This is a genomic window from Streptomyces sp. NPDC101191 (assembly GCF_044767915.1).
Taxonomy (GTDB): Bacteria; Actinomycetota; Actinomycetes; order Streptomycetales; family Streptomycetaceae; genus Streptomyces.
In genome coordinates this window covers 258156-368598 of record NZ_JBIWOU010000009.1, presented here as the reverse complement: position 1 = coordinate 368598, position 110443 = coordinate 258156, and the positions used below count along the sequence as shown (strand labels likewise).

Here is a 110443-nt window from a genome sequence, read left to right as displayed (position 1 = left end):
TTTGTCGGCCAGCAGGTCATGCTGGTCCAGCAGGGTCTGGGCGCCGCCGACGCCGGAGCCGACCGCGACCGCGACCCGCTCGGGCGGCACACTCCCGGAGCCGAGCCCGGCGTCCGCCCAGGCCTCGCGCGCGGCCAGCACCGCCAGTTGCTGGGAGCGGTCGAGCCTGCGCGCGGGGACGCGGCCGACGGCCTCTTCGACATCGTGCTGGACCACTCCGGCGATCTGGACGGCGGCCTTGGGCGCCCACGGCGTATCGAGCTTGGTGATCCCTGACTCCCCGTCCAGCAGGGCGTTCCAGGTGGAGGTCATGTCGGCCCCGAGCGGTGTCACCGCCCCCAGGCCTGTGACCACGATCCGCGACGGTTTCACAGCGCCCTCCCCGGCAGCGGTGCGGTGGCGCTCGCGACGCTCATGGTGTGCCTCCTGCAGTGCGGTGTGGATGTCGGGTCGGACAGGGATGGCTCGGGCGGGGGAACGTCGAGAAGGCCGAGGAAGTGGTCTTCGGCCGCGCCGTGGGGGGCGTGCCTGCCGTCGCCCGTCCTAGGCCCTGCCGACGCCATGGGGACCCTGCTGCTGGTGTACGGCGGTCTGTTCTTGGGAGTGCGGGTGCGGGGCATGGCGCTGGTGGTCGGGTGCCGGTTGGTCCTCGGTCCGTTGCCGCTGCTGGTCTCGCACCTGCTCGATGCGCCGTTCCAGTTCCTCGGGGTCGATGTCCTGCAGCAGCGCGGCGAACTCCTCGCCGTCCTGTCGCGGTGCAGTCGCCTCGGGCTTGAACTGGTCCATGAACCGCTGCTTGTGCTCCAGCGATTCCGTCCAGTGGGCGGCGAACCGATCGCGGAGGTCCACCGGGAGGACGTCGAGGCGTGGCCCGGGGTTGGGGCGGGGCGCGGGCGGTGGCATCAGGTCGCGGATTCTGAGCGCGTGCACAGGGCCGGCGAGGTCGTCGAGCGTGGCGTCGCTGTAGTCGTGGCGGGCCACGACGAGGTGGTCGGCGCTGCGCGCCATTGCCAGCAGCGGCTGGCGCACCCCAGGGTCGCGCAGGACGTCGGCGTGCACGGCCAGGACTCCGTTGACGCTTCCGGCCGGCTGCAGTGCCGCCTCGTCGGCGGACAGCACCGCGCTGCGGACCTCCGTGTGCAACTCGCTGACCATGGCGCGGATTTGGGAGTGCAGGACGCGGGATTCCACGATCGTCAGCTGGGAGTTGGTGGCGGCTGCCAGTTGCGCGCTCGCGGCGATGAGGACCTCCCGGCCGCCGCCGCCGATGTCGTACTCGACGCAGCCGCCGCCCTCGGCCACGATCGCCGCGACGGTCTGCGCGATCAGGGGGTGTTTCAGCAGGTTGGTTTCCACGTGTGCCTCCCGGCCGTCCGCGCCCTGATCAGTGGCCGTCGCAGAAGGTGTGGGAGGCGGTCTGTGCGTCCACCAGGGCGCGGTAGCCGCCGGTGCCGGACGCCGTCGGGGCCCCCGGTGCGGCGGCGGGTACGGCGCCGCGGGCCAGGCGCATGCTCGTCGGCTTCATCCGGTCCTCCTGCGGTTGGCGGGCGGCCCGGGTCGTGGGGTCGGGTGCCGGGCCGGTTTCGAGGCAATCAGGTGGCCTCGGCGCCTGGCGTCTGGTGCCGGTCGTCTTCCCTTCGGCTGGGTCGGCGTCCTGCCCGGCGCTCCCGCACGGTGGGATTTGCCCCCGGTCGCCGCGTGCCGGTATCCCGGCGCGGGCCTGTTCGGCGCGGCGGCCCCGCTGGTCGCCGGGCGTCGGGCGGTCTACCGGATGCGTGGTGTCTGCTGCTGGGACTGCTGCTGGTGCACCTGGTGATCGGCGGGCGCCGGCTGCCCGGAAGCAGGGTCCGGCCGGTCGGTGGCCCGCTGGGCGATGCCCTGGCGAAGTCTGTCCGCCCAGGCCCGGATCTCCGCCTCGCGCCCCACGTACGGCGAGGCGTTCTCGGCGCGGCGCGGCATCTGTCCGGGGAGCAGGTCGCCGATCTCGCTGTACCGGGCCCGGTACTGGGGGCTGGCGTCTGCCGGGTACTCGGGGGCGATGGCGGCGTCCAGGGGCGGGTCGAAGACGGCGGTGTGCGTGAGCCACGGCCGTTGTGGGGACCGCCAGGACATCCCGGCCAGCTCCACCTCGATTCCTGGCGAGTCGATGAAGCGCACCCACGTCGCCTTCACCTCGTGCGGCGGCATCTGCTGGTCTGTCAGCGGCAGGACGCGGAAGGTCAGGTGCGTGACCGGCTGCTGGCTCACGGTGTCGAAGACCTCCTCATGGGCGAGGTCCTCGAACGCGCCGCGCTCGGTGGCGTTCCAGGCGGAGTAGTGCGGCAGACTGCCGTGCCCGAGGTGGTCGAGCACGATCTCGGCCCGCTCGGCGGCGTCGCGGCTGCTGTCGTGCACGACGCGGTGCAGCCTGGGCGGCAGGAACAGCCGTATCCCGCCGTACAGCTCATCGGTTTGCGGGTTTGGCCCCTGGGGCTCGGGCGCGTGGAAGAGGTGGGCGTGCTGGCGGGCTTCCGCCTCCATCGGTTCGCCGTACCGGTACACCGCTTCACGGCGTCCGTCCACGCCCTGATAGCGGTTGCGGTAGGCGTTGTGGGCCTTCTGGGCTGCCACCACGCCCGCTTCGAAGTAGTAGGCCCACTCCGCCGGCGGGCGGTTGTGGACGTTGCGTTCCGGTGCGGGCTCGCTGTAGCGGTCCCACCACTGTGTCCCCTCAGGGTCCCGTCGGCCGTGGTTGATCCACGCGGTGGGGTAGGCCGCGTACAGCGCGTCCATCATCACCGAGGCCAAATTGCGCAGTTGATGGTCGGGCGAGACTTCCAGTTCCGCGACCTCGACGGCCTGGCCGCTGGGGTGGACGTAGACGTCGAGGTGTCCGGCGTAGGCGCCGCCCACCTGGGCCATGATGCGACGGCCCGACCATGCCTCTCTCCCGTCGGTCTTCCAGTCCGTCAGCCACAGAGACACGCCTGCCTCGTCCAGCCGTGCCTCTGCCCCCGCCATGGCCGGTTACTGCCTCGGTGCGGGCAGGCCCCACGCCGAGACCACGCGGCTGCTGGCCTCCGTCACGTGCGGAAGAGCGTGCAGCGCCTGCGTCACGGTGCGTTCCACTTCCTGGGCCGCCGCCTCGTCGGGCAGGCCGTTGAAGGCTCCGCCGTCGGCTGCGAGCGTGCTCTGCACGGTGACCGATACGCCTCCCTCGGCGGGGACGGGCCTGGGGGCGGGGTGGGTGACCAGTTCCACCACGCGCTCGATATTGCCGTTGGTACCGGGAGTTGACGGGGAGTCGGAGATGATCTCGGCGCTGCCGCTGAGGACCGTCATCAGCCGGTCGACGGCCGCGGGCGGTCCGGTCAGCCGTACCTGGGTGAAGGCCGGACCCGACGGCGTTTCTGCGCTCACCACTTGCTCCTTGAGAAGACGGGCGGCCCGTGCCGCTGGGGCGGGAGCCCCCGGTGGGCCGCCTGGGACGAAGGCGCCGCAGTCGGCGCGCATTGGCCAGTGTTGCAGGGGCGGCCCGGCCGAGATCCACAAGCATGCCCGCCGCAGTCGGCGCGCGTGGTGGGGCGGGGCTGTGGTGGTCAGGGGACGGGACGCAACCGCCGCCTGCGTTCCGGGGCGCGGAACGCGGGCGGTCCGGCGCGGCCCGCGCAGGGTACGTGCACCAGATCAACCCATTTCATACGGTTTGTTTGCCCGGCTCTGACAGGACAGCGGGGCTCGGCGGTCCCGTGCCCCATTCGCACGTCGCACGGGACCGCCTCCCGGGCTCTGCCGCCGCGCGGCGCCCGGCCGGGGCCGGTTCCCCACCGGGCTGGGGGGCCGTCTCCCGTACGAGGGGACGCCGGTCCCGACAGGTGCGTCGTGGGGCGGGAGGTAGCGGCCGCGCCGGTCCGGCGACGCGGTGGCGGTTGCTTGTCTCGCCTCATGAACCCGACCCGGGCAGGCGCAGGACGTCTGCCGGCCGGCGCGGCCCTGGCGGGTCGTGCCCCGCGTACCGCCACCGCCTGTACGTCCCGGCACGGCACCGCGCTCTGCCCTCCCGCACGGGATGGGCAGTGACCACCGGCCAGGCCGTGCGCGCGGCGCCCTTCCCCGCCGCTTTCCCGGCCCGCTACCGCGATGTGCTGCGTGTTCCGTGCGCCGCGCGGCTGCTGGCCGGGACGCTCATCGGGCGGATGCCCACTGCGATGGCGCCCCTGGCGATCGTGCTGGCCGCCGCGCAGGACGGCTACCTGCTGGCCGGGAGCCTCACGGCGCTGTACCTGCTGGCCAACGCGGCGGGCGGGCCGCTCACCGGTCGGCTGGCCGACCGGCGCGGGCAGACCCGAACGCTGTCGGGGTGCGCCCTCGTGGCCGGTGCGGGCTTCGTCGTCCTGGCCGCGGTCGGGACGTCCCACCACGGCGTCGCCGTGTTCTGCGTGCTGGTTGCGGGAGCGGCCCGCCCGCCGCTGGACGCCGCCTTGCGGGCGCTGTGGCCGGATCTGATGCCCAGCCGCGACCACGAACGGGTGGCGTTGGCTCTGGACGCCGCCACCCAGGAGACGATCTACATCGGCGGCCCGCTCCTCGTCGTCGCCCTCGCCGAGGCGGCCTCGGCGCGCTGGGCCCTGCTCGCGACGGCCGCCGTGGGCCTTGCCGGAACGCTGATCGTGGTCAGCGCCCCGCCCTCGCGGTCCTGGAGTCCCGTGCCGGGGCGCGTGGACTGGCTGGGCCCTGTGCGTTCGCCTGCGCTGCGCGTGCTGTACCTGGCCATGGTGGGCGCGGGGCTGCCCATGGGGGCGCTCACGCCGTTCGCGGTGCAGGCGGCCGACCGCCTGAACGACGCCAATCTGTCCGGCACGCTCCCCGCGGCCGTCTCGGCGGGGGCGCTGCTGGGCGGACTCGCTTACGGCGCCCGGTCCTGGCCCGGGACGGCGGCGCAGCATCTGCTCGTGCTGTGCGGCGCCTTCGCGGCCGGCTGGCTGCCCTTGCTCACCGCCCGCACACCGGCCACGGCCCTGGCGGCATGCGTCCTGCCCGGCCTGCTCATGGCCCCCCTGCTCAGCGCGGCCTACCGGTACGCCTCCGCCCTCGCCCCAGCCCATTCCGCCACGGAGGCCGCCGCCCTGCTGGTCGCGGCCCTCGACATCGGCTGCGCCGCTGGCACCGCGGCCGCCGGGTTCGCGCTGCTGCCCGTCCTGCTGCCCGCCGGGGCGGCCGCCGCCTGCCTGGTCCTCCTGGCCGCCCGCACCAACCGGCGCCCGGGGACACCTCGCCGAGGCGGCCCCGCGGTCCCACCGATGTCCGCTCACCACCACCACGCCGAAAGGTGACACCCGTGACCACACCCGCCGACACCGCCCTGCTGCCCGCCCACTTCCGCACCGAGCTGCGCACCGACGTCACGCGTGGCCTGACCGCGTCTCCGAAGCGGCTGCCGCCGCGGTGGCTGTACGACCCCCTGGGCAGCGAACTGTTCGAGCAGATCACGCAGTTGCCGGAGTACCCCTACACGCGCGCCGAGCGGTCGATCCTGGCCCAGTGCAGCCCAGCCGTCGCCGCCCTCACCGGCGCCCGCACCGTCATCGAGCTCGGGTCCGGCTCCTCGGAGAAGACGCGGATCCTGCTCGACGCGCTGGGCGAGCACCACACCCAGCTCACCTACGCGCCCGTCGACGTCAGCGCCAGCGCGCTGGCGCAGGCCGTCGCGGCACTCCGCGCCGACTACCCGCACCTGACCACGGTGCCGCTCGTCGCGGACTTCACCACCGGCCTGGCACTGCCGCCCCTTCCCGGCCCCCGGCTGCTGGCCTTCCTCGGCGGCACGTTCGGCAACCTCCTGCCCGGTGAACGCGCCGTCTTCTTGCGCTCGCTGCGCTCCCGCCTCGATCCGGGCGACCGGCTGCTGATCGGGGTCGGCCTGGTGAAGGACCCCGACCGCATCCGCGCCGCGTATGACGACGCGGCCGGGGTCACCGCCGCGTTCAACCTGAACGTCCTCACGATGCTCAACCGGGAGCTCCAGGCCGAATTCGACCTCAGCGCCTTCGAGCATGTGGCGCTGTGGGACGCGGCCAACGACTGGATCGAGATGCGGCTGAGATCCCGCCGGGAACAGACCGTCGTCCTGCACGGCCTCGGTCTGCACGTTTTCTTCGCTCCCGGCGAAGACCTGCGCACCGAGATATCGGCGAAGTTCCGGCCGCGTCGGCTCGCCGAAGAAATGTCGCAGGCCGGCCTCCAGGTGAGCCACTGGTTCACCGACCCCGACCAGCTCTACGGCCTGGCCCTGGTGGCCCGCGACGACGAGCCGGCACCGCCGGCCCGGTGACACCGGCGCTGCCCGGGCACGCGCCGATCGACGGGGCCAGGCTGCCCGGCGGCAAACGCCGGGCAGCGGACAGCCCTTTCGCCTCACGGTCACGGAGCTCCCTGGCCGGGTAGGCCCCGCCAGCAGCGGCGGCCGGGCTCCGCTGCACCGTGTCTCGTGGTCCGGAGGATCTTCACGCCGCCGCGGGCGGGGAACTGCGCAGCGGGCAAGGGCAGGGACCGCTTTTGCAGGATGCCGCCCTCGCCAGACACCGTGCGCAGTCGCAGAGTTCGGGCGCGCCCGGGCTCCGCCGGTAGTCCGCGCCCAGCGGCGTGGCGGACGGCCAGGCACCGGGCCTGTGACCTGCGGGCCCCGGGAACCTCTGCCACAGCGCCACGACCGCGGCGGGAGATCTCACGGGGCGGATCCTCAGACGCAGGAACGCCGGCAGGTCGCCCTGCTCACGCATGGCCGCGATGTCGTCGGTCCCGAAGTCATCCACCGCGGCCCCCTCGCGCGCTCGCGTGGTCTTCACCGTCCGGGGCGCCGGCCTGCCGGGGCGCGATGCGCCGGGTGACGACGTTGAGGCCTCCGGCCACGACCGCCGTCTCAATGCGCCGCACAGGGCGCACGATCGCCTGGGTCATGCTCCGGGCATCGACCCCGAAGCTCCCGCCGGGCAGGTGGTCCTCGATGATCCGCTCGACGTCCGCCAGGAGGCGGTCCGGCCCCCGCTGCGCTCGCTCCGCCATGCCGCGCCCCGTCCAGCTCGTTCTCGTTGGGGCGGTCGGGGTGGCGGCATTCCCGTGCGTGGATACACCGCCACCCCGGCTTTCCCCGATCCGTCCCAGAACAGGAGGTCCCCTCACCCTGCCCTTGCTGTGAAGGGGCTGGTGCCGCCGCAGGCTCTCGCTCCCAACCCCTGGCACGAGCACGTGCGAACACATCCCGCCAAACGGGCCAGGCCGACGGTTCACGGACCGGCGGCGCCCGTCGCAGGCGCGAAGGCGGGCGAGCCTGTGAGTGAGCTCTCGCGCTTCGCTCTGGCGGTCTGGGGTAGAACGGGCATGGCGGAGAGGGGGAGTTGCGGTGTCGCGGCAGGACGCGGACAGCGATGGCGCGCTGACCGAGGACGAGCAGGAGAACCTCGGCGGCAAGCCGGACGACGTCGCGCAGTACGGCCCTCGCCGGAGCCGGGACGGGGTGTGCGCGGCCTGGAATTGGTGGAGCGGCCGTGGGCGGCCGGTCCGGACCGGTTCGGCGTGAGTGCCGACCGCAGCGGTGCCTGCCGTCTCTGGCTCGACCCCGGCCACTCCCCTGCCCGAGGGGGCCACTGCCGATCCGGTCGTCGCGGGGTGACGCACTCGGTGACGGAGGTGACGGGCAGGTGACGCACTCGGTGACGCACTCTCTAGCCGCCACACGCCATCTGACCTGGCGCTTTTCCCCGCACCGGGAATCGGGTGACGCGGGTGACGCACTTTGCGGGTATCTCTCTACAGCCTATTTCTCCCCTTTTTTCTCCCACAGAGAGATAGGGGGAAAGTGCGTCACCCGCGTCACCTCTCACGGATGAACTAGGAAAGCCGCAGGTCAAGGCCACTTTCCGAGGGAGGGAGTGCGTCACCGAGTGCGTCACCGAGTGCGTCACCGAGTGCGTCACCGCTCCCGGAGTGCGTCACCACCCCCCACCGCCGTCCTCTGCCGAAGATCGTGGTGCCTCACCAAGCGATCTTGGCGGCCGCGAGGTTTCTGCCACTTGAATCCTGACCGCCAAGAGGGCGTGGCAAGGGGGAATGACGCCTGGTCGCCGCCTTGGCGTACGGCAACTGCGACACCTCCCGCTCTGGGAGGATGCCGGCATGGACGACAGCGCCGGGACGTCATCGGGCGTCCAGTACCGGGCGGACTACAGGGATACGCGGGCCTTCACGCCCATGGAGCCGCTCTACGACGATCTCCACCGTGCGCAGCAGCGTTGCGAGGAGGACCTGCGCGCCGTGCGCGAGGACGGGCAGCAGCTGGAGTTCCGCTGGGTGCCGGGGCTGGACAACCCTCCGACGAGCTGGCGGATGACGGTACGCACGCCGAAACTGCAGCAGTTCGTCGGCATGGGCTACAGGGTCGTCGTGGTCGGGTCGGAGCTGGACATCGTCGATGGCAGCCCGGACTGGCGGTGACCTGCCGGAGGACAGACCGGACGGACGCCCTGCCTCCGGGGGCCCGCACCGTGGCGCGGGCCCCCGGCAACGCAGTCAGCCGTTCGACGTGCTCGGCTGGGTGGTGATCTGCAGAGGCCGGCCGTTCTTGGTGCGCGGCAGCTTGCGGACGTCGACCCCGCGGCGGCGCAGCGCGGGGGCGGCGCGCTGCAGGCGGGCGGACAGGACGGCCGGGGTCCGGGGCCAGTCCTTCTCCTTGTCGGTGTTGGGCGGCACCTCGAGCTCGTTGAGGAGCTGGGCCGCCTGGCCTTCCCAGGTCCAGGGGGTGAGGCGGCTGGTGGCCCAGCGCAGGACGGCGGTGGCCACCGGGTCGCCCTCGATGACGTCGTCGACGAGGTCTTCCTGCGCACCGGTGTAGGTGTCCAGGGTGCGCCAGCCGGTGACCTCGTCCAGCGCCCAGAGCATCTCGGCCCAGTCGGCCATGCGCGGGCGTTCGGCGAGTTTGTCGGACGCCTCCGGGAGCTTGGCCCACACCAGGGCGGCCAGATCGAGCAGCCCTCCGAGGATCTCGGGGTGGGAGTTGTGGAACGCCTCCCACAGGCGGCGCTCGGTGCGGCGGTTCTTGCCGGTGATGGGTTCGAGCTGGATGGGCAGCATCCGCTCGGCCAAGTCCCCTTGCAGGACGCCGATTTCAATGCTGGTCAGCAGGACCGGACGCTGGTAGATGAGGATCACCACGTCATCGTCGGAGTACAGCTCCCGCTTGGTCAGGGCGTCTCCAGTGACCGCGCGGGAGAGGAAGTCGCTGAGCCAGCCGGGCATGCCTGAGAGGTTGTCCAGCGCCAGGCACCATCCGGCCGCCGTGGTCACCGCGAGGTCGTCCTCGCTCTTGGGCACGGACCGCAGGTGGGCCTTGCTGCCGTCGACCAGGCGCACCATCATCCGGCACAGGGTCGACTTGCCGGTGCCCTGTTCACCGAGGATCCCGGCGAGCGGCCGCGGCATGTCCGGGCGCAGCGCGGCCAGGCACCAGGCGACGACCATCGGGTAGGACTCGGCGCTCACCGGCAGGATCCGGCGCAGGAGTTCGACCCCGTGCTGCCAGCCGGCGGAGGACCGCTCGGGGACGGGCAGCTCGTGCACCAGACGGCTGCGCCGCCACAGCGGGCCCTCGCCGTGCTGGGGAATGAGCACCGCCCAGCTGCCGCGTTCGATGCACACCGAGAGCCCGTCGCTGCGCCCCAGGTCGAGCCAGGTCGTCCACCGGTCGACCTGGTCGGCGGCAACCCGCAGGTGCACGTCCTGGCTCTCGCTGTCCATGGCCATCGCTTCCAGCGCGGCGATCGCGTCGGCAAGTGCCGCCTGGGACGGGGTACGTCCGGTGCTCAGGACGTACTCGCGGATCAGGCACTGGCGCAGGGACCCGGTGCCCCCTCCACCGCCCTTGGAGCGGATGGGGCGGGCGATGGGACCGCCGTCGATCTGCACGGCGTAGATGGTCTGCTCGCCGCGTACGAAGCGGTAGCCGGTCTCGCCGATCGTCCGCAGGATGTCGGCCTGTCGCGGGCGGCCGCTGTCGGATTCGTGTTCCTCTCTCTGCGGAAGGTGCGCGGTCATCGCGGCCGCGGCCTCGGCGGCGGGGTAAGCGGCGGCCTCGGAACGGTCGTCGTGCTCGGCGCTGGGGCCGGGCACGGTGCGCTGGGTGGTCGTCTCGGTCATGTCCGGGCCCCGTTCCGCCGGGGTACCCGGGAGCCGGCCTCGATGGCGCGGCGGATGGTGGACTGGGCCTTGGGCTCGTGTGGGTCGATTCCGGCGGCCTGGGCCGCCTCGGTCAGGGCCCGGTGCACGTCCTCGCGGTCCAGCAGTCCGGCTCCGACCAGCTGCCCGAGGCTGAACGCGCTCTTGTTCAACTGGTCGTTGCGGCCGCTGTGGCATGCCGCGACGGCGTTGAGTTCTTCGCGTACGGCGGTGGCGACGTAGCCCCGTCCGGCCGCGAAATCCGGCAGATTCAGGCGGGAGAGCGGGCGCCGCAGTGGGGTGCGGCGCTTGAGCCCGGCCCGCGCCAGGTCATTGGCGAGCCAGCGCGGCAGCGGCGCGGGCGTACGGCAGGTCCCCTCGGGCACGTAGCGGCCCTCACGGGTGCAGGTGCCGGGAGCGACCGCGTAGGAACGGTCGGCGCGGATGTCGATCTGCCAGCCCAGGCGCCCGCGGCCGTCCATGCACCACTGGCTGCCGTCCGCCACGGCGTACCACAGGTGCAGGCCTCCCGAGGGGGTGCGGACGCTGAACGTCTCGGGCGAGTCGGTGAGCAGCGGCGCACGGCGCAGTGAGCACAGCAGTGCGAGCGCGTCGAGTCCGGAACGGATCGCGTGGCGGTCGAGGTCTTCGGGCAGTTCGAGGCCGGGCAGGATCTTCTCCGGGTCCGGCGGCGTCGACTGGTGCAGGTCGAGGTCGACGATCAGCAGGTTGGATGGTCCGGCGGCGACGCCGATCCCGTACTCCGGATTGTCGCTCCACCACTTGTCGATCAGGGCCAGGTCCGTGGTGGCGGCCCGCACCCCATGGCAGTGGCGTCCGGCTGCGATGCACCGGCACTCCTCGACCTTGTGAGGAATGAAGTCCGGGTTGGGCTGCCCGCCGATCGTCTCGCGGCAGCGCGCGCAGTTCGCTGGCGGGATCTTCAAGCCCGGGGCGAGCGGGTGGACGAACCAGCCCTGCTCGGCGCACCAGCGGGCGATGTGACGAGGGGAGGCGCGGTCCGGGCTCCCGGGGTGAGGGGAATCGGTTCTGGCCAGCACAGAGTCCTTTTTCCGCCGTGTTGCGTGTGGCTCCACCCTCTCGCCCCGTACGCCGACATCCCATCGGCGGCGCCTCCCCAGTACAGTGGAGGACGCGCCCGGGGTGACCCGGGCCGGGGTGATGCGGGCCAAGCGCGGCATCACGGCTTGTTCGGGAAGGATTCGCGGCACCTTTAGCGAGGGAGAGCGCGAGGCCTTCTTGTGGCCCGGGACTACGGTCCCGGGCCGCTTCCATGTCACGCCGCGACCGGAGTCTTGGACCTGGTGGTCGCGGGCAGGCCCTTGGCGGAGCGCAGCTGCACGATCCGTGTGGGGGGCAGGGCGGCGAGGACGTCGGCGGTCCTTCGGGAGAACAGCAGGGATGCCTCAAGGTGCCAGTGCCTGGCCAGCCGTCCAAGCTCGGCGACGGACCACGGAGTGACCCCGCGCTGGCGCCGGCCGACCACGGCGACCGAGAGGTCGAGGACCGCGCCGATGTCGGTGAAGGTCTCATCCGTCACGGCAAGAACCGACTTGATGTTGTCGCGGACCCAGTCCTCGAGTTCCTCGACTGTGGGTGGCTCGTGGAGCGCGTCCTCGACCGGATGCGTGTCCTCGGGCATGACCCCTCCCGGCTGTAGGCCTCAAAACGTTCTGTCGCTATACCTCTCGTATAGCGTGGCTGACCATACATCACGGAAAGCTACTTTTTACGCACCGGGCCTTTGTGCGTGTGACCTGGGAATTCACCCCGGCCGCCGCCCGGTTGGGGGACGCCGGCCGCCGCACATCAGCAGTATGGGGATCAGCCATCCGCACCACCGCACAACCGATTCAGCTGGCGCGCGGCTGTTCGTGCTCGTCGCGGACGCTCTCCAAGACCTGGCGCCAGGAGGTGACGTTGGGCCTGCGGCGCAGCAGCGCCCGGCGCTCGCGCTCGGTCATGCCGCCCCACACACCCCACTCGATGCGGTTGTCGAGAGCGTCGGCCAGGCACTCGGTCCGCACCAGGCAACCCGTGCAGACCGCCTTGGCCCGGTTCTGGCCGGTACTGTCCGCGAACAACTCGTCCGGGTCGGCGCTGCGGCAGGCCGCATCCTCGCTCCAGTGGTCCCTCGAACTCGTCATGCCTTCCCTCCCCCATCGCAACTCGGCAACAGCACCGAGCCTATTGCCCAGGTCACGACTACTGCGGTGCGGGTCTCGGCGGCCGACCGGTCTCCTCAACCGCCCTGTCAAACGTCGGCCTGCCGCATCGCTGGCCCGTTGGGTGGAGGCTGCCAGGCACCCGATCTCCCGCCGCTGATCTGGAGAACCGGGCGGTGAATACGGTCTCGACCGCGCCCGCAAGGGTGGCGATCGTGCGGGAGAGCAACTGCCGCCCTCTCGCGGTGAGTAGCATCCGGCAGCAACAACCAGGTACAAGGAGCGTGCTTCCGTGGTCGACGAGCTCGAGAAGACCCCCATCCAAGATCGTGTACGCCAGCGATTCGCCGACGACCTCGCGGCCAACCGCAGGGAACAGGAGGAGGTCACCGGACAGATCGCCGACCTCCAGGAGCGTCTGGAGCAACTCCGGAAGGACGAGGCGTGGTTGACCCAGGCGCAGGGCAGTTTGCCCGGGGCACCCGCTACGAGCGAACCGGCCGCCGAACTCGACGGCGCCTCGGCCGAGCCCGCCACCGATGCGCCCCACGTTCCACAGCCGCGGCAGGACCAGTCGGAGAAGGCGGCACAGGCCGAGCAGCCCGCCAAGAAGACCACCGCCAAGAAGGCGCCGGCGGCGAAGAAGACGACCGCCAAGAAGGCGGCAGCGAAGAAGGCGGCAGCTGACCCGGCTCCGGCACCGGAGGACACCACCACGGAGGCGCCGGCGGCGAAGAAGACCACCGCCAAGAAGGCTCCGGCGAAGAAGACAACGGCCAAGAAGGCGGCAGCGAAGAAGACCGCCGCGAAGAAGGCGGCAGCTGACCCGGCTCCGGCACCGGAGGACACCACCACGGAGGCGCCGGCGGCGAAGAAGACCACGGCTGAGGAGAAGTCGGGGCCGCCGCTGTGGGAGCTCATCCTGGGCATCCTCCTCAAGACCCCTGGACAGCCGTGTGTGGCCCGTGAGGTCACCGACCAGCTCTCGCAGGACCATCCCACTCGGGCGACGTCGATCCAGACGGTGCGCAACAACCTGGAGACCCTCGTCAAGAAGAAGCTCGCCGAGAAGTCACACCAGCAGGGCAACGCGATGTACACCGCGTACGCCGATGCGGGTGCGCCGTCCGCGCCCGCTGCGGACGAGCCCGCGAGCGGCGAAGGCGAGCAGGCTCCCCAGGCCGAGGCCGAGAAGGTTCCGGCTGAGGTCTAGCGTCCGCTGCGGCCCGCCCGGCGGGCCGAGGGTCGCAGGTGCCGCTGCGGGCCCGGATACGGCAGCGCCCGCCCGGGTTGGATGGACAGAGGGGGCCCGGGCGGGCGCTTGGGGCGGCAGTCGCCGTGCCGCTACGGGCGCGCCGCGAGCGCGGTGAACGGACGCGCGGCGAGGTCCTCGCCCGGCCGGCCGGAGGTGAACGGGCGGGTGGCGAGCGAAGCGGGACGCGGGCGGGACTTGAACGGGCGCTGGTTCATCGAAGGCTCCTCGCAGAAGACGGTGAAGCGTCGGTTAGACAGAGGTGATCTCAACAGGAGCGGCCCGCCACCGCCAGAGACAAAAGCGGGCGAACTCCGCTAATTCCTGAGGGTGGGAAACGAGTTGGCGCGGCGGTCTGGGTTGCGGGACAAATCCGGGTCTGCGGCGCCGGCCCGGTCCGCCCAGCGGGCCGCCGCGAGAACGGCGGAGCCGGCCTGCGTTCAGTGACCGGCCCCGGTGGAAGTCCTCCACCGGGAAGCAGGCCCCGCCCCGGTACTACAGCCCTTCCAGGCCGCTCAGGGCCCCTTGTCAGTGGCTCCGTGCAGAATCCCCGCGGGGTCGGAGGGAGGTTCTGGGTGCCGCGCTACATCGATCCGGTTGAGGCCGAAGAAGTGATGCTGACAGCCGGCCTGCTCGTACTGGAGCCGTATCCGGGCAACAACAAGCCATGGCGCTGCGTCTGTCTGACATGCGGTCGGGAAGTCGCACCGAGACGCTCGAACGTCTACACCCGAGGACGCGGCTGCAAGCACTGCGCGCCCAACGCTCCTGTGGACCCCGAACTGGCCCGTGCGGCCATGCGCACGGCTCTCCTGGAGCCGCTGGAGCCGTTCGAGACGGCACACACCCCCTGGACGTGCCGGTGCATGCAGTGCGGAGCGGTCACTTCGCCGAGACTGTCGAACATCCGGAGCGGTTTCGGCGGCTGCGCCCCCTGCGCGAACAAGCGCAACGCCCTGGCCCAGCGCGGAGATCCAGAGCAGGCCGAGGCCGCCATGCTGGCGGCACAGCTGCGCCCTCTGGTGCCGTATCCCGGAGTCAATGACCCATGGCGGTCCGAGTGCCTGCGCTGCGGCGACGAGGTCAGCCCCCGGCTCGGTCACGTCCGGCAGGGACACGGCGGATGCTTCCGGTGCGGCCGGGCCAGAACCGCGGCGGCGCAGCTGGGTGACGCTGTGCATGCCGCAGCCGAGATGGAGGCTGCCGGACTCCAGCCCCTGGAAACCTACCCCGGTTACAACCATCCTTGGCGTTGCATCCACCGGGCCTGCGGCCATGAGGTCCGTGCCCGGCTCGCCAGTATTCGTGCCGGGCAAGGAGGCTGCACCCACTGCGCGACGCACGGCTTCAACCTCAGCGCTCCGGCTGTCGTGTACGTCCTTCACCATGCCGGCTTCGGCGTGGCGAAGGTGGGGATCACGGCCGCGATCTCAGACCGCGTCGCACGGTTCGAGAAGAGAGGCTTCGCCGTGGTCGGCCTGCTGCCCGTGCCCACCGGACAGCAGGCGTGGGACGTCGAGCGGGCGGTCCTGCGGCACGTGCGGGTGGACCTGGGGCTGACGCACTCGCTGTCGCAGGCGGACCTGCACGGTGTCGGCGGTTGGACGGAGACGTTCAGCGCGAAGGAGCTGCCGCCGGGGAACCTGTGGTCCCTCGTTCAGAAGTTCCACAAGGAAACCGTACGAGTGCCGGGCAACGGGGCAGCTGGCCATGGACAAGCTGGGGCGCTGTTCCAGCACGTGAACTCCTGATTCGCGGGGCCGAGTCCGTCACTGACCCGACGGCCGCGGAAGTGGCGGCACGCGCCCGTGGGCCCCCGGACGGCCGGGAGCCCCACGGGATGGGTTGCGGGCGGAAGTTGGTCAGTCGAGCTGCATCGGGACGCAGTCGGACAGGTACTTCTTGGCGACCCAGCCGGTCGAGTTCTTGGGCAGGCCGCTGCGCGACTTCGTGCCGAGCTGCAGCTTGATCCAGCCGCTCTTCGAAGCGACCTTCTTGCCCCAGTCGTTCTTGTACAGCAGGCCCTTGGACGCGTAGTTGGTCGACGGCCCCGTGCGGAAGTTCACGCCGTTCGCCTTGTAGACGAAGTAGTAGACGCCCGGCTTGCACGGCATCGCCGCGCGCGTGGCCGTCTGGGTCTGGGTCTGGGCGAACGCGGACGGGGCCGCACCCACGGTGAGCGCGGCGGTCGCGGCGAGCACGGCGGCCGGAACGGTGCGACGAAGTACGGACGGAAACGGCACAGGAATCTCTCCTTGTTCGGCGGTTGTGCCAGGAGCCTGCAAGCGGGCAGAGGCCCGCAACCGGTGTGCCGCATCGGTGTGCCAGGGTCCGGCACAGCAATCGCAACTGCTGTTCCGGCAGGTGGGAGCGGTGGTGTCCGCGGCGCGTGGACGGCCGGCTCACACCGGCGCAACTGCGGAAACGGGGGCGGGGCGGGCGGCGAGCAGGAGCGCGCACACCACGGCGGCCAGCAGCGGGACGGCGAAGTGTCCGCCGAGCGGGCCCGCGAGGGAGGTTCCGCCGGCCACGCCCAGGCGCATGGCGCTGGACATCCAGCCGACCGCCTCGGTCGATGTCCCCGGCGGCGTGAGCGCGGTGAGGGTCAGGCTGGCCACGGTCAGCAGGGGGACGAACAAGGCGCCGGGCAGCATCGCCAGGGCGAGGAGCGCCGGGGCCGGGAGCGGAACGAGCAAGGGAAGCCAGCAGGTTGCGAACACGGCACCCAGCAGCAGGAGGTGACGCGGGCCCGGACCGGCTGCGGGCTGGAGACGGGCGAACACGGCGCCGCCGAGCAGGCCCGCGGCGGAGAACGTCGCCGGCAGCGCGCCCGCCAGCCAGGAGGCGTCCTGGCGGCCCGCCGCGGCGATGGCGGCGACGTCGAGGGCGCCGACCGCGGCCCCCAGGAAGACCAGCGCGATCAGCAGGGGCCGCAGCGCGGGCGCGTGCAGCACGCCGAGCCGGTCGCGGTGTCGGGGCACGGCCCGCCAGGTGCGGGCGGGGCGGGCGGTGGCGAAGGCGAGGGAACCGGCCAGGGTGACGGCGGCTGCCAGGATGAGCGCGGTGGCCGGGGACAGCCAGTTGGCGACGGCGACGGCCAGGGCGGGCCCGGCGACGTAGACGATCTCCTGGGTGGAGGAGTCCAGGGTGTAGGCGGTGCGGACGTGTGCGGCGTCGGGGAGCACGGTGGGCCACAGTGATCTCAGGCCGCCCTCCAGCGGGGGGCATCCGGCTCCGGCCAGGGCGACGCACACGGCGGTGAGGGCGAGGTGCGAGGTGCCCGTGAGCGCCAGGGTGCCCAGGGCCGCCGCGACCAGCGCGGCGCCCAGGTGGCAGGGCAGCGGCAGACCGCGCAGGTCGGCGAGCCGTCCCAGCAGGGGCAGTCCGAGTGCCGGGGCGATGCCGTAGAGCGCGGCCAGCCAGCTGGCGGTCGCCAGGGAGTGGCCGCCTGCCTGCGCCGCCAGGATCAGGGCGATGGGCACCATGCCCAGCGACAGGCGTCCGGCCACCGAGGCGATCAGCAGGCGGCGGCAGTATCGGTGCCGCAGTACGGCTCGGAAGGTCGGCGCAGTGCGCGGTGTCGAGGCGGGGGCTGCCGGGATGCGGGGTGCGGGCGGCTGTGGTGCGCGGGTCGGCGCCGTGGTGGTGCGGGGGACGTCACGGACCTGCGCGTGGGCCATCGCCTGCCTGCCTCTGCAAGGGAAGTCGGTTGTCTCGCGGGGCCGCCCGCACGGCGGGCTCGTCAGGGGTGCGCGCCGTGCGGGCGGTGGCAGCGGTACGGGGAACCGCTGGTGGCACAGCCCAACAGGGCACGGAGGCTGCTTCAACGCCGCTTCCCCGGCAGCGGTCGGCGCCGGGCATCACGTCGCAGCGTCTGGTGCGGCATTTCCTCTCGCCGGTCCGCCTCGCGGGGTCCGCATGCGGGTGGATCAGCGTGGGCCCACCGCCTGAAGGTCCGCGGCTTCGGCGAGCTGCTGCGCGAGGGGGCGGCCGCTCAGGGGGGTTGTGTAGGTGTGGGTGGTGGTCCACACCGCGCCGTAGGCCGCCTTGTAGGAGCGCTGACCGTCCTCACCTGTCGTGCGGCCGAGGTCGAGCGTGGTGTATCCCTCACCCGTCACGTCCTGGCACAGCCTGAGCAGCAGGGCGTGGCCCGGCGCCAGGTCGCGCTGTGTGGGATCCATCGCGGTGATCACCGAGTAGACGCGGTCCTTGTGCCGCAGGCACAGCTGGGCGGCCACCGGACGGGCGTCCAGGGTCAGGGTCGCGATGAACGCGAGGGGAGCACAGTGCTCGAGGACCTGTCTCCAGGGCAGTGCGAGGTCGGCCGTCCCGGCAGCTGGGGCCCGCGGTGCGTTACGGCGGCGGAACAGCATCTCCAGCACCTCGTAGGCGGCGATGAGTTCCGGCGCCGTACGCGTGCGGTGATATCCGACGCGGTCGCCCAGTGCTTCGACGGCCCTCCGGCGACGCGTGTGGTCCCGCCGCGTCGACCGGGACAGGCCGGCCAGGTCCACCGGAAGCGGCACCGTGGCGTAGTGGGTCTGCGTGTGCGGGTGGCCCCACCGGCTGTACGCCTGCTGGGCCAGGAGGCAGTCCGCCGCCAGATCGGCAACCAGCACGTCGTCGGCGAGAGAAGGCAGGCGCTGGGCGAGAAGGCTCACCGCTTCCTCGTTCTCGCCGACGGGCCGGACCTGTTCGCACGCGGGCCAGGACAGCGGTGTGATGCGCGTGCGGCCGGTGCTGTCGGTCTCGCGAACCAGGGCGAGAGCCGCAACAGGCTGCTGGTCGGCCATGGCCGCCACAATCAGCGGGTCGCAGGAGGCCGGCAGGTGCCGGGCCCATCCCAGCAGCCAGCCCGGATCCTGGTAGACGGTGGCTGCGGCATCCCGCTCGGCCAGGCCGGGCCACACCCGCGCAAGGAAGTCCAGTGCTGCATTCCCGGAGTACTCGCGGCATCGAAGACGCCCGGCCGCCCGGCCGGCGCAGTGCTGTGTCCTCATGCACGACAGGACACCTGGTACTCGCGGCGCCGGGCCGGGCTTCCCATCTTCGTTCCCTCGGGCGGGAGGGGGAGGCGCACTGCCCGGGGCGGGGTTCCGCCAGGCGATCCAGACGTCAGCACCGCCTCGCGGGTATGCGGGCCACCGACGAATTCCCTTCATCGCACCGACGAAAATCGCTGGCAGATCCTGGGTGAGCAATTCGCGGGCGCCGCTCCGCAGCCTGACAGGAAGCGTGACCTGCGTCACAAATTCAAGATTTATTGTCGGTTTGGGTCCCTGCCGAGCCTGAAGAGTGAAGGTGTCGCTCAACTTGGTGCTGGAGGACTTGATGATCCCGTCGAAGACGCTTCTGCCGACGATTACACCGGAAGGAACGTACGGGCAGCTCGTGGAGCTGATCACGGCCGTTTCGGAGCTCGGCGATCAGGCGGCAGAAGGGCTTGCGGACAGCTTGCTGTTCCGGTTGGGGCTCTACGGCCCAACCCCTGAACGGGTGGACGACCTGTGTGCGGCGATGTTCTTCGACGCCGAACCGGAGGACGGCGGCTGGGTGCAGTGCGGCAAGACGCCGGGGCACATCCGGCGTGGCGACCCACTGCACAAGGGCCTGTGGAGCGGCCGGTGCTGGAGCGACGACCACCGGCAGGCCGTAGCCGCTGACGACGAGGAGGGCTGACGTGGCGGCGGCCAGAGCAGCCGACTCTGGCCGCCGCACCAGCCTTCGGCTCCTCAGCCACGATCGATTGGGACTCATTCCGCCCGATCGAGGGACGTGATCTCCACGAACGGTGCGTTGCCGCAGGTAACCGGGTTTCGTCGGTGCCCCTATGCCCGTGCGGCCCGGCACGGCACGTGGCGGCACCCCGGGTGGGGATGCCGCCGCAGTGATGGTTGCGCGGTTGTCGCGGGCTTCCGCCGTCGGCAGCTGCCCGTGCGCTGGAGGGTGGCCGGCGGGCGTGTCTGGTCGTTAGCGGGACACGGCGAACCCGTCGCGGATCCAGCCCCAGGTCCCGGCGGGGAGACCGCTCTTGGAGCGGTGGAGGAGCTTGGAGTACATCCAGGCCTGGCGGTGTTCGACGGGGCCCTTGAGTACGCCGCAGGTGGCGACGAACGTGTCGCCCTTATAGAGCAGGCCCTTTGAGGCGTAGCCGGTGCCTGGGCCGGTGCGGATGTTGACGCCGTTGGTGGTGATCGTCGAGGTTTCCCGGGTGATGTGGTAGCGGCAGGCCGACGAACCGACGGCTGAGGCGTTCGGCGCGGCCATCGCCGCGGCGCCGACGAGCAGGGTGACGGCGGTGGTCAGGGTGGCAAGGCGCTGTCTGGCGGTCGATGGCACAAAAGACTCCTCTTCGTGTGGACTGCGTGCTCGCATGGCTGTGAAGCCAGCGGTTTTCGTCGGCGGCCCGGTCGCGGCCCGGGGCTTGGCCGTTGTGGGCGGTTGCCTCGGGGTTGGCTTCGCGGGCGCCCGGTCAGCTCTTGACGGGCCATTCCAGGGGGTCTTGGTAGTAGCCCTGGAAGAGCTGTACGGCGGTGGCCTTCTGTCCTGCGGGGATGAGGAAGGCGCTGCAGATCTGCTCCGACTGCCCCGCGGCGAGTTTCTTGTCGGAGTCGAAGGGCGGGCAGTTGGGCCACTTCGCCTGTCCCAGAAGGACGATGAGGGCACGGGTGCGCTGGCCGCCGCTGGTCTTGACGATCAGGTCGTCGTCCATGTCGCCGAGCCGCATCGCCTTGCCGCTCTTGTGGGTGAGTGTGGACCAGACGTACACCGGGACCTGCGGCCCGTCCGTGGCGTCCTTCTCCAGCCCGGAGTTGTTCATGTCGGCCGCGGTGCCGGTCACCACCTTGGTGGGCGTGACCGTGTAGGTGGCGCCGGCCGAGTCCTGCATGGTGCTCTCCTGCACCGGACTGGACTGGCCGAGGCGGTAGGAGGTCTGCTTGTGCGCCGTGCTTGCGGCGGAGCTGGGGTGTCCCTTTGCTGCGTCCGTCCCGTTGCAGCCGGTCACCACCACGGCCAGGGCCAGGGCGCCCATCGCCGCCGAAACGGCACGAGTGCGCCTACGCATGTCGTTCTCGCTTCCTCTGTGCGGGTGGGGCGGCGTTTCGCCGGCACGCGCCCCGGCCTTGTCTTCTCGGTCCGCGCCATCGCGCAGGTCAGCAGCCCTGGGTGCCCTTGGGGACGTCCTTGTGCACGAAGGCCCAGTTGACCCACCCGGTGGTGCCCTTGGGGAGGCCGTTGCGCGACGTGGCCCTCAGCGTGGCCTTGTACCAGGTGCAGTTCCCGAACCCGCCGGGGTTCGTGGCGGTCACCCTGATCTTGTCGCCGGTGGCGAGCAGGCCCTTGGTGGTCGTCTTGTAGCCCGGGGCGGTGTGGAAGCGGATTCCGGTGCCGCCTTCGATGGTGGTGTTGTAGTCGCGGACGTTGTGCACGCTGTACGCCGAGGCGGGGCTCGCCGCCAGGGTGCCGACGGCAAGGGCGGCGGTGATCAGAGTGGTGGCGGCGCGGGTGCGCGTCTTCATGGGGCCTCCGGTGCAGGTGTTCACGAGCCGGGCAGTGCGTGCTCGCGGCAGTGACGGGCTGGTGGGCAGAGGCGGGTCAGCCCGCGAGGCTCACCAGGCCGTCGTCGCGCACCCAGCCCCGGGTGCCCTTGGGGATGCCGGACCTGGAGCGCTGGCTGAGCTGGCTGTAGTCCCAGTTGCCGCGGCTGCACAGCACCGTCAGCTTGTCGCCGCGGTACAGGTAGCCGCGGCTGGCGTAGCCGGTGGAGGGTCCGGTGCGCAGGTTCCAGCCGTTCTTGCCCACCGTGGCGCCGAAGTTCGCCCAGTTCACGGAGCACTTGGAGTTCTCGCCGACGGCGTGCGCGGCCGGGGCGGTGGTGAGGGTCAGCGCGGCGGCGGCAGCCACCGCCATGACGGCGGGGACGGCGGCGGCGCGGGTTGCGATACGGCGGATCATCGAGGAGCCCTTTCGGGGAGCGTGCTGTCGGAAGTCGCCTGGAGGCTCGATGCTGCGCACCCCGGTGCGGCCGTGACCGGTTCGGCGGCCTGGCTCCCACCGTCTGCAACGGTGACCTGGGGCGCCGTTCCGCAGGGCGGGAGCGGGCGGCCGGCTGCCCGTGCGCAGCCGGCCGCCCGGTATCCCTCGTTCGGCAACTGCCGGAGCCGGTGGGCTACTTCGGGATCGGCGGGGTGGGTGCGGGCCAGGTGTTGTAGGGGTTGGCGCACTGGTAGACGACGTAGCCGCGGATCTTCGCGTGGTCCGACTTGCGGGTGACCGTGCCGTGCACCCACCACGTCTTCGCCGACCGCTGGTACACCCACTGGCTGTAGGTGATCTTGTCGCCCTTGTAGGCGATGCCGACCGTGGTCGAGGCCTTGGAGTAGGACTTGTGGACCTTGACGGCCTTGCAGGAGATCTTGTCGGTCGCGGTGTCGGCGGCCTGCGCTGTCGAGGCGGTGGCGATGCCTCCGGCGGCAACGGCCAGACCCAGGGTGCCGGCCACGACGGCGCGTTTGACGCGCTGGCGAACTATCACGCGGGACTCCTTGATGTGGATGTGGGAGGACGGTGGGCCGGGCTGCCCTGGCTGCCTGCGGGCGCCTGGCCCGGGCAGCGGGTGCACCCCTGGTGTCCGGACGCCACCGATCCTTCGTGGCCCCAAGCGGTGCCGGCGCCTGGCGGCGGCCGCGCTCCCGCCTGCGGGGTCCGCGACTTGCCCTGCTCTCCCCGCAGGCGGGATCCGCCGGACTTCGGCCCGGCTCGGCGCTGCCGGGGCCTGCCGGACCGTGCGCTCCCGTGCGGCGGGAGGCGCGCAGCAGTTGTGCGCCGCTGTCTCCCGCCCGGCGGCGCCTTCAGCGGCCGGGCGGCCCAAGAGGGCTGCGGGCGCGCGTAGATGGGAGGGCACCTGCCGCCGACGTGACCCGTATGGAGCCGATGACGTGAGCCTGCGCCCCGCCCCGCATACGCCCGATGAGGGTCTGGCCATCGCGGACCAGCCCTCCGAGCCCGTGGCCGACACCGCTCACCTGCACGAGCTGATCGGCTCCGTGTGCCGGGACGAACGGCGGTTTCTGGGCTTCCCCGACCATCTGGGCCGGGTGGTCGGCGAACTCGCGCCGCTGCTGGCGATGTTCGCCGACCAGCGGCCTGGCCCGTACTCCCCCGATGGCGTCGCCGTCGCCACCCGGCCGTACGAGGAGGCGGTCCTGGAGTACTTCGCCGCCCTGGCCGGGGTTTCGGCCGCCGACGCCCACGGCTATGTGGCGTCCTCGCCCAACGAGGCGCTCCTGCACGGGCTGGCCACGGCCCGCCGCAGGCTGCCCGACGCGTCCGTGTACGTCGGCGACCAGGCCCACCACGGCGTGACACGGGCGTGCGAGCTGCTGGGGATGAACCGGGTGAGCGTGCAGTCGCTGCCCGACGGCACGATGGATCCCGAGGACCTGCACTTGCAGACCCGGATGCGGCGCGGGGCGGGGGCCGTGGTGGTGGCCACCTGCGGCACTCCCCTGCGCGGCGCCGTCGACGACGTGGCCGCGCTGCGCGCCGCCGCGGCCGAGTCCGGCCGGGTGCACGTCCATGTCGATGCCACCACGGGCGGGATGGCGGCCGCGCACAGCGACGAGATGCCGCCCTGGTCGCTCGCGCACGGCGCCCACTCCATCACCCTGTCCGCACACGGCCTGTTGGGCCTGCCGGTGCCCGCGGGCATCTCGCTGATGCGGCGCATGCAGATCCCCGCCACCACGGCGGGGATCACGGTGCCCGACCGTACGGTGGTCGGCGCGCGCGCCGGACTGCCCGCCCTGTTGCTGTGGACACGGCTGCGGTCCCTGGGGCGGGCCGGGGTGGCCGCCCTGGTCAGCCGCTGCCAGGACGTCGCCGCCTACGCCGAAGACCGCTTCGAGTGCGCCGGAGCCCGCCCGGAGCGCTTTCCCGGCTCGCTGACCGTCACCTTCGAACGGCCGCCCGCCTGGGTCGTCGACAAATGGCACCTGACCCACGCCGGGAACCTGGCGCAGATCGTCACCACCGGCCCCCTCACCCACACCGCCGTCCACGAACTCGCCATCGATCTGTCCGTCGCCGGGCTGGAGGCCATCGCGTGACACCCGCCGTCCCCGTGCCCCGCTCCCTGCTCGCCCTGCCCGCCGAAGTCGGTGACCTGATGGACCACACCCCGGAATCCGCCTACGCGCACCTGCGCGACACCCATCCCGCCTGGTTCGTCACACCGCCCGGTGACGGGACGATCAGCATCATGCGCTGGCCGATGACCGAAGGCCAGGTCATCTACCGCGACCAGTGGTGGATGCTGCTGCAGGACCCGGTCGTCTTCCCCGACGGCCGGCACGGCCGCTACCTGCGCATGCTCGCCCCGCAGCCGGAACCGGGAGTGGCCGTGCTGCCCCTGCTGGGCAACGACGTGGTCCTCATCGAACACTTCCGGCACGCCACGCGCGCCTGGCACTGGGAGATCCCGCGCGGAGGCGGCACGACCGGGCTGGCCGACAAGGACAACGTGGCCAAGGAACTGAAGGAGGAACTCGGCGCCGAACCCCGCGAACTCATCGAGCTCGGCGCCGTTCACCCCGACACCGGCATCCTGGCCCAGGCGGCCAGCCTGTACGCGGCGCGCATCGACGAGGTCGGCACGGCCGACCGCGCCGAAGGCATCCGCCGGACCCGCGCGTTCACCTTCACCGAAGCCGAACGCATGGCCGGCAACGGTCTGATCACCGACGCCTTCACCATCGCCGCCCTCTTCCGGGCCCGCCAGGCCGGCCTCGCCACCTGACGGGCCCCCCGGCCGCAGGCTCGCCGGCCCAGGGCGCTGAACCCGACGCGGCGCGCCCGGGATTTGGCCGAAGGGGTGCCCTCGCGCCAGGCGGTGCCACCCCGGCCCCGTGCGGCCTGCACTTGCAGGACAGCGCCTCCCCGCTTCCGGCCGTTGACCAGAGGCGATGCCTGGAAGCGTCAGACCGACCCCTCCAAGGACGCCACGCTGTCTACGGTGAGGCGCACGGCGCACGCCAACGAGGGGAAACGACCTGTGAGCGAGCAGTCCGATCTTGCGCTGGAGTTCGGTGCCGAGTCGGAATTAGGGCAGGACAGGGCGCACAGTGCCCGGATGTACGACTACTACCTCGGCGGGAAGAGCAACTACATCGTGGACCGTCAGGCAGCCGCCGACGTCGCCGCGGCCTTCCCCGCCATCGAGGTGGCCGTCCGGGCCAACCGGGCCTACACCCGACGTGCCGGGGAGTATCTGGCGCGGCAGGGGGTGCGGCAGTTCATCGACGTGGGCATGGGAATCCCGGCCTCGCCCCATCTCCACGAAGTGGTCCAGGCCGTCACGCCCGGGGCGGCGGTCGTCTACGCCGACAACGACCCGATCGTGCTCGTCTACGCCGACGAGCTCGAGGACAGCACCCCAGAGGGAACCACCCGCTGTGTCGAGGCGGACCTGCGGCAGCCGAACGAGCTGCTGGCGGTCGTGGAGCGGACAGGATGCATCGACTTCGGCCGGCCGGTGGCATTGATCCTGCACGCCCTGCTGGACTTCGTCCCCGATGGCATGAACCCGTACGAGATGGTGGGCCAACTGGTGGAGCGGCTGTCACCGGGGTCGTATCTGAGCCTGTCGCACACCACCGGCGACTTCGCCCCGGAACGCTGGAAGGCCGTCGTCGGCGCATACCGGCAGCACGGCATTGCCACCCAGCCGCGCACCAAGGCCGAGGTGCTGCGGTTCTTCCATGGGCTCGAACTCACCGCCCCGGGACTCGCTGTGGCACACCGGTGGCGCCCCGATCGTGCAAGTGGCCCGAGCCTGGCCACGGACAGGCAGGTCTCCGTGTATGCCGGGGTGGCGCGAAAACCTGCATGAGCTGCACCGTCCTGCTGCGCGTCCGCGTTCCCACAGTGCCGTAGCGGCGTTCCAGAGTCGATGGCGCCACTGGCTCTGGAACTGGCGGAATTGACCTTCCGTGCAAGGCGCCGCGCGCCCCTTCTACCGCGTGCGGTCTTCGCCTCCCGGCAGGCCCATGACGCTCAGGGCTTCTTCCCATGCCCCTCCCCCCGCCGGAAGGGGAGAAGAGGGAGGGCAGTCGATGATGACCGGGGTGTAGTCCTGCCGGACGGCCGGGGGCGGAGCGGAGAAGGCCGAGTCGACGTCGATGATCCGGACCCGGTTGCCATACAGGGCGGCGGCGTGGCGGCCCATGTCGAACGACGCGTGGGTCTTGCCGGGCAGCGTCCTGTCGCCCGCATCCGACATCGCTCGGAGCCGGGCCATCAACTCCCCCAGCTCCTGGGTCGCTTCAGTGGTGGGCCCCGGGGCGGCTGGCTGCGCGGTGGCGGCGGTGGAGGTTTGTTGTGCGACGGCGCGGCGGGCCACGTTGTAGCGCATGCCGGGGTGCTCGGCCATGTACTGGCGCACGAGGCGGTCCTGGTCGCGGTCTTCGGCGTGAGTCATGATGCGGTCCCTTCCAGGCCGGGCCTGCGACCCCACGCGTCGCGGGCCGACGAAGGAGTGGTCGGTCCACGTCATGCCAAAGCACTGCGCGAGTCTGCGACTCTTGGCCTCAACGGCCCCGACGGCGTGGGCGGGGGCCTGGACACGGGCGTGGCGCGGATCTGCCCGCTGTCACTGTAGCGCCTCGGACCGAGGCCGGGTGGCGCACCATGTCATCCACGTGACGCCGAGCAGAGGTCAATCGCCCTGCCTGGCAGGGCGGTTGGGATCGCCACGAGGGTGCGCATCCGGCCCCGGGGCGGCGGGTGCGCACGGGCAGGGGCACGTCTTTGGCGAGCGGAGCGTGGCTGTCGGCTGGGTTCCTTGGGTCCCCCGGTGTGCCGGTGTCCGGCGCGTTGCGGGTATCACGTCCGAGGGTGGCGACCGGCTCGCCGGCGGTGTTCGCCCTCGGATGCGGTCGGGGCGGGAGCAAGGCAGTCGGCCGCGACAACGAGCGGGACTAGCACCGCCACCGAGGCGAGTGCCACAAGTCCGGCCAGCCGGATCGCGGCACCCAGTAGTGCGACGACGGTCGCCGCCACCCACCCCGTCGGCGGCAGCCACAGCGCCACGAGGATCAGCCCGTGACCGGCGGCGACGGCTGCCAGGGCGACGACAGTCGCCATCGCCGCCATCGCGAGGTGCCGCAGGCCGCGCCGGATGAGCGGGGCGACCATCCGCAGCAGCAGGGAGATGACGGTGCTCAGCGCCCGGGTCACCGATGCACTCCGGGCGTGGTGGGAGCGGCGGCCAGGGCCTGGGTGTGGGCCTCGTCGTGGGCGGTGGGCGCCGCCGGGCCGGGGCCGGCCGGGGCGGCTGGGCGGGCCATGGCCTCCTGCAGGCGGGCGCGGATGTCCTCCTCGTCGAGGGGCAGCGCGGAGGCGGCGGTGTGCTCCAGTGCGTCGCGGGCCTGGGTCAGCAGGTCGGCCTCGGTGCTGGTGATGGCGCGCCGGCGGGCGGGCACCGGCTGCTGGAGCTGGTAGTGGATCTGGCCCTCCAGCACCTGAGCCGCGCGATCGAGGGTGCCGAAGGCCTCGATGACGCGGCGCTGGGTCTGCGCGGCCGCGACCGGGGCGAGCTCCTCGGGCAGGTCACGGGGGGCCGTGGCGGGGTGGACCAGGCGGCCGAGCGCGTCGTGCACCAGGTGCAGTTGGCCCTCGCGCGCGGCCAGGTAGGCGGTGGCGGCGTGCAGCAGTTCCGGGTCGGCGAAGTAGTCGGCGCCGTCCTCGGTCATGGTCGCGGCGCGCTGTGCGACCAGGTCCTCCACGGCGTCCTGAGCGGTGGCCGAGTCACGGCGCCAGGCGGCGGCCGGGCCGCTGATGGCCAGGGCGCGGGCCGGGATCGGGAAGGCGTCCAGGAGCTGCTGTGCCTCCTGCTCGCGTCCCGAGTGTGCGGCGGCGGTGTAGGCGCGGACGGTCTCGCGGGCCTGGGCCAGGTGCGCGGCGCGCGGCGCGTCGAGGGCGGGGACGGTGACGTTCAGCAGCAGGCCGTCGGCCTGCCGGTCGCGCAGGTAGTCGGTGATGTCCGGCTCGAGGACGGCCCGCAACTGCTGGGCGTGCGCGTCGCGCAGGGCGATCTGGTCAAGCAGCCAGTCGGCCATCTCCCGGAGCGCCGGGACGTCGGCGGCCAGGGACTCCACGGCGTGCCAGTCCTCGATCAGCTCGGCGCGCGGGCGGTAGTCGCGCTCCAGCCGGTCGAGGAGGTCGGCCATCCTGCGGCCGGTGCTGACCACCAACTCCTCGGTGGCCTCGTCCTGTTCACCGGCGCTCGCCAGGCTCTGGCCGAGCACGGAGGGCGGAGGGTAACCGGCCAGGTCGCGCATGTGGCAGCTCCAGGCGGCGGCCGCGGCAACCCACCCGAGCTCGAGGCCCTGCGGCGCCTCGGCGCATCGCCGGTAGAGCCAGCTGGCCAGCATTGCGGTGAGCCGGGCTTCGTCGTTGCCCGGATCGTGCATCAGCTCGGCGGCGAGCTCGCCGGGGGTATGCTCGCGCAGGTTGCCGGGCTCGGCGGTGAGGATGGCCAGCTGCCGTACCCCGTCGTCCAGTTGGAGCCAGCGGCGCAGGGTCTCCAGCCGGCCGTGGGTGACCTCCTCCACCGCGATGCGCGTGAGGTCGGCACCCCGGCGGGCGATACCGCTCTCCCCCACCCGGGGAGCCTCAGCCCCGGCCCATCCGGCCGGCTCGCTTGGCTCCGCCACCCACACCAAGGCGTACGCGTCCTCTCCCCGCTCGGCAAGCCAGGCGAGGAACTCGTCGGGGAGAGGGGCGTGCTGTTCGCTCATCGAGGGACCTTCGGCTCGGCGGTGGGACGCCGCGCGGCCCGTGGACGGCGGCTGACGGCAGCTTGCCCGCGCCCGTGCGGGTCACCGGTTGGATCACCGGAGCAGTTCCGTCACACGGGAGCCGAGAGTCCACGGTCCGCAGGGACGTCCCGTGGGGCGGGACAGACACGGCACAAGGGCCTCGCGCAAGGCGCACGACAGCGGGTGGGAAGGGGGGACATCGTGCAAGTCCTCACGGCATGTCAGTGCGCATTGGCAGACTGCCCTTGCCCGATCTCCCACAGGATGGACGACTTCGACTATGCGCAGCGAGTACGTGAACCCCGACACCCAGGCAGCCATGGCGAGGGCCGGGTATCGCGGGGTGCCCGGCCGCACCTATCACTCGCCGCTCCCCGACGCGTTGTCCCCTTGGTACCTCTACGAGCCGTCCTCGGGGCACTCCCTCGCCGTGGTGATCGAGTCGCTGTGGGAGCCGGACGCAGATCCGAACCGGGAGTTGACGCTCGCGCCGGTGAAACTCGTTCTGCGCTGCCCTTGGAGGATCGAGGGGGGCTGGATCGTCGCGGACATCCCATACGACGAACGGCTGGGCGTTATCTCGCAGGACGAGGACGACGAGTACTCCGACGGCGTCACCGAAGGCATTGGGGGCGGCTCAGAGCAGGCCAGGACGGCGATGGTCGTGGGCGAGCCCTACCCGGGCGCCTTGAATTTCCCCATGCCGGACGCCTCGCAGATGCTCCTGACGCCGACCGCGGGCACCTTGCTGGTGTTCCTGGGCGGGCTGCAGCGGACGGAGATCGACGCGTTTCGGGACGGGAAGGCGCACTTCGCGCTCGTCCACTCCGACCATGCCTTGCTCCTCTTGTACCGCTTCGACTACGCCGACGGCCGCCCCGCGGGCTGGTCGGACACGGAGTGGGTGGCCGGTTCTCAGGAGAGGGCGGGCTACTCGGTCGGGGTACCGGGGGCGCCGGGGGGCACCTTCGCGCTGGCGGTACATCTGATCGACGCGCAGAGCGGCATCGTTCGGGTGAACCGGCTGATCACAGTTCCGGCCAGGTTTGCGGACCAGTTGCGCAGCGCGGTGGCCGCCCAGTTGAAGGCGGGCCCCAACCCGACTGCGGCGCTGAACGACGTCGAGAGCTGGTATCGGTTCACACAGCGCGATCTGCTCAAGCGGGCGGTGGCGGACTTCCGGTCCACGAAGTCGCGCTGATCCTGGGCAGGCGCGTGGGAGCGCGGTGAAGCGGCTAGCCGTGCCGAACACGTCTCCACTGGTGCCGGCCGCGGCCTCGCCGCCATCAAGCCGCGCGCCGCGGGCGCGGGCGTACCCTCGAGGGCTCCGGCCATCTGCTCCATTACGTGCGCGCCGAACCGTGCGGCGGCTGTCGGCGTGCCGGCGCTATGTGTAGACGAAGCCCAGGCAGTTGTCCGTGAGGTCCGGGCGGGGCGGTTTCTGGTTCACGAGGTGCGTTTTCTGCACTTTCAGCGTCCTTGCCCGGAGCGCTGACGGCGGGGCCGCTGTGGGGTGCGGCGCGGGCGCCGTACGGGGGCAGGGTCGCCTTCGGCGGGGGCTGAGGAGAAGCCGCCCGCGATGCCCGGCCGGGCGGGGGCCTGCACCTGCGGGTCGGGCGAAGCGGGCCGCTTGGTGGTGCGGTCCGGCCGGGCGGCGCGGGCCACGACGGTGGCGTTCGGGATGTGCGGGGCGCAGGTTTCGCAGACCTCTTCGAGGCTCCACACGCGGCGCACGATCGGGTCGTGCCGCAGGATCATCACCACTCCGCCTGCGCAGGACGTCTTGGTGTCGGGGTGGGAGCCGCATCGCTGGGAGCCGCAGTGGCAGTAGGCGTTGGGGTTGACCCTGGCGGCCTTCGCGTGCGCGGCGGCATGCGCCGCGGCGAAGACACGCAGCCCGTTGAGGTCCTCGGAACGGGCCGGCATCCGGCACGCCGTATTGCTGCAGGCGACCTGGGCGGCGCGGGCGCCGTGGCCGGTGATGCGGACCGTCCAGGCCCGTCCGGGGATGCGCTCGGTGGAGGATTCGCTGTAGGCGGTCGTCACGGCCGTCCGTTTCTGGTTGCTCGGTTACTCGGTGATGTTGCTCCACTATGTGTTACCCACTGGGGCGTTGGGCAGCGGGTTTCGGCTCCGGGCGGCACGCGTTCCAGGTGGTGAGGCGGCCACCCGCAGCGGTGTCCCATCAGACGGCCGGCTCCGTCGGAACGTGCAGATGCGGCCTCGCGGGCGTCTGGTGGCCGGCGTCAGGTACTCGAGCCGCGCTGGCGCGGCGCACGAGCTCGGGCAGCGGTTGGGTGACATCCCACTCGATGAGCTGGCCGGGGTGACGCTGGTAGAACTCCCGCTTCTCGGCCTTGCGCCGGTCGTAGGTCTCCCGGCCGTGGATGCCGTAGACCTCGACGTAGGCCGCGGGCACCACGTCGGTGAGAACGAAGTCGGGCAGGACGGCCTCGGCCGAGTCGTAGCGCAGGGGCTTGATGAAGGCGCGGCGACAGGCGGCGAGGGCGTCGGCCATGACCACCTCGTAGGAGGAGTCGGCGGGGATGTAGGTAGCGGTGGTGAGCATCGCGGCCAGGTCGACGGCGATGAGGTGGCCCTTGGGGCTGCGCTCGACGACGAACAGGGCGATCCGGGTGGCCCTGTGCTCGGTGGCCGTCTTGCCGAAGGCGTGCCGGTAGGAGCGGGCGGCCCGCTCGTGCAGGGCCGCGCGGGCGTAGAGCGGGGTGCGCTGGTGGGCGAGGCGGTAGGCGACGCCGTACGGGGTGGGTGCGACCTCTTTGATCTGTCCGAGGATCAGGGCGCGTCGTTCGGTCGTGCCGTGGCGTCCCAGCGTTGCGCGGAAGGCGTCCAGAGCGGCGGTGTTGGCGTCGGCCGCGGCGGGGGTGAAGGACGGTACGACGTAGAGCACCTCGTCCACGGCCCGGCCGTTGATGGTGGTCTCGCGCAGTTGGTGGCGCAGCCGGGCGTGGCAGGTGCGCCAGGTGGGGCGTCCTGTCTGCGGGTGCCAGACGTTGAGTTGGGCCGCTTCCCAGAGCCAGTGCAGCAGTCCGAGCAGACCGACCAGGCGCCGCGATCCTGCGTCGTCGCTGGTCTCCTCCGGCGCGCTCTCGTGTGTTTCGGGCTTCGCCAGCTGGTGGGTGAGGGGGGCGGCCAGGCGGATGGACACGCCGTCGTCGGTCTCTCGGATGGCCTGCGTGCTGTAGTGGTCGCGGCCGGACAGGCCGGGTGCGAGTTTGTGGAAGGGGCAGGTGGGGTCGTGTTGTTCGCCCTCGCCGGGCCAGCCGGCGACGTGGTAGCGGCCCGTGCGGGTGCAGCGGATCACCAGGCGCAGGGCGGGGCGGCGGCACAGGCACCAGGCGTGGCCGACCTCGGCCCGGGCCCGGGCGAAGAGCGGGGCGGCCTGGGTGGAGTGCTCGCGCAGCCAGGCCAGTTGTACGGTGCGGCCTGCCAGTTGGATGCGTCCGGGGCCGGGGGTGGGTGTCATGTCCGTCTTCCTTCAGCCGGATACCGGCCCGTTCCGTGGGGCTGATCCTTCGGGTGCGGGGGTGTCGGTGCCGTGCGTGTCCGGGCGTTTGAGGGCCGCGCGGTGAGGGTGTTCAGCGGGTCGGGGGCCGGTGGCCGGGGCGGTGGGTGCCGGGTGGGGGTTGCTGGCGCAGCGGCGAGGTCGGCGGCAGGAGGGCCGCGCGTTCGGCGGCGGTGCGCTCCCGCATCTGTTCCAGACGGCGCTCGACGCGGGCGTGGGTGTACAGGTCGATCGCGTCGGTGAGGTGGTCCCATTCCTCGCCGTCGAGGCCCACCGGGCGCGGGCCGAGGACGTCGGGGCCGGCGCGGTGGTGGCGGCGGCGGTAGTCGCCGATGGCGGTCAGGAGCTTGGTGTAGGTGCGCTGCTCGTCCTCGTCGTCCTCGCCGGGCGCGGTGATCTCCTCCATCCAGGCTTCGGGCAGGGGTTCGCCGGCGAGCACGGCGGCCAGGGCGCGCCGCGCTAGGCGCGCGTCGAGTGCTGCGTAGGTAAGGGGGGCGACGCCCATCGGGTCGCGCAGGGCCGGATGGTCGGGCAGAGGTCCGGCGGGCGGCGGAGCGTCGAGGTGGCTGAGGGCCGCCTCGATCACGACGGAGGAGGGGGCCTCGGGCGGCGGGAGCTGCACCGGGCGGCGGCGTCCGGTCAGGGCACGCACCCGGGCATCCAGGTCGTCCCAGGCCGCCGCGTCGCCCGGATCGGCCGGGCGCGGGCCCAGTCCGGGGACTCCTGTGATGGCGTGGCGGGTGCGCCACAGTTCCACCAGAGCGGCTGTGGTGGCCCATGCGTGGCGGCGCCGGGGGGCGCTGGCGGGCGGCGGCGGGCCGAGCGGGCGGGCCCATGCGGGCGGGGCGGCGGCAAGGGTGTGACCGCGGTCGGCGAGCGAGCGGGCCAGGATGCGGTGGCGTTCGGCGAGGTGCGTGACCCAGTGCTCGGGGGTGTCGGGATGGACCAGGGCATGCCGGTCGGCGACCCAGTCGGGTATCTCACCGCGGTAGTTGGGCCGGTGCGGAGCATGGTCGGGCAGGCGTTCACGCCAGCGCAGCTCGGCGTAGATCTTGTCGGAGACGGCGTCGGCGCGGGCCAGCGCGGCGCGCGCGCCGTGCCGGCGCTCGGCCGTGGCGGTGCGCCGGGTCGTGAGGTTGCGGCGGATCGCGGACAGTGCCGTGGTGCTGGTGGCGGCCCGTTCACGCTGGTAGTCCTCGCGGGCGGCGTCGCGCCAGTTCAGGGCGCGGCGCAGCTGGGATTCGCGGGTGAGGTCGGCGATCACGTGCCGGGCCGTGTCGGAGAGCGGGGTCCGGCTGGTCTGGGCGCGGCGGATCTGGGTGCGCACCATGGCCAGTTGGGCGGCGAGTTCGCGGCGGGTCAGCTCGCCCATGGGGCGCTGGTCCCAGGCGGGATGGGTGTGGCCGGCGCGGGTGGTGACGGGCGCGGGCAGGTGGGTGAAGGCGGCGTCGGCGGCCTTGAGGGCCTCGCGGGCGGCGGCCCGGTGGGAGGCGGCGAGCCTGGTGAGGGTGTGCAGTTGGGCCAGCGTGAGCGCGGCCAGCGGACGAGGCCGGTCGTCCTGTTGGGCTTCGGCGGCGTCCTTGAGGCGTTCGCGCAGCCGCCAGGTCAGCACGGCCGAGGGGTCGTCCGCGTCGGCGAAGCCGCGCCTGGGAACGGTGTGGGACAGCAGGCGGGGCAGTTCGAATCCGGCCCGCTCGGCGTCGTGCAGGGCGCGGATCAGGGCCGGGTAGGCGTCGGCGGCCATGAACATCGCGGCCCGGTCGGGGCCGAGGGCACGCTCGAGCAGGCCGGTCAGCCGGGCGGTGGTGGCGCGCTCGGCGACGTCGGCGAACTCGGCGGACAGTTGCCCGGGCGCGCTGATTTCCTGCTGCAGCGCGGCGATCGACTCGGTCGCCGACAGCTGGGCGCGCCGCCGCGCGGCGATCTGGGCGAGGACGTCGTCCAGGCGGTCGCCGTCCTCGAGGGAGACGTAGAGGCGGTTGGTGCGCGCCCCGCGGGTCAGCTGGACGTAGACGCCTTCGCGGTTGGAGCGCGCGGAGGCCAGCGCGTGCGAGGTGTCGACCGTCATGCCCTGGGCGCGGTGGATGGTGGAGGCGTAGCCGAGCTCGCACTGGGCGGCCAGGTAGTCGGCGGGCAGGCGGATGCGGCCGCGGTGCTGGGTGTGGCGGACCACCACGTCCCCGTTGGTGAGGATCTTGGTGACGGTCCAGGTGTCGCCGTTCTTCACGAAGTCGCGTCCGCCGCGCACGGTCATGCGGCGGCGGTTGAGGCGGGTGACGATGATGTCGCCGACGTGTGCGCGTTGCCCGGCGCGCAAGGCGGCGGCCTGGCTGGTGTCGACGGTGCCGGCCTCGATGTGCCAGGCCTGGGCGCGCCGGTTGAGGGCGGTCACGGTCGCGGTGTCGGCGGCCGTCATCAGCGAGGTGAGTCCCTTGCCCAGGTCCTTGGCCCAGGCGGTGAACACCGCGTCGCACATCGCCTCGTAGTTTCCGCCGACGACCCGGCCCTTGTTGCGGTACCAGGTGAACGCGGCCCGGTTGTCGTCGCTGTCGCGCAGGACGAGGGAGGCGTCGGCTTCCCCGGGCACACGGAAGCGGTGCAGCTGGTCGAGTTCGATCGCGCCGCCTGCCCGGGCGATGAGCCGGAGGGCTCCCCCGGCCTCGACGGCGGCGAGCTGGTGCGGGTCGCCGAGCAGGCGCACCACCGCACCGGCGGCTGATGCGTCGGCGAGGATCTCATCGAGGAGGAGGGTGCCGGCCATGCCCGCTTCGTCGATGAGGACGACGTCGCCGGGGCGCAGCTGGAAGTCCTTGCCGACCGTCTTTCCGTCGGCGGCCCGGCCGCGCTGGTGCAGCCAGGAGTGCAGGGTGTGGGCGCGGCGCTGGAGGTCGCCGCCGAGGACTTTCGCCGCGCGGGAGGACGGTGCGAGCGGGATGAGCCGGCCGCCGGCGGCGTCCACGGCGCGGGCCACCAGCCGCATCGCCGTGGTCTTTCCGGCGCCTGCTGGGCCCAGGCCGGCCAGCAGCAGCTTCTCCGACAGTACGAAGGAGGAGGCCAGCGCGCGCTGTCCGGCATCCATCGGGCCGCGGTTCAGGGCGGCGACGCGGGTGAACGTGCCCCGGCCGACGGGCGGGATGACGCTTGTCCGGGCGGCGGCCAGGAGCCGGTTCTCGGCGGCCAGCAGGGAGTGCGTGGTGTAGGTCTGCGAGCCGATGGGCCGGTAGACGGATGTGCCGTCCGCGCGCTGCAGGTCGGGGTGCGTGGGGTTGATCTCGGGCGGGGTGATGTCCAGGCAGTCGCCGTGGGCGAGGACCCGGTCGGTGATCTCCTCGGCCGCCTGGTCCTCGGCGGTGGCTCCGGCCAGGGTCCGCATCAGGTAGCGGCGCGCCTCGGCCAGCACGTGGCGGCGGCGGAAGGTGGTGCGCCGTTCGGCGACCGCCGCCAGGACCTGCTCGGCCGCGTCGGCGAGGTCGAATGCGGCCGGGGCGGGCCGCCCTTGGGCGGCGGCCTGCGCGGTGGCGAGCAGGTTGTCGACGGTGTCGCGGTCGGTGACCGCGATGGCCCGGCGCCGCCACGTGGCCAGAAGCTCGTCCAGCGAGCGCGCCGTGCGTTTGGCGGGACGGGTCTGGCTGCGGGCCCGATCGAGCAGGGCGTAGCGGGCCCGTCCGTGCGGCTGGCGTCCATGGTGTCTTCGGTAGTCGTCGAAGAGAGCATCCGCCGTGGTGCGTACGGCGTCGCCCCGCTGCGCGAACGCGGCGCGGATCCGCTGGTCGATTCCGACGATTCTCATCACCGGCCGCTGGCCGGGGGTGACCTCAACCTCCTCGGTGGCCAGGCCCAATCTGCCGCAGATCAGCTCGAGGGAACGCTGGTTGAACAGTTCGCTGGCCACGACCACTTCACGCATCAACAGGCGGGTGTCGAGGTTGCGCCAGCGGCCGTCCGGTCCTCTCACCCGCGGGGATATGACCGCGTGTTCATGCACCATCGGGTCGCCGGCACGGGATTCGTAGTGGAGATAGACGGTGGCCAGCAGTCCCGGCTCGGCCTTTTCCTGGGCCACACCGCCCGGGCCTGTGCGCACAGCGAGGGCGTGCTCCTCCAGCCACGCCACGGCTTCCGCGCGGGCCTGCGCCAGGACATCGAGGACGATCCGCCGCACCTCGGGGCCGCCCAGCGCGAACAGCAGCGACAACTCCTCGGAGGAGAAGGTGAGGTCGTAGCCCGTGCGGGCCTGGCGCTGCGGGCCGGTCCGCGCCGTCAGGAACCGGCCGAGCTCGGCGCCGTCGGCCGGTGCCCGGTGGTACTCGGCCTCGAAGGCGAGCGCCGCGGTACGCATCCGCAGCTCCTTCGTCTCCGCCTTCGTCAGGGGGCGGCACACCTGCTCACTCGCCTGCTGCAGGACCTGCTCGATCTCCTTATCCAGCGGGGAGAGCTCGGCCAACTGCGGCACGGCCGGCCCCAGCTTGGCCGCCTTCATGGCCTTCTTGAGCGAGGCGCCCCGGGCAAGCTCCCGGGCAGCGATCGCTTCGGCGTCGGGGTGCATGCCAAGCCCGAACAGGGCCCGCATCTGCGCCTCGCTCACGACGCCGGACAGCCCCAAAGACCGGGCGGCCCGCCCGTGCCACAGCCCCGGCGGCACCCCCGGCACGCTGGAGGACACCGTCGGCTCACTGCCCCGCGCACCGTCACCGAGGGCGATGTCGCGCCGGTAGTAGCGCTCATTCTTTGCCGTAATCCCCTTCGCCGTCATCCCCACGACGCCAGCAGAACACCACGCAGCAGAGTCATGCGGGCCGTACCAGCAGCAGAGCCCCGAACCTCCCAGGGCCTTGGAAACGATCTTCGAACCCGTCCCGTCGGGAGGGAAATCGGCTCCTGCGGCCGGTGGAGCGTCAAAAGTGCTAGAGGTGCGCCGCAACCGACCCGCTATCGGCCGGCGCCCGCACAGCCGCAACACCACCGACCCTCACCACCAACCGAACACCCCTGACGTCCACCCGCCATCGACACCCACTCACACCAGACCCGGCGCAACCGCCATCACCAGGACCCGCCCCTGCCCGGGGCCCCTCCCCCTCCGGTACAGCCCGCTGTCCCGTGAGCGGGACCGGGCGCGGCGACGGGCGTGCTACGGCCTGGGACGCGGGCGGCTCGTGCCGGTCGGCGGGTGTGCGGGCGGCTGAGACTGGCCGGGCGCGGCCCGCGACGGGTGGGCCCGGACGGCCAGGAGGTGGCTGTAGTGGCGACGAACCGGACCAGGAGCAAGGGGAAGTCCAGCGGGGTGCTGGCGCGGCGGAAGGCGGCGCTGGAGCGTGCTGCGTTGCGGATGGCCGAGCAGCGGCGGGCGGCGGAGGAGGCGGAAGCGGAGCGGCAGCGCAAGGAGGCCGCGTTCGACGAGCTGGTGGCCGACTTCGAGCTGGCGGTGGAGGACGAGAAGGCGGTCGCCGCGGAGGTGGAGGAGGAAGTGCGCCGGGTGCGTGAGCGCGGCCAGGTGCGGATCGACGAGGCGCGGGTGGCGGCGGCGCGGGTGGTGCTGGCGATGGGCGATGACGGGGAGACGGTGGCCGGGTGCGCGCGCCGGTTGGGCGTGGGGCAGGACCGGGTCAAGGAGCTGCGGCGGCTGGGGCGTGAGGCCCTGGACGGGCAGGGCCCGGACGTGGTGACGGCGGGGAAGGCGAAGGCGAGCACCTCTCAGAAGACGCCGGTCACGGAGAAGGGGACGGTGTCGGAGAAGACGGCGGCGGCGGGCGGGCCGGGTGGGGAGCAGCGGGAGGGGGTGCGCGCGCCCGGGTCGGCGGGTACGGCGCCGGTCGCTGCTCCCCCGGTGACGGCTCCGGCTGCTGCTCCGGCGTCTGCGGCCGCTCCGGTTTCTTCTGCCCGGGCGGTTCCTCCGGTGCCTGGGTCGGGCGGGCCTTCTGCGGCCTCGGGTCCGGTGAGCGGGGCGCGGCCGGGGTGGCCGGAGTCGTCACGGTGAGGCGTGGGGGCATGGGGCGGCCCCGGCTGCCGCGGGGGCGGTGGCCGGGGCCGCAGTCCGGGTGGGGGGTTCAGTTTTGCTGGTTGGACCAGGGGGCGGCGGGCCGCTGGGGCGTGGCCGGCTGCGCGGCGGGGGCCTGCTGCTGGGCGGGGTAGGCCGCGGGCTGCTGTTGCCAGGTGGCGGGCGCGGCGGACTGCTGTGGGGGGACGTGGCCGGTGAACCGTCCGGGGTCGACGTCCTTGAGGTAGACGGTGACGGGGGCCTGGTCGGCGACGATGATGCGTTCGTGGACGCCGGGCGGGGTGAGGATCCACCAGGTGGTGTCGTCGCGGCGCAGGGTGCGGCGGATGAGCGGCGGGGGGAGGGTGACCTCCTCGGTGATGTCGGTGTCCGGGTTGGTCTCGGGGACCGTGATGTGGTCGACGACGCTGAAGAGTCCTGGGTACTGGGCGAGTTCGTTGATGGTGGTCTCGTGCTTCACGGCGCTCCCCCCTTTCTGGCGGTGGCCTGGGCTGCTGGTTCGGTTGGACGGTAGGCGGCCTCGGGGGTGTGCGGGGCGGGGTGGGTGCGCGGGTGCCGGGGGGCGGGATACGGGTTGGGATGGCGGGAGCGCGGGGCGGGAAACACGGGAGCGGCCCCGTGCCGGGACGGGGTGTCCGGACACGGGGCCGCGAGGGTGGGTGTGGGGTGTGTCAGTAGAGGCCGCCGACGGCGTCGGCGATGGCCTGGGCGACGGTGTCGATGGGGTCGGTGGCGGTGACGTCGAGGGTGGTGGCGTCGCCGAGTTGGTCGTTGCGGAGGAAGAGGTCGCCAGTTGCGGTGACGCCGACGGTGAAGGGGGTGCGGTCCCAGGCTCGGAGGTGGCCGGTGACGCCCCAGGGGCCGGGGCTGGCGCCCCACTGGTCGTTGAGGTAGTCCAGGGACTTCTCGGTGGCCTGCCAGATCGAGTAGGCGGGTACGGGCTGGTCGTGGTAGCTGAGAGGCACAGGGGTCTCTTTCGTGGGCGGGTGAGTGCTGGGCGCTGGGCCTCCGGTGGCGCTTAGGCGGGGGCGGGCGCGGCGGGTCCGACCGTGGGGCGGTGGGGAGTTAGCACGACAAGGCCGCCCGGCCCCCGGTCCCTTCGTGCGGGGGGTCAGGGGCCGGGCGGGGTGGGGTCAGCCGTCTTGGGGTTCGGGGGTTTCGGCGCGGGCGGTGCGGTCGGCGCAGCTGCCGCACTCTCCGTCGTAGCCTTCGCCGTCGGAGGTGGACTCGCCGCAGTCCTGGTTGCGGCACAGGTTGTCCAGGAGTGCGTCCGCGACGGCTTGGCCGAGCGTGGGCAGGTCGTTTCCGTCGAACTCGGCGCACGGATCGGCCGACCGCTCGTGCTGGAGCTGGAGGGTGCCCTCGACGACGGAGAGGGTGTAGATGCCGGTGTCGCGGGTCTTGTTCTCCAGGTAGCCGACGACCGCGTAGGTTCCGGCGGACGCGGTCCAGTTGTCGCCGAGGATGCGGGCGGCCACGCGGGTGATGTCGGAGATGTGGAAGTCGGCGTCGGGGAGTGAGTCGTCGATGAGGGTGTCGTCGATCTTGTCGAGCTTCGCGGCGGCCGGGACCAGGTCGAGGGCGGTGATGGTCAGGCGGCCGACCGTCGGGTGCGGGTCGTGGAGGTCGATGGTGTCGGCGCCCTCCAGCGCCAGTTCGTTGCGGGCCGCGGCTTCCGTGGGGGCGTTGACGTAGACGGTGATCAGGCCGGGGACGAGGAGCGCGTACGCCGTGTCGGGGGCTTGGTCGGTCGGGGTGGGCTGAGCGTGGGTGGTCATGGGGCCCCTCCTGGTGTGGTGCTGGGTGGGTGTGCCGGCGCGGGGCGCGGCGGGCCACACGGTCGGGGGCTGGGGGGTTAGGCCGACAAGGACGGTGGACGCGGGCGGGGGTCTGCTGCCCGGCCGTAAGGGCGTGGGGCGGTGGGGTACGCGGGCGGCCCCGTGCCTGGACGGGTGTCCGGGCACGGGGCGTGAGGGTGGGGTGGTTCGGTTACTCAGTGATGTAGGTCAGGTCCATGTAGTGGTCGTCGAAGGCGGCCTTCAGCAGGAAGCGGGTGCCGCCGATGGCGGCGGCTTCGCGGAGCATGCCGAGCAGTGTGGTGCCGTCCTCGAAGACGGGGGTGGTCAGGTCGATGGATTCGCGGAAGTCGTCACCGCCGAGGACGGAGCGGGCGTCGGTGCCCGGCCCCCAGCCTTCGGCGTGGACGACGTGGGGCAGGCGGCCGTCCTCGTCGCGGGTGTCGGTGGGGTCCTGGCCGTTGCTCATGAGGTAGGTGCCGTCGTCCTTGACCCACCACAGGCGGGGCGCGGCCTCGGTCTCGCCGTAGCCGAGCTTGTGTTTGGGCGCGGCGGCTGCGTGCTCGGCGGTGGCGAGGACCTTGGCGAGGGGGAAGACAAGCGTGGCGTTCTTCTGTCCGTAGGCGGTGTTGGCGGTGACGACGTCCAGGAGGGGGTTGGTGCTGGTGTCGGGGATCGGCGGGAGGCTCATGCCGTGGAGGAGGTTGTTCAGCCAGTCGGGGCGCTGGTCGGCGGGCAGGGCGAGCAGCCGCCGCATCTCGGCCGGGTCGTCCATGGCGGCGGGTGCGTCGCCGGACAGGTCGTCGGTCAGGTCGCGGAACCACTGGGGGCGGTCGTCGGGGTTGAGGGCGAGGAGCGCCTCGACGTCCTTGAGGTGGCTGGAGGGGAAGTGAGGGTCGGTCGTCATGAGTTGGTCCCCGGGGTGTCGGTGGTGGGTTCTGCCGGGCGCGCGGGCCGGTGTGGCCGGGGCGGGCGGCGGCGACACGGTCGGGATGGCGGGGGTTAGAGGGGCAAGCCCGGCGGGGTACGCGGGCGGCCCCGTGCCGGGACGGGTGTCCGGGCACGGGGCCGTGAGCGGGGCGGGCTGGTCAGTCGCGGTGGGTGACGCGCGGGTCGGTGAGGGCGACCAGGGTGGTGGGCTCGGGGACGGGTGAGAAGCCGTAGGAGTCGACGCTGAGGTGGACGGTGCGGGCGTCGGGGCCGGTGATCTTGATGACGTCGCCGACGGAGACGGAGCGGATGTTGTCGGGCCAGGTCTGCCCGTTGTCGTCAGGGCCCTGGTGGTTGCCGACCTCGAAGGCGGCGTCGGCGGCGTCCTCGTGGCTGCGGATGCGGTCGCTGGCGCGGAAGAGCAGGCGCAGGGGGCTGTCGTCGCGGCGGATGGCGGCGGCGAGCGGGTGGTGCGGCTCGTAGCCGTCGAAGTTGTCGTCGTGGGTGTTCATGTAGACGGTGGCGGTGTACACGTCCGGGGCCGGGGCGCTGTCGACGGCATCGGTGGCGTCGATGCGGGCGGTGACGGTGTAGGGGCGGGTCACGGCGGTCGTCACGGCGGGTACTCCCATCGGGGCGCGGCTGGTTGACGGGAGTGACGGTGGGGTGGCGGCCAGTTAGAGGGGCAAGGCGCGGCCGGCCCCGTGCCCGGGGACATGAGGTCCAGGGGCGCGGGGCCGGTGGGGTTCAGTGGCTGGTGAGCGGGGCGGGGGTGGCGGTGTCCTCGTAGCGGGCGTTCAGTTCGGCGGGCAGGAACGCCCAGTCGGTCGCCGGGGTGGTGTAGCGGACGACGGCGACGCGGCCCGGCCGGGGCGTCGCGTCTCCCTCGCGGGTGTGGACGGTCGGGCCGAGGTAGGTGATGTGGCCGTGGCCGTAGGGCTCGGGGATCGTCTGGCCGGGCGTGATCTCCTCGCCGGTGGTGGCGTCGACCAGGCGGAGGCCGGAGTCGTGTTCGGGGAAGGCGGGGATGGTTCGGGCGGTGAAGTCGTTCATGCTGCGCTGCTCCCTGGGGCGGGGGTTCAACGGGGCGCGCGGTCGGTGCGCCGGGCTGGATGTGTGGAGGGCGTCACTGGTCTTCTTGGGCGCGGGGAGCGGTGTCGGTGCGGGGGCCGAGCCAGTAGAGCAGGGAGTTTTCGCGCTCCCCGGTCTCCTCGGGGGTCAGCTCGGGCTCCGTCTGCGTCGCGTCGGCCAAGTCCTCCTGCCAGCAGTCGAGGAGGGTGTTCAGGGAGTGGATGATCCCGCCACGTTCTCCGAGGCACTGGTCGAGGGCGCTTGCCGGGGGTGCCCAGACGGGGTTGATGCTCAGGTGCCCCGCGTCGAGAGACTGGCGGCGTACCGCGATGCTCCGGGCCGTCTTGTCGCTGATTTCCCTCAGGTTCCGCTCGACGACCACCAGTTGCATGCGGATCAGGCGCAGCGGCCGGGCCAGAGGATGTGTGCTGTCCAGGAGCGCGGGCAGGTCGAGGCCCGTCTGTCTGCGGATGAGTTCGTCCGCGCTGCTGGGGAGCAGGCGGTCCGGGTCGTGCTGAACGGCGGTCATGAGCGGTGCCTTCCGGGTCAAGGCGCGCAACAGGCGCGGACCGTGGCCGTCCCGGTGTGCGCGGGCGAGGGTGAGGCGTGGGGTCAGCGGCGCTTGCGCAGCGCGATCGGGGTCCTTGTCTGGGGCGGCCGGGGGGGCGGGGTGATGGTCGCCGCCCCCCGGCCGGTGTAAGGGACCGTGGCCGGGTGGGCGCCAACGGACGCAAGCCGGCCGGGGGGGGTGAGGTCAGGCGTAGGAGGGGGGTCTGCCGTGGTGGGGCGGGGTATGGGTGCGGCCCCGCACCCCGGGCACGGGGGTGCCTGGGGCGCGGGGCCGCGATCGGGTGCGGGTCAGGGGGTGGGGTCGGCGGGGAGCGTGGTGCCGTGGTGGATGTGGCGGCACTCGGCCGCAGGAGGCGGCGCGGCGTCCGGCCTGGGGATCGGGTCCTTACAAGGCCTCCAGGCTGTGGTTTTCGCGGCACGCGCACGTCTGTTCACTCCACTTGGTCCGGTCGCACAGGTGGAGCCAGCGGCTCATGTACCGGCAGGTCGGGCAGATCGTCTCCGTGGTGTGCCTGGGGGCCCATCCGCGCACGGGGTAGTAGCCGGTGCAGTCCGGGCGGCACGGCTCCTCTTCGTGGCCGAGGAAGTTGCCGCCGCACGCGCAGGACTCGGACCACTCGGTGACGATGAATCGGCCGGTGTGGGGGTTTGCCGGTGCCAGGTCGCGGCGGGGGCGGGGGATGTCGGCTGCTATGTGAGCGGGGAAGGGGTGCACGGGGGGTCGCCTTCTGGAGGGTTCGCGGGTCGTTGAGGTGACGGTGGCGCTGGAGGGGTCTAGGGCGACAAGGCGCGGCGGAGCGACAGCGGGGCGGGGCGACGGCGGGGGCGGGCGGGGGCGGGAACGCGAGGCGGCCCCGGGCCGGGACAGGTGTCCGGGCGCGGGGCTGTGGGCGATGCGTGAGTGGTGGGCTGCTGGCGCGGTGACAGCCTGGCCCGGGGGTTTAGTCGATCATGCAGCGGGCGGCGCGCTGCCAGTTGGCGGGCAGCCCTTCGAGCGCCCGTTCCCGGGCCTCCTCGGGGCTCGGCTCCGGTTCCGGTTGCTCGTCGCCGTCGTCTTCTTCGTCGTCGGGGTTGTGGCTTTTGAAGGGATAGGGGCTGTCTGGGTTGTCGAGGAAGGCGAGGAAGGCTCCGGTGACGAAGCGGCGGTCGTTGTCGTGGTCGAGCTTGATGTACCGGCGGAGGCATTCGAAGGCGGCGTGGGCGGCCTGCTCGGCTTCGGTGCGGGTGTAGAGGGGCTCCGGTGCGGTGCCGGGGGCGATGCCGGTGGCCTGCTCGAAGCGGTGGAGCGCGTCGGCGGCGGCGCCAGCTGCTTGGGTGGGCTGGTCGGCGGCTGGCTTGAGCAGCTGGAGGGCGTCGAAGAGTTGCTGGCTGAGCTGGGTCCACGGCGAGGTGGAGGTGTCGTCGTTGTGGAGGGCGAAGTAGCCGTACTGCCACATGTCGTGGAGAGAGGCTGCGAGCTGGTGGGTGGCCTCGCGGCCCGGGACCGCGCGGTAGGCGGCCAGGGTCATGCGTGCGCGGGCGGCGATGACCGCGGCGGAGCGGGGGTAGGTGAGTGGGCTCATGAGTCTGTCTCTCTTGGGGGTCCAGGGCGCCGGGGATGCCAGGTGTAGGAGAGGCTTGCGCCGTGCTGGCCGCGGCGGCGGCGGCCCCGGGACGGTGTCCGGGCACGGGCCGGTCGGCGCGGCAGGCTGGTGGGGGCGGTGCCGCGTGAAGGGGGTTACAGGACGGGGATGTTGTAGCGGTCGGCGGCTTCGCCGGGGGTGAGTTCTTCGCCGTCGGGCATGCGGACAACCATGCGGCCCTCGGCGGGGCTGTAGGTGTAGTCGCCGGGGCATCCGGCGTCCTTGAGGCGCTCGGGCAGGGCCTTGCGTACGAGGATGAGGTGCACGGGTTGGCTCTCCTTCGTCAGTAGCTGCGGCCGGTCAGTTCCTTGTCGGCTTCGTCGGAGCAGATGGGGCAGAGCCCGGGCCAGTCCGGCTCGGCTTTCTCGATGAAGGTCCGGGGGCAGTCGCGGCATCGGACGGGCGCCTGGCGGGGGCGCGGGGCCTCGCGGGCGGGGATGTACGGGTCGCGGTTCGCCATGTGTATGGCCTTCCTTGATCGCGGTGAGGCGTCTTTGCCGGGGCGGGGTGGCTGGTCCGGCCCGAGGGGGCGGGGTGGTGGTCACCGCTCCCCCGGGGCCGGTGTGGCGACCATGGCCGGGCCGGCGCCAACGCCCGCAACCCCGCCAGCCTGGGCGGCCACGTTGGGGCGGGGGGGCGTTCAGCCTGCTTGGGGGGTGAAGGTGTGCGGGGCGAGATGGGCGAGGGCGGCCGCGATGGGCTCGATCAGGGTCCGAGGGCAGGACCAGACCTTCATGTACATCTCGCCGTTCGTCGTGCGGCCAGCGCCCGGGCAAGGACGGGGTCAATCGTGGTCGCAGGGGGCAACACGGATGCCGTCGCGGCGTACCGTCACGGCGGTCGGGTCGCCGAAGGCCTGCCGCAGCACGTCGTTGAAACCGCCTTCCTCCAGGGCGCGATGGAGCGCCATGACGCGCTCGAAGCGGTCGCGGTCCGGGCCCCGGTAGTGCTCACGGTTCGGGCCGTAGGTGTCGCCCAGACTCGGGCAGCCGTCCATCAGCCACAGATCCCGCGCCGTCGCGGCGGGTGGCTCCTCGGCGGTGCGCACCCAGATGTAGCGGACGCCGAAGGAGCCCGGGTCGTACGGCGTGTACTGCTGCCACCCGAACTCGATGATGGTCGGATCGTGCAGCACTGCCTCGAACAGTGGGCGCAGCTCCTCGACGGGCCGCTGCCGGGTGCCGTACTCGGCGGCGCCCTCGACCGGAAGCCCGAGGAAGGGCGTGTACGGGGCACGTGCGTCAGGGAAGTGCATGATTCCTCACGGGGTGGGTGTGCAGTCGGGGCAGTCCTGGTATCAGGTGCTCTCGTCGCGCGGGCCGTGGACAGGTGAGTTCGGTGGCGGAGGTCGCCTACGGCCCCGTGGCTCGGCGTGGCATGAGTGGTGGGAGTGGCACCGCCTCTCCGGCCCCCGCTACGGGTAGCGGGGGCCGGAGAGGCGGTGCGGGGGTCAGGCCCGGGACTTGGGCTTGGTGGTCGTGGACGGGGCGGACTTGCGGCGGACACTCTCGCGGCGCAGTGCCGACAGGAGGAGGCTCGTCAGGGCGCCGTAGATGGCGACGACGTACCAGGCCTCGGTCTGCCAGATGGCGGAGACGTTGATCGCGCCGACCACGCATGTCAGGAACACCAGACGGCTCTTGTGGGTCCCCAGGTCGAGCGCCCACCACAGCGCGCCCAGGGCGAGAGCCGCGAACAGCAGGACATCAACCACGTTGTTCACCGACATGACGAGTAACTCCCTTGCTGGGTGGGGTGTTCGGCGGGTGGAGCCGGTGTGGCTCGTGCCGGTGGGCGCACTGTGCGGTGGCGGCCGGCAAGCCGGGCAAGGGAGCGGGCAACCCGACCGACCACGACCGCGGCCACGGCGGGGCCAGTGCCGGTGCCGGTGGCAGTGGCGGGCACTGGGCCGGGGGCAGCCAGGCCGGGAACCCCGGTACTGCGGGGGGCGGTGGGGTGGCGGGCATACGGGCGGGGGTGTGGCGGTGGTGGGGACCACAAACACGAAGGACCCACCCCAGGGGGCGGGTCTCGTCGCATGCTGTAGACGGCCCCGAAATCCCAACGGGCTGCCGGGGGTTCAGGGCCGGGATAGGGCGGGGCCCTACTGGGAGGTCTTGCCGTGCCGGTCAGCGAGGTCCACGACCCAGGCGACGAACGCTCTCACGTCCTTGTCCACGTCACCACTGCCGAAGGCGCGGGTCTCTTCCCGGTCGGCCTCACAGTGACCGGAGATCACGCCGTGCTCGCTGACGGAGTGCAGAGAGTTTTCCATGCCCGTGTTGCTGATGGTTGCCCACGTCAGATCGGCCCCGTCGGCGAAGGTGTAGCAGGCGTAGGTGCCCTGCACCTTCCCGTCATCATCCGGCAGGCAGGCGATACCCGCCTCTGCGAGGCGGTCCATCACGATGTCGAAGACCGTGACATCAGGCTGAGACGACATAGGAGTGTGCTCCTTGAAGGAGAGAGGGGGATGGCCAGCCGCGGTCGGTGGTGCGGCGGCCGGTGGCGGCACGATCCAGGCACGGCCGGCAAGAGCCGCAACCCGGACGGGACGACACAGCAGCGGCGGGAGTCAGGCGAGGCGCGGGCGGGCGCAGCAGGGCGGAGAGTGCGGGCATGCGTCCAGGCGTGCGGACGGCCCCGCCTGCGGGCGCAGAACGAGGCCGGTACGCGGATGCGGGGGTGGTGCGCGGTGCCGGTGGCCAGCGGCGACGGGCGGCGGGTGGTCAGCGCTCGCAAATCGTCGCGGTCTCGGCGGCGGCGTCGCCGGTGGGGTCCGGCTCGGCGGGATCGCCCTCCGGGTCCTCGTCCTCGTCCTCGACGGGCCACTCCTCCCATGGCCACAGGCCACCGATCCGGTACCGGCCGTCCGCGTCCGGCTGGATGATCCGCCCGGGGCGGCCGGGCTCGGTACGGAAGTGGGGGTCGGAGGCGATGAGCAGTGCGTTGCCCAGCCAGCAGCAGGTGAGGTAGCGGCCGGCATGGGTCAGGGGCAGGTCGGCAGTGATCTGCTCAGCCGTGGCGCGGGAGACGCTGATCGCGTCGTACGGGCCCCAGGCGCGGGAGACGGGCAGGGCTTCGTAGGGGCCGTGCTCGGCGTCGAGGGCGAACAGGTCGGGCAGCGGCGGAACGGAGTCCAGGGACGGGAAGCGGGCGGCGGTGTCGGCTGGGATGACCGCGACGGGGGTGTTGCGGAAGCCGATGACGCAGTCCGCATAGTCGTCGGCGGGGTCCAAACACACGTACCGGTCCGCGGAGGCGCCATTGGCGTGGGCGTCCTCGCACTCTGCGCACTCCTCGTACCGCGCCGGGCAAGTACCGAACGCGGTCGGGTGCGCGGTGAAGGGTTCCGGGACGTGCTGGGCGTGGCGGATGCCGGGGCCGTCGGTGAAGAACGCGGTGACGACGTCACCGGTGCGTACCTGGTGGGCCCGGACGACGACGAAGAGGGTGTGGTCCATGCCGTCGGGCAGCATCCGGTAGCGGTCGGTGAGGGTGGGGGCGGGGCGGTCTGTGACCACGAACTGGTCGGTGCTGTCGGGCAGGGTCAGGACACGCTCAGACACGGGCAAGGCCCCTCATTTCTACGAGTTGCGGACGGTAGCGAACCGGCGTGCCGGGGGCTGGTGGCCGGGCGGGCACGCCGTGAAAGCGGGGGTGCCGGACCGCCCCGGGGGGTGAGGGGCGGCCCGGCAGCCGGGGGGCTCGACCACACCCAGGGGGTGGTGTGGGAGCGTCCCTTCCGGCCACACCGACACTGCCCCGCGCGGGAGCAAGGCGCGCAACACCCCGCGGCGGCTCCCGGGCTGCGGGGTGAGGGGTTCGGGTCCGGGCAGCCCCGGGGCGGGCGGGCGAACGGACAAGGCCCACCCCGCAGATGGGGTGGGCCTCGAACACGCGGGCAGAGCGAGGCTGCGTCAGCTGGCCGAGCTCGGCTCGATGTAGGTGCGACCGCGGTTGTAATGCGGGATCGGGTCATGAGCCGGGAGCAGTACCCGCCCGTGGGGGTCCAGTTCTCGGCCGTCTTGGTAGTAGCAGGGTGCGACCTGTTCGTGCTCCGCCTGCCACTCGGCGAGTTCGTCATCCGTCAGGTGAGCGGGCGGGGTCTGTCCGGCGTACCAGTCGTCTTCGATACCTGCGGTGGCCAGTTCGGCGGGGGTCAGCTCGTTGACGATGTGCTCGGTCGCGGCCTGCACATGGAAGGCTTGCGGTTGCTCGATGTGCCGGAAGGCAGCGCCGAGCTCTTCGAGGCAGCTGACCATGCGCGTCTGCCAGTCGAGCGGCATCGACTGCATCAGGGTGCGGTGCAACACCTGGTAGTTACTGTAGGAGAGGCCGAACCAGTCCTGGACAGGGCCGTCCGTCGGATGGGGCGGACGGGTTGAGCGGGTCGTCGACGGCGACGAGGCCGGTGATGGGGCAGGCGCGGAATGCCGGGCGCGGTCCACGATGGTCGCTCCTTCCGGGGATGGGTTATTTCGCGGAGGCAGCGCGGCGTGCGAGGAGGTCCAGGCCCGCCTTGCTGGCTTTATCGAGGTCGAGGTGGAAGACACCGTGCCGGTCATCGACGTGGCGGCACAGGGGGTGCCAGGCCGCGGAGTTGCGGTCAGAGAAATTGCCAGTCAGGACGCCCAGGTTGTCGGACTCGTCCTCGGTGAGGTCACGCTCGGCGCCCTCGGCGGAGAGCACGGCATCCGCGACACGCTCGTCCGGGTCCATGCCCTCGTCGATGACCAGACAGGCGGCGCCTTTGTCGTGGCGACGCACGATGAGGGCGACCACGGCCGCCGTGTACACCGCGATGTCGTGGTCGGCCTCGGCGCGTTGACCGGGCAGTTCCTCGCTGACGTCGTAGACGGCGATCTCACGGTTCAGTGCTTCGAGCAGGGCGGATTCCAGGTCCATATCGGGTCCTTCGTTCGGTGGTGGGTGGCCCGGGCGCGGAGGGTGCTCAGTGGTTAGTCATCGCCTGGTACTGACCGAGCAGGCAGAAGAACAGCTGGCCGACGGCGCGCGGTTCTCCGTCCCGCGGGCGGCCTGGGCCGCAAGCGGCTTTGCGGGAGCGACAATGCGACGGCAGACGGCAAGCCAGGCAAGACACAACCCCGAGGGCAGGGCGGGCTGCTGCCGGGAGCGCGGCCAGACCGCGGCCGGGGTGCACGGCCCGGCCGCACGCGGGCGGGTCGTTCCCACGGCGGAGGGAGGACGCGGCCCGGACGGGGCGGGGCGGAGGCGGGGCGCCGGTCGAGCAGCACGGGGCACGGGCATGCAGAAGGTCCCGCACCCCCGGAACAGGTGTCCTAGGGGTGCGGGACCAACAGGCACGACCGGAGCATCGGACGGCAGGCGGTGTCGTGTTTAGTCCATCCAGTCGGCCTCTGCCGTGGCGGCGTCATCCTCGTCGCCGGAATTGTCTTCGTAGTCCTCGGCGATCCGGCCGCGGCTGGCTTCGGCGATCTCCGGCACGTCCATCAGCTTGGGACGCGGCGGCTTCTTCTTCGGCGTGGGCTCGGGTGCCTCCTCGCAGTAGGGGACCCCGCCCGCAAAGGCGGGGTCGTCAGCAAGCTGGTGGGCGGGGCGGACGACAGCGCCCTGCATGATGTCGTCGACGAATTCTCTGCCGTACAGGGCGGCATCGAGCCATTCGGGGGTGCTGCTCACAGGGAAGGTGAGTGCTTCATCGGTGTGGGAGGCGTTGAACGGGTCGAGCGGTGGCTTGCCGTCGCGGGCCCGGTAGTCGTTGGTCAGACGGAGGTTCTGGCAGGGGGTCGCGCAGGCATGGCCGTATGGGGTCCAGATGTAGACGGGGTAGTGGGCGCGGCCGTCTTGGCAGGCGGGCGGGTCTTCCCCTTCCGCGATGTCGAAGTACGGTCCCTTCTCACCGGGTGAGCTGGAAGCGGTCATGGGCTGGCCGCAATGCTGGCACCACGGCACCAGGTCCCCGTAGTTCTCGTGGTAGGGGGTGCCGTAGAGCCATTCCTCCCCCGGGCCGCCGTGCCCGGTGACGTCCGTGAAAGCGAGCGAGGTGCCCGGCGCCGGGTTGTAGCGGTGCGTGTAGGGGGCCGATGCGGTGTCGCTGGCGAGTAGGACGGCATGTACGTTCCCTGCCGTCGCCGGGGAGTGCCAGCGGTAGGTGCGCCAGTCGGCCATGACGGGTTCGGTGCCGTGCAGGACACGGAACCGTTCCTCCTCGAAGCGGAAGGTTACGCAGCCCGCTTCGTGCAGGGCGTCGCGGACAACGCCGATCACGGCCCTGCCGAGGTGGTCGTCGTACAAGCCGACCCGCTCTCCCGTGCCGATGGTGGCGAGGTCTTGGGTGTAGTAGCCGTGCAGGCCACCGACACCGGCCATGTCCGCGTATTCGCCGTGCCGGGTGAGGAACCGGTCGCCTGTTTCGGGAGACGGCGGGGGTGACGTGGTGGTGTTCATGACCGGACCGTGCTCTGGTGAGCACCAAGCCCCGCAACCCGACCCAGCGCGCCCGGCTTCCCCAGCGGCACGAATCCCGGGGGCTGGTGCGCCTGGGGTACCGGGCCGCCCCTAGAAGGAGGTGGGGGCGCCCGGCGGCCGGGGGGGGCTCGACCGCGCCTAGGGGGATAGTGCGGGAGCATCCGCTCGGGCCACGCGGCCACTGCCCCGGGCGGGAGCAAGCCGCGCAAGTGCGGGCGGGTGTTGCTGCTGCGAGCGCGAGCGGGCCCCGGCTTCGCGCGGGGCGAAGCCGGGGCCGTGGGTTCAGGGGCGGGGATTTCAGTCCATCGCCAGGGAGCCTGGCACCAGGAGGTCAGTCGAGGCCTCCTTCACCGCCCAGTCGATCGGCCGTCGGGCGGCGGAAGCGAGGTCGATGAGAGCCTGGGCCTCGCGCGTGGGGACCTCGTAGCGGAAGTCCTCACCGGTGTTGCGGTTGTGCAGGACGACATACGTCATGGCCGGCCTCCTGAATCTGTTTTGTTGAAGGGGGTCGATGGGGCCGGGCCACGCGGCGCGGAAGTGGGAAGCCCGCACTCGGCGCGGCCCGGCAGGCCGGTCACACGCGTCGCACGTGAGGGGGATTTCCGTGCGGTGCGATCTCCGGCTGACTGGACTGTCGCGGACAGCGGAGTAAGCGCCGCAACCCCTCTCCCCCGCTGGGGTCGGAACGCGGAAGGGCCTGACCTCGGTGGTGCCGGAGGCGGGCCGTCGCCGGTGCTGGTGCGGGCGTGGAACGCCGATGGCTCCTCCTCACCTGCGGACGGTGGGAGGAGCCATCGGCTTGGGACTCAGCTCGCGGGCGGGTCGTCACCGAGGTCCGGCTCGGTTGCTTCGGTGGCGGGCTGTTCGGCGGGGGTCGACTTGCCCGGGGTGTGCCAGGCGTACGCGCCGAGACCGGTCAGCATGGCCATTACCGAGAAGGCCACTGTTTGGGGCTGTGGGGCGTGCCTGAGCAGGCTGCACACGGCGGCGGAAGCCATGAGCCCGGCGGACAGGGCGTAGACGACGGTAAAGGCTCGGACGTCTCCCTTGAGTTGGTGGGGGGTCCGGCCGTACAGCACGTCCTTGGCGGGGGAAGGCGCGTCGATGGGGCGCGGCCGGGTAAGGGCGTCCGCCATCAATGCGAGCGGGGGCAGGGCGTGCAGGCACAATGCGGCGAGCAGCCAGGGGGCGGGATCGATGAAAACGTTCATGGGGATCTTCCGGTAGCGAGGCGGGGCCACAGGGCAGGGAGAGGATGGGTCGCGCCCTGCACTGAGGGTGGTGGGGGTCAGGCGTGCTTGCCCGAGGGCCGCCGGGGATGCTCGCCGCTGAGGGTCTGCTCCCGGCTGGACATGGTGAACTGCCGGGTGGTCAGGTCGAGGACGATCCACGGGGCGTCTGCGCGAGAGCCGACGATGACGTACGGCTGGTGCCGGTAGTCGTTGTACGGCCCGTACAGGTTGTGGAAGTCGGGGAACTGTCCTGCGTCGACGAGGGCGTTGAGCGCGTCTGTCAGGTTCTGGCACAGGACGTCTGGACCCGAGGCGTCGTCTGGCGAAGTGGTGGTCACGAGGGTCTTCCGCTTCTCGAATTGGGGGGCGGGTTGATGGTCACCGCTCCCGGACCATGGACCTGCGGTTGGCAAGAGGCGCAACCATGCGGTGTGCCGGACACACGCTGTTCCCCCCAGGGACCGGGGCGAACAACGGGCCTAGGCGCCGGGCAGGAGGAGCGCAGCCCCGGGGCGGGGCAGCTGACCGATGAAGGGTGGCGTAGGCGGTCTACGCAGTGGCGTCGGGGGTGGCGTAGCTGCCTGCCGGGAGGCTGCCGGAGGCCACTTGCGCGTCGAGCGTGTCCTGTGCGCGGCTGAACTCGGCGCAGCGCTCGGCGGCTTCTTCGGGGGTGCGGGCGGTCGCGACGTGCACGTGCGTCCAGGCGTCCATCACCAGGTGCGGTCCGCCGAATAGGGCCCCGAGGGCGCTGTCGTCGTCGACGACGGTGTAGCGGGGGCTGGTGCGGTCGGTGGGGATCTCGGCGAAGAACACCATGTATGCGTCGGAGGGAAGCGTGACGGCCAGGCCGGCTGCCGCCAGCTCCTGCGCGAGTTCGATGCGCTTGGCCTCCTGCTCGGGCGTGTCGGCGGCGATCTTCTCCTTCAGGTCCCACACCACGATCGGCCTGTCCGAGCGGGTCAGGATGAGCCATCCGTCCTGCTCCCCGGGGACATGCTGGGGAAACCGGGCTGAGAGGGCGGCTTGCGCGCGCTCGACGGCGGCAGCGTGCTGTGGCGGAACTTGGAACCCATGGAACACGGGAGGCCCTCCAGGCTGGGTAGTGGCGGTGAGTACGGCGGTGTCGGCAGACGCGGGCCGTGTGGCCCGATCCGGTGAACGGCACGGTGGGGTGGCAGCCGGCAAGCCCCGCAACACCCGGCGGGCACGCCGTGAGAGTGGGAGAGCGGGGGGGCAACCGCCAGTGAAGAGGCCTGCGGGACCCCTTCCGGCCGCGCGAGCACGGCCCCACGCCTGGTCGAGCACGACAAGGCCCCGCGGCCGCCCGGACGCGCAACGACCCCGAACCCAGGGCGGATGCCAAAGGTTCAGGGCCGGTGGGGGACGCGGGCGGTCAATGGATTGGAAGGATCAAGCGGCAGCGCAACCGGTCCCCGGCGAGGTGAGCGTGGGTAAAGGGGGCGTCTCGCCCGGGCATAGCCAGCCCGCTGGTGGTGATCATGTCCGCCTTCCCCTTCAATCGCCTGCGGCAACGGACTCGTTCGCTGCAGCCATCTGCTCGGCTAGCGTGCGCAGTTGGGCGAGCTGCTCGGGGGTGAGGTGGTACCTGCTGGTCTCTTTGCTGGACGCCGGGCCGATAGCGTCCGCCGAGGTGATGCTCACGGATTTAAGGCCCGCGAGGCGCTTGCGCTCGGCGGCACTGGCCTTGTCCTCCTGCAGTACATCCCACAGGAACTCGGCGACCTCGGCGGTTTTGCCGAGCTTCCAGCCGTCGGCGCGGCGGATCTCGTGGCCGTCCGGGTCGGTGATGTCGATGGCGCCGACGTCCTCACCCCACATGCCGGTGAAGAGGACGGTGTAGCCGTTCTTCGTGGTGGCCTGGGCCCTGCCAGCGCCCTTGTACTTCCTGGCGAGTCTGGCGATCTCGGCAGCGAATGAGCTACGCGGGTCGGTTGCCATGTGTCTCCCCCTTCTGATTGGTGTCTCTGTGTCTGCGCGGCGACGCCCCGGTAGTCCGGGTCGTCCGGTGGTGCGGGAGCACCGCTTCTGGCAGTGCCGACACTGCGCCGGGCCAGGCCAAGGGCCGCAAGGTTCGGCAGTCTCGGGCTGATGCGCGGCGGCCCCGAGCCACGGCGGGTGCCGGGGTTCGGGGCCAGTGCACAGGGCGGCGGGCGGTCAGCTGACCGGGATGGTCAGGCGCAAGCGCAGTCGGTCCAGGCCGGTGGCGTTGCGGAGGCGTCGTTCGTGCTCTGCCCGGCGGGCCTGGGCGCGGCGGTGGCTGGTGTAGGGAAGTCGGAAATCGCGGACCAGGGTGCTGTTCCGGCCCTGGAGGCGGGCTGCCGTCGGGGCGCAGACGTACGCCTCGGTGACTTCCTCGAAGATCAGCTGTGCCGTGTGCGGGGGACAGCCGTTCAGGAGTGGTTCAGCGTCCGGGCCTTCCTGTTCGAAGGCGGTGATAGCGGTGTTCACGAAGTCGAGGTGGGCCGGGTTCTGGCACTGGGCCGCGGTGGCCCGCAGCTGGTCCAGGACGTCCGTGAATTCAAGGACGTAGCCGCTGCGTGTCACCTTCATGAAGTCCTCCGAGGGGCAGAGTCTGCGTCGATGTGGCGATGGCCGGGCGGGTGCGGGCGTCGGGGTGGGGCGGCCCGAGGGGGCGGGAGTGGTGGTCACCGCCCCCGGGCCGCTGACACGAACCGTGGGCTGAGGGCCGGCAAGGAGCGCAAGTGGCATCGCACGGGCCGGGCACGAGGCGGCCCCGGCGCCCGCGGGGTGCGGGGCCGGGGCCGGGTGGGCGGGATGCGGGTGAGGTCCGGTTACGGTCGGTTGGGCACGACGCGCACCGTGCGGCGGGGGGCGACGTCGCGGCCCTTGTCGGGGGGAAGGAACGCACTGCCGGTCGATGTTTCCCACAGGCGTTCCCACCCTGCGGCGGTCAGGGTGTCGCAGGCGGCCTGCATGAGCTGAACCCATGCGGCGCGCCGGTCGTTGTTCTGCGGCAGGGGCGGGGGAAGTTCCTCAAGGCCGTTGACGACGGGAGCGACGAGCCTGTGCTTCGGAGAGTGCGGCGCAGGTCGGACTCGCAGACCGGTGGCACGGGTGTCGGTGTCGGTGTCGGTGTCGAGGACGGTGAGACCAGCGGCGGCAAGGACGTTGGCCGTGCGGCGGTGGACGTCGGGCAGGGCAGGCGTGGGCATGGCGGGCTCCAGGGGCCGGGGCGGGAGATGTCAGGAGCAGAGGGTCTGGGGAGTCGCCGGGGCGGCGGGGTGGAAGAACACGTCACCGACCAGGCGGGAGTGGAGGGTGACGATGCCGGAGGGCAGTTCCAGGTGGACGCTCACGGTCCGGGTGCGGGCGGCCTGCCAGGCCAGCGAGCGCAGCCACGGTCCGGAGACCGCCTCCTCGGAGAACACATCGCCGGTCAGGGAGGAACTGGTGTAGTGCTCGCCGGTGATCAGACTCGTCTCGCCGGGAGTGAGTCGGTGCACCAGCGCGAACCGGCTGCCCGGCATCGCCCGGGTCTGCCACCAGCCGGTGACCACCCGGTCCGGGAGAACCAGCCCGTGGGGCTGTCCGGGGGTGATCCACCGGCCGAGATTGCGCATCCACTCGGTGCCGCGCGGGCAGGACACGCAATCCCCGTCGCGGAAGGGCGGCGGTGTGGTCACCGCGCGCCCTGCCCGGGCCAGGGCGAAGAAGTCGGCGGCCGCGACGCGGGGCCCGTCGTAGGGCGCCGGGTGGGCCGTCGGGAACGGAGCGGGAGGCAGGGTGGCAACGACCGAGCACACGGGCATGGGCATGTCAACTCCTGTGGGGAGGGCGGGGAGGCGGAGAGCAGGCGGCTGGCCAGTCGACGGCCGGGGCGAAGGCACCCGCAGTTAGCCGGGGCGGGAGCCGCGTTCTCGATGTCCGCACTCTGGTCCGTGAACAACCAAGCCGGGCAACCCCACAGGGGTCGGGAGCAGCGAGGCGGGGCGGGACGTGGGACGGCCCGCCCCCGGGTGTGCCGGGGACGGGCCGTCAAGCGCGCGGGGTGCGGGTCAGGGTGCGCGGCGCTTGCGCGCGGGTTTGGCTCTGCTCAGGGGAATCATCCCTCGCCCGCCGCCTGTGGGGCGGTGGGGTCCGTACCGGGGCGCGGCGGCCGGCAAGTCAGGCAAGCGGCAACGCTGGGGGCGGGCCACTGGGTGTGCGGGTCGGGCACACGCGGCGGCCCGACCGCGAGTTCAGGGAGCCGGCTTTGTCAGTCGAGGGTGTCGTACAGCTCCTGGGCGGTGTAGGCGGCCGCGTCGCGATGCTCGTCGCAGGTGGGGATGGTGACGCCGCGGTGGGACACCATCCGGACGGCGGTGTGCGGCTGGGGATGTACGGGGGAGAAACAGGACAGGGATGCGGACTTCAGCTCGTACGTGAGCGTGGGGCCGAGTTCGTCGTGGGCTCGGCGCAGCTGGTTAGTGGTGGCAGGGGTGGGGATCTCGACGGCAGCCGGGTGGGGAGTCTGGCCGCCGCTGGCGGCAAGGGAATCGGCGAGTCGGGCGTGCTGCCAGTGCAGACGGAACACGTCTTCCAGCACGAGCGTGGTGGTCGCTTGGTCGGTGACGAAGCGGAGAGCGCCGTGAAGCCCGAGGAGCCGACTGAACAGGTCTGCCTCGCGGACGATCGCCTTGACGGTGCGGGGCAGCAGTGACAGGGGCAGGTCGACCTCGCTCTGCGCTTTGTCGTGCGGGTACAGGGCGGCAGTGACGTATTGGCCGAGCGTGCGGGGGATACCGATGCCGGGGTGTGCGAGGGCGACGACTTCGGCAGCCTGAAGGGAGAGCCAGGCGTCTGCCGGATAGTGAAGGTCGCCGTTGTTGATGGTGGCAGGCTCCGTTTCCAGGGCGTGCGCGGCTGCGTCGAGGAGTTCTGCGATCTTCCACAGCGCGGTGCGGCCGGCGTCGGCGAGGACAGGCGTCGGCTTTGCAGCGCGGGTGCGGGCGATGGTGGCGATGGCGCGGGCGCGGTGAGCGGCAGCCAAGGCGGCGGGCGGGATGGACACGTTCGGTCTCCTGGTGGGGCGGGCAACAGGTGAGGGCCGGGCCGCGCGGGGCGGGAGGGGATCCGCCTTCGTCGCGCGGCCCGGCCGGGCCGGTCGCTCACAGCGCACGAGAGAGGGTTCGTGGCGGGCGTTTCCGGCTACGCCGACTGTGACCCGCGGGCGAGTTAGCCCCGCAACCCCGTGGCCCAGACGGACCCAGTGGCTGTCGGCGGGCAAGGCGCGGCCGTCGTCTGGGGCTGCGGCGGGCGGCGTTCGGTGATCCATGCCCTCTCAGGCAGGAAGCGGCCCCGGTCCCGCAAGCGCGGAACCGGGTCGGGGTCGAAGCCCCGGACCCGGATGACTGCGGGCCGATGCGGTGGGGGCGTGCGTACGGCTCTGCGGGCGCGGGGAGTCCCGGACGCGTGGGCGGGCCCCCGTCACCGGGCAGGTGACGGGGGCCAGAGGGCCGAGACCAGGCGGCGGGGCCGGGGCCTCGGGGCGGGCCGATCAGTGGCCGGTCTGGCCGATCAGGACGCGGCCGCCTCGGACCAGCTCGTGCGTGCACTGGCCCGCGTCCGCGTCGGTGGCGTGGGTGATCTGGGCGGTGTGGAGGCGGGCCAGGTCGGTCCAGAACCGGTAAAGGTGCGGCTTGTCCTGGTTCGAGCGCTGGGGCTCCGGCACGTGCGCGGAGTAGCTGCCGGGCTTGGAGGCGTTCGGAATCATTTCGGCTTCAAGCTCGACCCAGACGCGCCGGTGCTCAAGGTCGACTCCGAAGATCCGGTACACGGCGTACACGCCCCAGTCGTCGGCGTGGTCGCGGCCAGACCCGATCGCATCGGCGGCGGTCTGGTCGTGACCGTAGGGGCCGTAGGGCCAGTCCGCGTGGGTGCAGTGGAGGGTGCAGGCGGGGGTGGCGGGGATGTCGCTGGTGGCGGGGCGCAGGTCGGGACCCTGGCGACCCCGGCGGCTGATCGGGGCCTTCGAGCACTTGAGGTGCTCGCGGCGCCGGGCCTCGCTGTTGCCCGCACGGTCCCGGTCGGGGGTGGGGAGTTGGATGCGGTAGGCGAGGGCGCAGTTCCCGCAGTCGGTGCCGGGGGCGGCGGTCAGGGGCTGTCGGCTGGCGGGGTGGATGCCGTGGGCCAGGAGGGCGCGGACGTTCGCGTTGCCTGCCTCGGCGGGGATCTGCGGGTAGCGGGGCGACCTGGGCGCACGGGTGGCCAGGGCCTCGGAAGCGGCGGAGACGGGAGCGGGAGCGGGGGTGGATATGGACATGCGGGAGGTTCTCCTTCGATCGCGCTGTGTGCGCAGCCGGGTTGGTCGGGTTGAGGGGCCGAACAGGGACGGGCGGTGGTCACCGCCCCGCGTTCGGCCGATGGACCGCACCGTGACGATGCGTGGGGCAAGCCCCGCAACGTCGCCGGGCGGCCGGCGGGGGTGTCGCGGGCGGGGAGGCGGGTGGGGGTGGTCATCGCCCTCTCCGGCCGGGTGACCGCACAGTGGCGCTGCGCGGGGCAAGCCGCGCAACAGTGCCTCGGCGGTTGGGGGTTGGGGGTTGGGAGTCGGCGCGGAACACGGGGCGGTGGGCAGAGCGGGCGCGGCATGGCAGCGGCCCCCGGTCCACGCGGGGCGCGGGCCGGGGGCGGCTGCGAGGTCAGGCGGCCTGGGTGCTGTTGCGGGCGGCCAGCTGGGCGGCCATCGCCCGCCGGATGACGGCCTCGGCCAGGCGCGGCGGCATCGCGTTGCCGATCTGCTCGTACTGCTTGGTCCGGGTGCCCCGGAAAGGATGGCCGGGCGGGAACGTCTGGAGCGTGGCCGCGTCGGCGACGGACACCCGGATCATGTCCTTGCGTCCGCCGCGGTAGGCGGGCAGCTCGTCGGCGTCCGTCAGCCGGGTGTTGGCGATCCAGCGGCCCGCGTCGCGTTCCCCGTACAGGGTGGCTCGGCTTCCGGAGCCACCGACGCAGGAGGGGTCGGGGCCTCCGGCTGCCGTGCCGACCGCGACGGTGAGTGCGGGGCGGTGCGTCATTCCCCAGCCGAGCGCCTCGGCCATCGACACCCAGGGCAGCAGATCTGGGTTGCCGCCGTTCTGGTCGGTGGTGCGGCTGTAGCGGCGGTGGGTCGGGGCGGGCAGTGCCGCCACGTCGCCTCGGCGGGCTACCAGCACGGCGCGGGCACGGGTCTGCGGGACGCCGTACTCCTCGGCGTTCATTCGGCCCGTGACCACCGTGTAGCCCTCGCTGCGCAGGATCTCGGCCATCGCGTCCCACACGGGCAGAACGGTGGGCACCTGCTCCAGCATCACCGTTCGGTACGGGCGTCCGCTGTCCAGGGCCGCGAGGACCCAGCGCAGGGGTTCGAGCACCAGGCCGGTGCGCTCGTCGTCCAGGGTGGCGAGGCCGGAGCGGATGTCCTTCCTCGCGGCGAGCAGTGCAGCGAAGTGCAGTACGGTGTCCAGGGCCCGGCGTCCGGCGCCTTTGCCGCCGATAGAGTACGGCTGGCACGGCGGTGAGCCGATCAGGTCCGTGGCGGTGGGGAAGTCGTCGGGGCTGTAGGCGCGTACGTCGCCTTCCACGGTGTCGAGTCCGGCGGCGCGGCGGGTCTCGCAAGCGGAATGGTCTAGCTCGATTCCTGTCACGGCGAGGCCGAGTTGCTGTGCGGCTACGTCCCAGCCTCCCGGCCCTCCGAACAGGTCGATTATGTCGACCGTGGACTCATCAGTCATGGCCGGTTCCTCGATTCCTGGTTCTCTGTCACCGGAAGCGGAACCCCCGGATGAAGTTGGCCGAGCCAGGAGGCCACGAACAGGGACAAGCAGCGCAAACCAGCAACTAAGCGCCGTAGAAGGCGCGTTCATGCGACGGTCTCCGGCCTCGTGGGAGGGGCGAGACCGGAGACCGGGGCGTCAGATGGCAGGCGCGGAACCGGGACAGGGGATGAGGGCATCCGTGGCCGGGTTGTTCTTCTTCCAGGGGCGGCTGTGTGTCCGCCAGAGGTTCTCTTCGGGGTCCCACCGCTGGACGCAGACGCTGCTTACCCCGTTGGCGCAGTCTTGGTAGCGGAAGACGGAGCGGAAGGAGACGCCTTCGCCGTTGGCGGCGTTGTCCCGGGCCCGGCGGGCCACTTCGTACGCCTCCTTCTGGGTGAGGACCGGGGCGTACCTGCTGAGGCCGGGGCCCGTCAGTTCGATCCGCCAGGGGGCGTGGCGGAGGGCGTTGCCGGGGGTCGAGGCGAGGATGTCGGCGACGGTCTGCGTGGTGGTGCAGTTGGCGGCCCATTGCCGGGCCTGGTCCTCAAGCCAGGGCAGCAGAGGGCCGGTGGCCTGCTCCCGCGGGTGGAGGAGGAACGTGGCGTCGCCCAGGGTGGCGAGGCTGGGATTGTCGGGACTGGTGATGTGGACGCAGTTCCCGCCGAACCAGAGGAAGTTGAAGCGGGTGCCGTCGGCGGTGGTGTCCTGGTACGTCCACGGAGCCCAGTCGGCGACCGGCCGGGTGGCGATACCGGCGTTGCACCACGCCGCGGGGCCGTCGGGTGCGTCCCACACCGCGCGTGCGGTGGTGGCGAACCAGGTGTGCCAGGCGCCCGCCGTGCAGTCGGCCTTCACCTGGGTGGGCAGGTTGCGGATCGTCCAGGCGATGACCGAGTCGTCCGTGCCGTCACCGTAGCGGGCCGGGTCCGGTACCTGCTGGGGTGCGTGAATGCCCAAGTGTTCCAGCACCCCGGTGGACCAGCCGCTGGTGCGGCGGTGAAGCCAGTCGGCGGTGACGTCGGTGGGCGTGCGGTCGTCGGCGGCGAGGTCGATGATCGGCTGCCAGTCCTTGCTGTCGGCGGGAACGGGCCGACAGTGCTCGGTGAGAGCGGCTTCGATGACCGGGCCACCCTGGTAGCGGACCTGTACCTGACCGCTGAACTCGTAGGTCGTCCACGGGCGTTCGACGAAGCTCCGGCAGGTGGTGATCTCCCTCCCCTCCCACCAGGCATCGCATGCGTCACGCAATGCGCTGATGGTGAAGGGCAGCTCGCCGAAACTGATCCGGTCGGGGTAAACACCCCAGTACGGGACGGTCTTCCCAGGGCGGATCCTGATTCCGGTGTCACTGTTCCAGGTGAAGGTGAGATCGGCGCGTTCGTGGTGGTAAGTCAAGGTCGCGGGCACGGCGGGGCCTCCGGGTGGAAAAGGATGGGGATGGACCGGGCTCCAGGCGCGGGTCTGGTGGTCACCGCTCACCCGGGCCGGTGTCCGAACCGTCGCCTGGTGCGGGCCAAGGGGGGCAAGTGAGCTAGGTCCGGGGCAGACGATGGCCCCCGGAGCCGCGCGCGCTGGCGGCACCGGGGGCCGGGGCTCTCGGGGACGGTTGGGGTTATGACGAAGGCCGGACCGGGCAGCTGCACAACTCGTCGTGGATGACGCCGCCTTGGGTCAGGAACTCGGGGGCGGGCGTGGAGCGGGCGCGGGCAAGGTCGCCACGCGGGCGCGTGCCCGCACTGACTTCGGCTTCGAGGATGTACAGACAGCCGCAGTCGCCCCAGCGGGCGGCACCCCGGGCGAAGCGGAGCGCCTCGTCTACGGCACGCCGGTAGTCCGGGCCGATGACGGTGTGAGGGGTCAGCGCGTCGATGCGGGATTGCGCGGCTTCGGAGAACGGCACGAAGTGCCTCCATTCGGTCGGCTGTGGTGCGGCCGGCACCGAGGGGCACGCCTGCTGGTCACCGCTCCCCCGGCCCGGTGGCTGAACCGTGGGTTGGCGGACGGCAAGGGAGGCAACCGTGCCGGGCACGTGCGTGGCGTCAGTCGGACGAGTCGCTCTGCTCGGGCCGTGTCCTTGAGCTGCTCCTTCGAGGTGGGCATCGGACGTGGAACAGCTCTCGAACCCCCGGCGCCGCGAGGGTGCCGGGGGTTCGAGGGCTTGGAGGGGTCGGGCCTAGGTGTCAATCTCGCCATGGGCCTCCATGACGTCGGTCAGGGCGTCCATCCTCAACCCGTCGTCCTCGCTGTGGATGGCGTGGTAGCTCTCGTCCTTGCGCTGGTCGGGCGTGAGGGATTCGGCGCGGGTGCGGGCTTCGGCGTACACGATGTCAGCGGCTGTGCGGTCGACCGCACCGGGGCTGGTGTAGGCGAGGCGGGCGTGGACGAGAGTGAGGTGGCGCTGGGCGATGCGGAGTGCGGCGGCTGCCCCCGTGGTGGTGTGGACGGTGACGCGGGTGGGGTTCTGCGGATCATCAACCATCGGTTCCGGGCTGGCCCCGGCCGTGGCCGGCTCAGAGGCGAGCCCGGCGGCCTGGGCGATGAAGTCGTGCACGCGCAGCGTGTACTTGAGCATCAACGGACCTGCTCTTTCTGGGACTTGGGGTAGGGCGCGGCAGAGAGCCGTGCCGGGGAGGACCGTGGCTGCGTGGCGAGCTAGGCGGGCAACCGCTGCGGGCGCGGAGTCGCCGGACGTGGTGCCGGATCGGCTGGGCGTTGGTGGCATGCGAGTGCGCGGCGGAGCGTGGCAGTGGCCAGGCATGCATCGGCTCCGGCGCGTGCGGGTGCGCCGGAGCCGAGAGTCGGATGTGTCGGGCGGCTCGGTGGTGTGCACCGTCCGGCCTCACAGGGCAAGCCCCGCCAAGGCCGAGGATCGGCCGCTCGGCGCGGCTCAAGACTGGAAAGCGACGAGCGCGGAGCTGGGGTGTTGCCTAGCGGGTGGGCCACAGGCAGACGGCAAGGACCGCGTCGTCAGGTGCCTTGCGATAGTCGTCGGGAACGTCCTGGGCCTGGCGTGCCGCGTCGGTCATGTAGCGTTCGCCGCTCCACTCGGTGTCGGCGCGGTACATCGACTGGTCGACTTCATCGAGCGGTGAGAAGCCGTTGCCTTCGGAGTCCTCAGCGAGAATCACAATCGTGTCGCCGGGCAGGTGGTCGAACGCGGCTATCGCTGTGCGGAGTTCAGCGAGCGTCATAGGGATCTCCCGTCGGAGCTCGGGGCGAGGTGAGGTGGGTCGGGCGGCGCGAGGCGAGGAGCAGGCGCGGCCCGGCTGAGGCCGTTTGCCACCGGGCACGGCGGGGGCGTGCAGGGCGTTCCGGCCGGACATCACTCTCGAGAGATGCACACCTAGACCGGCAACCCGCGAGTGGCGGTCGGCGGGGCGCCGGCCGAGGGGCCGTTGGAGCCGCACACCGCGCGTGGCCCCTTCGTGCGCGGGAAGGACGTGGTGGCCGGGAGATGCCGAGACCCGCTCCGGTCGGTTGGCCGGAGCGGGTCTCGGCGGATCAGTGGGCGGCTGCAGTCGGGAAGGTGACGCGGTACAGGGCGGTGGATTTCTCGTCCGGGACGAGCTGCCAGCCGGATGTGGCGATGTCCTCGTGGGCGGCTTCATCCATGGCCCTGCGCAGTACTTCGTCGGCCTGGCCGAGCGTCTCGGTGTCGAGGGGGCCGGTGTCGTCGGCCGTGTCGATCTCACGGTCCCCGGCGAACACCGCACACACGCGGGCGAGGTCGGTCAGGTCGATCAGCGCCGACGTCGCCTCGGGGGCCAGGGCGCGAAGAATCTGGCTGACCTGGACGCCCGCGGTGTCCAGCGGTGTCTTCGGCTGGCCGTCGCGGGTGAGGCCGCAGAGGCATTTGGTGTCCTGCCAGTCCTGGGTGTAGCCGCATGCGCACTTCCAGGTGACGACGCACCAAGGCCATGCCCGGCCGCCGATGGGGTAGTAGCCGTCGTCGAGCGGTTCGATGACGTCAACAGCGCCGGTTCCCTCGTCATCGACCCACTGCCAGTGGACGCAGATGACGACCGCGCGGGCAGCGCCTGCTCCTCGTCCGGGCTTTCTGTTCTTCGTCTTGCGGGCGGCCCTGCGGACCTGCGGGGTGACGGCGATCGGTGTGGCGGTCGGGGTCTTGCCGCGCCAGCGGACGCGCACGGCGACGGCGCGTGCGGCGCGGTCGCCGTCCTCGTTGACCACGTAGGTCTCGCCGCTGTCGATGACGTGGACGGTGTCCGGGTCGCGCTCGCGGCCGTCGATGACGTGGATGGTCTCCATGCAGCTGAAGCCGTAGCTGTCGGCCATTTCCAGCGTCCCGGCCGATACCTGCCGACTGGCGTTGAGGCTGAAGAGGTAGGACCAGCCGGTCCACTTGCAGTCGTATGGGCCGACGATGCCGTCCAGAGTGACGCGCGTGTCGATCATGGCGATTCCCTTCGGATGTGGGTCCGGCTGGAACCTCGTGGGTTCCAGCCGGATGGTTGTGCCGGGCAGGTCAGTCGCTGTTCTGCGACGGGTTGATAGCGGTCGTGTGGTCGTGCCCGGTCTCCCTGCGGTCGTGCTCCATGCCCTGGGCGCAGGTGGCGAGGTGCCCGGCCCAGTCCTTGTGGGGGCCGTCGGGGATGATGCGGAACACGAAGCAGCGGTGACCGCAGTACCTGCAGTAGGCGCCAGCCATGGCGTCCTCCTCGTCTGGGGGTAAGTCGGGCGGCCGGAAGCGACGGCGGCGCCGTTACTGCGAGGGCCGAGGTGAATGGCGGGGCCCGCAGTGGGGGCCGAGCGGCGGTAGGTGGAGCCGAACCGCGCAACGGACGGCAGCGAGTGCTTGCGCGAGGGGTGCGCGGCCCGGTGGGTGCCGATACCGCCGTGTACGGAGGGGCTTCGTGCGCGAGTGTTCCGGGTGGTCTCACTGTGCGGTCCTGCGCGGTTAGGCCCGCAACCTCCAGGGCTCGGCCGGTGAGCGTGGTGCCTTTGTGTTCCGGCCGGAAGGAGCGTGCGGTCCGCTGTGGGACGGCCGGTGTGATGACGCCGCCCCCGCGCCGGTGGGCGCGGGGGCGGCGGTGAGGGGTGACCTGCCCGGGGGCGGGTCAGTGAGGCAGTACGGCCTTGACGCGGCGGGCGAGCCAGGCTGCGACGATGACGGGCACCGCGTTGCCGACCTGGAGACGCTTGTCGGCTTCGGTGCCAGCGAAGATGTGGTGATCGGGGAAGCCCTGGCAGCGAGCCTTCTCCTTGATAGTCAACGCCCGGTACTCACATCCGTCGACACTCATGTCAGCGGTGGGGCATGCCAGGTAGTGGTGGCCTCCGCCTTGCGCGGTGAGCGTGCCGATGGGCTGGTCGAGCGACTTCACCTTGACGTTGTTGCGCCTGGTCACGATGAACGGCTTGCCGCCGAATTTCTCCAGCCCGGCGGCGACCTGTTCGCGCGCCGTCGGCGAGTACGGGGTGCGGGTGACCCGCTGTTTCCCCTTGAAGTAGCCGAGCCCAAACGGCTCCCCTCGCACCGAGAGATCAAGGGCCTCGCCGATGCCGCGGGTGACCGGCTCAACGTGAGCACCGCAACGCGAGTTGGGGCACACGTAGTAGTAGTCCCCCTTCCCGCCGGGGCGGCCGTACTCGCCGACCGGGAAGCTGGAGTTCTTCTTCCAGTGCTGGACGCCTTCGACCGGGCCGCAGGTGGGGCACATGGCGTCGCAGGTCGGCCGGAGGTCGGGCAGGCCGTTGGCCTCCGCGATGTCGTTGCGGAGGAAGCACCACACCACCCTGTCCCGGGACTGCGGGAGCGGTGGAATCCCCTCGACCTTGAGGTGTGCGGCGTTCACCGAGGCGATGACCGGGGTGTAGCCGAGGGCTTCCCAGACGGTCAGCCACGCCTTGAACAGCTCGGACGTGCCGAATTGGGCGACGTTCTCGCCGACGTAGGCCATGGGGCGGTGGACCGTGGCATAGCGGACGGGCTCCCACATGGTGATGCGGGTAAGCGGCCAGCCTGCGCCCGGCTTCGGGTAGCCGTTCTCGTCCAGTTCTACGGCCTTGCGCGGGGCGGCCTTGCCGCCCGCCGGGGATGCCTCAGTGCAGATCGGCGACGCGACCAGTACGTCGGCAGAGGGCACGCAGCGCATGTCGATGGCCTGCACTTCGGCAGGACTCACGAAGAGGCCGGGCCAGTTGATGCGGGCGGTTTCCACCGAGGCGGGATGGTGGTTGGCGGCGTAGAGGGACAGGAATCCGGCGTCGGTGAAGCCACGCATGTCACCGCAGCCGCCGGTGAAGAAGTGCACCGATGTAGGGCCGTCGAGCAGGACCGTCATCGCAGCAATCCCCTTCCAGGAGCAGGGAGTTGGAGTGCGCGGCCAGGGGTTTGGCCGGGCGGTGACGGCACCTTCGTGGTGGGCACGGCAAGCCCCACAACCTCCCGCCACCGCGTCCCGGCCGACGGCCGGAGGGAGCGACCTGCGGTAGCTCGGCGGCCGACTACCGGCAGTGCAGTGGCGGGGCGAGCTCTGACGCGTGGCCTGGGCCTGGAGCGGGCGTGCGAGTGCCCCGCCACCACATGGCGGCAGGGCACTCCTCGGTGGGCGGCTGAGGGGAGGGGAGGTTGGAGGTGGATGCTGGGCACGCAGCGCTGCCGTCCCGGGATGCGGGGCGGCGCGGCGGTCGCGGTGGTCGGGTCAGAGGGCGGTCAGGTGGGCCTCCCGGGCGTGGGTGGCGGCGGCTTCGACGTAGGCACTGGCCATATCAGCGGTTTCGGCTTGTTCCTCGTCTGTCGTGTTCTCGGCGCGATCGAGGGTGGTGGCGGCCTGACGTAGGTGGCGGGCGCACTGCCGGTACTGGGAAGCGGCTGATTTGCCTCCCCTGTCGTCCTGCCAAGTGGCGCGAGCGTCCGCGACGATGGCCAGGACGTTCAGGGGGAGGGTGATGCCTGCCCCGACCAAAAGGTCGGCGATCTCCCATACCTGGGCGCTGGTGGGGCCGTTGCCGCTGGGGTCCGAGCTGTTCTCGGCGATGGCTGCGGCGGGCGCCTTGCGGGCGGGAACGAGTCCGGCGCGCTCGGCGAGCCTTCTCATCGCTCTGGTGTCGGCGCTGTCGAGCTCCGAGCCGCCGTCTGCCTCTTCATGTACCTGGCTTGTGCTCCAGGGCTGGGTGTTGCGGCTGTTCTTGGCGTCGGTCACGGTGAGTGGTCCTCCTTGAAGTTGTGACGGCCGAGCCGGAGCGTGGTCGACCGCCGGGCAACCGGCGCAACCGCGTGCCTGGTGGTGAACTGGGCATGCGTCTGGCCCGTGCTCGTCATGAGCGCGGGCCAGGCGTACGTTCGGGGATCTGAGCGAGCGGTTGCCGTCGGGGCCGGCAGTAGTCGCTTTCGAATTCCGGTCAGGGCCTTTGCCGCGTCCAAGGCGTGGTGCCACGTCGGGTGCAGGTGCCGTCCACGCGCCACAAGACGATCACGGCACCGGCGTCAGCGACGTTTCGACCGTCGCGGTCCCACAGGCGGGCTTCGGGCTCTTGAATACCGCCAAGCCAGTCGGACGCCGGGGCCTGGCATACGCAGGTGCGCAACTCCTTGGCTCCCTCGGCGTTGCGGTAGAGGGCGGGCAAGACGTTGAAGAGAACCCAGTCGGCAGCTTCGGGGGGCACAGTCAGTGTCTCCAGTCATGGGTGTGCGTCGGCTGCGCCGTGCCGCAGGTGGGGGCCCGGGCTTGGCGCTGAATGGACCGTGACGTGGAACAGGGCTAGCCGAGCAAGGCCAGAAAACGGCGTCCCGCCGTCGAGGGATCGGCCGCGGGACGGGCCCGGAGGAGAACCGGTCAAGTGGCCTGGCGCAGCGGCTCAACCGCTCTGGTTGAGCCGCTGGAGCGCTGGGTAGTCTCGGCGGATCTGTTCATGAGCCACGGGTGGAACCTGCGGGTAGAGCCGCGGGTAGCGGCGGAGCAGGGCTCGTTCGGCTCGGGTGACTTCTTGCAGCAGCTTGAGTGCCTCGTACCTGCTGGCGATGGACTCGCTGTAGTGGTCGCTGCTCGCGCCGGAAACGATCCAGCCGGTGACGCCAGGTCCGGCACCGTGGGAGGGGTAGAACTGGGCTGCTGCCAGGCTCTGGCCGTCGGCCTCGGCATGATCCGAAGCGGCGACTCGGGTTTCGTAGCGGTTGCTGCCCAACTGCACCCGGACGCAAGTGCCGTTCAGCAGTGAGGTGCGTTCGGCGATGTCAGTCATGTCTCCTACTTCAGGGGCTGGCGGTGGGTGCCGGGCGGCGCTCGGGACACAGCGGGAGAGCTGTGCGGGGCGCGGCCCGGCGGAGGCGACGGTGCCGCGCTCGGGCGTTAGCTGAGCAAGAGCCCAGCAGGGCCGGCGTGTGGGCGGAGGGCTGAAGTTGCATGCGTCGGGCCTGCTCTCGGCTGGCGTGGCAGGGAGCAGGCCCGGGATGCAGGGTCCGTCGGTCAGAGCGACGGTTCGCCGTTGGGGTAGAAGAGCGGCTCGCCGCTGATGGCCTGCTCCTGGTGGTTGGTGAAGGTGGTTTCGTCTGCGGGCCAGACGGGCGTGATAGACCGGATCGCGCACAGACCGCTCAGGTCGTCGTCCGGTTGGGCGGGCAGGACCAGGACGTTCCTCGTGTGTGCGGGCAGGAATCGTGCCAGATCGGCGAGGGTGCCGATCGCGTACCACATTCCCGCTCCCCCGCTGTCGCGCTGCAGCGTGGCGCAGGTGACGACGAGCTGAGAAGCGGTGGTGTCGAAGAGCTCGACCACCAGTTGGTCCGTCGCGCCCGCGGGCTGGATGAGGTAACTGGTCAGCTGACGCCCACGCTCCCGTGCGAAGCGGCCGTAGCGAGCGAGTAGTTCGCGCCGCTCCCGCTCATACGGAGTCACAGGCCGGTCGGCGGGGTAGTCGAAGTGTTCTCCGAACGGGACCTGCTTGATGACCGGCTCCATCTGAGTCATGGGGATCAACCTTCCGGGGATGGCGTGGGTCCGTTCACGGCCGGTGTGGCCGAGAGTGCCCGCGCGTGGAGCCGCCCGGGTGACGGGACGAGCATGCGTTGCGTCTCTGCCCGGTGCGGCGAGCACCTCGGGGTACCTGGGGCGCACCGTGGCCGTTGCCGGGCCTAGCTGTGCAACACCCGGAGTAGCTGACTGGCTTGGGCATTGAGACGGATCGGGCCCGCCTCGGCCGGGGTGCGGTCGGGGCGGGCCCAGTGAAGGAGCTTCGGTCAGTGGAGGCGCGAGGCGGTCAGAGGCGGCGAACGGATCCGGAGGAAGCCTCGGCGGTGACGGTCATGTCGGGTCGCCGCGAGCCGTACACGGTCACCGACCCGGAGGCTGCGTGGATGTCGACGGTGCCGCTGGCCTCGGCGGCGATGGTGAACTTGACGGACCCGAATGCGGCGCGCACGCGAGCGTTCTGGCCGCTGTGGTGGTTGACCTTGACCGATCCGGACGCGGCGTGGATGTCGGCCCACTCGGTGACCGTGCCGATCCGCACGGACCCCGAGGCGGCCTGGATCTGCGCACGCCCCACGCTCTCCAGGTTCACCGATCCAGCAGAGGCGTCGACCTTCGCGGCAGCCAGGTGACCGAAGGCCTGGACGCTGCCTGAGCTGGTGTTGCTGCTCAGGCCGGACCTGGCAGGCAGCAGAAGCTCGATCTCGATGCCCTGGTGGCCGTTGATGACGGTGCCGCCGGCGGACGAGGTGTAGGTGACGCCGGACGAGCTGATGTGCATGTTGCCGACGGAGCTGTAGGAATACGAGCTGCCCGACCCGGCGATGTAGGTGCTGCTGCCGTGGCGGACGGTCCGTGACGGCGCCGCGATGCGGGGCACGGTGACGGTCAGCTGGTCGCCGTTGTGCCGGATGCGGGTATCACGGGCGGCCTGGGCGTACGGGCTGGTCGGGTCGGTGCAGTACACGCGCACCATCGGCACAGACAGGGAGGCGTCGACGACGGTCCACAGGGTGGCGTCCTGGGAGGTGACGGTGGCCAGGACGGGGCCGGGCTGCTGGTCATCACCGGTGAAGGTGTTCAGTGGCTCCACGCCGTTCTTGGCCGCTTCGGCGAGCCGGATGTGGTCCGCAGGCTGGGCCCCGGGCTGGGCCGGGAGCTGCTGGGCGTTGCGCTTGACGAGCTCGAAGTTGGTCATCTGGACGGTCTCCCTGGCAGGTGGGGCGCGCAGGGGCTGTGGCCGTCCCGCGCGCAAGGGCCGGCCCACGTAGAGGCCGGTCGGGTAGTGGTGGCCCGTGTTCGGCGGGGCCGGGAGGACCGTGGCGGGGCAGAGGGTTAGCGCCGCAACCACGGCCGCAGGTCCGTCTCATGACCCCGCCGCCGCACCGTTTCCCGGGCAGTTTGCGCAGGTCAGCGCGTGGGTGGACGGGAAGGCTGGGAGAGGTCCCGGGGGGACGGAACCGATGCCTCGGACCGTTGCCTGACAGGTCCGCCCTGCGGGACTGGTGAGACGGGTACGACTGCTCCTGCGGCCGTACTCAGTGCGGGCGGTCACAACGGCGGTGCGACGGTGGGCGGGGTACCCCGGCGGCTGGAGAGAAGGAAAGGGCCGTCCCCGGCCAGCTGGCTGAGGACGGCCCAGGGGACTGGGGCGCGGGGTTACGCGGTTGCGGGCCCTGGTTGGAAGAGCGAGGTGTGTCAGACGCGGATGACCGAGTGACGGCGGACGCGCACCGAGTTGCTTACGGTGGCCTGCTGGGTGTGTCCGGTCTGGCCCGGCACTGCGGGGGCGGCGCCGAGGCCGAACATGTCCGCCAGCGCGGCCATCAGGTTTCCGGCGAACTTCTTCGTGCTGTCCATGCCGTTCACGTCGAACATCCGGAACCCGCCGCGCTGGTCGAGGACCCAGGTGTCAGCGGAGTCACGGAATGGCGTGTAGTGCAGGTGCAGGGTGCCCTTGGGACCGGTGACCTCGATGGTGTATCCGGTGTCGGTCGCTGCGGCGATTGCGCGGACGTTCGCGTCGGCGGCCTTTCGCTCAGCGGATTTCCGCATCCTGTCGAGGGCCTGTCGCACCGTGCCGGGGAGCTGCGTCTCGTCTTCCACGGGCGTCAGTGCGGGGATCTCGGAGCGTCCATCTGGGCGGGACAGCACATCCGGGTCCTTCCAGATGTGCACGAAGTCGTCGAAGTCGCGGGCGAGTTCGCGGACCGTACCGTCGACGGTGAGGGTGGAGTTGTTCCACTTCCAGGCGCCGCGGTGGTTGCGGCGCCAGGTGATGGTGAGTTCGACGCGCTCGCTGGTCAGCACCAGCAGGTAGTGCAGCGGGGAGGTGCGGCGGATCTCGGCGGTCTGGCCGGTTGCTTCCCACAGATCGTGGCGCATCGTAGCGATCCGCTTGGGCAGGTTGGCGGCTTCGGTCAGGTGCTCAGGCATGAGTGCTCCAGTGCGGCATGGTTCAGGTCGGTGAGGGTGGCGGCGGCACCGGCTCGGACCAGAAGTCCGCAGCCGGTGCAGCGCAAGGTGTCGATGGGGTCCCAGTCGTCGCCCTGGTCGCCGGGCAGGCAGAACACGGCCTGGAAGGCGGCAAGGGGGTCAAAGGACGCGGGGGCGGGCGGATCAGGCATGGAAGTCTCCCGGTGGGCGCCGCGCGCTGGGTGCGTTCGACGCTGGAGTAGTGGTCCGCTGTGGCCGGCGCGCGATGAGCACGGCAGTGCGAGGCGCTTGGGCGGCGGAGGGGCCGGGCGCATCGGTTGCGGGCGGGGTTCCGTTTGTGGTGGCCCGGCGGGAGTGACAGTGGTGCGACGGGGGGTTAGTCGCGCAACCGTCCCGGGTGGTGGTGGATGCTGCTTGGGGAGCGGGGATCGGAATGCCGAAGGGCCCGCTCCTGCGCCGGTCGTGGCGCGGGGGCGGGCCCAGGGCGGGGCTTCACCGGGAGATTGGTTTTCCGGGCGGCCGCGGTGGGGCCGGGGTGGGGGTGCGCCTGTGCCTGTGGGGAAGCTCGATCAGACGGTCTGCGGGGGGAGGGAGTCGAGCGTGGCCTCGATCAGTGCGTCCAGTGCGGCGGTGTCGGCGGTCGCTGCGGCCAGGGTGCGAGCGGCGGCGAAGGCCTGGGTGACCTGGGCGCGGCTGTAGGTCGGTTCTGCCGGGCGTGCCGGAGTGGCGTTTCCGCACGGATCGGGGACGCCGGCGGTGCGCACGAGGTTCTCCCACTCCTCGCCGTGGGGCCAGTGCCCGACGCTGACGGTGCCGTCCGCATGCAGGTCGGCGCCCACGTACAGAAGGTCGGGTCGATCGGCGCGTTCGATGGCGATGGTGCTGACCTCTTCGTCGGCGGTTTCGGGGACGTCGATAGTTGCCAGGGTGCGGCGGGAGTCGTCGGTGATCAGGAACCGCATGAAGTTCTCCAGTGGTCGGGGCCCGTGCTGCGTGGGTTGGGCGGGCCGACGCTGGCCGCGGCTGGGGCTAGCTCGGCAACCGGCTCGGCGTTGCACCGGGGAGCGTCGTCTGGGGAAACACTCCAGGCCCGCCCTCGCCGGGGTGACGGCATGGGCGGGCCTGGGTGGCGGTGCTTGGTCAGCGGGAGGCGCGGGCCTTGGACTGCTGGCGTTCGCGCCGGGCGGCGGCCTCGGCGTCGCGCTGGCGCTGAAGTTCACCGAACGAGGCGGTCATCCCCTTGCGGTGACGGTTGACGGTCATTCCGACGCGGGGCGGCCCGTGCACGGCCAGGAGGTCGGAGGCTGCCTGCGAGGAGTACCCGGCGGCCTCCAGATCCTCGAGGGTGAGGAACACGTCTGCGTCTCGGTCCCGGGTTGGGTCGATGAGGATGTCTTCCTTGCCGCCCCGGGAGAAGACGTACTTGAAGTTGGCGGGCGGGTTCGCCTCGACCAGGCGGCGGAACCGGGAAACCTCCTTGGTGTACGCGTAGAAGGTCAGGCCCTTGGGGGCGCCGCGCATGATCTGGAGCCACATCAGGGTGTAGGCGTCGTCGAAGAAGTCTCCGGCGTCATGAATTCGAATATGCCCCAACTTGCGCTTTTCGGGGTCTGGTTGGTAGCGGGGGTGGCGCAGCTCGGCGGCCATCCGCTCCTGCCACAGGAGCGGGGTGTCCAGCACCATCCGGAGGTTGCGCAGGTGGCGGGCGCGGGCGGCAGGGAAGCGGATGTAACCGGAGTCCGAGCCGAGGGCGTAGCAATGCTTGGTGCAGACGCCTGCGGAGGGGCAGACGTTGACTGTCCGCACGGTGGTGGTGCCGTCCGGGGCTTCGTCCGTGAGGCGGACGACCCAGGCGGGCAGGGTCCAGTTGAAGATGCCTTGCTTCTTCATGCGTTCGTTCTGCGAGAGCAGCCAGTCGGTGGCCATGGTGGGCACTCCACGAGTCCAGGGGATTTCGGATGAGGTGGCGTGCGGTGTAGGAGGCAGTCGGTGAGACAGCCCGGCCGCGGGCCACGCTGCTGTCTCGGTGCCATGCCAGCGCCCGATCCCTTTCGCCGAGGCCGGAGTGCGGGGTCAAAGTCCCGGTATCGGCGGTGAGCAGGCGGTGGGGTGGGCTGCGCAACGATCTGGACCGGCCCCCGCTGAGACGGAAGGGACATGCCACGCGGCGCGGTGGGCAGGTCCAGCGCGACCACATTCGCGCTACTGGCGGCAAGGCCCGCAACCTTCGCCGAGGGGGTCTGCCGGTTGCTGCCTGCCGTTCAGCCGAAAACGGGTTGGGCCCGCTCCGAACCGGTCAACGGTTCGGAGCGGGCCCTGGTGTGATCCGAAGCGGCCTCGCTGGGAGAGTTCGTCTCCGCCCTCTACCGCTCCTCGGCGCGGTTCTGTGGCTGGGTGCGGGCGAAGTGGTAGCGGTCGAGCGGCCAGATCGCGGTCACGTCCGCATGGTGCAGCAGCTCTGCCAGGTCCTCGTCGGGCTCGCGGGGCAGGAGCAGGGCACGTTCGGGCTGCGGGTCCATGAAACGCGTGAGGTCCTGGAGTTCGCCCAAGGCGGCCCACACGGCGGTGCGCGCGAGGGTCGGGCGGACGGCGACGAGTTCGTTGCGGGCCCTGTCGTGGTGGGTGAACAGCTCGGTGAGTGCTCCCGTCGGCCGCACTCGGTAGTGGACCAGGTTGGTGGCGTGCACCGCGCGCAGGTATCGGCTGTAGGCGGCGAGGAGGTTGGCTGCGGCGCGCTGAGCAGGGCTCGCGTCCGGAAGGAGAACTGGCGCGGATTCTGTGCTCACCTGCGGCGTTGGGGCCACCGCCGGCGTGGTGGGCAGGAGGGCCAGCGGCAGGCTGAAGACGGGCCGGAGCCGAAACACGAGGCGACGGGCGATCTCGAGTGGCCTGCGGGGATCGCAGGGCGCGTCGGCCCACACGTAGGGGCGGTCGCCGTCCAGGTGGAGGTGTCCGAGATAGGTCACGGACATGGTGTCGGGCCGCTGGTGGAACAGGCGCAGGGTACGGCCTTCGGCGTCATGGTGCAGGACGGACTTGTTGCCGTGGGTGAGTACCTGGTCGGTTCCTGCGGTACCTCCCTCGCCGGTGAAGTGCACATGCTCGCCGGTCCAGCCGTCGAAGACTCCTGCGGTCGTGGTGAACAGGAAGACGTTCTGGGTTGTGCGTGACGGGCTGATGCGCGGGTGGATGCGACCGCCGTACCGACGGTGCAGTTCTGCGCGGTCGATGGTCTCGCCCAGGGCGAGGTGCCAGGCGGAGTTGGGCTCATCGTTCTGTCGGCTCGTAGTGGCGGTCATACGAGTTGCTCCTTCATCCTTCGTCAGGTCGAGGAGCCGGACCGTGGATGAGAGCGGGGCAATCGGGTCAACTCTCACGCCAGGGCGGCCCCTGGCGCAGCCCGTGCGGGTCCGCTTGGCCGCCGTGCTTGAACCGCCAAGGCCCCGGGGTCCAGTCCATCGACCGGAGCCCGGGGGAGGTCCTTCTAGGCGGGGTGGGTCAGGCTGCCCTTGGGAGCCTTCTTGACGGCGATCTCGCCGCCCCGCGGGAGCTTCTTCGCCCCGGAGACGAGATCCTTGAAGCCCTGGCCAGCACGGAAGCGGGGCACCGAGGTCTTCTTGACCCGGACGCGTTCCCCGGTCTGCGGATTGCGGGCGTAGCGGGCCGGGCGATCGACCTTCTCGAAGGAGCCGAAGCCTGTGACCGAGACCCGCTCGCCCGCGACGGTCGCGCGGACGATGGCGTCGAGTACGGCGTCGACGGCGTCGGCGGCGTTCTGCCGCCCACCGAGCCTGTCGGCGATGGCCTCGATCAGCTGGGCCTTGTTCATAGAGTGTTCCCCTCTTGGGCGGTGTCAACTTGGTTGCAGCAGGCGGGGGTTGGTCCGCCGGGCGTGAGGAACTGTGCTGCGCCGCCGAGTTAGGCCCGCAACTCCGGCGAGGGGTGGACTGGTGAATGCACATGGCCCGTCCCGTGCGGCTTCGCGTGGGACGGGCCATGGGTGGCCTACAGGGTTGTCGGTTCTAGGCGCTGCCTCGGACGGCGGCGTGCAGTTCGGCGAACGAGCAGGGGATCTCCCTGCTGCGGAGACGTCGGTAGAGGAATCCGCCGACGCGCGAGGATCGGGCCTTGGCGTCCGGGGTCGCGGCAGCAGCGCGGCGGGCGGCGCTGTAGGTGTCGCCCTCGACGATGAGAAGCCAGTTGCCGCGCTGGTCCATGACCGCCCAGGTGTTGGTGAGTTCTCCGGGAGCCACGGCAGCTGGTGGCGCGGGCAGGAGATCGGTGAGCGCGACGGTGATCAGCTTGCGGTATTGGCCGCTGAGGGCCAGCACGTTGCCGTCGCGGTCGGGTCGGCTCTGGATGGCCACGATGTCCTGGTAGCGCTTGGTGCGGTTGGGCCGGTAAGCGGCGACCGTGCCGATCGTGTGGGTATGGGCTAGTTGGATCCGCTGGTACTTCTTCGCCGTGCGGATGCCCAGGTGGGAGAGACGGAAGTGCGTGAAGCCGGTGTAGCTGGTGCCGGTGCCAAGGAGTCGGCCGTCGGCTCGGTGCTCGCGGATCCACTGCCGGCGGCGCATGAGGTCGATTGTCGTGCCATTGACGTCGGTGGGCAGTCGGCGCGCATGGTCCTGGAGTGCGGCGATCAGCAACTCGCGCTGGTAGGGCGAAGGGGTAGCGTTCGTGGAGATGTCGGTCATCGGTGGCGTCCTAGTGGTGTGGCGCGTCAGCGGCCCGTGCGGTCGTGCGCGGGCCGTCGACGCGGTGAGTCGGTGCGGGATCGGGTGGCCGGCTCAGGTGGCGGGGCCGAAGCGCTCGGGGTGCAGGAGCCGAATCGCGTTGATCAGCGCCTTGTTCTCGTCCGCGCGCAGCGGCCCGTGAGCAAGGAGGTAGTCCAACGCGTCCGGGGCGCTTCGGGCATGCACCTGGCGGGCGGTGCCGGACTGCCATTCGTCGGATTCGTTGACGAGGTAGTTGAAGAGGGCGTCAGCGGTTTCGTCTTCGAGGAAGGGGCCGTCCTGCGAGTCGCAGTCGGCGTTCTCGGCTGCGACCTCGTCGGGGTCCGGCGGTTCGGTCAGCGTCAGCCCGAGCGCCTCACGCGGCTCGTCGTCGAGGTAGAGCGCGTAGGCGCATCCGATGGAGTCTGCGAGGTGGACGACTGTCGGCCCGGGCTGCGTGCCGGAATGGGTGACCCGTTCGGTCCAGAACAGGGCCAAGCCCTCATGCGCCTCCGTCCGGGCCAAGCAGGCTTCCATCTGGTCGCGTAGGACGCTGAGGACGGAGTCCTCGCCGCGCTGGTCGGCCAGGGCGGTGGTGCAGCGGTTGACGAAGTCGGTGAGCAGTGCCCGATCGTGTGCGGCCAGATCCGTCCTGCTGGGGACGGTAGATTTCGATGCCATGGCGGGCCTTCCGAGGGGCGTCGTGGTGGGGTGACCCGGGCGGGTTAGTGGCCCGGTGGGCGGACCGTGCCGTCGCATTCGGTTAGGCGGGCAACTCCCCGTTACAGCGCCACCCGGCTCCGTGGTCCCGGGACCGGCGCGACGGTGACGTGACTGCGGTCGGCGGCCGCGAGGATGCGGGCGGTCTCGTCGGGGTCGGCCTCGGCGGCGGGATCGAACCAGTAGTAGTGGGCGATTCCTGCAGCCAGCGGATAGACCTGGTCCCAGGGCGGGAGGCCGTCCTCGGCCGGGGGAACGCTGTCCGGCAGGTTGAGAAGGGTGTCGATCACCACCTCGAACGCTGCGGCCCGGAAGTCGCGGGCGTGAGCTCGGCGTTGGCGCGGTGGCATGCCGTCCAGGTGGGGACGGGCGGCCGAGTGGCGCTCCCATCGTCCGTACAGGCGAGCGACATCGGAGACTCGGCCCTCTGTCCTGTCGAGAACCCGTGGGAGCGCGGACAGGAAGCGTGCGACGTCACGGGGCGTGCCGTGCACATCCAGGGATCGGGTGTCGTCAGATCGCGCATGGACCTGGACGCGGTAGAGGGAGGCGAAGCGGCGGGTGGCCCGGATGCGCGCGGTGCTCTTGGCGGAGTCGCCGGGAAACGTGAGGCAACCGTGCGCCCGGGCCGGGTGCTGGATGACGAGCTGGGAGTGGGTGGCGTATCGCGCGCGATGGCGGGCTGCTCGTCGCGCGTCCTCATCCTGGCGTGCGGCCGCGCGGCGCTCGATTTCCTCGATGACGCTTCCGGTGCTCGCTGTCCGGCGGGCAGAGGGTTGCGGCGCCTGTGAGCGGCGGCCGGGGTCGTAGATGTCGGCGAGCCTGGCGAGTTGGTCGCCAATGCCGCGTGCGCCCGCGAGCGGGGCGGTCAGCTCCGGCCATACGGTGCGGCTGGCTTCGACGTAGGCACGCGGACCGAGGACGGTGACATCGGCGTCGAGGATGCCCAGGTCGACGGCCTGCTGGCGGAGCCTCTCGCCGGACACCGAACCCTCGTCGCCCATGCGCATGTCGTAGGGTGCGATGGCGTCCTGCAGCTCGAGAAGTCCGTGCAGCGCTGACAGGATCAGGACGCGGCCGGTCCGGCCGCTGTGCGTGAGTGCGTCAGCGGCCCGGCGGAGGGCCAAGTGATAGCTCCCGGTGTACCTCTCGCCCGCGGGTACGGGCTTTTGCGAGCTGCTCTTGCGCCCTCCGCAGGACACGATGATCACGCGTGGGCGGGCAGTGGGCGTGCTCATGTCCGTTCAGCTCCAGGGGGTTGGTGGCTTCTGCGCGGAGCCGGCGGTCCCGGCTCCGTGCGGCGCACCGTGGAGCTGAGCTGTGATAGCCGCGCAACTCTCCTGCTTCGCGCTGGTATGCGCTTTGGCCTGCTGGAATGCCGAAAACCCGCCAGAGTGCGCCTGCGGCGGTCAGGACCTTGGCGGTCCGCGCTCCGGCCTCGTGCAGGGCCGGGTCCACGTCCGGAGGCAGGCGCACGGTGATGCCCTCGCAGGTGGCGCGGGCGACGATCTCCCGTACGTCGTGGGCTACTTGCACTTGATGCTCGTTGGTCCGGTGCTCCTTGGTCCGGGGCTCCTCGGTCGGTACGGCACCGGGAGCGGCTGTGGTCGGCCGGACCATGCGGAGGCAGCCGGCAAGCGGCGCAACCCCCGTTCGTGGCCAGGAGGTGCGGGCGCACGTGCGGGCCCCGGCCGGCCGTGAAGGGCAGGCCGGGGCCGCTGGGGTAACGGTCGGGCGCAGGGGCGCCTCCCGGATCAGCCGGAGAGGGGCGGCGCTCCGTCAGGGAAGAGCGCCCGGTACTCCAGGCGCACCCGGTGCTCTTCGGTGATTTCGCTGTCGCTCGGCGCGACGCCAATCGCTGCCGCCGCCTCGCGAGCCACGGCGAACCGGCCTTGCAGGGTGGCCAGAGGCGTGTGAGGTGGCCACGAGTCCGAGGGCCACGCGTGCGCCCAGTCCTCTCCCTTCTCGGTGAGGGCCGCGGCGTAGGCATCGAACTCTCGGAACAGCAGCTCCCCCAGGGTGTCGCGCTCGGTCCGGTTGGACATGGTCACTCCCCCACCCGCGTGTCGGCCGTGGTGGGCGCCTCTGGGCGCGCGGCGTCGGGAAGGGACGGGTCGGTGTTGGCCACGTGAGACCTCCAGGGCAGTTCGGCATACGGGTATTCGGCGGCCCCGCTCTTGTGCGCTGGGCCGATGACGCTCACGACGGTGCGCGGGAACGGGCCGGGCGGCTTGGCACGGTGGCAATGGAGGTGTCAAGCGGCGCAAGCGCTCGGCCCGCGCGGCGGGCGCGGGACGAGCGGGTGAGATCTTCGGGGCTACGCGGCCGGAGTGCGGGGCTGGGACAGCAGGCGCTGCACCATCCGGGTGTCGCTACGCAGCTGTCCGGCTGCCTGGTGGCAGGCCGCGTACAGGTACGCCGCGGTCAGGTAGGCGGTCAGCTGCCCGGGACGAGCCGGGTCCGGGGTATGCGGGAGGTACAGGATGTTGGCAGGGGGGACAAGGCCGAGCCGGACGTACGCCTCGATCAGGGACCAGCGGTCATCACTGGGCCCGTGCCGCGACTCGGTGCGGGCGAGCCCGTCCTCCGTGCCGTCGTAGAGACCGCTGAGCAGCACCACCGGCAGGTGGGCGATGGCGTCCGCCGCGTGGTTTCGGGCACCGTCGTCATCGGGATCGAAGAGGCCCTCGGGAAGCCCGAAATATTCGTTCGCGACCGGGTCCTTGCCTCCGTGCGCGGTGTAGGCGGTGCGCCAGTCCGTGACTTTCTCGGTTCCGGCCTGCACCTCCCAGGGGTCCATGTGCTCACCGGAGATGCGGACCAGGCCCAGCCAGCCGGGCCGCCGCAGCCGTCGCACCGGCGGGAGTCCTGCTTCCGGGCACCCCTGCCAGGCGGCGCGGGCGACGGCACCCGCGCCCCGCAGCAGGCGGCCTGCGTGGAGGGATGTCCCGGAGACGGGACGGCGAGCAGCAGTGCGCTTGGTCATGGCATTTCACTCCTCATGTGGCGGGCCCCGGGCGCCTCTGGGCCCGGGGCGCCGGGAGAGGGCCTGTTAGGGCCCGGCTCGACCGGCTGCCCGGACGGTCAGCCTTCTGGGGCCAAGCGCCGCAACCGTTCGGTCGACTGCGACACGGTCGGCGAGCAGTCCATCGCCCGCTGCCACTGCGGACAGCACCACACCGCCCACGATCCCTCGGGGGAGTGCACCCGCTTCCGCATCGCGTCGCGCTGACCAGGAACGGCCAACCGGCCCCCTGTGGCTATCCTCACCGGCCCTTGCAGCCTTGCCGGAGCCCCGACGTATCTCGGCCCACCCGCCACACGAGTGACCTCGGTGCGCGGGTGGGCCTCCGCTGATCCCGGCCAACGGGCGAGGCCGTGCATGGCAGTGCCCCGGTCGCCAGGGGGTTCTGACGACCGGAGCACTGCTCGGTGGCTTAGCTCTTCCAGATGCTGACGATGGCCTCGACAACGCCGCCGATGAGGTCAGCGATCCAGGATCGATCGCGGCGGCGATTTCGTGACCGTCGGGTCACCTGGTGCACCTCGGGTCGTTCGCCACCACGGCGAGGGATCCGTACTTGTTGTCCCCGTGGTAGACGACGTAGACCCTGTTGGGCCCATCGCACTTCGAGCCCACGTTGGAGAAGCCGTCGGCCATCCTGATGAGGTCCATCGGCGCGCCGTTGTCCTTGCCGGAGCGCGGTGCGTCCTTGAAGGGCTCCGTGAACTTGTCGCCGCACGCGGCCAGGGTGAGGGCGAGGGTGGCTGCGATGACTCCGCCGATTGCGAGGCGGCGGTTGCGCCGTGAGCGGGGGGTGGCGCTGGGCTCGGTGGTGGTCTTGAGGGCAGCGGGCATCGCTGTGCTCCTGTTGGTCGATGGAGTGGTTGGTGTTTCCGCTGGCCGCCATTCGGCTGCCTGGCGCCCTGACTTGGGCGAGTGAGCTGACCATCGAGGGTCGAGGGGTTAGCGCCGCAACTCGCACCTGACCTGGGCTCTCATGGAGCGCCGCACATTTGCCGCGTGGCCGTCTCCTGTTGGTGTCGGGGCGGGCAGATCGGTCCGGCTGTACGTCATCTCGGCTAGTCCCTGCGGTAGTTGGCCGTTCGCGGCGTGGTATGGGCGCGAGCAGGGCGAGCTTGCTGGCTCTGCGGGTTCGTCTCCGCCTGCGTCGGCGATCCGTCCCGCGCCCTGGATTCGTGATCGGGGCAGTTGTTCCGCCTCCCGGGAAGTTCGGTCGCGCATGGCTCGGCCCCTGGGTGTCCGGCACCGCCCCGGGGCCGGCGCACAGCGACTGAAGCGACTGGTGTGCGGAGCTGGTCGAATCCCGAGGCTCGGTGCCGTGTTTCCGCGCATGAAGGCGCCCCCTGGTGGTGCACCCATTGCGGATGCGCCACCAGGGGGCGCGGAACTGGCTGGGCCAGCCGGTTTCTGCTTCTAGGCGAGGTGCGCTTCGCGGCAGACCTCTTCGAGGTGCAGGTGGTAGCGGCCCAGCTGGGCGGGCTTGGTGTCCGGAGTGAGCTCCAGGAGGCCGCCGCAGGTGCATGCAAGGGCGCTTTCAGGTCCCTCGGGCGGCTCCAGAATGGGGCTGTGACCGGTGCGGAAATCGGTCTCCTGCGGCGTGGCCGGGGTTGCGGTCAGGGTGCTGGTCATCGGGGGCTCATTTCGTGAGTTGAAGGTGAGGGCAGGGTGGTTGGACTGGGCTAACGGTTGAGGGCGAGGTACTGGTCGGCCGCGGCCGGCCCGAGGTGACGGCGTAGGGCGTCGCCGCGGCGCCAGGTGATGGGCCCGTCGAGTGCGTCGAGCATGCGGGCTGCGGCGATGATGCCGTTCAGGGTGAAGTCCTGCTTGAAGCTGTGGCCGATCCGTCGTTCCAGCGCGGCGAAAGTCTCCGGGTGCGAGAGCTCGAGGGCGAAGCAGACGCGGGTGGCGAGGATGAGCCAGTCCGGTCCGGCGAGAACGCAGTAGACGCAGGACAGGCGCTCCAGCCCGGTGTCGTAGATGGGGTGGTACTCGAGGCCGTTGCTGGCGATCTCCTGCCAGACCTCCTTCTCGGACAGTCCGTGGATGATGTTCCAGGTCAGCACGAGCCGGTTGGCACTCGTGGTTCGGGCGTCGACAGACAGGCGTGCTTTGAGCGCGCGCGAGGCGGATTCGGCCCCGCGGACCCCCATGACGTTGAGCACGATGGCCTGGCGGTCGAGGCCGAGCTCACTCACCCAGGAGGTGATGACGGGGCCTGTGGGGTCCCGCTTCAACGCGGACGTGCAGAGGCGGCGCTTGGCGTCAGGCCACATCTGGCGGTTTTCGACCATGCCCAGGAAGCCGCCGTCGGGGGTTACGAGGCGGAATGGGATCCCGTAGGCCTCGGCTTGGCGCCGGGCCAGTTCAGGAACCCCTGGCCACTCGGAGCCGAGGTCGCAGTGCATGACGCGCACCTTGTGCAGGCAGCCGGCGGCCTTGGCCGCAGCCACCGTACGGTGCATGGCCACGAGTGAATCCTTGCCGGACGACGTCTGAATGATGATCAAGTCGGCGGCTCGGATGAGGTCGACTGGATGGTCGGCCAGGCGGTCCAGGAGGACGGTGGTGGCACGTCGCCGGACACGTTCGGCGGGGTACCGGTTGAGCGCCGGCCGATGTGTCTGTATGGCCGTGGAGGCACGCTGCAGCCGGGCTTCGGCTTTGCGGACCCTCTGTTCTGCCTCTCGGTGTTCGAGGACGGCGGCCACAAGGGCGGAGTGGGCGGGAGAGGCTCGGTCGCCTCCGCCCGTAGCACAGATGTGGTCGTTCCAGTGGTTGAGCTGGGCCTGGGCGGCCGAGTGCTCTTCGTATGCCGCGCGGAGGGTGTGCTGGGCGCCGCGGTAGGCGGTGGCCGCTTTGCCTGCGCAGCGGATCATCTCAATGGTGTGCAGTGCGTTGTCCACGTTCATGTCGGTCTCCCCGGTGGTGAATGCGGTAGGTGGGCGGGTGGCCGGGCCTCATCGGCCCGGCCATGGAGAGGCGTTGCGGGGGTTGCTACGGGCGGGGCCCGGGCAGTTGGACCCCAGGGAGGTCGAAGACCACGACGGTGGCCTCGGGGTCGCGATCGGCGCGGGTGGCCGCGAAGTGCGCGCGGACGGCGGCTGCGGCGTATCCCGGGCCCTTTGCGGTGACCTCGTAGGAAGACAGGCCCGCTTCGTAAAGGGTGTTGTAGAGGGCGTCCGCGACGTGAGGGGCCTTGATGGGCGAGGGAGTGGGGAGGACGTCGATGATCTTCGCGCGCCATCCGTGGTCGGCCGTGATGACGGTCCAGGAGCCTGCCGACCGCTCGTACTTGTACTTCCACCGGATGAGCTGCACGAGCTCGGTCACCGGTGCGACATCGCGGTCGGTGTACTCGGTCCAAGGCCAGTGGAACGCCCCGGCGCGGTAGTAGCCGTCCTCGTCCGGGAGGACCTCAATGCGGCCCTGCGGGGTCACGATCACCACGGTGTCGCCCTCGAAGTGGGCCGGTGCATCCCAGTCGCCTGCACGGTGAGCGGCCTGTGTGTCGGCGCAGATCTGCCGCATTACGGCAGGGGCGAAGCGGGGTGCGCAGTAGCCGTCCCAGTGCTCAGAGCGGGTCTGGCAGCGGTAGGGGCCAGCGACGTCCTCGAGGCACACCTCATTGCGGGTCCATTGGGCGCGGGTGCCGTCGTACCACTCCCGGATGGCTCGCGCGCAGCTGGCGCTGTCGTGCGCCATGTCGGCGAGCGTGGGGTTCGTCAGCGTGAGTTCGCGGTTGTACAGCTCGTTGTCGGCGTACCCGTCGAATTCCGGGCCGTACCACATGGCGAGCCATCCGCTGTGGTGGGCGATGGGGTGGTCCACGGACGCGTCGTCCGTGATGAGGATGTGGAGTTCGTGTTCGGAAACGTCGCTGTTGGATCCGAAGGTGACATATCGAGCGGTACAGCCGCCACCGGTGTGCCAGAACTCGGAGGGGAGGCCGTAGGCGTCGAGGGCGGCTTTGAGGGGGATGTTGGCCACGATGTCGCCCGTGGTGCCGTGCTGCGAGTCCAGCGTGCGCATGACCGCTTCGCGGGCATTGAGGAAGCGCGGGTCGGCCAGCACGATTTCTGTCGAGGGCATGCCAAGTCCTTGCGGAAGGGTGGGTGGTTTGGGGTGGGTGGCGGTGTGTCCGGCCGCCTGATGCGATGCGTGACCTCGCCGAGGAGGAGCGGGTCGACGACGATGGCAAAGGTATGAGGAGCCGGGGTTAGCCCGGCAACCGCGATGGAGCACCGCGCGGCTTGGGTGGCTGCACGTCAGGTCCGTGCGCGGCGGAAGGAGCATCACGGCAGGTCACAGAGACGGCCGATGGATCTGTCTGGACTCCATCGGCATGATCAAGGGATACCCCGTGTTCCGCAGCCGTCGTCCGTCCCTTCGCAGTGAAGGCTGAGCGCGTGCCATCGCGGCCGGCGCCGAGGCCGGAAGTCAGCTCGCTGGCCGGCGAGGGCCTGTCAGGGACCGGGAAGTATGGGAACGGGTTTGGGCGGTAGGGCTCAGCGTTCTCCGGAGGGGCTGGTGCCGCCCGCGGACGGCGCCGGAATCCCGCGCCGTCCGGCCAACGCCCGCACTACGATGCGCGGATGAGCGAGCTGGCGCCGGCCGTACGGCGCACCCTGTACCAGCGTGGGCCGCTGCGCCGCGCACTGCTGGACACCTCCGTGCTGACGACGGACATCATCGCGGCCACGCGGCGGCTGGCCCCGTCGTCGTTCGTCGCCGGGGCACGGGCAGGGACGGTGCGGTGCCTGATCCCGGTTCACGTGTGGGAGGAGGTTCCGCGGGTGCTGGCCGACCGGCACCACGAGGGCGGACGGTTCGACCTGGGGCGGGCGCTGGAGCTGTGGCAGTCCCGGTATGCGCCCGTCCTGTACGTCGTGGACACCGTCGGCCTGCCGATGACGCCGCAGGCGCAGGTTCTCGCCGGGCGGGACGCCTCTGATGTGCCGATGCTGCTGCTGGCCGGGGTGATCGCTCCGGTGGTCATCATCGGGACCGACGCGGACTTGGTCGACAGCGGGCTTGCGTTCGCCGACTGGGTCGCCCTGCGCGCGGCTCTGGGGGACGTGGGGGTGACGGAGGGCCGCATGGCCGACCTGGAGCGGCAGGCCAGCGTCTTGGCGAACCTGACTGGCCACCTGGCCAGAGCGGCGGTGGAGCAGCTCAGCGAGCCGAGGAAGTTGGCGGCCGCGGCGGTGCTGGGCACGGCGGCCGGGGCGCTGTACTGGCGGCAGCGGAAGCGCCCGCGAGTGCCCTCGCAGCGGCAGCCTGTGCTGCCCGTGGTGTTGGAGCACGCCTCGAAGCGCTGGGCCGAATTGAGCGCGCGCCACACCCGCGGTGAGGACCTGTGGCGGCAGGCGGAGCTGGGGACGCCCGGTGACACGCTGCTGCACCGGGTCGCCCGGACGCTGGTCAGGTCCCGGGAGCCCTTGACGCGCACGGCGATCGTTGAGCGCCTGGGCGAGGCCGTCCCGGGTGCCGGGCACACCGGGCGCATGGCCGCGGTCCTGGATGTGCTGACGGCCCACGCGATGTTCGTTGACGTCACGGGCCGCGGGCACTGGCAGGTCGGCCGGCTCGGCGGCCGGTGACTGGAGAGCGTTGATCCCGTCGTTCGGCTCGCCCTGTCCTCCTGCCTCGCTTGCGCATGCGGTTCGTGTTGCAGGCCTGTTCGGGTTGGTCAGGCACTGTGTTTGTGGATGGGCTGGCAGGGGGCGGTCCACCACGACGTGGCAGTCTGTGTCCACCCCTGGTCGGTTCTGGCATCTTCGCGGGCAGCCGCCTCGACGACGTAGCCGTGCGACTCAAGCCTGTGCAGCCCGCGCCCGCGGCAGGATCGGCACCTGGCCGGTGACAGCGATCAGATATCGGCCCGGATCGTCAGGCTGAGCCGTGGTGAGTTCCTCAGCAGGACCGAGGTCGATGTTCGGGCCAGCTACCACGCCCAAGTCCGGTCCGATGACGGACATCGTCCAGCGCCCGTGGAACACGCCGGCCTCGGCCCGGTACAGGGCAGGCAGGTCGGCGTGGGCGGGGTGAGCTTCTGCCACCGGGATCTCCTCGTGGAAGGTGGACGTGCCAGCCAGGCAAGCGCCGGGCGGCGCACGGGAGACCGACACTGCCACAGAACGCCGACTCGTCTTCTCACAAGGGGGGATCGCTTGTTCCGGGGTGGCTGCCAAGTGCGCTGAGCATGGCCTGGTCAGTGTCCCGGTGGCACGCAGGGACTCGTCCATGCCTCGGGGAGCCAGGCCGTAGCGCCTTCCGCCAGGCCGGACGCGGAACGGTAGCGCAGCCTCAGTTGGACCCAGCCGTGGACCTCGCGCAGTTTGATCCCGCGGTCGAGATAGAAGAGTTGCCCGATCGGCGCGAAGTCGGGACCGGGTCCAGACCGGGCGGGGACCGCGTCGCGGTTCACGTACCGCGCAAGGTAGCTGACTGCCGTTGCTGCGGCCGTGGGCGATTCGGTGGGTTCGGGATTATCAGTGCGATGGCCGAGGGCGAAGAGCTTCATGACGGAACTTCCCTGGGGGACAGGACGGCTGTGGGGCGGCTGAGGCCGCGTCGCCGGGCGGGGGTTATGCCCGGCCACGCGGTGGCCGCTCGCGGGCGGACGCTGGCGGTCAGCTCGCGAAGCCCCACCAGTAGGCGCCCCATATCCAGCCGGTCCGGCCGGTGTTGGCGCCGCTGGTGACCTTGACCCGGTACCACTGGTACTGGGAGTGGCCGTCCCACCAGAGGCAGTTGGAGGTGACGCGGGTGCCCTTGCTCAGGACCCCGAGGGCTGCCGAACTGGTGGAGTGGTTCGACCGGAGTCTCACCGCGGTCGTCGTCTTGCCCTTCTGCGTCCAGGGGTTGCACGAGGCCGCTGCCGCTTCCGGGGCGGTTGCCACTGCCCCTCCGAGTGCCGCAACGGTGATTGCCGCTGCCGCGAGGGCGCTGCGGATCTTGTTCTTCGTCATCGGATGAGCTCCTTCGTGCATGCGCATGGCGCGGGCTGCTTCGTGGAGTTGGTGGTGGGGAATCGGTGGTCGGGCTTGGGAGCGCCGGGTGCGGCGTACGCCGGCCGCGGAGTGGGCGGGCGACCTCGGCGGCAGCGGTGGGCTGGCCCCGCAATCGGCGGATCACTGCCGAGCCGACGACCATGGCGTCCGCGGACGCCGAGACTTGCGCGGCCTGGTCCGGGGTGCTCACCACCGATGCCGACGGCAACCGGCAGACGGGTCGCGGAGCGAAGCAGGTGGACCTGCCGCGGCAGGTCGAGGCTGAGTGGACGCTGGGGCCCGGTCAGGCCAGGGTGGCGTGCTCCGCCGGACGCTGCTTCGCCACCCGCACCGTCATCGCCAAGGCGGTCAGCCGCTGGGGCCACGTCCTGCTGCGCCTGGTGCTGAACGTCATCGGCCTGCTCATCCTCATCGAGGGCGGCGCCTTCGGCCTGTAGTACGTGCATGGAGTCACCGGTCCCGCGGCTGGGCGATGGAGGCGGCGAACTCGTGCACGAGTTCGGCTGCTCTGCTCAGGCCGTTTTCGGCGAACGCCCGGATGAGCGGCGAGCCGACCACGACCCCATCAACGGCCCCGTTGGCGACAACAGCAGCTGCCACTGTGGGAGTTGACACTCCGATCCCCGTCAGGACCCGGGTCGAGGGAGCGATGCGCCGGAGGGATCGTACGAAGGCAGCGAGGCTGTCCAGGTCGATCCCGGCCGAGTAGCCCGTACGCTGCCCCGCGACCGCTGGCGCGTAGACGAACCCCGTCGCGGCTCGGCATGCGATTCCCAACTCGTCGTACGGCGCCTGCCGGTTGGCGAGGAGAGGGGCGCTGATCCCGGCCTCCGTCGCGGCCGCCACCCACTGCTCCACGTGCTCCGATGGAATGTCCGGTACGAGGCACCCCGTCGCGCCGCTGGAGGCAAGCTCGGCGGCCATTCGCTGCGGACCAAGGGCCTGAACGGTTGACCAGTAGCTCATGACGACGACGGGCGCGTGACTTCGAGCCGACACTCGCCGCACCGTCTCCAGTGTGATGCGTACGCCATCACCAGCGCGAAGAGCACAGCGATGAGCTGCGGCGATAGCTGGACCATCGAGCCAGGGATCCGCCGCTGGCGCCCCCACCTCCAGTATCGCTGCGCCGTGCTCGGCGTAGGCGACGAAGGCGTCCACGCTGCTGCGGAGATCCGGAAAGCCCGCCACCGAGAAGGCGCCGAGGGCCGGTCCCACCGGCTGCGCGCCAAGCTCGACGGAACGACGGGCAGCTGAGCCACGTACATGTACGCCGTGCGTCATTGCAGGTCACCTGCGATCCGGCCACTTTGGCGTTCGGTAAAGGTGTAGCGCCAGCCGAGCTCGATCACGTCGGTGGTTTCGGCGAGGCGGTGCAGGATCCGCAGGCTGTGGGCCTGGTGGGGGTAGCCCGCGGGGAGATAGGTGGCCAGGGCCGCCCGGTTGTCGGCACGGGCGCGCGCGAGCACCTGGTCGAATCGGGCGGGCGCGCCGGGCGCGGGTCCTCCTGGTGTGCGGCGTGGGCTGCGCCATGTCGGGTTCATGGGGTGAGGCAAGCAGACCGTGCGGGGCCAGCGGGGGGCTCGCGGTTTCGCGTCTCACCGCTCGGCTCCGGGTTCGGGGGTGCTGTTCCGCCGGGCGGTACAGCACCCCGGTGCGGGTATGTGGGTCAGCCGTGCCGGGATGTCGTCCGGCGGACGGACCTGGATGCCGGGATCCTGCGAAGGCCGTCCGCCGGTCGCCTGGAGCCGCGTGAGGAGTTGCACGGCTGGTACCCCTGAGCCCATGCTCAGCCGCAGTGGACGCCGTTCTTCGAGACCTCGTAGTGCGCGCGGACGTGGCCAGGCGCACCGATGTTCATGTCTCCGACCACGTTGATGCAGGCATGCGGTGACTTCACGTAGACCGGCCCCGCCCATCGGGTGTAGACCTGCCCGCGCGCGTATCCGTCGGACTCGCCGTCCTTGTAGGTGGGGCTATGCAGGCCCACGCCCAGCCCCCAGGCCTTGCCCCGCAGTTCGGGAACCGGCTTGGATATCGCGCAGTTCTTCTTGGTCTTGGCGCTGTAGTAGACGTACACGTAGCCGCCCGTGCGCGGCCCTTCCCTCCCCGAGACCTTCGTCATGGCGTGCTTGCCCACGTAGCCGTAGGTCGAGCCGCACAGCGAGGTGGAGGTGGCGGCCGCGGCGGTCGGCGCGTTCGCGACCATGCCGGCGATCGCGGCTGCACCGACTGTGGAGGCGGCGAGGACTGCGCGGAGCTTCTGCATCGGATCACACATCCCTGGTGTGGAGGGGCCCATGTGGTGGGCGGGGCGATCCGAGCCTGTCGCTGTTGGCCAGCGCGCAACTCGGTCCACCGCGCGACGTCCCAAGAGGTGGATCCGCATTCGCCGTCGGCGTTCCGCGCGGTGGACCGAGTTGGTGCTGATGGTCGGCGGCCATGGTCCTGAGCCGGTTGTGTGTCAGGCCCGCAGGCCGTGAAGGGCCTCGGTGGGGGCGGTCAGTCGGGCATGCAGGGCTGCAGCGCGTGGACGGCCCGGGTGATCAGGTCGATGTGCTCGGGCAGCGGGGCACGGATCCCCCAGTCTCCCAGGTCTGCGAGGGCCTCACGGATCAGCGGGATCAGGGAGGTGGTGTCCGCGGCTGCGGGGGGCTGTTGGACGGCACTGATGTGGAGGGCGAGCGCGAGTGGGCCGGCCACCTCGTCGAGGTGAGGGCTGAGCCTGCGCAGGTACGTGATCGCCTGCTGCCGGAGGGGGCGTTCCTGGCCGGTGATCGGTTTAGCCAGGGGGCTGTCGGCTGCGTGCAGGAGGAGCTGGCGGCCGGTGTTCCAGCCGTGGTGCACGGCTCCGGGTTGTTGCAGGTCGGGGTGACTGCTGGCCGGGAAGACTGTATGGGATGGGGGGATCTGGTCGATGCGGGTGATGGCAGGCATGCGTTCCTCGGTGTTGGTGCCGCCGGTCGGTCCGGCAGACGGGCGAGGGGACGGTAGGTGGTGCGTGCCTTAGCCGTGCAACGGGTCATGCGCGGGTGGTAGCGAGGTTTCGTTCCGCGGGCTTGGCCTCCGTGGTGGCGTTGTCGACGTGACGCTTCAGAGCGAGGAGACCGGCGGCGGCGAGGACACCCAGGCTGAAGCTCGTCGTCCACATGAGTTCCGGTCCGCCCGTGTCGAGGGCGGCGGTGCTGACGAGGGGGGCGATGAGGGCGGAGATGCCCATCGTGGAGGCCCAGATGCCGGCATAACGGCCGCGGGCATCGGCCGGTGCGAGGCGTTCGACCACCGTCATGACGCTGCTGAAGAACAGCACCTCACCCAGGGTCCAGACGACGGCGGCGAGGCCGTAGCCGACGAGGGACTGCCGGGAGCCGAGGTTTCCGCCCATGCCCAGGCCCAGGGCGATCGAGCCGGCGGCGCACACCACCAGGGGGGCGCGGCGGTCGATCCAGGGTTGCAGGAGTGGTTGGAAGGCGACTACACCGATCGCGTTGATGAGGCTGATGATTCCGTAGGCGGACGGCTTCAGGCCGTCGTGAGTCATGGCCACGGGCAGTCCGAACAAGACCTGCTGGTAGGAGCAGAGATACAAGAGCGTGAGTCCGGTCACGGCGAGAAACGGTCCGTCACGGAGCAGCGACCGGAAGCCCGAGGCGTCGGAGAGGTCGTGACGCTGTTGTGCCGTCGGCCGTGGCCCTTGCCCGATCTTGCAGATCAGCACGGTGACCGCGAAGGTGAGGTTGGACGTCGCGGCCACGTAGAAGAGCGCGGTGATGTGGCTGTCCGCGAGAACGGTCCCCACTCCCCCGGCGACTCCCGCGCCGATATTGGATGCCCAGTACAGGCGTGCGTACGCCCGTCCGCGGGACTCCTCGGGCACCAGGTCGGCGACGAGGGCGAGGACGGCGGGGCGGGGAGCTTCGAAGAGGAGACCGACAGCGAATGCGGCGGCGGTCAGTGCGGCCAGTGCATGCAGGGCGGGAAGGGTGAGGTACGTCGCGGTCACGGCTCCCAGGGTCGCCAGGAGCGTCAGGCGTCGCCCGATCCGGTCGGCGAGCCAGCCCGCGATGGCGGGTCCGACGGCCCATCCTGCGCCGAAGGCGGCGCTGACCTGGGCTGCGTCCGCCGCGCTGAAGTGCTGCTGGCGTACCAGGTACAGGGAGAGGAACGGCACGACGACGCAACCGCTGCGGCAGATGGTGAAGCCGGCCACCAGCATCCAGTACGCGGCGGGAACCTGAAGGTGAGCAGGGCGGGACGGGGAGATGGTGCGGTTCTCACGGGCCACCGCTACTCCTTGAGCTGGATGGGGGGTTGGAGGCGCAGCCGTGCGCTGCGCAGTCTGCCGCGCGCGGCAGGGCCGGGCGGGCTCGGTCTGAGGATGCGGTGAACGTGTAAGGGATGGGGTGGACTGGTGCCGATGACGCCGCCCTGCGGGAGACGATCTTCATGTGCGATCCGTGGCGCGGACCACGTCGAACGAGTGCCACGCGGCGCCCTTGAGGCGGATCCGCCACGGTCAGTGGTGGTTCGGCCGCATCGACGTGAATGCCGCTGTCAGGTGGCCGTGTCCCACGGGGCGGACCGCACCGGCAGATCGCGACGCCAGGGCGTGGGACGTTCGCGTCCGGCGAGCCCCTGCGGGGCGCGGCGGGGCGACGGTGGTGCCGCTACTCGGCCGACCCGCGCGAGAGATCGGACCTCACTTGATGGATCTGCTGGAGAAATGCCGCGCCTATACGTGGGCTGATGAGGCACGCGATGTGGGGCTCTACCCGTACTACCCGGCCTTTCAGGGGCCGGCCGAAGGCGGGCAGGCGGTGCTGGACGGCTCCGAGGTCCTCATGCTCGGCAGCAGCAACTACCGGGCGCTCAGCTCGAACCCGCAAGTGATCGGTGCCGCACAGGACGCGGTCGCCCTGTACGGGACGTCCGCGACCGGGTCCCGGATGCTGAACGGGAACCTTGATCTCCACGAGGAGCTCGAGGCGGACCTCGCGGGCTTCTTCGGCTATGAGGCTGCCCTGGTGTTCGCCTCCGGCTACATGACCAACCTCGGTGTCGTCTCCGCCCTGGCTGGGCTCGGTGACCAGGTGTACCTGGACGAAAGGGCGCACCCGTCACTGGTCGACGGGGCCTGGCTGGCGAAGGCTTCCGGAGCGACGGTGCACAGGTTCGCTCACAACGACCCTGGTGATCTGGCCCGGCAGCTGGCGGCGGCACCGACCCGATCGGTCCTGGTCGCCACCGATGGGGTGTTCTCCATGGAGGGCGCTCTGGCGCCGGTGGCCGAACTGGTCGCGGTCTGTGAGGAGTACGGGGCCACGCTGCTGGTTGACGACGCCGATGGCGTGGGGGTGTTCGGGCGCGGCCGTGGTGTGATCGAGCAGGCCGGAATGAAGGGCCGGGTGCCGTTGATGACCCTGTCGTTCAGCAAGGCCCTGGCGTCGCAGGGCGGCGCGGTCCTGGCCGACGCCAAGACGATCAGCTTCCTGCGCCATACCTCTCGGCCGCAGATCTTCTCGGCCGGGCTGAGTCCGGCGGACACGGCGGCCGCACACGCGTCGCTGCGCGAGATCCGCCGGCGCGCCGACTCAGAGCCCGACGCGCTGTCGGCGGCCGAGTACCTGCGGCGGGCACTGGACGCGCTGGGCTACGACGTGGCTGGCAGCGCCAGCCCGGTCGTCTCGCTGCGGTTTCCCGGCCAGACCTCGGTGCTGTCGGCGCAGCGCATCCTGGTCGACTACGGCGTGTACACCAACGCCCTTCTCCCGCCCGCCTGCGAGGGCTACCAGTTGAGGATCGCCTGCACGGACGCGCAAACCCCCGACACGCTGGAGGCTGCGATCGGTGTCTTCGCCTCCGTGCGCGAGGACCTGGTCCCCCGCTACCGCCCGGCTGCGTGAGCCGGGTCAGCAACCGTGGTCGCCGCAGCCGTCCGGGGTGCCACGACCACGTCGAGAGAGCTGGGGATCCCGCCGACACGACCACGGCGGCCACGGCAGCTCGGTAGGACTTCACCGCCCCTCTGCTCGGGACCGTCCGGGCAGACGCCTTGCCCATACACCAAGGTCCGTGAGACCTCACAACGTAAGGAGCCCTCCATGGCGCTTCCCACCCTCACCAACGACGACCGTGACGCGGCGCGCCAGAAGGCCATCCTCGCTCGTCGTGCCCGCAGTGCGGTACGGGCGAGCCTCAAGGCCGGCACCGTAACGCTCGCACAGGTGCTGAACCGGTCCGACACCATCGTGGGCCGCATGCCGGTACGACAGTTGCTCACCGCACTGCCCGGTATCGGGCAGGTGCGCGCCACCCGTTCAATGAGCGCCCTGGGCATCCCGGAGGGACGTCGCGTGCAGGGCCTGGGACCCACGCAGCGCGCCAGACTCTTGGAGGAGTTCCCGGACGCCGCGTAGGGCACCTTCCTGGTGACCGCCGCGGCGCCGGGAACGGTCAGCTGCTTGCGGGGAGCTTGCCGACAGCGGCCTTGATGTGGCGGTCCACCAGGGCGGGTGCTCCCACCAGCATCACCGCGATGTTGCCCTTGCGTACTGCCATGGTCTTGAGCACCTGCGCTCCGGAGGGCAGTTTCATCGTCGAGGTGTAGGCGAACTGTTCGTCACCCAGCTCCGGGGTGGCCGACTTGGTGACCTTCACCTCGATGGGGGTGGTGCCTGCTGTCATCGTGTAGCTGGGGCACGATGTGTAGGCGCCGAACAGCTGTCGGAGCTTGCTGGAGAGCACCGAGGGTCGGTCGCTGTGCAGTTCTTCGCCGAGTGTGGCATCCGTGTCGTAGGTGAAGCTGGTCTCCGCCTTTGAGGCGAACATGTTCTCCTCGGCGCCCTGCCCCAGCTTTTCCAGCGAGGGGCACCCCTGGACCGAGACGTCGTCGTACTTCTGGCTGTCGGGCTTCTCCTGGACCTGGACGTAGCCGGCCCCGAGGTCCGACTGGGAGAGCAGCAGGGGGCGCAGGGCACCCTCGGCAAGGGGTTTCGGTTCCGCTGCCGGCTTGGCCTGCGCCTTCGCGTCGCCGTTTCCTCCCCCGCCTCCGCTGCTGCATCCCGCGAGCATCACGCCGCACAGCACTGTGGCCAGCATCCACCGTCGTTGCGTCCCGGACGTTGAGATGCGCATCAGATGACTCAACTCCTCCCCGATTATCGGGACATGACACTACTGCCTCATGTCGATCAGCGCCTCCCGCGCCACGCGTGTCGGCGCCCCGCACGTCGGTGGGACCAGGTTCCCGTGCGCGGAACGCATGCACCGAGCCCCACCGGCCGCCGCCGGGTAAACAGCCGCCGGGCGGCGGCCTGCAGGATGCCATCGGCGTCATGCCACGGGCGGGATCTGGCCGCGGACCCGGGCGAACTCGGCGGCGAGTCGGCAAGTCCGGACGGGTGGGATGAACCGGTCTGACGCACTCGCGATCAAAGGGGCGGGCAGCTTGGAGGACATCGGCCAGACGAGGACGACCGCCAGTGGCGTGACTCTGGGGCAGCTCCGTGGTGCCCCTGATCGAAGGTGAGGCGCCGCACCCAGGCGTTTGCAGTGAGGGTCCGGATCACGTCGTCCCGCACGGCCTCGGAGGCCGATCAGCCGTACGCCAGGACCAGCGGTGGACAGCTCACCTCGGTAGACGGCAAGGAAGGTGCTACCGGACCGGCCGCGGAAGTGCTGCTGCCACGGTGAACTCCACGTGCTCTCCGACGGGAACTGTGAGGTCGACCGTCGAACTGCGCACAGCCGGCAGGGTGACGCCGAGCGCCCTCATGATCTTGAGGATCCGCACGTTGTCCGCCCCGGTCATGACGACCAGCGAGGAGCAGCCGAAGGCGCGGGCCTGAGCGCGCGCGTACCGCACGAGCGAGGTACCAAGCCCGCGGCTCTGCCACGAATCCTCGATCATGATGCCGAGCTCGGCTGCCCCTGGCTCCGTCGTGCGGACCAGGTTGGTGGTCGCGACGAGCTGATGCGGATCGTCCATGGGATGGGTGACCCAGGTGAGGCTGCGGTCGGGGCGTGTCAGGTGTTGGAACTCGGCGAGGCGGAGTGATCGCCGAGCGGCCTGGTAGCGGGCGAAGCGCGTCTGGAGTGAGCAACGTTCGTGAAGCGCGTTCACCCCTTCGAAGTCGTCGAGGGTGGCCGGGCGCGTGGTGGTCTGGGTGCCGGCGTGAGTGAAACCGCTTGCAGCGGTGGCCTGTTGAGGCGCGGCGGTAGTCAGGGGGGTGGGCACAGTCGTCCTCGGCTTGGAAGTCGGGGCAAGGGGGCTCAGCACACGGTGCTCGACTGCCGCAACCATCGGTAGGCGGGGCGGGGGTTACTGACCGGGGCCCGGCACCACCACCTGATGTGCCGTACCTCGTGGCGGGATTACGGTCCATGGCCGGGCGGGCCGGACACGGCAGGAGGGAACGCCTTCGTGGGCGGCGGCGAGCACCGCAGAGCCGTCTCGCACGCGGCTGATCGGGGTTCCGGTGATCAGGAGTTGGCCTTCTCGTAGGCCTCACGAAGGGACGCTGGAACAGGGCCGCGGTCGTTGACCTTGTAGCCGTTCGCCTTCGCCCACGCGCGCATCCGCGCGCTGTTCTGGCTGCGCCCGGAAGTCGCGCGCGCCTTTGGTTTCGCCGCCACACCCGAGGAGCGGCCGCCGGCCCTGGCGCGTGCCAGTCGTGCCCGCTCGGCGCGCCGGGCGTTGGCCCCCCGCGCGGCCGCGCGGTCCTGCTCCGCGCGCTCTGGGTTCCTGGCGAGGCGCTCCTGCTGCTTTCGCAGCAGCGTCGTGAGCCGATTGAGGACACTGGGGTGGAGCCAGGCTGACCGGTAGTCGCGAGACCAGACCTCGACCAGCCCGCGGGTACGGGCTTTCAGGATGCGTACGGTTGCGGACTCTATGAACCGCCCCGCGCCGAGGCGCGGGCCCCCAGTGCGTTCGAACACGTTCTTGTCGACGGCCAGTACGAGAGTGCCCAAGGGGACTGTGAGTCGTTCCTCAGGCTGCACGAAGTGCCCCAGCACGGCGTAGCCGCCGCGCTGGGTGGGGTCGATGCCGGTCACCACCTTGCGCCAATGTCCTGTCGCGTCGGGTGGGACGGACGGGATGGTGACGGTCACGACTGACACGTTCGGTCTCTCCAGCCGGACTGGCGGACGGACTTCAGACAGCTCGCGGTGGCGTGGGGATACGCGCGGCGATCATTCCAGGCATTCGCGCACCAGGTACGTCAGCTCCTCGACGGCGCCCAGGAGGTCGTCCTCTCCGGCCGGGACGTAGTCCCAACGACCCTGGTTGTGGAGGTAGGTCCATTCGGCTCGGTCGATGACGTCGATGCTGGAGAAGCCGGCGACGACCTTCCCGATCCTGTCGACCTGCTGGTCGGTGAGGGGTGCCCTGCCGACCTTGACCGTGATCGTTTCGGGGTCGCTGAGGCCATCCGGGTGCCAGTCCAGCCGGCCGCTGCCGGTGCCCGGGCTGAGGGCCAGAGAGACGAACCACCCGTTGCCGCCCGGGGAAGGGCTGGTCACGGAGGGGTCCACGACAACGTCCACAGTCGCTCCAGAGCGGAGAAGGGAGACCGCCAGCAAACAAAAAAGACGCTACCACTCCTTTCAAATAGATGATGTCATCTCCTTTGAGTCGGTAGGGTGGGCGCATGCACCAGGATGACCCTGCGCCGGTCCTCACCGGCCCCGATGAAGCGCTGGACAGACTGACGGAGTGGGGGCGGGAGAATCGCAGCCTCGCCCGGCGCCGCGACCCCCTGGTCAAGGCCGCCCTGGCCGGACCGCTCGCCCATCACGGCGGCCTGCAGAAGGGCCTGGAGGCAACCGGACTGACCGCGCAGACCCTGCGACGCATCAAGGGCCGCAACGACATCCCCGTTCTGGCCAAGGACACCAGTGCCGAGGTCGACTGGGACGGGTACGCCGACTACCTGGCCACCGAGGCCGCCGAGATCCGCGAAGCCCTCAGCCGCATGCCCTCTGCGGCCGCCAGGACACCGACTGCCTACGAACTGCGCGCCGACCTGCTTGAGGACCTCGCCGAGCGCGTGCGGAACACCGAGATCAGCGACGTGGGCTACTGGGCACTCACCATGGAGCTGCGGAACGATGCGCAGGACGCCGAGAACCCGGTGGTCGTGCTCCAGGACGACTGGCGCGAGACACCTGAATCGACCCATGCAAGGGCGCAGTACGCCCGCATCCTCCACGAGGTCGCCGACCAGATCACCCGGTTCCGCACGGAGGGCGAGGCCGGCTTCGAGCACCTGGACCCGGCAGTCCTCGCGCGCGCACGTGCCGAGCTCGCACCCTCGCCATCAGGCCACTTGGTCGATGAAGAGGACGCAGAACAGCCGCTACAGCCCGCTGAGTTGCCCGACGAGGCCACATCGGAGCAGAGGGAGCAGAGTTGACACGGCCCGCAGCCATGCAGGAGGAGGCGTCTCCGACGAGCCTGTCCGGGACGGAAGTCCTGGTGGAGTGGCTCGCCAGGTGCGTCCGCGACGGAAACACCCAAGTCACAGCGCCGCTTCGCCGAAGCGGGAGAGGCCGCCCGCCCCAGGCTGTGCCCGGCATGCCCGGGGACGTCCCGCCGGAGCTCGCCATCCGCATCGCCCGCATGTTCGTCCGCTACCACCAGGCGGGCGACTTCCGCTTCTCCCTCCGCCGGACCGGCTACGGAGACATCGGGCAGGCCCTGCGGCGACTGTCCCGCACCGACCCGCCCGGCCGCCCCTGGGAGGAAGCGGCAGAGCGGGCTATGCGGAGCCTCCTGATTCCCCGGCGCCGGCTCCCGTGGAGGGAGTTGGAGCACGCTCTGGACACCATGAACCGCGCTCGCCTGATCCCGCCGTCGTGGACCCTTCTGATCGACGACCTCACGAACTGGCATACCCGGGGTGGCGCCCATCCACGTACGACGCGGGAACGATGGGCGTGGTCCTTCTACAACATCCCCACCGCCTGTTCGACGGGCCCTGGTCGCCCCTTCGCCGAATAGCTCACTGGGATCGGCATGGCACAGCAGGAGGCTCCCTGCAATCGGCCTGTGCCGGGCCCTGGAGAGGCGCCCGAAGCCCGGGCCCGGACGATGCAACCGCATGCGACGGCAAGCCTGGCAGGGTCCAGGCCCAAGGGTCGTCCGGGAGGAGGAGTTGCTGAGCCTCGCCTACGTACGCGGACGGGACAGGCGACGGCCCGGTGGCTCACCGCCACTCGTGGTGGGTTTCCCCTGGAACGAGCGCCTGGGCTGCGGTGGCGAGGTGAGACTGCAGGAGGGCGGCGCCGTGCTCATCGTCCGTATGAGCCGCGTTGATACCCGCGAGGATGATGCCGGGTGCGCTGATCCGGTTCCACAGCACGACGAAGGCTGTCGGGTCCGAGGGCGGCGAGGCGGGGAGCAGGCCGCGTGGCCTTGGGTACGGGCCGATGGCCGCGGTCAGCTCGGCGACGCTCAGGGCGAGGAACCCGTTGCCCTCGGCGGTGACACGGTGGTCGAGGAGTTCTTCCCTCGTACCGCCGATCGGTGGCGTTTTATCCCGTTGGTGGCGCAAGCCCGGGGCCACAGTCAAGGCCTTGATGGTGCGGGCTTCGTGCGCGGTGCGCTCGGCATCCTCCTTGTCTCCGGACTCCAGGAAGCACGCCGCAGCGTTGAGCAGGAATCCAAAGGTGCCTTGCAACCGGTAGGTGAGGACCTCGCGCGCCAGGTCTGTGGGGAGGCGCCGCGGGACGACCGATCGGCCGGTGGCCTCCAGCTGCTCAAGGCCGTGGGTCCAGGATGCCTGGGTCAAGCCCGCCGCTGGACGGACGAGCAGGCGCCCGGCCGGCTCGACACGGATGTCCGTGAGTGCCTCATTCACGGCGTCGTGCATGGTGAGCCCCCTTCAGCGAAGTGTGCGAGCGGTCGCCATCTTCTCGCTCCTGGGCATCTCCGGTGCCATGGGGCCCTCATGCGATGCGGTGGGGCACCCCGCTCTGAGGGAGATTCGGACCGGCGGGCAGGCGCTACCCGCTCACCCCGTTCTTGACCTGCCCGGCTGCTGCGCGATCCGTCGTGTGGCCGACGGCCCCGTGCGCCGGGGCTGGCCCTGTAGACGCAGTCGGTCGCTGCCCAGGAGACGACGGGCCTTTCCCAAGGCGCAGGGAACGGGGGAGTTCAGCAGTGAAGAACGAGCGCGAACACACGGGCGGGGCTCCTTGTCGGTTACGCGGATAGGCGTGCTGATCGGATCTCGGCCGCGGCGCTTCGAAGACGCGCGGTGCACTGGGGGTAGTCGGTGCCGGAAACGAGCAGGTGACCGCTGCGCCACAGGGGGCCCACACGGCGCTTGTCCGGATACTGCTGAAGCGTGGCGTACGGAGTGACGTGGGGATGCTCTGCCACGGTCGGAGGCAACAGCGGGGTGGGGCGGGGGTTCTGGAGGAAGCGCACGGCTGTCGCGCCGAGGCGGCTCTCCTCGGCGAGGACGGTCCGTCCGCGGGCGTGGTGGCCGGCCTGGGAAATGAGGTCGATCCCGGTCACCTGCTCGATCAGCAGGCCCAGCAGAGGGTCCGTCAAGTGGGTCGTGACGCTGATGACCCGTGGCCCGGTCGAGGTGATCCGCATTCGGATCTGCGCTGTTCCCGAGCGGTGGCCCAGGGCTGCCAGGGCCCGGCTCGCCGTGTCCTCGATGGCGGAGGCGCAGACGTCGTCGGCGTCGACCACCACTTCCACCGGGAGCATTGCGGGTTCGGCCTGTGGGTCGAAGGTGGCGTGGGAGATCGCGACGACCCTGGGGCCGGATGGTGAGTCGGCCGTGTAAGCGGTGGCCTCGATCCCGTCGAGCAGCGGTTCGATCACCGTGCCGGTGCCCGGCCAGGTGGTGGCGCTGGCCGCTGAGAAGGCTTCCGCGAGCTCCGGTATGCCGGGCACCTGGCGCGCGGCGTACCGCGTGCGGGGCGAGGCGGGCTTGCACACCAGGGGAAAGCCGACCTGATGCGCGGCTTCCAGGGCTTGGTCGTAGGAATCCGCGTGGAGGGCTCCGCTGTTGTCCACGCCGGCACCGGTGAGGAGTTGGGCCGTGCGGTGGCGCAGGGTGGTCGCTTCGACCGTTGCCACGGATGGGCCGGGCAGTGCGAGTTCCTGGCGGAGCTGGGCGGCCGCGCGTGCGTAGGCAGGATGAAAGGTGACAACGCCGGCAACGGACCGGGCGAGAGCGAACTCCGCAACGGCCTGGCGGACTTGGGTGTGATCGAGCAGGTTCGCAGTCCTGGCATCGGCCACATGAGGGCGCTGCCAGTCCGGCGGCTCCGTGTCGATGAGAAGCACTGGCCCGACTGCGGCGAGGCGTTGCATAGCGTGCTCCCACTCCGCCTGCGGTCCGCTGCCCAGGACGACAAGGTGCCCGGCGGGGCCGTCTTCCCGGTGGGACGCGTGGGTGTTCACGGGCGGTGCTCCAGAATGTAGGTAGTGGCGCGCTCGCTGGCGGTGCCAGGGGGTTTGATCACTCTCCCCGGGCGTCCAGGCCGGGGCAATGCCTCCTCGCTCGCGTTCCCCGGCCGCGGTCGGTGTGGAGCTGGTTGTGTCACATAGCGGGACGTGAACTGGATTTCCGATTGCTGCAGGCGGGACGCGGTCCATGCGATGGGAGGAGGCCGCATTCCCGCAGGTCAAACGGGGTGTCTACGGAACGAGGGTCCACGGGGTGACACCCGCCGCCACGAACCGCCGGGCCGGCGCCGCACACTGCCGAGCAAGGTGGCCGACGTCCCCGGAACCGCATCTGACCTGCTGGTTCGATGCTTGGGGGCAGTCAACTCTGAGTGTGCCCAGCCGGGTTCGAGGGGCGCCGGAAGACCCCCTTCCTGGAAGAGGCGGTTCCTCCACAAGATCCGATCCACACGGTAGAGATGTGTCTGGCGGGACCCGTGAGGCGGGATCAAACCCCGCAACCGCCTACCAGGAGGGACTGCCAGTGATCGACACCGATCTTGTCGAGGCCGCCGGAACGGTGGACGACGGCATGACCGCCCACGCCCGGGTCTATCTCGTACTTCAGACCCTGAACAGCATGGGCCCCGGGCTCCACCCGCTGCGGCGCATCATCGACGAGTCCGGCGTCACCAAGTCGACCGTCCACCGCATCCTGCGCGCCGGGGTGGAGGCCAAGCACCTGATCTACCGAGCGCCAGGCCGCTACGGTATCGCCACCGATGTGGCCAACCACCGCCCGGATGCGAGCGTCCACCTCAATCTGCCCCACGACAGTGCCCTCGACCGCGAGACCACAGTGCTACAGCGGCAGACTGCCCAGGTCGCCATGGCGTTCAGCGCGGTCCTGATCGACGACACTCCGGGCCGGCTGATGCTCGACCACACCTACGGCCGCCGCAGCGACTTCCAGGCAGCCTTCAACCACGCCGACGTCGACACCAAGGTGGCCCTGCGCTACGCGCCGCTCACCGCGGATGCCGCCGGCCTGGCGATCCTCTCGCACCTCGACGGCGCTCCCCAGAGCCACCTCATGCGCGAGATACGTTCCGAAGGCTACGTGCTCACCCAGTCGCCACTGCCGGACTGGAAGATGCTCGGCGTCCCACTGTGGCGAGGGTCGACCGTGTACGGGTCGCTCGTCGTCATGGGGCTGCGCCCGCAGATGGAACGCAACCGTCGTGAGTACGCCGCTGCCGCGTTGGCCTGTGCCGCACGCCTGAGTGCCCGGTGCGAGCTGGGGAGCGGCGCCATGCGCATGGCGAGCTGAGCCGCTCTGAGAGTAGTCGGGTCTGGGCGCGATTTTCGGAGCAGGACCTCGTTCATGAGGCACATCAGCCTGCCGCCCTTGCTCGCCACCGCATCGCCGTTGCTCATCGCGCCTCGGGGTTGACGTCGCCGCGCGTCCCAAGCTGGTAGGCCGGGCTTAGCCACAGCACGCTTGGGCAGTCCCACCCGTACAGGGAGGGTTCCGTCATAGGGTGCCGGTTTTCGTTGGCGGCGAGGCCTTCGGCGGAGACGAACACGGCGTCCGTGCCGTCGGCGACAAGTGCCTCCCAGTTCGGTGCGATGGGCCGGCCAAGTGTCCAGTCCGGCACGGGATAGGCCTCGACCAGCCGGTTGAGATCGCCCTGTGTGTCTATCCGGTACACCCGGACTTCGGGCAGTGGGTTGACTGTGACGGCTGTGTCGTAAGGGGCGTTGCTCTCGTGCAGGAAGGGCCGAACGATGCGTTCGGGAGCGTTGCACCAGACGGTCCACGCGGTGGCGGCCGGAGCGCCGTTGGGGTGCCGGGCGCTGACGGGCGAGCACCATAGCCCTCCCTGAGGCCGGTTGAGGTCCCGTTCGGGCGGCTGCCGCAGGACTGGCCGGAACGTCGCCGGGTCGGGAAGGCCAGTGCCAGCCGGGTAGGCGTAGGCGATGTCCGGGAGCCGATCAGGGCCATGGTGGGGAAGCACGTCGCAGGAACCGTTCGCCTCGATGGTGATGTCGGTGGAGCGTAGCCACCTTTGCGCGGCGTCTGCATGATCGGGTTGTGCCCGCGGGATCTTTTGCCTTCCGGCGCGGCCCGGCGGCCGCGACACAGATTCGCGCCGAGCCCGACCCGTCGGTTCAAGGCCGCAACCGGGAACGCTCATACGGACCTATTGTGTGTCGCGCTTGGCCCGCTGCCGGGCCTGCTCCCGCTTCTTCACCTCGCCGAGTCGGTCGAACAGGTCCTTCCACGCCCGGCTGACGGCGGCCTTCTTCTGCCCACGGTCCGGCTGCGCCACGCGCGGCCGCTTGCGCTTCTTGTCCTTGGGGCCGCCATGATCACCGCTGGTCAGCTGGACCCTCTTGGGGGAGCCGTCGCGTCGTTGCCGGTTTCCGCTGGTCATAGCTCTGACGGTACGCCGCTGGCAGGGCCGTTTGGTAGGGAGAGTGCAGTGCCGGGGGCGACGATACGACGTCCCTGGCAGGTCCTTCTGCGCGCGGCTACCGCTGCCTTCCGTGGTCCAGCCCCCGACCCACGTGCTCGCCCTTCGGTGAGGAGCTGACCCGTCGCGTGCAAACGCGGGCACTCAGCGTTCACAAGTAGGAGGTGGCCCTGGTGGCACGATCAACGTGCCGGCGTGCTCAGCAGGGCGCCGAGGGGCCCAACAGCGCCCGCTCTTCAGGGCGCCTGCAGAAGTTCCCCGGAGTGCAAACCAAGTCCACCCGCGGTGCCACCGCACGGCCGCCTCGGCGCTGGGGGCGAGGACGACCCCGTTGCCGTGCCGTCGCCGTCACGGTCACCGTTCAGCGATTGGGAGGACGGCCCTCGTCGAGCCGAGGACTGGCCGGGAGGAGCCGCTCCGACCAGGGCTGACAGACCGTCGTGGCTGATGTGGTGGGCCGACAGCGCCTTCCCGTCAGGCCGCGTGGTGCTGGTGCGAGCCGTGTCTCTCGGGCACCAGGCTGTCATCGACGTCGACGAGCACCAGTGTGAGGCGTGTGAGGCCGAGGGCCTTCAGCGACCGCGGAGTCTCTTCGAGCAGTCGGCATCCCTGGAGGCCGATGCTCGGATCGGGGTGACGCAGTTCCCGAACCGTGCCTTCGTGGTGAACCAAGTCGGCGCCGGAGCCCAGGACCCAGTTGGGCATGTCGGTGAGGTAGGCGTCGCGCAGCGCTGGGTGCAGGTACACGTCGCGGCGGATGGCCTGGAGCCCGGTGTCTTCGCCGTGCCGCTCAAGGCTGGATGAGAGCTGCGTGAGCATGGCCATCTGCCACTTCAGGTGGTCCACCAGTACGGTCGGGGCGTCCGGATGGAAGAGGCCGAAGCGCAGGAAGTTGGCGCAGGGCATTGCCGTCGGGTGAGGCTTCACATCCCGGAATAGTTCGCGGTAGGCGTTGTTCGTCATCTTCACGTCCCAGCGCTGGTCGATGACGAAGGTGGGCAGCGCGAGTGCATCCAGCATGACGGTGTAGTCGCCGAGGAAGGACGCGACAGCCGGATCCTCGGTCTGGGTGCGGCGGAACGCGGCGCGCAGGTCGGGCTGCGGGGCGCGGCCGGCGGCGTACAGGAACAGACGGGTGATCTGGTATTCGGACATCTCGAGCGCCTCGGCCAAGGCGTACAGCTTCTCGTCCGTCCACTCCTTGACCTGCCCCCTCTCCCAGTTCCCGTAGGCGCGTTCACTGATGTCCAAGCGCTCGGCAACCTCGATCTGACGGAGGTTGAGGTGCTCGCGTCGCCCCTTGAGAAAGCTTTGCAGACGGTATGTCTGCATCTGCGTGGCGAGGTCCTCTTCGGTCGACTCCGGGCGGGCGGCCTGGCGCACGTCCGTATGCATGTACGTCTCACCCCTCGATGGTGCAGCGCTGGTCGCGGCCTCGTGGAGGGCCGGTTGGGTGCCCCGCGAGACCGAGATGCGCGAACTGCCGCTGCGCGATGTGCTGTTGACCGTTGCCCCAGGATTTTGATCCAGCCAGTCGTACACGGTGGCGGGCTGGTCATTGCTCGCTTGAGTGCGCCGCTTGAATTCATGTTCCTTCGTCGCCCTAGGCTGTGGCACGTCCTGCCCACTCCCCCGCATCAACCCCGCTGATTGCGGCTTATCCGCTTGAACAGCGCCAGCTCACGCTGCCTGTTGGCACCCCTTGCCCTGTGGACAGTTCCCCCGGGCCTTCTCCATACGGCGTGCGTCAACAACGGTAGGCATATGCTGCGCGCGCTGCCATTTCGGCTGTGCACAAATTGAGTGGAGGACACCATCAGCGATGCACCACCTTCCTTGATTCGGAACCGATGGTGCACCTTCCCCTTGGGATCGTTTACGGGAGTGCACAGCGACTCTGCAAATTGCAGACTGTAGGTTCCATCTCCCCTTCAGTCGCCATGCAGATGGCAGCCAGATTGTTGCACTTAGCGCGGTCTCACCGAGCCTTCACAAAGCCAACTCCAGCCGATCACCGTGACTTCATATCATCTCTTTGTAGATTTATCGACATGATGAGCGAAGGGCTTTCAGGGCACTGAAGCGACCACATCACGGATACCGAATGGCTTGCGTAGCCGCCAGGCATATTTGTGGGTGCGGTGAATATTTCACTCACGCTCTGAGCGTGAGCGAAGATGCTGCGGGCTTGACCCCAAGGCCCGTCCACTCGCCTGGAATTTGACGACCCATTGTTCACGCGCGTGTTGGCCCACTGAGGCGGATACATCGCGACATTCAAGGCAGCCACGCGAAATCAGGGAACCTGGAAACTCCCCGTTATTCCCGTGGCAGACATCGTGGGCGTCGGGTCTGCCCGGTCGCTCCGATTCAGGCCACGACGCACAGCCCCGGTGAGCGTTCACTGGAAGTGGTAATGGGGCGACCTTGGGCAGCATGCAGCGAAAACATCAGGTCGCGTACTCCGGACAGCGTGCTGAAGTCCCGCTGCATGTACTTCTCCAGAGCCCGGAGATGCGAACGGACTGTTACCTCAGACAGCTCAAGCTGTCGAGCGGCGGGTTCGACGTGGGTGTCGAAGCTCAGCCAGGACTCGGCAGTGGTCAGTAGATCGCGGCGGTCTGCCTGCGCTGGCCTGAGCAGGGTCTCGGCCCAGGCCCTGACCGGAGGCGTAGTCAGGAGATTCGTCAGCTGGGGCGGGTTGCCGCCGGGCAGGTCGGGCGGGTCGGATTCGCGGTGGGTGACCAGTTCCATGGCCAAAGCGACAATGATGCGATCTGTGACCGCACTGAAGTTCATGCGCAGCAGCTCGGCGGCCCGTGCGACCCGCCGGGTGACGGTGTTGCGGTGCAGCTGCAGCCGGCGCGCGGCAACTGTGTAGGGGAATGCGAGCGCCGTCGGCAGGGTTCCACGCACGGAATCCCACTGTGTGGGGTCGCGCATGAGGGGCGCGAGCAGGCTGTGGGCCCACTGCTGTGCTTCGAGCTGCGGGAGGAGGGTCACGAGTTCGGAATCGTGCACGGACAGGGCGACCGAATCGGGCTGCAGGGCTGCGAACGTCTGTACGGTGATGGCCTCATGCAAGGCGTCGGCAAGCAGACTCATGGAGTAGATGCCACTGCCGCCCAGTGAGGAGTTCGGCCCCAGCGCCCTCACGAGATGGGTCAGTTGGTCGCCGACGCTGCTGCTGCTCTCCTGTCCTGCAGGGATTGGATGCACGATCACGATCCGCCGATCGCTGTGCTGGTCACGAACGATGAGACAGCGGCGGCCGACGGCCGTGTGACAACGGCGGATGGCGGCGTCCCGGTTTCCCGGCTGGGTGTCGATGACGAAGATCCGCACAGTGTCGGCGTCCAGAAGGCCGGGGGCCAGGTTGGCCATGACCCGCCTGGCCTTGGCAACCTCCCCGTCCAGGAGGAGTTCGAAGGCGGCGTGGCGAGCAGCGCGGGAAGCGTCCGAGGCGGCGCGGTACTCCCCGGCGGCTTGGTCTACCAGGCCAAGGAGCTTGGCCGCGTATCGCATCAGCCGCAAGTCGGCTTTCTCGAAGGGGGTGCGCCGGGCGACGGCGAGCACCGTGTCGGCGGTAGAGGCCGAGGCGAGCGAGATGAGCTGGGTGTGGGGTCCACCGGTTGCCTGAGTGGCCGAGCCGTCGACGGACTGCCGGATGATGGCGCCGGCGAGGTGCTCGGCTGCGGTGGCAGGCGCTGCGGCGAGTACCCGCTCAGGCTCGCTCACCAAGACCTGGGCGTCCAGGACGCGGGCGAGCCAGTCGACTATGCGCTGGATTGCGCGAGGGTCGGCAAGCTGGGCTGGCAACTCCTCAACAAGGGAGCCGAGTTGAGCGGCTCTGAGCTCTGCGGCCAGCAGGCGCATGCGCTGGATCTCGTCGTGCGTGCCCTCCCACGCCTCGGCGGACGCCGTGGTCACCAGAAGGGGAATGCCGCGGCGGGCAGCCTCGTCCACAATGGCCTGGGGGAAGGGCTGGCGCGTTCCCGGCTCGGCCCGGACCACGAGGGCGGCACTCGCATCGCGGCTCATCCGTTCCAGCAGCAGGTCCAGCACGGTGATGATCCGGCCGCGCAGGCGGAAGGACACGGTGCCAGTAATGAGGACCAACGCGCCCTCGGGCAGCGCCCCCGGCACGCCATCCTCCAAGAGCTCCTCGGGGGTGATGGCGAATACTCCGCTGACTTCGGTCGACGCCGCAGCCGCGGAGCCCGACGGGGCAAATGCTAGTTCGAGTTCAGGCTTGTGGTCGGGCAGCGAGCCCAGCGTCGGCATGGGGCACTCCTCGGAGGGAACCGGGTCGAAGTCGTGAGGCGTCGAGCGGCCCGTACGCCATGACCGGGCCGGAGGCGTCACGGCTTCATGGCTCCGTTCCCGCCGCACGGCTGAACCGCCCCGCTGCGTCCGCCTTCCCCGCCGACGGGGTGGAGACGGACGGCCATCGATTGCGGCATGCGCAGCGCGAGTTGAGTGGTGGCCCGTCGGGCAGGGAGCATGATCAAGAACCTCGATCGGATGTGGGGGGAACGTTCAGGCGCGAGGCAGGGGTTGCTCCCTCGCTCGCCGGTGCTGCCCACGAGGTCCTGCAGGAAGGCGCGCTGTTCGATGCGGTCCAGCGCGTTGCGGCGCTGTTCCGACGGGCCTGTGCTGCTGCGCTGCGCCTCCATTGCCATCACTTCCCCCCTCGCCTGTGTCGTGTCGCGCTTATGCGCCTGTCATCGCTGCGGCGAAGCGCCGGCCGTACGGTTCCTCCGGCATCGTTTCCAGAACGTTAGGTTGCCGCGCGCGGGTCCCAAGTGATCGTTCCCCGTTGTGGTTTCGCGGGTAGGCCTTACAGGCTGTGTACACGATGGAGCACAGGGTCTCGATCACACTCGTGATCCTGCCTTGCGCCCTCAAGCGTGTCAACTAAAGTACACACAGCGTGGTTCCGGCAGACGAGAGACGGGGTTGTGAGCGGACATCAGGTGGACGGCTTCCGGGTCCTGCCCGGCTACCGTGGTCTGCGGTGACTCTCAGCGGCCGTCCCTCGCTGGCGGAGAAGCTCAAAGCCCTGATGGCCTCCCGCCGGGACGCCAAAGGCCGCGCCCACACGTCGCGTTCCCTGTCCGCGGCCATCGACGCTCTGCCGGGCGACCATGCCTCGGTCTCGCATGCCGCCGTCAACAAGCTGGCCAACGGCACCCAGGACAACCCCACGGTGCACACCATCGTGGCGCTGTGCAGGGCACTGGGCGGCGTTCCGCCGGCGCACCTGCTCCCCCACGATGCCTACAGTGACCTCGCCGCGCTGAAGGCTTTCGAGGACCCACGTGCACGTCACGTTCTGGCGCTTCTCAACGGCATGCCGGACAGCGCGGTGGACGACGTGGTGGCACATCTGGAACGCCGCCGCGCCGAGCTAGGGCTCGACCCAGTGCGACCTCGTCACGAGGCGGCGGAGGAGGAACCTTCTTCCCCGGAGGTGCCGGAGGAGGCGCCAAAGAGCGGGCGTCGCCGTCGGCGCAGCAGCATCGAAGCCGCAGAATACGCGGCGGACTCATTGGAAGGGCTTTAAGTGGACGGCATAGTCTTCGGGACGTGCACAGTGGCTGGCGTGCTGGTCACAGCACTCTGCATGCGGAGAGCTGTGGGTAATCCACGTGTCTCCACCTGGTCTATCGCGTTGGCATTCGGGGTCTGCACGCTGGGAGTTCTCTTCGCGGTTCCGCCTGTCGCGCACGCGGCCGAGAGCGCCACGGGGATCCCGAACGTGGCCAAGCTGATCGCGCACATCTGCGCCATCCTGTGGTGCGCGTTCCTCCAGGTCACCATGGTCGACCTGGCCTACCGGCCGGAGTACCTACGCTCGGCGATCTTCCAGCGTGGCTTCGCGGCCGTCGTCTACCTGGCCATCATGGTTCCGCTCTTCCTGGCCACCAACGAACCCGACGTCGCCTTCACCACCGCGTATGCCGACAATGCGAAGGTCGCCGCGTACCTGCTGATCTACCTCTCCTATGTGCTGATCACGTGCGGGGAACTGGCGTTCATGTGCGGCCGCACCGCTCATCGCAACTGGGGCATCCGCCCCTGGAGCGGCGCGGGGTTCGCGCTCTCCGCCGCGGCCGCCTTCCTCGGCGTGGCCTACGCGGTCTCCAAGGGCAGTTACCTCCTCTGCTACGCCCTGGATGCGCCCTGGTCACTCACGGCGGAGGAGGCCTTGAGTCCGGCCCTGGCCGGACTGTCCATCCTGTGCCTCTTCTCGGGGCTGACCCTTCCCATGGTCGGCGCCCTACGCGAACGCAGGAGGCAGAAGCAGGCCCTCGCCGGCTGAGGATGACTGTGGCCCCGGTCGAACGGGGCCACAGAAGCGGGCGGATGGCCGTCAGGCTGGCTGTCCCTGTCCTGTGCGGAAGCGCACTGGCAGGCTCATCAGTCCGCGAGCCCGCAGGCTGCGCCGCCACTGCGGAGCGTCGTCGCTGTCGAGTTCGAGGAGCGGGAAACGCTCGAGTAGTGCGGTGAGCGCGATCTCAGTCTCGGTCCGGGCCAGTGGCGCGCCAATGCAGTAGTGGATGCCGTGGCCGAGTGAGAGGTGCCCCGTGGCGTCCCGCTCGATGTCCAGGTGATCGGGGTCTTTGAATCGGTCGGGGTCGCGGTTGGCGGCGGCCAGCGAGAGCAGCACGGTCTCTCCCGCGGGCACGGTCACGCCGCCTATCGTTACGTCTTCGGTCGGGAACCGGCGGATCGCCAGGAGGGCGGGCCCCTCATAGCGAGCCAGCTCCTCAACAGCCGCTGTGATCTTCGACGGATCCTGGCGAAGGGCAGCAAGTTGCTCGGGGTGCTGCAGTAGCGCCCACACTGCATTGCCAATGAGCTGCACAGTGTTCTCGAATCCGGCGAACAGGATCAGGAACGCCAGGCTCGTCAATTCGTCCTCGGACAGCCGGTCGTGTTCGGTGTCCCGGACCGCGATCAGGTCGGACAGCAGGTCATCCTCTGGGCTGTGCCGTTTGTGCGCGATGAGCTCCGCGAAGAATTGCATGATGGCGCCGACGGCTTCCTTGGCGGCCTGCGGCCGACTCGGATCCGGAGCGATAAGGGCCTGCGTCCATCCGCGGAAGTCGCCGCGCTGCTCGCGGGGGATGCCCAGTAGCTCGCAGATCACGGTGATCGGCAGCGGCGCCGCGTAGGTGCCGATCAGATCTGTGTTCCCCTCCTCCCCCAGCTCGTCCAGGAGTCGGTCGGCGATCGCTCGGATGGGGGTGCGCAGCTGATTGGCACGGCCCGGTGTGAATGCCTTGCCCACCAGGCGCCTGATCCGGGTGTGGTCCGGCGGGTCCATGTTCAGCAAGTTCGCTTCGAGAACCGGCGGAAGCCGCAGACCCGAGTAATTGCCTGCCTGCGCGTGTTTCTTGTCCAGCGAAAGCCGCGGGTCGGCCAGGCCGGCCCGGACGTCCTCATACCGGGTGACGATCCAGGCTGGCTGCCCATCGGTCCCTTGAATTCGGTGCACTGGCGACGTGGTCCGCAGTTGCTCGTAGACGCCGTACGGGTCGGTGATCAAATCGTCAGCGAGATCCATGCCGCTACCCTAGGTGGGCTCACGGTCGCCGCCGTCGCCGCCCCGGGCCCTCTGCCGACGGCACTCGGGCACACCGGACGTCACGGGCACGCGCGACGTTCGCACGGTGTGCAACTGCCGCGCGTCAGGCCGCGTGGCGGTCGCCCGAGCCGCATCTCTCGGGAATGCACGCGTCGTCGGGTTCGACGAGGACCAGGGTGAGGCGGATGAGCCCGAGGGCCTTCAAGGACCGTGGCGTCTCCTCGACCAGCCGGCATCCCTGGAGGCCGACCTTTGGATCGGGGTGGCGCAGCGCGCGGACCGCACCTTCATGGTGGACCAGGTCGGCCCCGGAGCCCAGGACCCAGTTGGGCATGTCAGTGAGGTAGGCGTCGCGCAGCGAAGGGTGCAGGTAGACGTCTCGGCGGATGGCCTGCAGCCCGGGGTCGTCGCCGTGGCGCTCAAGGCCGGAGGCGAGCTGCGCGAGCATGGCCAGCTGCCACTTCAGGTGGTCCACGAGCACGGCGGGGGCGTCCGGGTGGAACAGGCCGAAGCGCAGGAAGTTGGTGGAGGGCATCGCGGTGGGGTGTGCCCCCACTCCACGGAACAGGTCGCGGTAGGCCTCGTTGGCCATCTTCACGTCCCACCGTTGGTCGATGACGAAGGTGGGCAGCGAGAGCGCGTTCATCATGACGCTGTAGTCGCCGAGGAAGGCCGATGTGGCCTGGTCTTCGGCTTCGCTGCGGTTGAACATGGCGCGCAGGTCC

118 protein-coding genes and 2 pseudogenes (2 of these 120 only partly in view) are annotated in these 110443 nt (G+C 70.8%); 21 read left to right on the top strand and 99 right to left on the bottom strand.

Annotated features, from left to right (window positions below):
• The 5 genes from ACIRQF_RS31610 to ACIRQF_RS31590 form a co-directional block, all read right to left on the bottom strand.
• On the bottom strand, positions 1-372 hold the start of the coding sequence (locus ACIRQF_RS31610; RefSeq protein WP_404097503.1) for a beta-ketoacyl-[acyl-carrier-protein] synthase family protein. Its footprint begins 846 nt before the window's first position; only the first 372 of its 1218 coding nucleotides appear in the window; its start codon is at positions 370-372; its stop codon lies beyond the left edge, outside the window.
• Between the two features lie 171 nt (positions 373-543).
• Positions 544-1356: a hypothetical protein gene (locus ACIRQF_RS31605; RefSeq protein ID WP_404097500.1), complete on the bottom strand. Its 813-nt coding sequence runs from the start codon at positions 1354-1356 to the stop codon at positions 544-546.
• Positions 1357-1384: 28 nt separating this feature from the next.
• Positions 1385-1525: a hypothetical protein gene (locus ACIRQF_RS31600; RefSeq protein WP_404097497.1), complete on the bottom strand. Its 141-nt coding sequence runs from the start codon at positions 1523-1525 to the stop codon at positions 1385-1387.
• Between the two features lie 239 nt (positions 1526-1764).
• On the bottom strand, positions 1765-2964 hold the full coding sequence (locus ACIRQF_RS31595) for a hypothetical protein (RefSeq protein WP_404097495.1): 1200 nt from the start codon (positions 2962-2964) through the stop codon (positions 1765-1767).
• A 42-nt stretch (positions 2965-3006) separates the two neighbouring features.
• On the bottom strand, positions 3007-3399 hold the full coding sequence (locus tag ACIRQF_RS31590; protein ID WP_404097493.1) for a hypothetical protein: 393 nt from the start codon (positions 3397-3399) through the stop codon (positions 3007-3009).
• Positions 3400-4055: 656 nt separating this feature from the next.
• On the opposite strand from ACIRQF_RS31590, the gene ACIRQF_RS31585 reads away from it, so the two are divergent.
• Together ACIRQF_RS31585 and egtD are read left to right on the top strand one after the other, a co-directional pair.
• Entirely contained in the window at positions 4056-5312 is a 1257-nt protein-coding gene (locus tag ACIRQF_RS31585; protein ID WP_404097490.1) for an MFS transporter, read from the top strand.
• A 5-nt stretch (positions 5313-5317) separates the two neighbouring features.
• Positions 5318-6310, top strand: coding sequence for an L-histidine N(alpha)-methyltransferase (egtD, locus tag ACIRQF_RS31580; RefSeq protein WP_404097487.1), 993 nt, complete (start codon positions 5318-5320; stop codon positions 6308-6310).
• 473 nt (positions 6311-6783) lie between these two features.
• Here egtD and ACIRQF_RS31575 read toward each other — a convergent pair whose 3' ends face one another.
• The gene (locus ACIRQF_RS31575) at positions 6784-7041 is read right to left on the bottom strand and encodes a hypothetical protein (protein ID WP_404097485.1); all 258 of its coding nucleotides are present in this window, start codon (positions 7039-7041) and stop codon (positions 6784-6786) included.
• A gap of 337 nt (positions 7042-7378) precedes the next feature.
• Here ACIRQF_RS31575 and ACIRQF_RS31570 point away from each other — a divergent pair, with 337 nt between their 5' ends.
• Positions 7379-7555: a hypothetical protein gene (locus ACIRQF_RS31570; protein ID WP_404097482.1), complete on the top strand. Its 177-nt coding sequence runs from the start codon at positions 7379-7381 to the stop codon at positions 7553-7555.
• A 596-nt stretch (positions 7556-8151) separates the two neighbouring features.
• Entirely contained in the window at positions 8152-8469 is a 318-nt protein-coding gene (locus tag ACIRQF_RS31565; protein ID WP_404097480.1) for a hypothetical protein, read from the top strand.
• A 75-nt stretch (positions 8470-8544) separates the two neighbouring features.
• Here the strand turns inward: ACIRQF_RS31565 and ACIRQF_RS31560 are convergent, their stop codons facing one another.
• The 4 genes from ACIRQF_RS31560 to ACIRQF_RS31545 form a co-directional block, all read right to left on the bottom strand.
• Positions 8545-10167, bottom strand: a complete 1623-nt coding sequence (locus ACIRQF_RS31560; protein WP_404097477.1) for a hypothetical protein — start codon at positions 10165-10167, stop codon at positions 8545-8547.
• Positions 10164-11246: a bifunctional DNA primase/polymerase gene (locus tag ACIRQF_RS31555; protein WP_404097475.1), complete on the bottom strand. Its 1083-nt coding sequence runs from the start codon at positions 11244-11246 to the stop codon at positions 10164-10166. The genes ACIRQF_RS31560 and ACIRQF_RS31555 overlap by 4 nt, the downstream gene beginning before the upstream one ends.
• Positions 11247-11482: 236 nt before the next feature.
• The gene (locus tag ACIRQF_RS31550) at positions 11483-11848 is read right to left on the bottom strand and encodes a helix-turn-helix domain-containing protein (protein ID WP_404097473.1); all 366 of its coding nucleotides are present in this window, start codon (positions 11846-11848) and stop codon (positions 11483-11485) included.
• A gap of 211 nt (positions 11849-12059) precedes the next feature.
• Positions 12060-12353 (bottom strand): WhiB family transcriptional regulator, encoded by a 294-nt coding sequence (locus ACIRQF_RS31545; RefSeq protein ID WP_404097470.1) that lies wholly within the window; start codon positions 12351-12353, stop codon positions 12060-12062.
• A gap of 310 nt (positions 12354-12663) precedes the next feature.
• Between ACIRQF_RS31545 and ACIRQF_RS31540 the strand changes: the two genes are divergently transcribed.
• On the top strand, positions 12664-13584 hold the full coding sequence (locus tag ACIRQF_RS31540; RefSeq protein ID WP_404097467.1) for a hypothetical protein: 921 nt from the start codon (positions 12664-12666) through the stop codon (positions 13582-13584).
• A 131-nt stretch (positions 13585-13715) separates the two neighbouring features.
• Here the strand turns inward: ACIRQF_RS31540 and ACIRQF_RS31535 are convergent, their stop codons facing one another.
• Positions 13716-13841 carry a hypothetical protein gene (locus tag ACIRQF_RS31535; protein WP_404097464.1) on the bottom strand — a complete coding sequence of 42 codons (126 nt, stop codon included), beginning with the start codon at positions 13839-13841 and terminating at the stop codon, positions 13716-13718.
• Positions 13842-14198: 357 nt separating this feature from the next.
• Here ACIRQF_RS31535 and ACIRQF_RS31530 point away from each other — a divergent pair, with 357 nt between their 5' ends.
• Complete coding sequence (locus ACIRQF_RS31530) at positions 14199-15374, top strand: hypothetical protein (RefSeq protein ID WP_404097462.1); 1176 nt, start codon at positions 14199-14201, stop codon at positions 15372-15374.
• Between the two features lie 111 nt (positions 15375-15485).
• Here the strand turns inward: ACIRQF_RS31530 and ACIRQF_RS31525 are convergent, their stop codons facing one another.
• The 3 genes from ACIRQF_RS31525 to ACIRQF_RS31515 all read right to left on the bottom strand — a co-directional run bounded on the left by ACIRQF_RS31525 (position 15486) and on the right by ACIRQF_RS31515 (position 18623).
• The gene (locus ACIRQF_RS31525) at positions 15486-15866 is read right to left on the bottom strand and encodes an SH3 domain-containing protein (protein WP_404097459.1); all 381 of its coding nucleotides are present in this window, start codon (positions 15864-15866) and stop codon (positions 15486-15488) included.
• A 159-nt stretch (positions 15867-16025) separates the two neighbouring features.
• Positions 16026-17303: an MFS transporter gene (locus tag ACIRQF_RS31520; RefSeq protein WP_404097457.1), complete on the bottom strand. Its 1278-nt coding sequence runs from the start codon at positions 17301-17303 to the stop codon at positions 16026-16028.
• Between the two features lie 249 nt (positions 17304-17552).
• Positions 17553-18623: a GNAT family N-acetyltransferase gene (locus ACIRQF_RS31515; protein ID WP_404097454.1), complete on the bottom strand. Its 1071-nt coding sequence runs from the start codon at positions 18621-18623 to the stop codon at positions 17553-17555.
• 301 nt (positions 18624-18924) lie between these two features.
• On the opposite strand from ACIRQF_RS31515, the gene ACIRQF_RS31510 reads away from it, so the two are divergent.
• The gene (locus tag ACIRQF_RS31510) at positions 18925-19302 is read left to right on the top strand and encodes a hypothetical protein (protein ID WP_404097452.1); all 378 of its coding nucleotides are present in this window, start codon (positions 18925-18927) and stop codon (positions 19300-19302) included.
• Positions 19303-19593: 291 nt separating this feature from the next.
• Here ACIRQF_RS31510 and ACIRQF_RS31505 read toward each other — a convergent pair whose 3' ends face one another.
• The 5 genes from ACIRQF_RS31505 to ACIRQF_RS31485 form a co-directional block, all read right to left on the bottom strand.
• Positions 19594-19962, bottom strand: a complete 369-nt coding sequence (locus ACIRQF_RS31505) for a hypothetical protein (RefSeq protein ID WP_404097449.1) — start codon at positions 19960-19962, stop codon at positions 19594-19596.
• Positions 19963-20095: 133 nt separating this feature from the next.
• Positions 20096-20689 (bottom strand): hypothetical protein, encoded by a 594-nt coding sequence (locus ACIRQF_RS31500; protein WP_404097446.1) that lies wholly within the window; start codon positions 20687-20689, stop codon positions 20096-20098.
• An 88-nt stretch (positions 20690-20777) separates the two neighbouring features.
• A complete protein-coding gene (locus tag ACIRQF_RS31495) occupies positions 20778-21143 on the bottom strand; it encodes a hypothetical protein (protein ID WP_404097444.1) in 366 nt (121 codons plus the stop codon).
• Positions 21144-21219: 76 nt separating this feature from the next.
• Complete coding sequence (locus ACIRQF_RS31490; RefSeq protein WP_404097441.1) at positions 21220-21579, bottom strand: SH3 domain-containing protein; 360 nt, start codon at positions 21577-21579, stop codon at positions 21220-21222.
• A gap of 214 nt (positions 21580-21793) precedes the next feature.
• On the bottom strand, positions 21794-22159 hold the full coding sequence (locus tag ACIRQF_RS31485; protein ID WP_404097440.1) for a hypothetical protein: 366 nt from the start codon (positions 22157-22159) through the stop codon (positions 21794-21796).
• 403 nt (positions 22160-22562) lie between these two features.
• Between ACIRQF_RS31485 and ACIRQF_RS31480 the strand changes: the two genes are divergently transcribed.
• From ACIRQF_RS31480 to ACIRQF_RS31470, 3 genes are all read left to right on the top strand, one after another.
• Positions 22563-23732: a pyridoxal-dependent decarboxylase gene (locus tag ACIRQF_RS31480; protein ID WP_404097437.1), complete on the top strand. Its 1170-nt coding sequence runs from the start codon at positions 22563-22565 to the stop codon at positions 23730-23732.
• The gene (locus tag ACIRQF_RS31475; RefSeq protein WP_404097434.1) at positions 23729-24421 is read left to right on the top strand and encodes an NUDIX hydrolase; all 693 of its coding nucleotides are present in this window, start codon (positions 23729-23731) and stop codon (positions 24419-24421) included. Before ACIRQF_RS31480 ends, ACIRQF_RS31475 begins: the two co-directional genes overlap by 4 nt.
• 255 nt (positions 24422-24676) lie before the next feature.
• Complete coding sequence (locus ACIRQF_RS31470) at positions 24677-25513, top strand: SAM-dependent methyltransferase (RefSeq protein ID WP_404097432.1); 837 nt, start codon at positions 24677-24679, stop codon at positions 25511-25513.
• Between the two features lie 123 nt (positions 25514-25636).
• Here the strand turns inward: ACIRQF_RS31470 and ACIRQF_RS31465 are convergent, their stop codons facing one another.
• The 3 genes from ACIRQF_RS31465 to ACIRQF_RS31455 all read right to left on the bottom strand — a co-directional run bounded on the left by ACIRQF_RS31465 (position 25637) and on the right by ACIRQF_RS31455 (position 28421).
• Positions 25637-26101, bottom strand: coding sequence for a hypothetical protein (locus ACIRQF_RS31465; RefSeq protein WP_404097430.1), 465 nt, complete (start codon positions 26099-26101; stop codon positions 25637-25639).
• Positions 26102-26505: 404 nt separating this feature from the next.
• Entirely contained in the window at positions 26506-26859 is a 354-nt protein-coding gene (locus ACIRQF_RS31460; RefSeq protein WP_404097427.1) for a hypothetical protein, read from the bottom strand.
• Positions 26856-28421 (bottom strand): hypothetical protein, encoded by a 1566-nt coding sequence (locus ACIRQF_RS31455; protein ID WP_404097424.1) that lies wholly within the window; start codon positions 28419-28421, stop codon positions 26856-26858. The genes ACIRQF_RS31460 and ACIRQF_RS31455 overlap by 4 nt, the downstream gene beginning before the upstream one ends.
• Positions 28422-28722: 301 nt before the next feature.
• On the opposite strand from ACIRQF_RS31455, the gene ACIRQF_RS31450 reads away from it, so the two are divergent.
• Positions 28723-29643 carry a hypothetical protein gene (locus tag ACIRQF_RS31450; protein ID WP_404097422.1) on the top strand — a complete coding sequence of 307 codons (921 nt, stop codon included), beginning with the start codon at positions 28723-28725 and terminating at the stop codon, positions 29641-29643.
• Positions 29644-29912: 269 nt separating this feature from the next.
• Here ACIRQF_RS31450 and ACIRQF_RS31445 read toward each other — a convergent pair whose 3' ends face one another.
• From ACIRQF_RS31445 to mobF, 3 genes are all read right to left on the bottom strand, one after another.
• On the bottom strand, positions 29913-30488 hold the full coding sequence (locus ACIRQF_RS31445; RefSeq protein WP_404097420.1) for a hypothetical protein: 576 nt from the start codon (positions 30486-30488) through the stop codon (positions 29913-29915).
• A gap of 139 nt (positions 30489-30627) precedes the next feature.
• Positions 30628-31929 (bottom strand): DUF1173 family protein, encoded by a 1302-nt coding sequence (locus tag ACIRQF_RS31440; protein WP_404097417.1) that lies wholly within the window; start codon positions 31927-31929, stop codon positions 30628-30630.
• A gap of 112 nt (positions 31930-32041) precedes the next feature.
• The gene (gene mobF, locus ACIRQF_RS31435) at positions 32042-36721 is read right to left on the bottom strand and encodes a MobF family relaxase (RefSeq protein WP_404097414.1); all 4680 of its coding nucleotides are present in this window, start codon (positions 36719-36721) and stop codon (positions 32042-32044) included.
• 489 nt (positions 36722-37210) lie between these two features.
• Here mobF and ACIRQF_RS31430 point away from each other — a divergent pair, with 489 nt between their 5' ends.
• Positions 37211-37945, top strand: a complete 735-nt coding sequence (locus tag ACIRQF_RS31430; protein ID WP_404097411.1) for a hypothetical protein — start codon at positions 37211-37213, stop codon at positions 37943-37945.
• A 70-nt stretch (positions 37946-38015) separates the two neighbouring features.
• On the opposite strand, the gene ACIRQF_RS31425 is transcribed toward ACIRQF_RS31430, so the two are convergent.
• From ACIRQF_RS31425 to ACIRQF_RS31160, 54 genes and pseudogenes are all read right to left on the bottom strand, one after another.
• Positions 38016-38426, bottom strand: a complete 411-nt coding sequence (locus tag ACIRQF_RS31425; RefSeq protein ID WP_404097409.1) for a hypothetical protein — start codon at positions 38424-38426, stop codon at positions 38016-38018.
• A gap of 211 nt (positions 38427-38637) precedes the next feature.
• Positions 38638-38931: a hypothetical protein gene (locus ACIRQF_RS31420; protein ID WP_404097407.1), complete on the bottom strand. Its 294-nt coding sequence runs from the start codon at positions 38929-38931 to the stop codon at positions 38638-38640.
• 168 nt (positions 38932-39099) lie between these two features.
• The gene (locus ACIRQF_RS31415) at positions 39100-39744 is read right to left on the bottom strand and encodes a hypothetical protein (protein WP_404097405.1); all 645 of its coding nucleotides are present in this window, start codon (positions 39742-39744) and stop codon (positions 39100-39102) included.
• A gap of 211 nt (positions 39745-39955) precedes the next feature.
• Entirely contained in the window at positions 39956-40669 is a 714-nt protein-coding gene (locus ACIRQF_RS31410; RefSeq protein WP_404097402.1) for a DUF3085 domain-containing protein, read from the bottom strand.
• A gap of 181 nt (positions 40670-40850) precedes the next feature.
• Positions 40851-41309 (bottom strand): hypothetical protein, encoded by a 459-nt coding sequence (locus ACIRQF_RS31405; protein WP_404097400.1) that lies wholly within the window; start codon positions 41307-41309, stop codon positions 40851-40853.
• A 130-nt stretch (positions 41310-41439) separates the two neighbouring features.
• Positions 41440-41745: a hypothetical protein gene (locus tag ACIRQF_RS31400; RefSeq protein ID WP_404097398.1), complete on the bottom strand. Its 306-nt coding sequence runs from the start codon at positions 41743-41745 to the stop codon at positions 41440-41442.
• A gap of 73 nt (positions 41746-41818) precedes the next feature.
• Positions 41819-42292: a hypothetical protein gene (locus tag ACIRQF_RS31395; protein ID WP_404097395.1), complete on the bottom strand. Its 474-nt coding sequence runs from the start codon at positions 42290-42292 to the stop codon at positions 41819-41821.
• Positions 42293-43274: 982 nt separating this feature from the next.
• The gene (locus ACIRQF_RS31390; RefSeq protein WP_404097393.1) at positions 43275-43895 is read right to left on the bottom strand and encodes a hypothetical protein; all 621 of its coding nucleotides are present in this window, start codon (positions 43893-43895) and stop codon (positions 43275-43277) included.
• A 155-nt stretch (positions 43896-44050) separates the two neighbouring features.
• The gene (locus ACIRQF_RS31385) at positions 44051-44221 is read right to left on the bottom strand and encodes a hypothetical protein (RefSeq protein WP_404097391.1); all 171 of its coding nucleotides are present in this window, start codon (positions 44219-44221) and stop codon (positions 44051-44053) included.
• Between the two features lie 17 nt (positions 44222-44238).
• Positions 44239-44415: a hypothetical protein gene (locus ACIRQF_RS31380; protein ID WP_404097389.1), complete on the bottom strand. Its 177-nt coding sequence runs from the start codon at positions 44413-44415 to the stop codon at positions 44239-44241.
• A gap of 324 nt (positions 44416-44739) precedes the next feature.
• Positions 44740-45210, bottom strand: coding sequence for a hypothetical protein (locus tag ACIRQF_RS31375; RefSeq protein ID WP_404097386.1), 471 nt, complete (start codon positions 45208-45210; stop codon positions 44740-44742).
• A 195-nt stretch (positions 45211-45405) separates the two neighbouring features.
• Positions 45406-45684: a hypothetical protein gene (locus tag ACIRQF_RS31370; RefSeq protein WP_404097384.1), complete on the bottom strand. Its 279-nt coding sequence runs from the start codon at positions 45682-45684 to the stop codon at positions 45406-45408.
• 375 nt (positions 45685-46059) lie between these two features.
• Positions 46060-46398 carry a hypothetical protein gene (locus ACIRQF_RS31365; RefSeq protein WP_404097381.1) on the bottom strand — a complete coding sequence of 113 codons (339 nt, stop codon included), beginning with the start codon at positions 46396-46398 and terminating at the stop codon, positions 46060-46062.
• Positions 46399-46684: 286 nt separating this feature from the next.
• Positions 46685-47524 carry a hypothetical protein gene (locus ACIRQF_RS31360; protein ID WP_404097378.1) on the bottom strand — a complete coding sequence of 280 codons (840 nt, stop codon included), beginning with the start codon at positions 47522-47524 and terminating at the stop codon, positions 46685-46687.
• A 351-nt stretch (positions 47525-47875) separates the two neighbouring features.
• Entirely contained in the window at positions 47876-48406 is a 531-nt protein-coding gene (locus tag ACIRQF_RS31355; protein ID WP_404097375.1) for a hypothetical protein, read from the bottom strand.
• Positions 48407-48431: 25 nt separating this feature from the next.
• A complete protein-coding gene (locus ACIRQF_RS31350) occupies positions 48432-48863 on the bottom strand; it encodes a hypothetical protein (protein WP_404097372.1) in 432 nt (143 codons plus the stop codon).
• Between the two features lie 453 nt (positions 48864-49316).
• Positions 49317-50387 (bottom strand): hypothetical protein, encoded by a 1071-nt coding sequence (locus tag ACIRQF_RS31345; protein WP_404097369.1) that lies wholly within the window; start codon positions 50385-50387, stop codon positions 49317-49319.
• A 318-nt stretch (positions 50388-50705) separates the two neighbouring features.
• Positions 50706-50882 (bottom strand): hypothetical protein, encoded by a 177-nt coding sequence (locus ACIRQF_RS31340; protein WP_404097367.1) that lies wholly within the window; start codon positions 50880-50882, stop codon positions 50706-50708.
• A 332-nt stretch (positions 50883-51214) separates the two neighbouring features.
• Positions 51215-51619, bottom strand: coding sequence for a hypothetical protein (locus ACIRQF_RS31335; protein WP_404097364.1), 405 nt, complete (start codon positions 51617-51619; stop codon positions 51215-51217).
• A gap of 77 nt (positions 51620-51696) precedes the next feature.
• Positions 51697-51978, bottom strand: a complete 282-nt coding sequence (locus ACIRQF_RS31330; RefSeq protein WP_404097362.1) for a hypothetical protein — start codon at positions 51976-51978, stop codon at positions 51697-51699.
• A 211-nt stretch (positions 51979-52189) separates the two neighbouring features.
• Positions 52190-52579 (bottom strand): hypothetical protein, encoded by a 390-nt coding sequence (locus ACIRQF_RS31325; protein ID WP_404097359.1) that lies wholly within the window; start codon positions 52577-52579, stop codon positions 52190-52192.
• A 576-nt stretch (positions 52580-53155) separates the two neighbouring features.
• The gene (locus ACIRQF_RS31320; RefSeq protein ID WP_404097356.1) at positions 53156-53599 is read right to left on the bottom strand and encodes a hypothetical protein; all 444 of its coding nucleotides are present in this window, start codon (positions 53597-53599) and stop codon (positions 53156-53158) included.
• Positions 53600-53815: 216 nt separating this feature from the next.
• Complete coding sequence (locus tag ACIRQF_RS31315) at positions 53816-54211, bottom strand: hypothetical protein (protein WP_404097353.1); 396 nt, start codon at positions 54209-54211, stop codon at positions 53816-53818.
• 242 nt (positions 54212-54453) lie between these two features.
• Positions 54454-54834: a hypothetical protein gene (locus ACIRQF_RS31310; RefSeq protein ID WP_404097350.1), complete on the bottom strand. Its 381-nt coding sequence runs from the start codon at positions 54832-54834 to the stop codon at positions 54454-54456.
• A gap of 30 nt (positions 54835-54864) precedes the next feature.
• Positions 54865-55437: a hypothetical protein gene (locus ACIRQF_RS31305; RefSeq protein ID WP_404097347.1), complete on the bottom strand. Its 573-nt coding sequence runs from the start codon at positions 55435-55437 to the stop codon at positions 54865-54867.
• A gap of 440 nt (positions 55438-55877) precedes the next feature.
• Positions 55878-56672, bottom strand: a complete 795-nt coding sequence (locus ACIRQF_RS31300) for a hypothetical protein (protein ID WP_404097344.1) — start codon at positions 56670-56672, stop codon at positions 55878-55880.
• 486 nt (positions 56673-57158) lie between these two features.
• Positions 57159-57923, bottom strand: a complete 765-nt coding sequence (locus tag ACIRQF_RS31295; protein ID WP_404097341.1) for a hypothetical protein — start codon at positions 57921-57923, stop codon at positions 57159-57161.
• 379 nt (positions 57924-58302) lie between these two features.
• Complete coding sequence (locus tag ACIRQF_RS31290; protein WP_404097339.1) at positions 58303-59373, bottom strand: DNA cytosine methyltransferase; 1071 nt, start codon at positions 59371-59373, stop codon at positions 58303-58305.
• A 180-nt stretch (positions 59374-59553) separates the two neighbouring features.
• Positions 59554-60804, bottom strand: a complete 1251-nt coding sequence (locus ACIRQF_RS31285; RefSeq protein ID WP_404097336.1) for a hypothetical protein — start codon at positions 60802-60804, stop codon at positions 59554-59556.
• 205 nt (positions 60805-61009) lie between these two features.
• A complete protein-coding gene (locus ACIRQF_RS31280) occupies positions 61010-61297 on the bottom strand; it encodes a hypothetical protein (protein WP_404097333.1) in 288 nt (95 codons plus the stop codon).
• A 273-nt stretch (positions 61298-61570) separates the two neighbouring features.
• Entirely contained in the window at positions 61571-61969 is a 399-nt protein-coding gene (locus ACIRQF_RS31275; protein WP_404097330.1) for a hypothetical protein, read from the bottom strand.
• 355 nt (positions 61970-62324) lie between these two features.
• Positions 62325-62588, bottom strand: a complete 264-nt coding sequence (locus ACIRQF_RS31270) for a hypothetical protein (protein WP_404097327.1) — start codon at positions 62586-62588, stop codon at positions 62325-62327.
• 310 nt (positions 62589-62898) lie between these two features.
• Positions 62899-63813, bottom strand: coding sequence for a hypothetical protein (locus ACIRQF_RS31265; protein ID WP_404097325.1), 915 nt, complete (start codon positions 63811-63813; stop codon positions 62899-62901).
• 70 nt (positions 63814-63883) lie between these two features.
• A complete protein-coding gene (locus ACIRQF_RS31260) occupies positions 63884-64066 on the bottom strand; it encodes a hypothetical protein (protein WP_404097322.1) in 183 nt (60 codons plus the stop codon).
• A 409-nt stretch (positions 64067-64475) separates the two neighbouring features.
• Positions 64476-65702, bottom strand: coding sequence for a DNA cytosine methyltransferase (locus ACIRQF_RS31255; RefSeq protein ID WP_404097320.1), 1227 nt, complete (start codon positions 65700-65702; stop codon positions 64476-64478).
• 360 nt (positions 65703-66062) lie between these two features.
• Positions 66063-66563 (bottom strand): hypothetical protein, encoded by a 501-nt coding sequence (locus ACIRQF_RS31250; protein WP_404097317.1) that lies wholly within the window; start codon positions 66561-66563, stop codon positions 66063-66065.
• A gap of 655 nt (positions 66564-67218) precedes the next feature.
• Positions 67219-67602, bottom strand: a complete 384-nt coding sequence (locus ACIRQF_RS31245; RefSeq protein ID WP_404097314.1) for a hypothetical protein — start codon at positions 67600-67602, stop codon at positions 67219-67221.
• 224 nt (positions 67603-67826) lie between these two features.
• On the bottom strand, positions 67827-68327 hold the full coding sequence (locus tag ACIRQF_RS31240) for a hypothetical protein (protein WP_404097312.1): 501 nt from the start codon (positions 68325-68327) through the stop codon (positions 67827-67829).
• A 289-nt stretch (positions 68328-68616) separates the two neighbouring features.
• Complete coding sequence (locus tag ACIRQF_RS31235) at positions 68617-69525, bottom strand: DUF4097 family beta strand repeat-containing protein (RefSeq protein ID WP_404097309.1); 909 nt, start codon at positions 69523-69525, stop codon at positions 68617-68619.
• A 500-nt stretch (positions 69526-70025) separates the two neighbouring features.
• Positions 70026-70763, bottom strand: coding sequence for a hypothetical protein (locus ACIRQF_RS31230; protein WP_404097306.1), 738 nt, complete (start codon positions 70761-70763; stop codon positions 70026-70028).
• Positions 70748-70954, bottom strand: a complete 207-nt coding sequence (locus tag ACIRQF_RS31225) for a hypothetical protein (protein ID WP_404097304.1) — start codon at positions 70952-70954, stop codon at positions 70748-70750. The genes ACIRQF_RS31230 and ACIRQF_RS31225 overlap by 16 nt, the downstream gene beginning before the upstream one ends.
• A gap of 378 nt (positions 70955-71332) precedes the next feature.
• A complete protein-coding gene (locus tag ACIRQF_RS31220) occupies positions 71333-71725 on the bottom strand; it encodes a hypothetical protein (protein WP_404097301.1) in 393 nt (130 codons plus the stop codon).
• Positions 71726-71903: 178 nt separating this feature from the next.
• Positions 71904-72689, bottom strand: coding sequence for a hypothetical protein (locus ACIRQF_RS31215; RefSeq protein ID WP_404097298.1), 786 nt, complete (start codon positions 72687-72689; stop codon positions 71904-71906).
• Between the two features lie 437 nt (positions 72690-73126).
• Positions 73127-74062 carry a hypothetical protein gene (locus tag ACIRQF_RS31210; protein WP_404097296.1) on the bottom strand — a complete coding sequence of 312 codons (936 nt, stop codon included), beginning with the start codon at positions 74060-74062 and terminating at the stop codon, positions 73127-73129.
• A 197-nt stretch (positions 74063-74259) separates the two neighbouring features.
• Positions 74260-74592 (bottom strand): annotated as a pseudogene (locus tag ACIRQF_RS31205) (HU family DNA-binding protein); the annotation flags it as partial.
• Positions 74593-74785: 193 nt separating this feature from the next.
• Positions 74786-75460 (bottom strand): hypothetical protein, encoded by a 675-nt coding sequence (locus tag ACIRQF_RS31200; protein ID WP_404097293.1) that lies wholly within the window; start codon positions 75458-75460, stop codon positions 74786-74788.
• 93 nt (positions 75461-75553) lie between these two features.
• Entirely contained in the window at positions 75554-76159 is a 606-nt protein-coding gene (locus tag ACIRQF_RS31195; RefSeq protein WP_404097291.1) for a hypothetical protein, read from the bottom strand.
• A gap of 101 nt (positions 76160-76260) precedes the next feature.
• On the bottom strand, positions 76261-77436 hold the full coding sequence (locus tag ACIRQF_RS31190) for a DUF6884 domain-containing protein (protein ID WP_404097288.1): 1176 nt from the start codon (positions 77434-77436) through the stop codon (positions 76261-76263).
• A gap of 516 nt (positions 77437-77952) precedes the next feature.
• Positions 77953-78243 (bottom strand): hypothetical protein, encoded by a 291-nt coding sequence (locus ACIRQF_RS31185; RefSeq protein ID WP_404097286.1) that lies wholly within the window; start codon positions 78241-78243, stop codon positions 77953-77955.
• Positions 78244-78515: 272 nt separating this feature from the next.
• The gene (locus tag ACIRQF_RS31180) at positions 78516-79184 is read right to left on the bottom strand and encodes a hypothetical protein (protein WP_404097284.1); all 669 of its coding nucleotides are present in this window, start codon (positions 79182-79184) and stop codon (positions 78516-78518) included.
• A gap of 546 nt (positions 79185-79730) precedes the next feature.
• Positions 79731-80057: a hypothetical protein gene (locus ACIRQF_RS31175; protein WP_404097282.1), complete on the bottom strand. Its 327-nt coding sequence runs from the start codon at positions 80055-80057 to the stop codon at positions 79731-79733.
• Positions 80058-80636: 579 nt separating this feature from the next.
• Positions 80637-80852, bottom strand: a complete 216-nt coding sequence (locus tag ACIRQF_RS31170) for a hypothetical protein (RefSeq protein ID WP_404097280.1) — start codon at positions 80850-80852, stop codon at positions 80637-80639.
• Between the two features lie 50 nt (positions 80853-80902).
• Positions 80903-82132, bottom strand: a complete 1230-nt coding sequence (locus tag ACIRQF_RS31165) for a phosphoadenosine phosphosulfate reductase family protein (RefSeq protein ID WP_404097277.1) — start codon at positions 82130-82132, stop codon at positions 80903-80905.
• A gap of 85 nt (positions 82133-82217) precedes the next feature.
• Positions 82218-83312 (bottom strand): hypothetical protein, encoded by a 1095-nt coding sequence (locus tag ACIRQF_RS31160; RefSeq protein ID WP_404097274.1) that lies wholly within the window; start codon positions 83310-83312, stop codon positions 82218-82220.
• Between the two features lie 503 nt (positions 83313-83815).
• Between ACIRQF_RS31160 and ACIRQF_RS31155 the strand changes: the two genes are divergently transcribed.
• Positions 83816-84823: a PIN domain-containing protein gene (locus ACIRQF_RS31155; protein ID WP_404097271.1), complete on the top strand. Its 1008-nt coding sequence runs from the start codon at positions 83816-83818 to the stop codon at positions 84821-84823.
• Positions 84824-85036: 213 nt separating this feature from the next.
• Here the strand turns inward: ACIRQF_RS31155 and ACIRQF_RS31150 are convergent, their stop codons facing one another.
• The 3 genes from ACIRQF_RS31150 to ACIRQF_RS31140 form a co-directional block, all read right to left on the bottom strand.
• A complete protein-coding gene (locus ACIRQF_RS31150) occupies positions 85037-85282 on the bottom strand; it encodes a hypothetical protein (RefSeq protein ID WP_404097268.1) in 246 nt (81 codons plus the stop codon).
• Positions 85283-85434: 152 nt separating this feature from the next.
• Entirely contained in the window at positions 85435-85746 is a 312-nt protein-coding gene (locus ACIRQF_RS31145) for a hypothetical protein (protein ID WP_404097265.1), read from the bottom strand.
• A 109-nt stretch (positions 85747-85855) separates the two neighbouring features.
• Positions 85856-86194 carry an SH3 domain-containing protein gene (locus ACIRQF_RS31140; protein ID WP_404097262.1) on the bottom strand — a complete coding sequence of 113 codons (339 nt, stop codon included), beginning with the start codon at positions 86192-86194 and terminating at the stop codon, positions 85856-85858.
• 182 nt (positions 86195-86376) lie between these two features.
• Here ACIRQF_RS31140 and ACIRQF_RS31135 point away from each other — a divergent pair, with 182 nt between their 5' ends.
• Positions 86377-86673: a hypothetical protein gene (locus tag ACIRQF_RS31135; protein ID WP_404097259.1), complete on the top strand. Its 297-nt coding sequence runs from the start codon at positions 86377-86379 to the stop codon at positions 86671-86673.
• Between the two features lie 13 nt (positions 86674-86686).
• Here the strand turns inward: ACIRQF_RS31135 and trpA are convergent, their stop codons facing one another.
• The 5 genes from trpA to ACIRQF_RS31110 form a co-directional block, all read right to left on the bottom strand.
• A complete protein-coding gene (gene trpA, locus ACIRQF_RS31130) occupies positions 86687-87520 on the bottom strand; it encodes a tryptophan synthase subunit alpha (protein ID WP_404097256.1) in 834 nt (277 codons plus the stop codon).
• On the bottom strand, positions 87517-87780 hold the full coding sequence (locus tag ACIRQF_RS31125; protein WP_404097253.1) for a tryptophan synthase subunit alpha: 264 nt from the start codon (positions 87778-87780) through the stop codon (positions 87517-87519). Before ACIRQF_RS31125 ends, trpA begins: the two co-directional genes overlap by 4 nt.
• A 245-nt stretch (positions 87781-88025) precedes the next feature.
• Entirely contained in the window at positions 88026-88505 is a 480-nt protein-coding gene (locus ACIRQF_RS31120) for a hypothetical protein (protein WP_404097251.1), read from the bottom strand.
• Positions 88506-88738: 233 nt separating this feature from the next.
• Positions 88739-89173, bottom strand: coding sequence for a hypothetical protein (locus ACIRQF_RS31115; protein ID WP_404097248.1), 435 nt, complete (start codon positions 89171-89173; stop codon positions 88739-88741).
• 85 nt (positions 89174-89258) lie between these two features.
• On the bottom strand, positions 89259-90521 hold the full coding sequence (locus ACIRQF_RS31110; protein ID WP_404097246.1) for an MFS transporter: 1263 nt from the start codon (positions 90519-90521) through the stop codon (positions 89259-89261).
• Between the two features lie 421 nt (positions 90522-90942).
• On the opposite strand from ACIRQF_RS31110, the gene ACIRQF_RS31105 reads away from it, so the two are divergent.
• Together ACIRQF_RS31105 and mihF are read left to right on the top strand one after the other, a co-directional pair.
• The gene (locus ACIRQF_RS31105; RefSeq protein ID WP_404097244.1) at positions 90943-92139 is read left to right on the top strand and encodes an aminotransferase class I/II-fold pyridoxal phosphate-dependent enzyme; all 1197 of its coding nucleotides are present in this window, start codon (positions 90943-90945) and stop codon (positions 92137-92139) included.
• Positions 92140-92337: 198 nt separating this feature from the next.
• A complete protein-coding gene (gene mihF / locus ACIRQF_RS31100; RefSeq protein ID WP_404097242.1) occupies positions 92338-92652 on the top strand; it encodes an integration host factor, actinobacterial type in 315 nt (104 codons plus the stop codon).
• Between the two features lie 37 nt (positions 92653-92689).
• Here mihF and ACIRQF_RS31095 read toward each other — a convergent pair whose 3' ends face one another.
• The 4 genes and pseudogenes from ACIRQF_RS31095 to ACIRQF_RS31080 form a co-directional block, all read right to left on the bottom strand.
• Entirely contained in the window at positions 92690-93334 is a 645-nt protein-coding gene (locus ACIRQF_RS31095; RefSeq protein WP_404097239.1) for a hypothetical protein, read from the bottom strand.
• 556 nt (positions 93335-93890) lie between these two features.
• Positions 93891-94472 carry a GNAT family N-acetyltransferase gene (locus ACIRQF_RS31090; RefSeq protein ID WP_404097236.1) on the bottom strand — a complete coding sequence of 194 codons (582 nt, stop codon included), beginning with the start codon at positions 94470-94472 and terminating at the stop codon, positions 93891-93893.
• Between the two features lie 245 nt (positions 94473-94717).
• Positions 94718-94894, bottom strand: a pseudogene (locus ACIRQF_RS31085) (histone-like nucleoid-structuring protein Lsr2); the annotation flags it as partial.
• A 534-nt stretch (positions 94895-95428) separates the two neighbouring features.
• Complete coding sequence (locus tag ACIRQF_RS31080) at positions 95429-95758, bottom strand: hypothetical protein (RefSeq protein WP_404097234.1); 330 nt, start codon at positions 95756-95758, stop codon at positions 95429-95431.
• A 128-nt stretch (positions 95759-95886) separates the two neighbouring features.
• Here ACIRQF_RS31080 and ACIRQF_RS31075 point away from each other — a divergent pair, with 128 nt between their 5' ends.
• Both ACIRQF_RS31075 and ACIRQF_RS31070 read left to right on the top strand, forming a co-directional pair.
• Complete coding sequence (locus ACIRQF_RS31075) at positions 95887-96651, top strand: hypothetical protein (RefSeq protein WP_404097231.1); 765 nt, start codon at positions 95887-95889, stop codon at positions 96649-96651.
• A gap of 14 nt (positions 96652-96665) precedes the next feature.
• A complete protein-coding gene (locus ACIRQF_RS31070; protein WP_404097579.1) occupies positions 96666-97238 on the top strand; it encodes a type I-E CRISPR-associated protein Cse2/CasB in 573 nt (190 codons plus the stop codon).
• A gap of 205 nt (positions 97239-97443) precedes the next feature.
• Here the strand turns inward: ACIRQF_RS31070 and ACIRQF_RS31065 are convergent, their stop codons facing one another.
• Both ACIRQF_RS31065 and ACIRQF_RS31060 read right to left on the bottom strand, forming a co-directional pair.
• On the bottom strand, positions 97444-98109 hold the full coding sequence (locus ACIRQF_RS31065) for a hypothetical protein (protein WP_404097229.1): 666 nt from the start codon (positions 98107-98109) through the stop codon (positions 97444-97446).
• A gap of 332 nt (positions 98110-98441) precedes the next feature.
• On the bottom strand, positions 98442-99662 hold the full coding sequence (locus ACIRQF_RS31060) for an acetyl-CoA carboxylase biotin carboxylase subunit family protein (protein WP_404097227.1): 1221 nt from the start codon (positions 99660-99662) through the stop codon (positions 98442-98444).
• A 529-nt stretch (positions 99663-100191) separates the two neighbouring features.
• Here ACIRQF_RS31060 and ACIRQF_RS31055 point away from each other — a divergent pair.
• The gene (locus ACIRQF_RS31055; protein WP_404097225.1) at positions 100192-100977 is read left to right on the top strand and encodes a helix-turn-helix domain-containing protein; all 786 of its coding nucleotides are present in this window, start codon (positions 100192-100194) and stop codon (positions 100975-100977) included.
• Positions 100978-101080: 103 nt separating this feature from the next.
• Here ACIRQF_RS31055 and ACIRQF_RS31050 read toward each other — a convergent pair whose 3' ends face one another.
• The 4 genes from ACIRQF_RS31050 to ACIRQF_RS31035 form a co-directional block, all read right to left on the bottom strand.
• Positions 101081-101845: a hypothetical protein gene (locus ACIRQF_RS31050; protein WP_404097222.1), complete on the bottom strand. Its 765-nt coding sequence runs from the start codon at positions 101843-101845 to the stop codon at positions 101081-101083.
• A gap of 6 nt (positions 101846-101851) precedes the next feature.
• The gene (locus tag ACIRQF_RS31045) at positions 101852-102085 is read right to left on the bottom strand and encodes a hypothetical protein (protein ID WP_404097219.1); all 234 of its coding nucleotides are present in this window, start codon (positions 102083-102085) and stop codon (positions 101852-101854) included.
• 513 nt (positions 102086-102598) lie between these two features.
• On the bottom strand, positions 102599-103519 hold the full coding sequence (locus ACIRQF_RS31040) for a helix-turn-helix domain-containing protein (protein ID WP_404097217.1): 921 nt from the start codon (positions 103517-103519) through the stop codon (positions 102599-102601).
• A gap of 975 nt (positions 103520-104494) precedes the next feature.
• The gene (locus ACIRQF_RS31035) at positions 104495-106408 is read right to left on the bottom strand and encodes a helix-turn-helix domain-containing protein (RefSeq protein WP_404097214.1); all 1914 of its coding nucleotides are present in this window, start codon (positions 106406-106408) and stop codon (positions 104495-104497) included.
• Between the two features lie 733 nt (positions 106409-107141).
• On the opposite strand from ACIRQF_RS31035, the gene ACIRQF_RS31030 reads away from it, so the two are divergent.
• Both ACIRQF_RS31030 and ACIRQF_RS31025 read left to right on the top strand, forming a co-directional pair.
• A complete protein-coding gene (locus ACIRQF_RS31030) occupies positions 107142-107690 on the top strand; it encodes a helix-turn-helix domain-containing protein (RefSeq protein ID WP_404097211.1) in 549 nt (182 codons plus the stop codon).
• Between the two features lie 195 nt (positions 107691-107885).
• A complete protein-coding gene (locus ACIRQF_RS31025) occupies positions 107886-108449 on the top strand; it encodes a hypothetical protein (RefSeq protein ID WP_404097208.1) in 564 nt (187 codons plus the stop codon).
• Between the two features lie 51 nt (positions 108450-108500).
• Here ACIRQF_RS31025 and ACIRQF_RS31020 read toward each other — a convergent pair whose 3' ends face one another.
• Positions 108501-109697: a cytochrome P450 gene (locus ACIRQF_RS31020; RefSeq protein ID WP_404097206.1), complete on the bottom strand. Its 1197-nt coding sequence runs from the start codon at positions 109695-109697 to the stop codon at positions 108501-108503.
• A gap of 124 nt (positions 109698-109821) precedes the next feature.
• Positions 109822-110443, bottom strand: the 3' portion of a protein-coding gene (locus ACIRQF_RS31015) for a helix-turn-helix domain-containing protein (RefSeq protein WP_404097203.1). 296 nt of this gene lie beyond the right edge of the window; only the last 622 of its 918 coding nucleotides appear in the window; the start codon falls outside the window, past its right edge — the gene reads right to left on this strand; the stop codon is at positions 109822-109824.

Bases quoted from the DNA above. Each gene is read 5' to 3' on its own strand.
- ACIRQF_RS31200 (WP_404097293.1), bottom strand. From the start codon at position 75,460: ATGACCGACATCTCCACGAACGCTACCCCTTCGCCCTACCAGCGCGAG.
- ACIRQF_RS31410 (WP_404097402.1), bottom strand. From the start codon at position 40,669: ATGACGACCGACCCTCACTTCCCCTCCAGCCACCTCAAGGACGTCGAG.
- ACIRQF_RS31380 (WP_404097389.1), bottom strand. From the start codon at position 44,415: ATGGCGAACCGCGACCCGTACATCCCCGCCCGCGAGGCCCCGCGCCCC.
- ACIRQF_RS31020 (WP_404097206.1), bottom strand. From the start codon at position 109,697: ATGGATCTCGCTGACGATTTGATCACCGACCCGTACGGCGTCTACGAG.
- ACIRQF_RS31390 (WP_404097393.1), bottom strand. From the start codon at position 43,895: ATGAGCCCACTCACCTACCCCCGCTCCGCCGCGGTCATCGCCGCCCGC.
- ACIRQF_RS31045 (WP_404097219.1), bottom strand. From the start codon at position 102,085: ATGACCAGCGGAAACCGGCAACGACGCGACGGCTCCCCCAAGAGGGTC.
- ACIRQF_RS31235 (WP_404097309.1), bottom strand. From the start codon at position 69,525: ATGACCAACTTCGAGCTCGTCAAGCGCAACGCCCAGCAGCTCCCGGCC.
- ACIRQF_RS31215 (WP_404097298.1), bottom strand. From the start codon at position 72,689: ATGGCCACCGACTGGCTGCTCTCGCAGAACGAACGCATGAAGAAGCAA.
- ACIRQF_RS31500 (WP_404097446.1), bottom strand. From the start codon at position 20,689: ATGCGTAGGCGCACTCGTGCCGTTTCGGCGGCGATGGGCGCCCTGGCC.
- ACIRQF_RS31490 (WP_404097441.1), bottom strand. From the start codon at position 21,579: ATGATCCGCCGTATCGCAACCCGCGCCGCCGCCGTCCCCGCCGTCATG.
- ACIRQF_RS31310 (WP_404097350.1), bottom strand. From the start codon at position 54,834: ATGCCCACGCCTGCCCTGCCCGACGTCCACCGCCGCACGGCCAACGTC.
- ACIRQF_RS31290 (WP_404097339.1), bottom strand. From the start codon at position 59,373: ATGACTGATGAGTCCACGGTCGACATAATCGACCTGTTCGGAGGGCCG.
- ACIRQF_RS31315 (WP_404097353.1), bottom strand. From the start codon at position 54,211: ATGAAGGTGACACGCAGCGGCTACGTCCTTGAATTCACGGACGTCCTG.
- ACIRQF_RS31155 (WP_404097271.1), top strand. From the start codon at position 83,816: ATGAGCGAGCTGGCGCCGGCCGTACGGCGCACCCTGTACCAGCGTGGG.
- ACIRQF_RS31455 (WP_404097424.1), bottom strand. From the start codon at position 28,421: ATGAGCGAACAGCACGCCCCTCTCCCCGACGAGTTCCTCGCCTGGCTT.
- ACIRQF_RS31535 (WP_404097464.1), bottom strand. From the start codon at position 13,841: ATGAACCAGCGCCCGTTCAAGTCCCGCCCGCGTCCCGCTTCGCTCGCC.
- ACIRQF_RS31115 (WP_404097248.1), bottom strand. From the start codon at position 89,173: ATGCCTGCCATCACCCGCATCGACCAGATCCCCCCATCCCATACAGTC.
- ACIRQF_RS31210 (WP_404097296.1), bottom strand. From the start codon at position 74,062: ATGACCGCCACTACGAGCCGACAGAACGATGAGCCCAACTCCGCCTGG.
- ACIRQF_RS31105 (WP_404097244.1), top strand. From the start codon at position 90,943: ATGGATCTGCTGGAGAAATGCCGCGCCTATACGTGGGCTGATGAGGCA.
- ACIRQF_RS31375 (WP_404097386.1), bottom strand. From the start codon at position 45,210: ATGCACTTCCCTGACGCACGTGCCCCGTACACGCCCTTCCTCGGGCTT.
- ACIRQF_RS31365 (WP_404097381.1), bottom strand. From the start codon at position 46,398: ATGTCGTCTCAGCCTGATGTCACGGTCTTCGACATCGTGATGGACCGC.
- ACIRQF_RS31415 (WP_404097405.1), bottom strand. From the start codon at position 39,744: ATGACCACCCACGCTCAGCCCACCCCGACCGACCAAGCCCCCGACACG.
- ACIRQF_RS31465 (WP_404097430.1), bottom strand. From the start codon at position 26,101: ATGACTCACGCCGAAGACCGCGACCAGGACCGCCTCGTGCGCCAGTAC.
- ACIRQF_RS31125 (WP_404097253.1), bottom strand. From the start codon at position 87,780: ATGAACCCGACATGGCGCAGCCCACGCCGCACACCAGGAGGACCCGCG.
- ACIRQF_RS31230 (WP_404097306.1), bottom strand. From the start codon at position 70,763: ATGCCTGAGCACCTGACCGAAGCCGCCAACCTGCCCAAGCGGATCGCT.
- ACIRQF_RS31515 (WP_404097454.1), bottom strand. From the start codon at position 18,623: ATGAGGACACAGCACTGCGCCGGCCGGGCGGCCGGGCGTCTTCGATGC.
- ACIRQF_RS31305 (WP_404097347.1), bottom strand. From the start codon at position 55,437: ATGCCCATGCCCGTGTGCTCGGTCGTTGCCACCCTGCCTCCCGCTCCG.
- ACIRQF_RS31565 (WP_404097480.1), top strand. From the start codon at position 8,152: ATGGACGACAGCGCCGGGACGTCATCGGGCGTCCAGTACCGGGCGGAC.
- trpA (WP_404097256.1), bottom strand. From the start codon at position 87,520: ATGACGCACGGCGTACATGTACGTGGCTCAGCTGCCCGTCGTTCCGTC.
- ACIRQF_RS31295 (WP_404097341.1), bottom strand. From the start codon at position 57,923: ATGTCCATATCCACCCCCGCTCCCGCTCCCGTCTCCGCCGCTTCCGAG.
- ACIRQF_RS31600 (WP_404097497.1), bottom strand. From the start codon at position 1,525: ATGAAGCCGACGAGCATGCGCCTGGCCCGCGGCGCCGTACCCGCCGCC.
- ACIRQF_RS31180 (WP_404097284.1), bottom strand. From the start codon at position 79,184: ATGACCAAGCGCACTGCTGCTCGCCGTCCCGTCTCCGGGACATCCCTC.
- ACIRQF_RS31575 (WP_404097485.1), bottom strand. From the start codon at position 7,041: ATGGCGGAGCGAGCGCAGCGGGGGCCGGACCGCCTCCTGGCGGACGTC.
- ACIRQF_RS31220 (WP_404097301.1), bottom strand. From the start codon at position 71,725: ATGCGGTTCCTGATCACCGACGACTCCCGCCGCACCCTGGCAACTATC.
- ACIRQF_RS31245 (WP_404097314.1), bottom strand. From the start codon at position 67,602: ATGACTGACATCGCCGAACGCACCTCACTGCTGAACGGCACTTGCGTC.
- ACIRQF_RS31335 (WP_404097364.1), bottom strand. From the start codon at position 51,619: ATGAACGTTTTCATCGATCCCGCCCCCTGGCTGCTCGCCGCATTGTGC.
- ACIRQF_RS31170 (WP_404097280.1), bottom strand. From the start codon at position 80,852: ATGACCAGCACCCTGACCGCAACCCCGGCCACGCCGCAGGAGACCGAT.
- ACIRQF_RS31340 (WP_404097367.1), bottom strand. From the start codon at position 50,882: ATGACGTATGTCGTCCTGCACAACCGCAACACCGGTGAGGACTTCCGC.
- ACIRQF_RS31545 (WP_404097470.1), bottom strand. From the start codon at position 12,353: ATGACGAGTTCGAGGGACCACTGGAGCGAGGATGCGGCCTGCCGCAGC.
- ACIRQF_RS31190 (WP_404097288.1), bottom strand. From the start codon at position 77,436: ATGAGCACGCCCACTGCCCGCCCACGCGTGATCATCGTGTCCTGCGGA.
- ACIRQF_RS31120 (WP_404097251.1), bottom strand. From the start codon at position 88,505: ATGCAGAAGCTCCGCGCAGTCCTCGCCGCCTCCACAGTCGGTGCAGCC.
- ACIRQF_RS31495 (WP_404097444.1), bottom strand. From the start codon at position 21,143: ATGAAGACGCGCACCCGCGCCGCCACCACTCTGATCACCGCCGCCCTT.
- ACIRQF_RS31195 (WP_404097291.1), bottom strand. From the start codon at position 76,159: ATGGCATCGAAATCTACCGTCCCCAGCAGGACGGATCTGGCCGCACAC.
- ACIRQF_RS31440 (WP_404097417.1), bottom strand. From the start codon at position 31,929: ATGACACCCACCCCCGGCCCCGGACGCATCCAACTGGCAGGCCGCACC.
- ACIRQF_RS31550 (WP_404097473.1), bottom strand. From the start codon at position 11,848: ATGCCCGAGGACACGCATCCGGTCGAGGACGCGCTCCACGAGCCACCC.
- ACIRQF_RS31520 (WP_404097457.1), bottom strand. From the start codon at position 17,303: ATGGCCCACGCGCAGGTCCGTGACGTCCCCCGCACCACCACGGCGCCG.
- ACIRQF_RS31400 (WP_404097398.1), bottom strand. From the start codon at position 41,745: ATGAACGACTTCACCGCCCGAACCATCCCCGCCTTCCCCGAACACGAC.
- ACIRQF_RS31095 (WP_404097239.1), bottom strand. From the start codon at position 93,334: ATGCTGGCCACAGTGCTGTGCGGCGTGATGCTCGCGGGATGCAGCAGC.
- ACIRQF_RS31260 (WP_404097322.1), bottom strand. From the start codon at position 64,066: ATGGCTGGCGCCTACTGCAGGTACTGCGGTCACCGCTGCTTCGTGTTC.
- ACIRQF_RS31370 (WP_404097384.1), bottom strand. From the start codon at position 45,684: ATGTCGGTGAACAACGTGGTTGATGTCCTGCTGTTCGCGGCTCTCGCC.
- mihF (WP_404097242.1), top strand. From the start codon at position 92,338: ATGGCGCTTCCCACCCTCACCAACGACGACCGTGACGCGGCGCGCCAG.
- ACIRQF_RS31035 (WP_404097214.1), bottom strand. From the start codon at position 106,408: ATGCCGACGCTGGGCTCGCTGCCCGACCACAAGCCTGAACTCGAACTA.
- ACIRQF_RS31135 (WP_404097259.1), top strand. From the start codon at position 86,377: ATGGCGTCCGCGGACGCCGAGACTTGCGCGGCCTGGTCCGGGGTGCTC.
- ACIRQF_RS31140 (WP_404097262.1), bottom strand. From the start codon at position 86,194: ATGACGAAGAACAAGATCCGCAGCGCCCTCGCGGCAGCGGCAATCACC.
- ACIRQF_RS31450 (WP_404097422.1), top strand. From the start codon at position 28,723: ATGCGCAGCGAGTACGTGAACCCCGACACCCAGGCAGCCATGGCGAGG.
- ACIRQF_RS31065 (WP_404097229.1), bottom strand. From the start codon at position 98,109: ATGCACGACGCCGTGAATGAGGCACTCACGGACATCCGTGTCGAGCCG.
- ACIRQF_RS31165 (WP_404097277.1), bottom strand. From the start codon at position 82,132: ATGAACGTGGACAACGCACTGCACACCATTGAGATGATCCGCTGCGCA.
- ACIRQF_RS31265 (WP_404097325.1), bottom strand. From the start codon at position 63,813: ATGATCGACACGCGCGTCACTCTGGACGGCATCGTCGGCCCATACGAC.
- ACIRQF_RS31075 (WP_404097231.1), top strand. From the start codon at position 95,887: ATGCACCAGGATGACCCTGCGCCGGTCCTCACCGGCCCCGATGAAGCG.
- ACIRQF_RS31275 (WP_404097330.1), bottom strand. From the start codon at position 61,969: ATGCTCAAGTACACGCTGCGCGTGCACGACTTCATCGCCCAGGCCGCC.
- ACIRQF_RS31185 (WP_404097286.1), bottom strand. From the start codon at position 78,243: ATGTCCAACCGGACCGAGCGCGACACCCTGGGGGAGCTGCTGTTCCGA.
- ACIRQF_RS31395 (WP_404097395.1), bottom strand. From the start codon at position 42,292: ATGACCGCCGTTCAGCACGACCCGGACCGCCTGCTCCCCAGCAGCGCG.
- ACIRQF_RS31345 (WP_404097369.1), bottom strand. From the start codon at position 50,387: ATGAACACCACCACGTCACCCCCGCCGTCTCCCGAAACAGGCGACCGG.
- ACIRQF_RS31255 (WP_404097320.1), bottom strand. From the start codon at position 65,702: ATGACGGTCCTGCTCGACGGCCCTACATCGGTGCACTTCTTCACCGGC.
- ACIRQF_RS31270 (WP_404097327.1), bottom strand. From the start codon at position 62,588: ATGACGCTCGCTGAACTCCGCACAGCGATAGCCGCGTTCGACCACCTG.
- ACIRQF_RS31350 (WP_404097372.1), bottom strand. From the start codon at position 48,863: ATGGACCTGGAATCCGCCCTGCTCGAAGCACTGAACCGTGAGATCGCC.
- ACIRQF_RS31050 (WP_404097222.1), bottom strand. From the start codon at position 101,845: ATGAGCGTTCCCGGTTGCGGCCTTGAACCGACGGGTCGGGCTCGGCGC.
- ACIRQF_RS31240 (WP_404097312.1), bottom strand. From the start codon at position 68,327: ATGACTCAGATGGAGCCGGTCATCAAGCAGGTCCCGTTCGGAGAACAC.
- ACIRQF_RS31160 (WP_404097274.1), bottom strand. From the start codon at position 83,312: ATGCCCTCGACAGAAATCGTGCTGGCCGACCCGCGCTTCCTCAATGCC.
- ACIRQF_RS31560 (WP_404097477.1), bottom strand. From the start codon at position 10,167: ATGACCGAGACGACCACCCAGCGCACCGTGCCCGGCCCCAGCGCCGAG.
- ACIRQF_RS31320 (WP_404097356.1), bottom strand. From the start codon at position 53,599: ATGGCAACCGACCCGCGTAGCTCATTCGCTGCCGAGATCGCCAGACTC.
- ACIRQF_RS31145 (WP_404097265.1), bottom strand. From the start codon at position 85,746: ATGAAGCTCTTCGCCCTCGGCCATCGCACTGATAATCCCGAACCCACC.
- ACIRQF_RS31070 (WP_404097579.1), top strand. From the start codon at position 96,666: ATGCAGGAGGAGGCGTCTCCGACGAGCCTGTCCGGGACGGAAGTCCTG.
- mobF (WP_404097414.1), bottom strand. From the start codon at position 36,721: ATGACGGCGAAGGGGATTACGGCAAAGAATGAGCGCTACTACCGGCGC.
- ACIRQF_RS31225 (WP_404097304.1), bottom strand. From the start codon at position 70,954: ATGCCTGATCCGCCCGCCCCCGCGTCCTTTGACCCCCTTGCCGCCTTC.
- ACIRQF_RS31175 (WP_404097282.1), bottom strand. From the start codon at position 80,057: ATGCCCGCTGCCCTCAAGACCACCACCGAGCCCAGCGCCACCCCCCGC.
- ACIRQF_RS31040 (WP_404097217.1), bottom strand. From the start codon at position 103,519: ATGCATACGGACGTGCGCCAGGCCGCCCGCCCGGAGTCGACCGAAGAG.